Annotated in this window: 104 protein-coding genes (2 of these 104 running past the window's edge); 43 read left to right on the forward strand and 61 right to left on the reverse strand. The window is 63.0% G+C overall.

Annotated elements, in window-relative coordinates; genetic code table 11:
* The 3 genes from ACU8HS_RS04625 to ribB all read left to right on the forward strand — a co-directional run.
* Positions 1-703, forward strand: the final stretch of a protein-coding gene (locus tag ACU8HS_RS04625; RefSeq protein WP_447015482.1) for a bifunctional diguanylate cyclase/phosphodiesterase. The gene continues 2,471 nt to the left of window position 1, outside the view; only the last 703 of its 3,174 coding nucleotides appear in the window; its start codon lies beyond the left edge, outside the window; the stop codon is at positions 701-703.
* A gap of 175 nt (positions 704-878) precedes the next feature.
* Positions 879-1,976, forward strand: a complete 1,098-nt coding sequence (gene aroC / locus ACU8HS_RS04630; protein ID WP_112758187.1) for a chorismate synthase — start codon at positions 879-881, stop codon at positions 1,974-1,976.
* A 10-nt stretch (positions 1,977-1,986) separates the two neighbouring features.
* The gene (gene ribB, locus ACU8HS_RS04635) at positions 1,987-3,090 is read left to right on the forward strand and encodes a 3,4-dihydroxy-2-butanone-4-phosphate synthase (RefSeq protein WP_112573367.1); all 1,104 of its coding nucleotides are present in this window, start codon (positions 1,987-1,989) and stop codon (positions 3,088-3,090) included.
* A gap of 144 nt (positions 3,091-3,234) precedes the next feature.
* Here ribB and ACU8HS_RS04640 read toward each other — a convergent pair whose 3' ends face one another.
* Positions 3,235-4,425: a winged helix-turn-helix domain-containing protein gene (locus tag ACU8HS_RS04640; protein ID WP_112758185.1), complete on the reverse strand. Its 1,191-nt coding sequence runs from the start codon at positions 4,423-4,425 to the stop codon at positions 3,235-3,237.
* A 124-nt stretch (positions 4,426-4,549) separates the two neighbouring features.
* Between ACU8HS_RS04640 and ACU8HS_RS04645 the strand changes: the two genes are divergently transcribed.
* Genes ACU8HS_RS04645 through ACU8HS_RS04655 form a run of 3 tightly spaced genes read left to right on the forward strand, consistent with a single transcriptional unit; the run spans position 4,550 to position 6,419 of the window.
* Positions 4,550-5,224: an energy-coupling factor ABC transporter ATP-binding protein gene (locus ACU8HS_RS04645; RefSeq protein WP_112758183.1), complete on the forward strand. Its 675-nt coding sequence runs from the start codon at positions 4,550-4,552 to the stop codon at positions 5,222-5,224.
* Positions 5,224-5,832, forward strand: coding sequence for a CbiQ family ECF transporter T component (locus tag ACU8HS_RS04650; protein ID WP_112573361.1), 609 nt, complete (start codon positions 5,224-5,226; stop codon positions 5,830-5,832). Before ACU8HS_RS04645 ends, ACU8HS_RS04650 begins: the two co-directional genes overlap by 1 nt.
* A 23-nt stretch (positions 5,833-5,855) precedes the next feature.
* A complete protein-coding gene (locus ACU8HS_RS04655; protein WP_113414471.1) occupies positions 5,856-6,419 on the forward strand; it encodes a biotin transporter BioY in 564 nt (187 codons plus the stop codon).
* Positions 6,420-6,443: 24 nt separating this feature from the next.
* On the opposite strand, the gene ACU8HS_RS04660 is transcribed toward ACU8HS_RS04655, so the two are convergent.
* On the reverse strand, positions 6,444-6,845 hold the full coding sequence (locus tag ACU8HS_RS04660) for an acyl-CoA thioesterase (RefSeq protein WP_112573357.1): 402 nt from the start codon (positions 6,843-6,845) through the stop codon (positions 6,444-6,446).
* Between the two features lie 188 nt (positions 6,846-7,033).
* On the opposite strand from ACU8HS_RS04660, the gene ACU8HS_RS04665 reads away from it, so the two are divergent.
* The 3 genes from ACU8HS_RS04665 to ACU8HS_RS04675 all read left to right on the forward strand — a co-directional run bounded on the left by ACU8HS_RS04665 (position 7,034) and on the right by ACU8HS_RS04675 (position 9,077).
* Positions 7,034-7,969, forward strand: a complete 936-nt coding sequence (locus ACU8HS_RS04665; protein WP_112573355.1) for a histone deacetylase family protein — start codon at positions 7,034-7,036, stop codon at positions 7,967-7,969.
* 2 nt (positions 7,970-7,971) lie between these two features.
* The gene (locus tag ACU8HS_RS04670; RefSeq protein WP_003545921.1) at positions 7,972-8,223 is read left to right on the forward strand and encodes an exodeoxyribonuclease VII small subunit; all 252 of its coding nucleotides are present in this window, start codon (positions 7,972-7,974) and stop codon (positions 8,221-8,223) included.
* An 86-nt stretch (positions 8,224-8,309) separates the two neighbouring features.
* On the forward strand, positions 8,310-9,077 hold the full coding sequence (locus ACU8HS_RS04675; protein ID WP_112573353.1) for an SDR family NAD(P)-dependent oxidoreductase: 768 nt from the start codon (positions 8,310-8,312) through the stop codon (positions 9,075-9,077).
* A 135-nt stretch (positions 9,078-9,212) separates the two neighbouring features.
* On the opposite strand, the gene ACU8HS_RS04680 is transcribed toward ACU8HS_RS04675, so the two are convergent.
* Positions 9,213-9,983 (reverse strand): hypothetical protein, encoded by a 771-nt coding sequence (locus ACU8HS_RS04680; RefSeq protein WP_113414472.1) that lies wholly within the window; start codon positions 9,981-9,983, stop codon positions 9,213-9,215.
* 239 nt (positions 9,984-10,222) lie between these two features.
* On the opposite strand from ACU8HS_RS04680, the gene ACU8HS_RS04685 reads away from it, so the two are divergent.
* Complete coding sequence (locus ACU8HS_RS04685; protein ID WP_113414473.1) at positions 10,223-11,146, forward strand: pirin family protein; 924 nt, start codon at positions 10,223-10,225, stop codon at positions 11,144-11,146.
* Positions 11,147-11,248: 102 nt separating this feature from the next.
* A complete protein-coding gene (gene dxs / locus ACU8HS_RS04690) occupies positions 11,249-13,165 on the forward strand; it encodes a 1-deoxy-D-xylulose-5-phosphate synthase (protein WP_112573347.1) in 1,917 nt (638 codons plus the stop codon).
* A 22-nt stretch (positions 13,166-13,187) separates the two neighbouring features.
* Here dxs and ACU8HS_RS04695 read toward each other — a convergent pair whose 3' ends face one another.
* Positions 13,188-13,478 carry an Atu4866 domain-containing protein gene (locus tag ACU8HS_RS04695; RefSeq protein ID WP_377313827.1) on the reverse strand — a complete coding sequence of 97 codons (291 nt, stop codon included), beginning with the start codon at positions 13,476-13,478 and terminating at the stop codon, positions 13,188-13,190.
* A 41-nt stretch (positions 13,479-13,519) separates the two neighbouring features.
* Positions 13,520-14,257: an SDR family oxidoreductase gene (locus ACU8HS_RS04700; protein ID WP_113414483.1), complete on the reverse strand. Its 738-nt coding sequence runs from the start codon at positions 14,255-14,257 to the stop codon at positions 13,520-13,522.
* A 174-nt stretch (positions 14,258-14,431) separates the two neighbouring features.
* Between ACU8HS_RS04700 and ACU8HS_RS04705 the strand changes: the two genes are divergently transcribed.
* Positions 14,432-15,307, forward strand: a complete 876-nt coding sequence (locus ACU8HS_RS04705) for an AraC family transcriptional regulator N-terminal domain-containing protein (protein ID WP_447015483.1) — start codon at positions 14,432-14,434, stop codon at positions 15,305-15,307.
* 65 nt (positions 15,308-15,372) lie between these two features.
* Here ACU8HS_RS04705 and ACU8HS_RS04710 read toward each other — a convergent pair whose 3' ends face one another.
* Complete coding sequence (locus ACU8HS_RS04710; RefSeq protein ID WP_112758171.1) at positions 15,373-17,319, reverse strand: methyl-accepting chemotaxis protein; 1,947 nt, start codon at positions 17,317-17,319, stop codon at positions 15,373-15,375.
* Between the two features lie 274 nt (positions 17,320-17,593).
* Between ACU8HS_RS04710 and ACU8HS_RS04715 the strand changes: the two genes are divergently transcribed.
* Together ACU8HS_RS04715 and ACU8HS_RS04720 are read left to right on the forward strand one after the other, a co-directional pair.
* A complete protein-coding gene (locus ACU8HS_RS04715) occupies positions 17,594-18,379 on the forward strand; it encodes a TlyA family RNA methyltransferase (protein WP_447015484.1) in 786 nt (261 codons plus the stop codon).
* A complete protein-coding gene (locus tag ACU8HS_RS04720) occupies positions 18,376-19,626 on the forward strand; it encodes a class I SAM-dependent RNA methyltransferase (protein ID WP_447015485.1) in 1,251 nt (416 codons plus the stop codon). The genes ACU8HS_RS04715 and ACU8HS_RS04720 overlap by 4 nt, the downstream gene beginning before the upstream one ends.
* A gap of 36 nt (positions 19,627-19,662) precedes the next feature.
* Here ACU8HS_RS04720 and ACU8HS_RS04725 read toward each other — a convergent pair whose 3' ends face one another.
* Together ACU8HS_RS04725 and ACU8HS_RS04730 are read right to left on the reverse strand one after the other, a co-directional pair.
* Positions 19,663-20,415 carry a crotonase/enoyl-CoA hydratase family protein gene (locus tag ACU8HS_RS04725; protein WP_112573208.1) on the reverse strand — a complete coding sequence of 251 codons (753 nt, stop codon included), beginning with the start codon at positions 20,413-20,415 and terminating at the stop codon, positions 19,663-19,665.
* A gap of 11 nt (positions 20,416-20,426) precedes the next feature.
* On the reverse strand, positions 20,427-22,205 hold the full coding sequence (locus ACU8HS_RS04730; protein ID WP_447015486.1) for an acyl-CoA dehydrogenase: 1,779 nt from the start codon (positions 22,203-22,205) through the stop codon (positions 20,427-20,429).
* A 308-nt stretch (positions 22,206-22,513) separates the two neighbouring features.
* Between ACU8HS_RS04730 and ACU8HS_RS04735 the strand changes: the two genes are divergently transcribed.
* Complete coding sequence (locus ACU8HS_RS04735; RefSeq protein ID WP_112573204.1) at positions 22,514-23,506, forward strand: transporter; 993 nt, start codon at positions 22,514-22,516, stop codon at positions 23,504-23,506.
* 75 nt (positions 23,507-23,581) lie between these two features.
* Here the strand turns inward: ACU8HS_RS04735 and ACU8HS_RS04740 are convergent, their stop codons facing one another.
* Positions 23,582-24,067: a BA14K family protein gene (locus tag ACU8HS_RS04740; protein WP_112704506.1), complete on the reverse strand. Its 486-nt coding sequence runs from the start codon at positions 24,065-24,067 to the stop codon at positions 23,582-23,584.
* Positions 24,068-24,211: 144 nt separating this feature from the next.
* A complete protein-coding gene (locus tag ACU8HS_RS04745; protein WP_112573200.1) occupies positions 24,212-25,456 on the reverse strand; it encodes an aromatic ring-hydroxylating oxygenase subunit alpha in 1,245 nt (414 codons plus the stop codon).
* 394 nt (positions 25,457-25,850) lie between these two features.
* On the opposite strand from ACU8HS_RS04745, the gene ACU8HS_RS04750 reads away from it, so the two are divergent.
* The 3 genes from ACU8HS_RS04750 (at position 25,851) to ACU8HS_RS04760 (ending at position 28,960) form a co-directional block, all read left to right on the forward strand.
* On the forward strand, positions 25,851-26,459 hold the full coding sequence (locus ACU8HS_RS04750) for a DUF6656 family protein (protein ID WP_112573199.1): 609 nt from the start codon (positions 25,851-25,853) through the stop codon (positions 26,457-26,459).
* 77 nt (positions 26,460-26,536) lie between these two features.
* A complete protein-coding gene (locus ACU8HS_RS04755; protein WP_447015880.1) occupies positions 26,537-27,511 on the forward strand; it encodes an L-threonylcarbamoyladenylate synthase in 975 nt (324 codons plus the stop codon).
* A gap of 18 nt (positions 27,512-27,529) precedes the next feature.
* On the forward strand, positions 27,530-28,960 hold the full coding sequence (locus ACU8HS_RS04760; protein WP_112758159.1) for an FAD-binding oxidoreductase: 1,431 nt from the start codon (positions 27,530-27,532) through the stop codon (positions 28,958-28,960).
* Between the two features lie 78 nt (positions 28,961-29,038).
* On the opposite strand, the gene ACU8HS_RS04765 is transcribed toward ACU8HS_RS04760, so the two are convergent.
* Entirely contained in the window at positions 29,039-32,794 is a 3,756-nt protein-coding gene (locus ACU8HS_RS04765) for a DUF1217 domain-containing protein (RefSeq protein ID WP_447015487.1), read from the reverse strand.
* A gap of 301 nt (positions 32,795-33,095) precedes the next feature.
* Between ACU8HS_RS04765 and ACU8HS_RS04770 the strand changes: the two genes are divergently transcribed.
* Entirely contained in the window at positions 33,096-33,662 is a 567-nt protein-coding gene (locus tag ACU8HS_RS04770; RefSeq protein ID WP_112573191.1) for a DUF6101 family protein, read from the forward strand.
* Between the two features lie 59 nt (positions 33,663-33,721).
* On the opposite strand, the gene ubiA is transcribed toward ACU8HS_RS04770, so the two are convergent.
* The 5 genes from ubiA to ACU8HS_RS04795 all read right to left on the reverse strand — a co-directional run bounded on the left by ubiA (position 33,722) and on the right by ACU8HS_RS04795 (position 40,109).
* Complete coding sequence (gene ubiA, locus ACU8HS_RS04775) at positions 33,722-34,681, reverse strand: 4-hydroxybenzoate octaprenyltransferase (protein WP_112573189.1); 960 nt, start codon at positions 34,679-34,681, stop codon at positions 33,722-33,724.
* Between the two features lie 68 nt (positions 34,682-34,749).
* On the reverse strand, positions 34,750-35,559 hold the full coding sequence (locus ACU8HS_RS04780; RefSeq protein ID WP_112573187.1) for a MipA/OmpV family protein: 810 nt from the start codon (positions 35,557-35,559) through the stop codon (positions 34,750-34,752).
* 118 nt (positions 35,560-35,677) lie between these two features.
* Entirely contained in the window at positions 35,678-36,256 is a 579-nt protein-coding gene (locus ACU8HS_RS04785; RefSeq protein WP_113414548.1) for a histidine phosphatase family protein, read from the reverse strand.
* A gap of 150 nt (positions 36,257-36,406) precedes the next feature.
* Positions 36,407-37,666, reverse strand: a complete 1,260-nt coding sequence (locus ACU8HS_RS04790; RefSeq protein ID WP_112704512.1) for a class I SAM-dependent methyltransferase — start codon at positions 37,664-37,666, stop codon at positions 36,407-36,409.
* Between the two features lie 133 nt (positions 37,667-37,799).
* On the reverse strand, positions 37,800-40,109 hold the full coding sequence (locus ACU8HS_RS04795; RefSeq protein WP_447015488.1) for a Tex family protein: 2,310 nt from the start codon (positions 40,107-40,109) through the stop codon (positions 37,800-37,802).
* Between the two features lie 236 nt (positions 40,110-40,345).
* On the opposite strand from ACU8HS_RS04795, the gene glyS reads away from it, so the two are divergent.
* Positions 40,346-42,523 (forward strand): glycine--tRNA ligase subunit beta, encoded by a 2,178-nt coding sequence (gene glyS, locus ACU8HS_RS04800; protein ID WP_447015489.1) that lies wholly within the window; start codon positions 40,346-40,348, stop codon positions 42,521-42,523.
* A gap of 72 nt (positions 42,524-42,595) precedes the next feature.
* The gene (locus tag ACU8HS_RS04805) at positions 42,596-43,090 is read left to right on the forward strand and encodes a DUF523 domain-containing protein (RefSeq protein ID WP_447015490.1); all 495 of its coding nucleotides are present in this window, start codon (positions 42,596-42,598) and stop codon (positions 43,088-43,090) included.
* A 71-nt stretch (positions 43,091-43,161) separates the two neighbouring features.
* Here ACU8HS_RS04805 and ACU8HS_RS04810 read toward each other — a convergent pair whose 3' ends face one another.
* From ACU8HS_RS04810 to ACU8HS_RS04865, 12 genes are all read right to left on the reverse strand, one after another.
* On the reverse strand, positions 43,162-44,985 hold the full coding sequence (locus ACU8HS_RS04810; RefSeq protein WP_447015491.1) for a methyl-accepting chemotaxis protein: 1,824 nt from the start codon (positions 44,983-44,985) through the stop codon (positions 43,162-43,164).
* Positions 44,986-45,252: 267 nt separating this feature from the next.
* Positions 45,253-47,076 (reverse strand): methyl-accepting chemotaxis protein, encoded by a 1,824-nt coding sequence (locus ACU8HS_RS04815; RefSeq protein WP_447015492.1) that lies wholly within the window; start codon positions 47,074-47,076, stop codon positions 45,253-45,255.
* Positions 47,077-47,414: 338 nt separating this feature from the next.
* On the reverse strand, positions 47,415-47,867 hold the full coding sequence (locus tag ACU8HS_RS04820) for a plant virulence effector HPE1-like domain-containing protein (RefSeq protein WP_447015493.1): 453 nt from the start codon (positions 47,865-47,867) through the stop codon (positions 47,415-47,417).
* 108 nt (positions 47,868-47,975) lie between these two features.
* Complete coding sequence (purD, locus tag ACU8HS_RS04825; RefSeq protein WP_112706381.1) at positions 47,976-49,247, reverse strand: phosphoribosylamine--glycine ligase; 1,272 nt, start codon at positions 49,245-49,247, stop codon at positions 47,976-47,978.
* A 92-nt stretch (positions 49,248-49,339) separates the two neighbouring features.
* Positions 49,340-51,277: a DUF2207 domain-containing protein gene (locus ACU8HS_RS04830; protein ID WP_447015494.1), complete on the reverse strand. Its 1,938-nt coding sequence runs from the start codon at positions 51,275-51,277 to the stop codon at positions 49,340-49,342.
* A 37-nt stretch (positions 51,278-51,314) separates the two neighbouring features.
* Positions 51,315-52,586: a 3-phosphoshikimate 1-carboxyvinyltransferase gene (locus tag ACU8HS_RS04835; protein WP_112572811.1), complete on the reverse strand. Its 1,272-nt coding sequence runs from the start codon at positions 52,584-52,586 to the stop codon at positions 51,315-51,317.
* 83 nt (positions 52,587-52,669) lie between these two features.
* Complete coding sequence (locus ACU8HS_RS04840; RefSeq protein ID WP_113414749.1) at positions 52,670-53,221, reverse strand: LemA family protein; 552 nt, start codon at positions 53,219-53,221, stop codon at positions 52,670-52,672.
* Positions 53,222-53,322: 101 nt separating this feature from the next.
* Positions 53,323-54,282 carry a glycine--tRNA ligase subunit alpha gene (locus ACU8HS_RS04845; RefSeq protein WP_112572815.1) on the reverse strand — a complete coding sequence of 320 codons (960 nt, stop codon included), beginning with the start codon at positions 54,280-54,282 and terminating at the stop codon, positions 53,323-53,325.
* A gap of 82 nt (positions 54,283-54,364) precedes the next feature.
* A complete protein-coding gene (locus tag ACU8HS_RS04850) occupies positions 54,365-54,757 on the reverse strand; it encodes a PIN domain-containing protein (RefSeq protein WP_113414748.1) in 393 nt (130 codons plus the stop codon).
* Positions 54,758-54,860: 103 nt separating this feature from the next.
* Positions 54,861-54,986 (reverse strand): AbrB/MazE/SpoVT family DNA-binding domain-containing protein, encoded by a 126-nt coding sequence (locus ACU8HS_RS04855; protein ID WP_113414747.1) that lies wholly within the window; start codon positions 54,984-54,986, stop codon positions 54,861-54,863.
* Between the two features lie 59 nt (positions 54,987-55,045).
* Positions 55,046-55,237, reverse strand: coding sequence for a hypothetical protein (locus ACU8HS_RS04860; RefSeq protein WP_112572817.1), 192 nt, complete (start codon positions 55,235-55,237; stop codon positions 55,046-55,048).
* A gap of 19 nt (positions 55,238-55,256) precedes the next feature.
* Positions 55,257-56,117, reverse strand: coding sequence for a S49 family peptidase (locus tag ACU8HS_RS04865; protein WP_447015495.1), 861 nt, complete (start codon positions 56,115-56,117; stop codon positions 55,257-55,259).
* A gap of 222 nt (positions 56,118-56,339) precedes the next feature.
* Between ACU8HS_RS04865 and ACU8HS_RS04870 the strand changes: the two genes are divergently transcribed.
* Positions 56,340-57,683 carry an Nramp family divalent metal transporter gene (locus tag ACU8HS_RS04870; protein WP_112706377.1) on the forward strand — a complete coding sequence of 448 codons (1,344 nt, stop codon included), beginning with the start codon at positions 56,340-56,342 and terminating at the stop codon, positions 57,681-57,683.
* Here ACU8HS_RS04870 and ACU8HS_RS04875 read toward each other — a convergent pair.
* Both ACU8HS_RS04875 and ACU8HS_RS04880 read right to left on the reverse strand, forming a co-directional pair.
* Entirely contained in the window at positions 57,680-58,456 is a 777-nt protein-coding gene (locus ACU8HS_RS04875) for a methyltransferase (protein ID WP_112706376.1), read from the reverse strand. The genes ACU8HS_RS04870 and ACU8HS_RS04875 overlap by 4 nt on opposite strands.
* A gap of 4 nt (positions 58,457-58,460) precedes the next feature.
* Complete coding sequence (locus ACU8HS_RS04880) at positions 58,461-58,688, reverse strand: putative signal transducing protein (protein WP_112572824.1); 228 nt, start codon at positions 58,686-58,688, stop codon at positions 58,461-58,463.
* Positions 58,689-58,797: 109 nt separating this feature from the next.
* Between ACU8HS_RS04880 and ACU8HS_RS04885 the strand changes: the two genes are divergently transcribed.
* From ACU8HS_RS04885 to moaB, 4 genes are all read left to right on the forward strand, one after another.
* Positions 58,798-59,814 (forward strand): polyprenyl synthetase family protein, encoded by a 1,017-nt coding sequence (locus ACU8HS_RS04885; RefSeq protein WP_112706375.1) that lies wholly within the window; start codon positions 58,798-58,800, stop codon positions 59,812-59,814.
* A gap of 198 nt (positions 59,815-60,012) precedes the next feature.
* Positions 60,013-61,842 carry a tetratricopeptide repeat protein gene (locus tag ACU8HS_RS04890; RefSeq protein ID WP_447015496.1) on the forward strand — a complete coding sequence of 610 codons (1,830 nt, stop codon included), beginning with the start codon at positions 60,013-60,015 and terminating at the stop codon, positions 61,840-61,842.
* Between the two features lie 4 nt (positions 61,843-61,846).
* Entirely contained in the window at positions 61,847-62,740 is an 894-nt protein-coding gene (locus tag ACU8HS_RS04895) for a 4-(cytidine 5'-diphospho)-2-C-methyl-D-erythritol kinase (protein WP_447015497.1), read from the forward strand.
* Positions 62,740-63,297, forward strand: coding sequence for a molybdenum cofactor biosynthesis protein B (moaB, locus tag ACU8HS_RS04900; RefSeq protein ID WP_447015881.1), 558 nt, complete (start codon positions 62,740-62,742; stop codon positions 63,295-63,297). The genes ACU8HS_RS04895 and moaB overlap by 1 nt, the downstream gene beginning before the upstream one ends.
* A gap of 20 nt (positions 63,298-63,317) precedes the next feature.
* Here moaB and ACU8HS_RS04905 read toward each other — a convergent pair whose 3' ends face one another.
* Positions 63,318-63,632, reverse strand: a complete 315-nt coding sequence (locus tag ACU8HS_RS04905; protein WP_112572834.1) for a hypothetical protein — start codon at positions 63,630-63,632, stop codon at positions 63,318-63,320.
* 286 nt (positions 63,633-63,918) lie between these two features.
* Positions 63,919-64,437: a glycosyl transferase gene (locus tag ACU8HS_RS04910; RefSeq protein WP_112572836.1), complete on the reverse strand. Its 519-nt coding sequence runs from the start codon at positions 64,435-64,437 to the stop codon at positions 63,919-63,921.
* A 139-nt stretch (positions 64,438-64,576) separates the two neighbouring features.
* On the opposite strand from ACU8HS_RS04910, the gene ACU8HS_RS04915 reads away from it, so the two are divergent.
* Positions 64,577-65,734, forward strand: a complete 1,158-nt coding sequence (locus ACU8HS_RS04915) for a PA0069 family radical SAM protein (protein ID WP_447015498.1) — start codon at positions 64,577-64,579, stop codon at positions 65,732-65,734.
* Between the two features lie 277 nt (positions 65,735-66,011).
* Complete coding sequence (locus tag ACU8HS_RS04920) at positions 66,012-66,704, forward strand: ribonuclease HII (protein WP_112757265.1); 693 nt, start codon at positions 66,012-66,014, stop codon at positions 66,702-66,704.
* Positions 66,705-66,918: 214 nt separating this feature from the next.
* On the opposite strand, the gene ACU8HS_RS04925 is transcribed toward ACU8HS_RS04920, so the two are convergent.
* From ACU8HS_RS04925 to ACU8HS_RS04975, 11 genes are all read right to left on the reverse strand, one after another.
* On the reverse strand, positions 66,919-67,410 hold the full coding sequence (locus ACU8HS_RS04925) for a F0F1 ATP synthase subunit B (protein WP_112572842.1): 492 nt from the start codon (positions 67,408-67,410) through the stop codon (positions 66,919-66,921).
* A gap of 3 nt (positions 67,411-67,413) precedes the next feature.
* Positions 67,414-68,034 carry a F0F1 ATP synthase subunit B gene (locus ACU8HS_RS04930; RefSeq protein ID WP_112572843.1) on the reverse strand — a complete coding sequence of 207 codons (621 nt, stop codon included), beginning with the start codon at positions 68,032-68,034 and terminating at the stop codon, positions 67,414-67,416.
* 78 nt (positions 68,035-68,112) lie between these two features.
* Positions 68,113-68,340, reverse strand: coding sequence for a F0F1 ATP synthase subunit C (locus ACU8HS_RS04935; protein ID WP_003588243.1), 228 nt, complete (start codon positions 68,338-68,340; stop codon positions 68,113-68,115).
* Positions 68,341-68,407: 67 nt separating this feature from the next.
* A complete protein-coding gene (locus tag ACU8HS_RS04940) occupies positions 68,408-69,160 on the reverse strand; it encodes a F0F1 ATP synthase subunit A (RefSeq protein WP_112572845.1) in 753 nt (250 codons plus the stop codon).
* A gap of 61 nt (positions 69,161-69,221) precedes the next feature.
* Positions 69,222-69,560, reverse strand: coding sequence for an AtpZ/AtpI family protein (locus ACU8HS_RS04945; protein ID WP_447015499.1), 339 nt, complete (start codon positions 69,558-69,560; stop codon positions 69,222-69,224).
* 342 nt (positions 69,561-69,902) lie between these two features.
* The gene (locus ACU8HS_RS04950; RefSeq protein ID WP_112757267.1) at positions 69,903-71,081 is read right to left on the reverse strand and encodes a cell wall hydrolase; all 1,179 of its coding nucleotides are present in this window, start codon (positions 71,079-71,081) and stop codon (positions 69,903-69,905) included.
* A gap of 263 nt (positions 71,082-71,344) precedes the next feature.
* A complete protein-coding gene (locus ACU8HS_RS04955) occupies positions 71,345-73,243 on the reverse strand; it encodes a potassium transporter Kup (protein ID WP_112706369.1) in 1,899 nt (632 codons plus the stop codon).
* An 18-nt stretch (positions 73,244-73,261) separates the two neighbouring features.
* Entirely contained in the window at positions 73,262-74,239 is a 978-nt protein-coding gene (locus ACU8HS_RS04960) for a magnesium transporter CorA family protein (RefSeq protein WP_112706384.1), read from the reverse strand.
* 402 nt (positions 74,240-74,641) lie between these two features.
* Positions 74,642-75,790 (reverse strand): Mrp/NBP35 family ATP-binding protein, encoded by a 1,149-nt coding sequence (locus ACU8HS_RS04965; RefSeq protein WP_112706368.1) that lies wholly within the window; start codon positions 75,788-75,790, stop codon positions 74,642-74,644.
* A gap of 553 nt (positions 75,791-76,343) precedes the next feature.
* Positions 76,344-77,075 carry a helix-turn-helix transcriptional regulator gene (locus ACU8HS_RS04970; protein WP_112572855.1) on the reverse strand — a complete coding sequence of 244 codons (732 nt, stop codon included), beginning with the start codon at positions 77,073-77,075 and terminating at the stop codon, positions 76,344-76,346.
* Positions 77,076-77,332: 257 nt separating this feature from the next.
* Positions 77,333-78,145: an IclR family transcriptional regulator gene (locus ACU8HS_RS04975; RefSeq protein ID WP_112759463.1), complete on the reverse strand. Its 813-nt coding sequence runs from the start codon at positions 78,143-78,145 to the stop codon at positions 77,333-77,335.
* Between the two features lie 125 nt (positions 78,146-78,270).
* On the opposite strand from ACU8HS_RS04975, the gene ACU8HS_RS04980 reads away from it, so the two are divergent.
* From ACU8HS_RS04980 to ACU8HS_RS05000, 5 genes are all read left to right on the forward strand, one after another.
* The gene (locus tag ACU8HS_RS04980) at positions 78,271-79,041 is read left to right on the forward strand and encodes an SDR family oxidoreductase (RefSeq protein ID WP_112706366.1); all 771 of its coding nucleotides are present in this window, start codon (positions 78,271-78,273) and stop codon (positions 79,039-79,041) included.
* Complete coding sequence (locus ACU8HS_RS04985; protein WP_447015500.1) at positions 79,041-79,958, forward strand: 2-dehydro-3-deoxygalactonokinase; 918 nt, start codon at positions 79,041-79,043, stop codon at positions 79,956-79,958. Before ACU8HS_RS04980 ends, ACU8HS_RS04985 begins: the two co-directional genes overlap by 1 nt.
* A gap of 32 nt (positions 79,959-79,990) precedes the next feature.
* Positions 79,991-80,623 (forward strand): 2-dehydro-3-deoxy-6-phosphogalactonate aldolase, encoded by a 633-nt coding sequence (locus ACU8HS_RS04990; protein WP_112759461.1) that lies wholly within the window; start codon positions 79,991-79,993, stop codon positions 80,621-80,623.
* Between the two features lie 4 nt (positions 80,624-80,627).
* Entirely contained in the window at positions 80,628-81,515 is an 888-nt protein-coding gene (locus tag ACU8HS_RS04995) for an SMP-30/gluconolactonase/LRE family protein (protein WP_113414740.1), read from the forward strand.
* Positions 81,516-81,742: 227 nt separating this feature from the next.
* A complete protein-coding gene (locus ACU8HS_RS05000) occupies positions 81,743-82,372 on the forward strand; it encodes a PRC-barrel domain-containing protein (protein ID WP_447015501.1) in 630 nt (209 codons plus the stop codon).
* Positions 82,373-82,440: 68 nt separating this feature from the next.
* Here the strand turns inward: ACU8HS_RS05000 and ACU8HS_RS05005 are convergent, their stop codons facing one another.
* Both ACU8HS_RS05005 and ACU8HS_RS05010 read right to left on the reverse strand, forming a co-directional pair.
* Positions 82,441-83,808: a putative bifunctional diguanylate cyclase/phosphodiesterase gene (locus ACU8HS_RS05005; protein ID WP_112704674.1), complete on the reverse strand. Its 1,368-nt coding sequence runs from the start codon at positions 83,806-83,808 to the stop codon at positions 82,441-82,443.
* Between the two features lie 128 nt (positions 83,809-83,936).
* A complete protein-coding gene (locus tag ACU8HS_RS05010) occupies positions 83,937-85,652 on the reverse strand; it encodes a response regulator (protein WP_112571043.1) in 1,716 nt (571 codons plus the stop codon).
* A 173-nt stretch (positions 85,653-85,825) separates the two neighbouring features.
* On the opposite strand from ACU8HS_RS05010, the gene mutL reads away from it, so the two are divergent.
* Both mutL and ACU8HS_RS05020 read left to right on the forward strand, forming a co-directional pair.
* Complete coding sequence (gene mutL, locus ACU8HS_RS05015) at positions 85,826-87,643, forward strand: DNA mismatch repair endonuclease MutL (protein WP_113413136.1); 1,818 nt, start codon at positions 85,826-85,828, stop codon at positions 87,641-87,643.
* A gap of 67 nt (positions 87,644-87,710) precedes the next feature.
* The gene (locus ACU8HS_RS05020) at positions 87,711-87,938 is read left to right on the forward strand and encodes a DUF2093 domain-containing protein (protein WP_112704678.1); all 228 of its coding nucleotides are present in this window, start codon (positions 87,711-87,713) and stop codon (positions 87,936-87,938) included.
* Positions 87,939-87,992: 54 nt separating this feature from the next.
* Here the strand turns inward: ACU8HS_RS05020 and lpxK are convergent, their stop codons facing one another.
* From lpxK to ACU8HS_RS05050, 6 genes are all read right to left on the reverse strand, one after another.
* Complete coding sequence (lpxK, locus tag ACU8HS_RS05025) at positions 87,993-89,036, reverse strand: tetraacyldisaccharide 4'-kinase (RefSeq protein ID WP_112571039.1); 1,044 nt, start codon at positions 89,034-89,036, stop codon at positions 87,993-87,995.
* A gap of 107 nt (positions 89,037-89,143) precedes the next feature.
* Positions 89,144-89,866 (reverse strand): HAD family hydrolase, encoded by a 723-nt coding sequence (locus tag ACU8HS_RS05030; RefSeq protein ID WP_113413134.1) that lies wholly within the window; start codon positions 89,864-89,866, stop codon positions 89,144-89,146.
* A gap of 9 nt (positions 89,867-89,875) precedes the next feature.
* The gene (waaA, locus tag ACU8HS_RS05035; RefSeq protein ID WP_112571035.1) at positions 89,876-91,195 is read right to left on the reverse strand and encodes a lipid IV(A) 3-deoxy-D-manno-octulosonic acid transferase; all 1,320 of its coding nucleotides are present in this window, start codon (positions 91,193-91,195) and stop codon (positions 89,876-89,878) included.
* A gap of 167 nt (positions 91,196-91,362) precedes the next feature.
* A complete protein-coding gene (locus tag ACU8HS_RS05040; protein ID WP_112571033.1) occupies positions 91,363-91,611 on the reverse strand; it encodes a DUF4170 domain-containing protein in 249 nt (82 codons plus the stop codon).
* 61 nt (positions 91,612-91,672) lie between these two features.
* Positions 91,673-92,482, reverse strand: a complete 810-nt coding sequence (locus tag ACU8HS_RS05045; protein WP_112754913.1) for a 3'(2'),5'-bisphosphate nucleotidase CysQ — start codon at positions 92,480-92,482, stop codon at positions 91,673-91,675.
* Positions 92,483-92,498: 16 nt separating this feature from the next.
* The gene (locus ACU8HS_RS05050) at positions 92,499-93,848 is read right to left on the reverse strand and encodes a TldD/PmbA family protein (RefSeq protein ID WP_112571031.1); all 1,350 of its coding nucleotides are present in this window, start codon (positions 93,846-93,848) and stop codon (positions 92,499-92,501) included.
* A 114-nt stretch (positions 93,849-93,962) separates the two neighbouring features.
* Here ACU8HS_RS05050 and ACU8HS_RS05055 point away from each other — a divergent pair, with 114 nt between their 5' ends.
* Positions 93,963-95,774, forward strand: coding sequence for a monovalent cation:proton antiporter-2 (CPA2) family protein (locus tag ACU8HS_RS05055; RefSeq protein ID WP_447015502.1), 1,812 nt, complete (start codon positions 93,963-93,965; stop codon positions 95,772-95,774).
* A 33-nt stretch (positions 95,775-95,807) separates the two neighbouring features.
* On the opposite strand, the gene ACU8HS_RS05060 is transcribed toward ACU8HS_RS05055, so the two are convergent.
* From ACU8HS_RS05060 to ACU8HS_RS05070, 3 genes are read right to left on the reverse strand one after another with little or no spacing between them, the layout of a single operon-like run.
* Positions 95,808-96,689: a patatin-like phospholipase family protein gene (locus tag ACU8HS_RS05060; protein WP_447015503.1), complete on the reverse strand. Its 882-nt coding sequence runs from the start codon at positions 96,687-96,689 to the stop codon at positions 95,808-95,810.
* A 21-nt stretch (positions 96,690-96,710) separates the two neighbouring features.
* Complete coding sequence (rsmD, locus tag ACU8HS_RS05065) at positions 96,711-97,271, reverse strand: 16S rRNA (guanine(966)-N(2))-methyltransferase RsmD (RefSeq protein WP_447015504.1); 561 nt, start codon at positions 97,269-97,271, stop codon at positions 96,711-96,713.
* Positions 97,252-99,120, reverse strand: a complete 1,869-nt coding sequence (locus ACU8HS_RS05070; protein ID WP_447015505.1) for a pseudouridine synthase — start codon at positions 99,118-99,120, stop codon at positions 97,252-97,254. The genes rsmD and ACU8HS_RS05070 overlap by 20 nt, the downstream gene beginning before the upstream one ends.
* Positions 99,121-99,210: 90 nt before the next feature.
* Between ACU8HS_RS05070 and ACU8HS_RS05075 the strand changes: the two genes are divergently transcribed.
* Positions 99,211-99,648 (forward strand): nucleoside deaminase, encoded by a 438-nt coding sequence (locus ACU8HS_RS05075; RefSeq protein ID WP_447015882.1) that lies wholly within the window; start codon positions 99,211-99,213, stop codon positions 99,646-99,648.
* The gene (locus tag ACU8HS_RS05080; protein ID WP_112571019.1) at positions 99,645-99,950 is read left to right on the forward strand and encodes a hypothetical protein; all 306 of its coding nucleotides are present in this window, start codon (positions 99,645-99,647) and stop codon (positions 99,948-99,950) included. Before ACU8HS_RS05075 ends, ACU8HS_RS05080 begins: the two co-directional genes overlap by 4 nt.
* Positions 99,951-99,956: 6 nt before the next feature.
* Here the strand turns inward: ACU8HS_RS05080 and ACU8HS_RS05085 are convergent, their stop codons facing one another.
* Both ACU8HS_RS05085 and ileS read right to left on the reverse strand, forming a co-directional pair.
* Positions 99,957-100,586, reverse strand: coding sequence for a hypothetical protein (locus tag ACU8HS_RS05085; RefSeq protein ID WP_112571017.1), 630 nt, complete (start codon positions 100,584-100,586; stop codon positions 99,957-99,959).
* A gap of 131 nt (positions 100,587-100,717) precedes the next feature.
* Complete coding sequence (ileS, locus tag ACU8HS_RS05090) at positions 100,718-103,624, reverse strand: isoleucine--tRNA ligase (protein ID WP_447015506.1); 2,907 nt, start codon at positions 103,622-103,624, stop codon at positions 100,718-100,720.
* Positions 103,625-104,046: 422 nt separating this feature from the next.
* Here ileS and ACU8HS_RS05095 point away from each other — a divergent pair, with 422 nt between their 5' ends.
* Entirely contained in the window at positions 104,047-105,261 is a 1,215-nt protein-coding gene (locus ACU8HS_RS05095) for an MFS transporter (RefSeq protein WP_112571059.1), read from the forward strand.
* 17 nt (positions 105,262-105,278) lie between these two features.
* Here ACU8HS_RS05095 and ACU8HS_RS05100 read toward each other — a convergent pair whose 3' ends face one another.
* Positions 105,279-106,283 carry a bifunctional riboflavin kinase/FAD synthetase gene (locus tag ACU8HS_RS05100; RefSeq protein ID WP_112571013.1) on the reverse strand — a complete coding sequence of 335 codons (1,005 nt, stop codon included), beginning with the start codon at positions 106,281-106,283 and terminating at the stop codon, positions 105,279-105,281.
* Between the two features lie 14 nt (positions 106,284-106,297).
* Positions 106,298-107,146 carry a TIGR01459 family HAD-type hydrolase gene (locus ACU8HS_RS05105; RefSeq protein WP_447015507.1) on the reverse strand — a complete coding sequence of 283 codons (849 nt, stop codon included), beginning with the start codon at positions 107,144-107,146 and terminating at the stop codon, positions 106,298-106,300.
* 309 nt (positions 107,147-107,455) lie between these two features.
* Between ACU8HS_RS05105 and groES the strand changes: the two genes are divergently transcribed.
* The 3 genes from groES (at position 107,456) to ACU8HS_RS05120 (ending at position 110,757) form a co-directional block, all read left to right on the forward strand.
* Positions 107,456-107,752 (forward strand): co-chaperone GroES, encoded by a 297-nt coding sequence (gene groES, locus ACU8HS_RS05110; RefSeq protein WP_112571009.1) that lies wholly within the window; start codon positions 107,456-107,458, stop codon positions 107,750-107,752.
* Between the two features lie 56 nt (positions 107,753-107,808).
* On the forward strand, positions 107,809-109,446 hold the full coding sequence (gene groL / locus ACU8HS_RS05115) for a chaperonin GroEL (protein WP_112571007.1): 1,638 nt from the start codon (positions 107,809-107,811) through the stop codon (positions 109,444-109,446).
* A gap of 864 nt (positions 109,447-110,310) precedes the next feature.
* Positions 110,311-110,757, forward strand: a complete 447-nt coding sequence (locus tag ACU8HS_RS05120; protein WP_112571057.1) for a hypothetical protein — start codon at positions 110,311-110,313, stop codon at positions 110,755-110,757.
* 74 nt (positions 110,758-110,831) lie between these two features.
* On the opposite strand, the gene ACU8HS_RS05125 is transcribed toward ACU8HS_RS05120, so the two are convergent.
* The gene (locus tag ACU8HS_RS05125; RefSeq protein WP_447015508.1) at positions 110,832-111,542 is read right to left on the reverse strand and encodes a glutathione S-transferase family protein; all 711 of its coding nucleotides are present in this window, start codon (positions 111,540-111,542) and stop codon (positions 110,832-110,834) included.
* Between the two features lie 204 nt (positions 111,543-111,746).
* Between ACU8HS_RS05125 and ACU8HS_RS05130 the strand changes: the two genes are divergently transcribed.
* Positions 111,747-112,196 carry a DoxX family protein gene (locus ACU8HS_RS05130; RefSeq protein ID WP_112571002.1) on the forward strand — a complete coding sequence of 150 codons (450 nt, stop codon included), beginning with the start codon at positions 111,747-111,749 and terminating at the stop codon, positions 112,194-112,196.
* A 71-nt stretch (positions 112,197-112,267) separates the two neighbouring features.
* Here ACU8HS_RS05130 and hisG read toward each other — a convergent pair whose 3' ends face one another.
* Both hisG and ACU8HS_RS05140 read right to left on the reverse strand, forming a co-directional pair.
* Positions 112,268-112,963, reverse strand: coding sequence for an ATP phosphoribosyltransferase (gene hisG / locus ACU8HS_RS05135; RefSeq protein WP_112571000.1), 696 nt, complete (start codon positions 112,961-112,963; stop codon positions 112,268-112,270).
* Positions 112,960-113,157, reverse strand: the 3' portion of a protein-coding gene (locus ACU8HS_RS05140; protein ID WP_112754882.1) for an ATP phosphoribosyltransferase regulatory subunit. Its footprint extends 924 nt past the window's final position; 198 of the gene's 1,122 nt are visible here — the last part of the coding sequence; its start codon lies beyond the right edge, outside the window; the stop codon is at positions 112,960-112,962. The genes hisG and ACU8HS_RS05140 overlap by 4 nt, the downstream gene beginning before the upstream one ends.

A 113,157-nucleotide genomic window follows, 5' to 3' on the forward strand; every position in this document is an offset into this window, starting at 1 on the left:
GTTCTGCGCCCGCTCGATGAAGCTGACCGGCGTCGAGGCGCTGGTGCGCTGGCGCCATCCCTCCAGGGGCCTGCTGACGCCCGACAAATTCCTGCGCATCGCCGACGAGATCAACGTCGTGCAGACGCTCGACCGCATCGTGCTGGAGACGGCGCTGCGCGACAAGATGCGCTGGGCCGCGCAGGGCATCCACGTGCCGAAGATCTCCGTCAACGTTTCGGCCCGGCGCCTGCATGACGGCAGCCTGCTGGAATCGCTTGGCGACCTGCAGATCGGCCCCGGCGAAATCTCCTTCGAGCTGGTGGAATCCATCTTCCTCGACGAGAGCGAGGACGTCGTTTCGCAAAACCTCGAACGGATCAAGGCGCTCGGCATCGATATCGAGATCGACGATTTCGGCACGGGCCATACGTCGATCGTCTCGCTGCTGAAGCTCAAGCCGAAGCGCCTGAAGATCGACCGGCAGCTCGTGCAACCGATCGTCGCCTCCTCGCAGGAGCGCGCGCTCGTCAGTTCCATCATCGACATTGCCCGTTCGCTCGGCGTCGAAACCGTGGCCGAGGGCGTCGAGACGCTTGACCATGCCGAACTGCTGCGCGATCTCGGCTGCGATCTGCTGCAGGGCTACGCCTTCGCACGCCCCCTCTCCTTCGACGATTTTTCCATCGAGGCGCGCGGCACGGCCTGGCTGCTGGCGTCCTGACGCCGGAACGTGCGGGGCCATCCCCGGCAGAGGCCGGAAATACCATTTCCCCGATCGCGCCTTCAGGCGCAAAGAAAGGCTTTTGCCTGAACGGCTTTTTGGCCTATGAGTGTCGCGCCTTTTTACGTAGTGGCGCGGCCGGTGACGACCGGTTTAGCGCATCCGGCGGGAACACATGTCGCACAATACATTCGGTCATCTCTTCCGTGTAACCACCTGGGGCGAAAGCCACGGGCCGGCGCTCGGCGCCGTCGTCGACGGCTGCCCTCCGGGGCTGCGCTTCAAGCTCGAGGACCTGCAGGCCTGGCTTGACAAGCGCAAGCCCGGCCAGAGCCGTTTCGTCACCCAGCGGCGCGAGGACGATCTGGTCAAGGTTCTCTCCGGCGTGATGATGGATGCCGACGGCGAGACGATGATTTCGACCGGCACGCCGATTTCCATGCTGATCGAGAATACCGACCAGCGCTCCAAGGACTATGGCGAGATCGCCCGGCAATACCGCCCCGGCCATGCCGACTATACCTACGACACGAAATACGGCATTCGCGACTATCGCGGCGGCGGCCGTTCGTCCGCCCGCGAGACGGCGGCAAGGGTCGCGGCCGGCGGCATCGCCCGGCTCGTCGTGCCCGGCGTTACCATCCGCGGCGCGCTGGTGCAGATCGGCAAACACAAGATCAACCGCGCCAACTGGGACTGGGATCAGGTCGGGCAGAATCCGTTCTTCGCGCCCGATGCCGAGATCGTGCCGGTCTGGGAAGACTATCTCGACGGCATCCGCAAGGCCGGCTCCTCCATCGGCGCCGTCATCGAAGTGATCGCCGAAGGTGTACCGGCCGGCCTCGGCGCGCCGATCTACGGCAAGCTCGACCAGGATATCGCCTCGCTCCTGATGTCGATCAACGCCGTCAAGGGTGTCGAGATCGGCAACGGCTTTGCGGCGGCCGAGACGAGCGGCGAGGACAATGCCGACGAGATGCGCATGGGCAATGACGGCAAGCCGATCTTCCTGTCCAACAATGCCGGCGGCATCCTCGGCGGCATCTCGACCGGCCAGCCGGTCGTCGCCCGCTTCGCCGTCAAGCCGACCTCCTCCATTCTCACCGAACGGCAGTCGATCGACGCGGACGGCAAGAATGTCGATATCCGCACCAAGGGCCGTCACGACCCCTGCGTCGGCATCCGCGCGGTGCCGATCGGCGAGGCGATGGTCGCCTGCGCCATTGCCGACCATTATCTTCGCGACCGCGGCCAGACCGGCCGGCTGAAATAGGACCAGTCCCATGCCTTACGACCAGAAGCGCGTTGTCGATGCTATCAGGGCTTTCGAAGCCGGCGAGATCGTCGTCGTCATGGACGACAACGACCGTGAAAACGAGGGCGACCTGATCGTTGCCGCCGTGCATGCGACGCCGGAAAAGATGGCCTTCATCGTGCGCCACACGTCCGGCATCGTCTGCGCGCCGATGCCGAAGGAGGAGGCCAAGCGCCTGAACCTCAACGCCATGGTGGCGGAAAACGATTCCGCGCATACCACCGCCTTTACCGTTTCGGTCGATTTCAAGCACGGCACGACAACGGGCATTTCCGCCGACGACCGCACGCTGACGGTGCGCAACCTTGCCAATCCGAATGTCGGCGCAGCGGATTTCGTCCGCCCCGGCCATATCTTCCCGCTCGTTTCGCGCGAAGGCGGCGTGCTGATGCGCTCGGGCCATACGGAAGCGGCGGTCGATCTCTGCAAGCTGGCCGGCTTGCCGCCGATCGGCGTCATCTGCGAACTCGTCAATGACGACGGCACGGTGACGCGTGGCCAGCAGGTCGTGGATTTTGCCGAACAGCACGGGCTGAAGCTCGTCTCGGTCGCCGATCTCATCGCCTATCGCCAGCGCAAGGAAACGCTGATCGAGCTCGGCTCGAGCTTCGATATCGAAACGCCGTTCGGCAAGGCCAAGGCGCATACCTATTCCCTGCCCTGGGATCCGATGCAGCATCTGGCCGTCGTTTTCGGCGATATCCGCGACGGCGTCGATATCCCGGTGCGCCTGCATCCGGAAAACGTGGCCGACGATCTCTTCGGCAAGCGCAAGCCGGTCGATTTCTACATGCAGAAGATCGCCGAAGCGGGTCGCGGCATCATTGTCTACCTGCGCGAAGGTTCCGTCGGCGTCGGCCATTACGACAATGGCCGCAAGGCGCGCAACCAGGGCCGCGAAGCCCATGCCGAAGCGCAGACACGCGACAGCGAATGGCTGGAAATCGGCCTCGGCGCGCAGATCCTGAAGGACCTCGGCGTCGGCTCGATCAAGCTTCTGACCAGCCGCGAGCGCCATTATGTCGGCCTGGAAGGCTTCGGCATCAAGATTTCCAAGACCGAGATCTGCTGATCGGCACCTTCTCCCGCGCGGGGAGAAGGCGGCCCGAAGGGTCGGATGAGGAGGTCTCTCGTGCTGCCCTCGCCATAATTCGCCCTTGGCGTTTGCTGCCCCCCTTATCCGGCTGCCGCAGCTTCTCGCTGGCGGGGCGAAGGCCTATCCCTTCCAACCGTCGAGATAGACGACCTTTTCCACGCCGGCGAAACGGGCCAGACGCTCCAGCTCGGCTTCCAGCTTTTCCAGCCGTCCGGCCGATGGCCTGACGCGCGGCTCCAGCCACAGGCGCTTCACGTCCAGCGTGCCCTTCCTGCGGTCGGCCTTCATGTCGATGCGGCCGATCAGCCTGTCGCCTTCCAGGAGCGGGAAAACGTAATAGCCATATTCGCGCTTCGGTTCCGGCACGAAGATCTCGATGCGATAGAAAAAGCCGAACAGTCTTTCTGTCCGGTTTCGGTCGCGGATCATCGGGTCAAACGGGCTGAGCACCCGGATTCGGACCGGGGCTTCCGGATAGGCATCGAGCGTGCCAAGGAAATCGGCAAAGGCCCATGAGGCGCGCGGCTTGCCGCCGAGCGCCGGCTCGATCAGCACTTCGACCAGTTCGTCGCGGTGCCCGGCCACCCAGGCCTTGGCCTCGTCCGGCGACAGCAGATCCCAGAAGGCGGCGATTTCGCCGTGGGTGGCAAAGCCGAGGCGGGACAGCGCGCTGCGACAGGCCCAGTCGACGAATTCCTCGCGGCTGACCTCCGGCTCGTGGAATTCGGCGGGAATGACGCGCTCGGCAAGATCGTAGATCTTCTGGAAATTGGAGCGGCCGGCAATGGCGAATTTGCCGATACGCCAGAAATATTCGAGCGCCGTCTTGTTCGGGTGCCAGTTCCACCAGCCGCCGGAGACATGGCCGTCCGCCTTCATGTCGCGGGCAAGGATCGCGCCATCCTTCACCACCCGGTCGTAGGTCTCCTCGAAGGAGGCTTCGAAACCCTCGCCGCGCCATTTGCGCCAGCGCTCGACGATCGCCAGTTCCTCGGCGCGGAACTTGTGCTTCCAGTATTTGAAGAAGGCGCTCGGCAGGATGGAGGCATCATGCGTCCAGTGTTCGAAGAGCGCGCCGTCCTTTTCCAGAAGCGCGGTCAGGTGTTCGCGCCGGTAGGTCTGGTTGCGGGAAAAGAGGATCTGATGGTGGGCGCGCTCGACGGTCTGGATACTGTCCACCTGTACGAAGCCGAGATCGTGGATGAGGTCCAGCAGGCCGGCCTTGGTCAATGCGCGGTTCGGCGGGGCGCTCAGCCCCTGCTTGGCAAGAAAGACGCGGCGGGCATCGGAATTGGAAAGAAGATTCGTCATGGCGCCATCATAGCGCGGAAAATCTTCCTAGCCACCCGATAGCATATTTGCGACGCGCCGATTTTGATCCTTTATCGCATCGTCACGGCCTTATAGAAGCAGGGCGCCAACAAGGGGAGCATCATTGGATATTCGTTTCGAGAGCGCAGGCGCCAGTTTCGGAGCAAGGGTCGCGGTCGAGCCGCTGACATTGTCTCTCACCGAACACCGCCTCGGCATCATCGGCCTCAACGGTTCGGGCAAGACGACCTTCGCGCGGATGATCAACGGGCTGATGAAACCCACGACCGGCAAGGTCCTCGTCAACGGAAAGGATACGCGCGAGGCGAAGGCGGCGCTTGCCGATGTCGGCTTCATCTTCCAGTCGCCGCAGAACCAGATCATCCTGCCGATCGTCAGGGACGATATCGCTTTCGGGCTGAAAGGCCGAGGCCTCAGCAAGGCGGAGATCGAGCGCCAAGTCGAGCGCGTGCTTTCCCGCTTCAATGCCGAGGCGCTGGCCGATCGCCGCGCGCACGAGCTTTCCGGCGGCGAGCTGCAGATCGCCGCCCTCTGCTCGGTGCTGGCGACCGGCCCCGATATACTGATCCTCGACGAGCCGACCAACCAGCTCGATCTTAGAAACCGCGTGCTGGTGCAGAAGACGATCGAGGGGCTGGAAGAAAACGTCGTCGTCATCACCCACGATCTCGAGCTGATTTCCGGCTTCGAGCGGGTGCTGCTGTTCCACGACGGCAAGCTGGCAGCCGATGCGCCGGCGGCCGAAGCGATCGCACGCTACAGGGAGCTCGCTGCCTGATGCAATCGTTCTATGTCGAAGGCAACAGCGCGCTGCACCGGCTTTCGCCGCGGGTCAAGATCGTCTCGCTGTTCCTGCTCGGCTTCCTGCTTTTCATCGGCGGCAATCTTTCCCTGCTTGCCGCCGTCACGCTGCTGACGGCGCTGATCTACGGCAGCGTCGGCCTGTCGTTGAGGCAATCGGCCGCCCGGTTGCGGCCCATCTTCCTGACGATTGCGGTCGTGGCTCTCTTCACCCTCATCGTCAACCCCTGGCACGAGGCGCTGGCGACGCTTCTGCGGCTGACGGCCCTGATGCTGTTTGCCGCCGCGGTCACGGCCACGACGACGATCACCCAGTTCATGGACGAGATAGCAGCACTTGCCCGCCCGCTGGAGCGGACGGGCTGGGTGAGAGCCGACGACATAGGGCTCGCCGTCGGCCTCGTCCTGCGGTTCGTGCCAGACATCGTGGCCCGCTACCACGCGATCGGCGAGGCGCATGCGGCACGCGGGCTGAAGGTGCGGGCGACGACGATCCTTATCCCGCTCATCATTCTGACGCTCAGGGATGCGGATAACATCGCGGCTGCGATTGACGCGCGCGGCATTCGGCGGCATGTCAGTTAACGATTCATGAACTGGAGATGACGATGAGCACGCGCGACCTCGTTCTTGCCGCCCTTTTCGCCGCTATTATCGTGGCTCTCGGCCTGCTGCCGCCGATCTATCTCGGCTTTATCCCAGTGCCGATCACGGCCCAATCGCTCGGCGTGATGATGGCAGGCGTCGTGCTCGGCGCAAGGCGCAGCGTGGTTGCCGTGCTGATCGTGCTGGTGCTTGTCGCAGTCGGCCTGCCGGTGCTTTCGGGCGGTCGCGGCGGCTTTGCCGCTTTCGTCGCTCCGACATCAGGCTTCCTGTACGGCTGGGCCTTTGCCGCTTTCGTCACGGGCTTTCTCAGCGAACGGCTTGTTCGCGCAGAACAGTCCGGCCTCGTGCAGACGGTCAGCTTCTTCCTGGCCGCGATGATCGGCGGTATCGTCGTGCTCTACGCTTTCGGCATCGCCTATCTCGCCTTCGCCACCGATACGACCCTGAAGCAGGCATTCGTCGGCAGCATGGCCTTCATTCCCGGCGACGTCGTCAAGGCTTTTGTCGCAGCACTCGTGGGCCGCGCCGTCATGGCCGGATATCCGCTGCTGCCGATCCGCGCCTGATCCTTCCCGCTGATCGGGAAGGCACTAATCCAGAAAACCGTAGAGCCAGTCGCGCGTCTCTTCGGGGAGCGCGGCCGGCGAGCCGTCGTCGCGGCTGCGTGCCTGCCAGGTGATTTCGACCTCGGCGGCCCGTTCGTCGTCGATCTCGGCGGCGATGAGGAAACCGATGGAGCGCACGCCGATCTTGTCGACGGCGGCGGTGAACGTCACGGCCTCATGGTAGTGCAGCGGCCGGTGAAGGATGCAGGAAACCTTGGCGGCAGTATAGGCTGGCTCGTCCTCCACGTCCGGTCTCAACGACCAGAAGCCCGCGAGTGCGGATTCGGCATAGGAAATATAGGAGGCCAGAAACATCTGGCCGTTCATGTCCACATCACGAAACGGTACTCGTATGTCCACCACATCCGGGCGGTTCGTCTTACTCATTTACTGGTCTGCCTTGCAGGTTTTCCCGGTAAGCCTAGCGACGGGGTCCGGCGAAGTAAACGAAACAATTAAAATAGCGTAAACGGCGGGTGGCGGGCCGTTAACCGCGACGACGCGGCTTGTTGAAATCAATGCACAGCGCCCCATCTCGTGTGGATCATGACATATACGATCGATAGAGTGCCGGCATGAGCACCCGTCTTTACGAACATCCGATCTTTCTCGAGCACGTGACCCCATCGGGCCATCCCGAACGCTCCGACCGTATCCGTGCGCTGAATGTGGCGCTGGAGCATCCGAATTTCGAGCGGCTGGACCGCAGGCAGGCGCCGCAGGCCAATGAAGACGCGGTGCTGCTTGCCCATCCGGAGGAGCACCTGATCGCCGTCATGCGGCAGATCCCGGAAGAGGAAGACCGGATCAACCAGCTCGAAGCCGATACCTATGCCAGCCAGAAGAGCCTGCAGGCGGCGCTGACCGGCATCGGCGGGGCGATGGCGGCCATCGACGACGTGTTCCGCGGCAAGGCCGACAATGTCTTCGTCGCGGCCCGCCCGCCGGGGCACCATGCCGAAAAGATGACGGCCATGGGCTTCTGCTTCTTCAACAATGCGGCGATTGCCGCCCGCCATGCGCAGAAGGCGCACGGCGCGGAACGTGTCGCCATCGTCGACTGGGACGTGCATCACGGCAACGGCACGCAGGATATTTTCTGGGACGATCCCTCAGTGCTGTTCTGCTCCACCCACCAGATGCCGCTCTATCCCGGTACGGGCGCCAAGGACGAAAACGGCGCGCATGGCACGATCGTCAATGCGCCGCTGTCGCCCAATGTCGGCAGCGACCATTTCCGCGAGGCGTTCAAATCACGCGTGCTGCCGGCGCTGAACGACTTCCGCCCGGACCTCATCATCATCTCGGCCGGCTTCGACGCGCATCACCGCGATCCGCTGGCGCAGATCAACCTGACGGGCGAGGATTTCGACTGGGCGACGGGGCGGCTTCTGGAGGTTGCCGACCGCAGCGCCAATAACCGGGTCGTCAGCCTGCTCGAAGGCGGTTATGATCTGGAGGGACTCGCCGAGTCGGCGGGCATGCATATCCTCAGAATGATGAAGGGTTGAGAATGACTGACAGCGCCAAGCCGGAGGTTTCCGGCCTCTCCTTCGAAAAGGCGGTTGCCGAACTCGAAAGCATCGTTGCGCGCCTCGAACGCGGCGACGTGGCGCTGGACGAATCCATCGAGATCTACGAGCGCGGCGAAGCGCTGAAGAAGCATTGCGAGACGCTGCTTTCGGCCGCCGAGAACCGCATCGAGAAGATCCGTCTCGACCGCGCCGGCAAGCCGCAGGGCGTGGAACCGCTCGACGGCGCCTGACAGACGGCGAAACTCTCCCCAAGCCGCTTGGCGACCCGCTTCCGACCGATCTATGATCCCCTTTCAAGAAAAAGGGGGACTAAGCGATGACGGACAGATTGAAGGACAAGGTCGCCATTATCTCGGGCGGCGCAACCGGCATGGGAGGGGCCGCCTCCAGGCTCTTTGCGGCCGAAGGCGCGCGGGTTGCCATCATCGACCGCAACGGCGAGGCGGCCGCCGAAACCGTCAGGCAGATCCGCGACGCCGGCGGCGAGGCCGATTTCTGGACGGCCGACGTTTCGCAAGAGGCGGCCGTCAATGCCGCCGTCACCGATGTCGAACAGCGTTTCGGCCCTGTCACCGTCCTGTTCAATCATGCCGGCACGATCGTCATCAAGCCGTTTCTGGAAACCACGCTGCAGGAATGGGACTGGCTGCACGCCGTCAACGTGCGCTCCATGTTCCTGATGACCAAGGCCGTGCTGCCGAGGATGATCGAGGCCGGCGGCGGATCGATCGTCTGCACGTCCTCGATCTCGGCGGTCGCCGCCACGCCGATGGAGGTGCTCTACGATACGACCAAGGGCGCGGTGCATATGTTCGCGCGCGCCATCGCGGTGGAATTCCGCGACCGCAACATCCGCTGCAATGCCGTCTGCCCCGGCTTCATCCGCACGCCGCACGGCCTGCGGGAAGTGAAGGAACTGCAGGCGCATGGCGTCGATGTTTCCGATGCGGCGATTGCCGCCCAGCAGGGGCGGATCGGCGAGCCGGAGGATGTCGCCCGTGCCGCACTCTATCTTGCCAGCGACGAATCGAGCTTCGTCAACGGTGCGCATCTGTTCGTCGACAACGGCTTTACCGCGATCTGACGAGCCCTCTTGCGACATCTCGCGAGACGCTGATTCCAGCCACCGGAAGCAGCGCCAAGACTATTTCAGGCCGACGACGGCGCGGGCCGCCCGTCCGGTCATGCCGGGAGCGGAGCCCCTGCCGATGGCATGATCCTATTTTTCCTTGGGCTGCGGACTTTCCGGAAGGAGGAGGCCACTGTAGGCCGAAAACTTGGTGTAGGTCGTGCGGGCATAGACTTCCGGCAGATTGAGCTTCATCGCCTCCCGCATGGGCTGCGGTGCTTCGGATCCGGCAAGGCGGGCCGTATCGTGGCCGAAAAGGAACCCTGTCGAACCCGTGGACACGATATCGACGATACCAGCATCGACGATTTCACCCTGGCCGATCACGATGGAGTTGTCTCCGAGCAATGGGATCTGGGGCTTGTCCCCCTTCTCGCCCATCCATCCGAGATTGGCGGCCCCCATCGCCGCGTTGTTGTTGCCGTTGTCGCAATAGACCATGGTGATGATATAGCGACCGGGTTCGATTGCCCGGAACGACGTGCGGATGTCCTCAACGGCAGCAGCCTTGGCAACCGCAGGCAGGTTGAACGTCATCATCTGAAGCGAAAGCTTGGCGAAGTCCTTCAATGCCGCATTGCCATAGACGCCGGTAGGCTGTCCTATCTCGACGAAGGGTCCCGGATCGATCCTGCCATCGACGACCTTCTGGAGGCGAACGCGTCCGCGCGCACAATATACGCCATCCCAAGAGACACGCACCACGGCTGCCGCGCCTTTCTCCTGAACCATGGATTGCGCCTGCTTGCCGGCGGCCTTGGCGCTCTCGCTCATTTTCAGCGAATTGGGATTTGCCGCGCAGGATGAAAGAACGGTCAGGGCCGCAATCAGGCCGGCAGCCAGCAGTCGCTTATTTCTCATTTTAAATCCGTAGTTCCAATATGTCGTGCATATTCATGGCCATCAAATGCCTCTTTTGGTTGCAGTTGTCTCAACCACAAGCAAGGATTTTTCGCTTTCATACATCGTAAAAGTGTACTTTGGTGAAGGAGTCATTTATGGGAAAGAACAGATTGAGCGGTCCGCATATCGGGTCTTGTGGTGGAGCTTGCCTCCGTCGCTGTTCCGGCTAAGGTGCGCCGTCCGAACGGAGACCCGTCATGTCCTTCTTCCCCGGTAAAGATCCCCTGCCCGGCGACGCCTTTGCCTGCGATGCGATCGAGAACCTGATCATTCCGCGCAGCAGCGATATCGGCGGTTTCCAGGTGCGTCGCGCCCTGCCGACGCGCCAGCGCCGGCTTGTCGGGCCGTTCATCTTCTTCGACCGCATGGGGCCGGCGATCCTGAAGCCGGACGAGGCGCTGGACGTGAAGCCGCATCCGCATATCGGGCTTTCGACCGTCACCTATCTCTTCAACGGCGAAATCCGCCATCGTGACAGTCTCGGCACCGAAAAGGTCATCCGCCCCGGCGACATCAACCTGATGACGGCCGGCCGCGGCATCGTGCATTCGGAGCGCACGCCGGACAACCTGCGCGGCCATCCGCTGTCCATGTCCGGGCTGCAGACATGGCTGGCGCTGCCCGACGACAAGGAGGAGATCGACCCGTCCTTCGCCCATACCGAAAAGAGCGACATGCCGGTCATCGACGAGGGCGGCGTTGCCGGCCGCGTCGTCATCGGCTCGTTCGAGGGGCTGAGCTCGCCGGTCAAGGTCTTCACCGATACGCTCTATGCCGATATCGCCCTGCAGCCGGGCTCGAAATTTCCCTTCGGTGCCGCCCACGAAGAGCGCGCGATCTATGTGCTCTCGGGCGAGGTCGTCATTGCCGGCGACCGGTTTGCGGCAGACCAGCTTCTCGTCTTCCGGCCGGGGGACGCGATCACGCTGGAAGCCGGCGGGCAAGGCTGTCACCTGATGCTGTTCGGGGGTGCCGCGCTCAATTCCAGGCGCTACATATGGTGGAATTTCGTTTCCTCCTCAAAGGAGCGCATCGAGAAGGCCAAGGAGGAATGGCGCACCGGCCGCTTCGATATCGTTCCCGGCGACGAAGAGGAATTCGTGCCTTTGCCGGAGGGCTGAAGTGCACTAAGGTGAAAATCTTGCGGTTATGCAAAAGTAGTTGTTTTGCCGCAATTCAATCGAATAAAGCAAAGCCGATCAGTCAAAGAAGAGCGCCCGCCCGTGACACAATCCCCGAAGACCCCGCTGCTCGATCAGGTCAACTATCCGGCCGACCTGCGCAAGCTCGAGGATCGCGAACTGCCGCAGCTTGCACGCGAGGTCAGGGACGAAATGATCGATGCCGTTTCCCGCACCGGCGGGCATCTCGGCGCCGGTCTCGGCGTGGTGGAACTGACGATCGCCATTCACAGCGTCTTCAACACGCCTGACGACCGGCTGATCTTCGATGTCGGCCATCAATGTTATCCGCACAAGATCCTGACCGGGCGGCGCGACCGCATCCGCACGCTGCGCCAGGAAAACGGCCTCTCCGGCTTCACCCGCCGGGCCGAAAGCGAATACGACCCCTTCGGTGCGGCGCATTCCTCAACCTCGATTTCCGCCGGCCTCGGCATGGCGGTCGCCGCCGATATCGACAGGACGGATCGGCGCGTGATCGCCGTCATCGGCGACGGCGCGCTCTCGGCCGGCATGGCTTACGAGGCGCTCAACAATGCCGGCGCGCTCGATGCCCGCCTCATCGTCATCCTTAACGACAACGACATGTCGATCGCCCCGCCGACGGGGGCGATGAGCGCCTATCTCGCCCGCCTCGCCTCCGGGCGCACCTATATGGGCTTCCGCGATTTCGGCAAGAAACTGACGGCCTATCTCGGCAAGAATGTCGACCGCGCCATTACCCGCGCCGTCGAACATGCGCGCGGCTACGTGACCGGCGGCACGATGTTCGAGGAAATGGGCTTCTACCATATCGGGCCGATCGACGGTCATTCCTTCGACCACCTTCTGCCGGTACTGCGCAACGTGCGCGACAATGCCAACGGCCCGGTGCTGATCCATGTCGTGACGCAGAAGGGCAAGGGCTATCCGCCGGCCGAAGCCGCAGCCGACAAGTATCACGGCGTCAACAAGTTCGACGTCATCACCGGCGCGCAGGCGAAGGTGAAGCCGAACGCGCCGAGCTACACCAATGTCTTTGCCGAGTCGCTGATCCAGGAAGCCACCCTCGACGACCGCATCGTCGGCATCACGGCGGCCATGCCGAGCGGCACCGGCCTTGACAAGTTCGCCGGGATCTTCCCGTCCCGCACCTTCGACGTCGGCATTGCCGAACAGCATGCCGTGACCTTCGCCGCCGGTCTTGCCGCCGAAGGTTTCAAGCCGTTCGCCGCACTCTATTCCACCTTCCTGCAGCGCGCCTACGACCAGGTCGTGCATGACGTGGCGATCCAGGGCCTGCCGGTGCGTTTCCCGATCGACCGCGCCGGTTTCGTCGGCGCCGACGGCCCGACCCATGCCGGTTCCTTCGACACGGCCTTCCTTTCCACCCTGCCCGGCTTCGTCGTCATGGCGGCAGCCGACGAGGCAGAGCTGAAGCATATGGTGCGCACCGCCGTTGCCTATGATGCCGGCCCGATCTCGTTCCGCTATCCGCGCGGCGAAGGTGTGGGCGTCGACATGCCGGAGCGGGGCCAGATCCTCGAGATCGGCAAGGGGCGCATCGTCAAGGAAGGCACGAAGGTCGCGCTTCTCTCCTTCGGCACGCGGCTTGCCGACTGTCTTCTTGCTGCCGAGGACCTCGATGCGGCCGGCCTTTCGACGACGGTTGCCGATGCGCGTTTCGCAAAGCCGCTCGACCATGCCCTCATCCGCCAGCTTGCCCGCCACCACGAGATTCTCATCACGGTGGAAGAAGGCTCGGTCGGTGGCTTCGGCAGCCAGGTGATGCAGTTCATGGCGATGGACGGGCTGCTCGACCGCGGGCTGAAGGTGCGCTCGCTGGTGATGCCCGACATCTGGATGGAGCAGGCAAAACCGGAGGCGATGATCGCCCATGCCGGGCTCGACCGCGCCGGCATCGTCTCGACCGTCTTCAACGCGCTCGGCCGTGGTGTGGCGGTCGGCGTGGCCGGCTAAGGCGACAGGCCGACCGGTTTTGTTATTCCGGCTTCCTGCCGTCGCGGTAGAAGACCATGCCGCCGTGATGCAGCACGTCGCCTACGAAATCGCCGTCGGCGGAAAAGCCGGTATCGTCCCAATATTCGATATGGTCGCCGGTCACTTCGTAGCGCCCCTGATAGGCGCTCTTTCGCGTGCCGCGCGCCTCGTCGTAACGGCCGTTCGGCAGCAATTCCTGGCGGACATGCCCGTCGCCGGTGATCCACATGCCGAGATAGGGGTGGTTCTGCATTTTTTGCTCCTCTGGCAAAGCCGGCGTGGAGGCGGCCAGCGAAAGGACCGCTCCCGCAAGGGCTGTGCGGATCGCCACGGTCACATCCCCACGCTCAATGTCGGTCGCACGGTAATGTCGTTGACGTCGACATCCTCGGGCTGCTCGATGGCGAAACGGATCGCTCTGGCGATGGCGTCCGGCTTCAGGGCGATCTCACGAAAAGCCACCATCGCCTCGGCCGCGAAGGGCTCGGTGATCGTCTCGGCCAGTTCGGATTCGACGACGCCGGGATAGATGCAGGTCACGCGCAGTTTCCTGTTTTCCTGCCGAAGGCCGTCGGAGATCGCGCGCACCGCATATTTCGTAGCACAATAGACGGCCGCCGTCGGCACGACGGACAGGCCGCCGATCGAGGAGATGTTGATGATCTGGCCGCGCTCCTGCGCGTTCATGATCGGCAATACGGCGGCGATGCCGTAGAGCACGCCCTTGATGTTGACGTCGATCATGCGGTCCCATTCCTCGACCTTGAGCGAGGCCATCAGCGACAGCGGCATGATGCCGGCATTGTTGACGAGCACGTCGATGCGGCCGAAAGCGTCCACCGCCGCCCTGGCGAAGGCCTCCGCATCAGCCCGGTCGGTGACGTCGAGCGCGCGGAACTCGACCGTGCCGCCGCTTTCGCGGATCTCCCTTGCCAGCGCTTCCAGCCGGTCGGTGCGGCGCGCGCCGATCATCAGCCTGGCGCCCGCGGCGGCCAGTTCGCGCGCGGTGCCGGCGCCGATGCCGCTGCTGGCACCCGTAATCAGAACCGTCTTGTCCTTGATACCACTCATGTTCCTGTCCTCATGCTTGCATCCGGACCGCAGCCGGATGCCGCCGGTCCATGCGCATGAAATTGGGCCTGAGGGGCGCAAGCCGATAGCAAGCTTCTCCGGATTTCTTGCACGATCGTCCGAAACCGGATCGCAGCGCTTGGCATTTGCCGCAGCGTCGGTCATGCTGAGCGTATGGAAAAGCTTGCCGAACTCGCAGACCTGATCGATCGCCACACGCGCATGGACGGCAGTTTCGAGACTTCCTTGCCGCGTGTCGGCATCATACGATCCTCCGCCCGCACCGAGCCGATCCACACGCTTTACGAACCGTCGCTCTGCATCGTCGCGCAGGGGCGCAAACGCGCCGTCATCGGCGAGATCGCGCATGTCTACGATGCCGCGCACTATCTCGTCGTCGGCGTCGACCTGCCCGTCATCGGCGCCGTCGTGGAGGCGAGCGCCGACCGGCCCTATCTGTGTCTCAGGCTGCAGCTCGAGCGCGGCCTGCTGGCCGAAATGCTGCCGGCGGCGCAGGGTCGTCCGCCGGAAAGCGCAGCAGCCGGCGTCAGCGCCACGACGCCGGAACTCCTCGATGCCGCCGTGCGCCTGCTGCGGCTGCTCGATGCGCCCGAGGATGCGGAGATCCTGGCGCCCTTGATCGAGCGGGAAATTCTCTACCGGCTCGTTCGCGGGCCGCAGAGCGCGCTTCTGCGGCAGATCGCCAATGGTGAGAGCAGGCTCAACCAGATCGGCCGGGCCATCGATTTCGTGCGGAAGAATTTCAGCGAGCCCTTCGCCATCGAACACCTGGCCTCGGTGGCCGGCATGAGCGCCTCATCCTTCTACGAACATTTCAGGACCGTGATGGCGATGAGCCCGCTGCAGTTTCGCAACCAGCTGCGCCTGCAGGAGGCGCGGCGGCTGATGGTGACGGAGGGCCTGAGTGCCGCCGAGGCGGGTTTCCGCGTCGGCTACGACAGCCCCTCGCAGTTCAGCCGCGATTATGTCCGGGTGCATCATGTGCCGCCACGGCGGGATATCGAGCGTCTGCGCGCGGCGGCCGGCTAGTTTGCAAAAAGAAAGGGCGACATCGAATGCCGCCCCCTCCCCGTTCATCTGTCGGGAGATCGCTCTCAGAATTCGGTCCAGTCTTCCTGGACGACGGCTGCGGCAGCGGTGGCCTGCTTGCCGCCGAAAGCCTTGCTGACCTTGCTGGCGAGCGCACGGGCCGGAGAGGCGACCGGGCGGGACGCCGGCGTTGCGGCAACGGTCCGCGGGGCCGGAGCGGCGGCCTGGGCGCCGAGCTTGAACTGGCGCAGCAGGTCGTCGAGGGCGGCCGCCTCCTGGGCGAGCGCGTGGCTGGCGGCCGTCTGTTCTTCGACCATGGCGGCGTTCTGCTGGGTGCCCTGGTCCATGTTGTTGACGGCCGTGTTGATCTCCTGCAGGCCGATCGACTGTTCGCGGGTGGCCGTGACGATCGCGCCGACATGGCGGTTGATTTCCTGAACCTCGGCGACGATCGCTTCCAGCGCCTTGCCGGTTTCGCCGACGAGGCCGACGCCGGCATTGACCTGTTCGCTCGACGTGGTGATCAGCGCCTTGATTTCCTTGGCGGCATTGGCCGAGCGCTGGGCCAGTTCGCGCACTTCCTGGGCGACGACCGCAAAGCCCTTGCCGGCTTCACCGGCACGCGCGGCTTCGACACCGGCGTTCAGCGCCAGAAGGTTGGTCTGGAAGGCGATATCGTCGATGACGCCGATGATGTTGGAGATCTCGCCCGAAGACTTCTCGATCTGCTGCATGGCCGAAACCGCGCGGCGGACGACTTCGCCGGACTTTTCAGCGCCGAGGCGGGTGCGCTCGACGAGGTTGCCGACATCTTCGGCGCGCTTGGCGGAGTCGCGAACCGTGGTCGTGACTTCTTCCAAAGCGGCTGCCGTTTCTTCGACGGCGGCGGCCTGCTGCTCGGTGCGGCGGGCGAGATCGTCGGCTGCGGAGCGGATTTCGCCGGCGCCGGCATTGATGGCCGAGGCGTTGCGGCCGACGGACTGCAGGGCGGCCTGCAGCTTTTCGACGGCATGGTTGAAGTCGTTGCGCAGGCTGTCATATTGCGGCGCGAAGGCCGTGTTGATGCGGGCGGCGACATCGCCGTTGGCAAGGCCGGCAAGGCCGCCGGCCAGCGCTTCGACGGCAAAGCGGATCTCGCCCTCTTCACGGGCCTTCTGCTCGTCGCTCAACTGGCGCTGACGCTCGGCTTCGCCGCGCATACGGTCGGTTTCGCCGGCCAGCTGCTGCTTTTCGATGGCGGCTTCCTTGAAGACCAGCACGGACTGGGCCATGCGGCCGACTTCGTCCTGGCGGCCGGTCGCCGGCACCTCGATATTGTGGTCGCCGCCGGCCAGACGGTCCATGGCGGCCGTCATGCCGACGATCGGGCGGACGATGGTGCGCGACAGAGCCCAGGCGAGCGCGGCTGCGGCGAGTGCTGCGGCAATGCCGCCGGCCAGAAGCGTGGTCTTGAGATCGCTGTTGGCATCGGCCTGAGCGGCGGCAAGGGCCGTGGACTTCTCGCGCGCCAGCGACTTGATCTTGGCGGAGGCGGCGCGGAAGCCGTCGAGCTGGCCCTTGGTGGCGTTGACGCCGATCTTGACGACGTCTGCGATCGGCGTTTCGGTTTCCTTGCGGGCCTTGGCCTGCGGCTCGGCGAGTTCGTGGAAGTAGAGGTCGGCGGCCTTCTGCATGTCGTCGATCATCGCGACCAGCTGAGGCTCGGCGGCGGCGGTCTGCTTGGCGGCGGCGATCGCCTTCAGCATGCGTTCGCGGTTGGCGAAAATGTCGCCATAGGTGCTGTCGCTGCGGAACAGGATGAAGCCGCGCAGGTTGACGGCCTGCTCGAGCATGGCCTGCAGCGCGTCGTCGATCTGGTTGACAAGAAGCTCGGATTTTTCCTGCTCGGCCGAAGCGCTCGCCGACGTGTTTGCCTTGGAATAGACGAAAGCGGAAACGGATACGAAGATGAGGATGAGTGCTGCGAACGTGGCCGCAAGCTTGCCATTCAAGGATATGTTTCGGGCGAACATCGGTCAATTTCTCCTGGCGACATCAGGCGCGACAAGGGGCGACCACGCACAGGCGCGGCCACAAGACTTCTTGATGAGGAACATGATCGGCGGGGAGGACGCGGGAGCCTTCATGGCACGAAGCGATTCAAAAGCGAACCGCTGCAATCGAGGTGAACCTATGCGGGCAGGGATTTAAATTTGTTTAAATTTGTGCGCCGCAATAGAGATCAGTTTAAATTATTGCGCTCCCGGCAATGCCGGGTCGTGCCCGCGCATCCGGAATGCCAATAAAATGCTTGCAACCGACCGCTTTGCCCGTCATTCACAGCCGATGTCCGATCAGAACAGCCAGCGCCTTGACCAGCTTCTCGTCACCCTCGGCCTCTTTGCGAGCCGTTCGCGGGCGCGCGATGCCGTCTCGCGCGGCACGGTGAAGGTCGCCGGCAGGGTCGTGACGAAGGCCGGCGCCCTCTTCGGCCCGGATGCGGCAATCGAGATCGACGACCCGGCGCAGGACTATGTTTCGCGCGCGGCCCTGAAGCTTGTCGCAGCCCTCGACCATTTCGGGCTCGACCCGGCGGGACGGCACTGTCTCGACGTCGGTGCCTCGACCGGCGGCTTCACGCAAGTGCTGCTGGAGCGGGGTGCCGCGCATGTGACGGCTGTCGATGTCGGCCACGGGCAGATGCATCCGCGGATTTCGGCCGATCCCCGCGTCACCAATATCGAGGGGCTGAACGCCCGCAACCTGACGGCCGGGGATATCGGTGCGCCCGTCGATTTCGTCGTCTCGGACGTCTCCTTCATCTCGCTGAAACTGGCGCTGGCCCCGGCTCTCGAGCTAGCGCAGCCCGGTTCCGTCGCCGCCATTCTCGTCAAGCCGCAATTCGAGGCGGGACGCGAGGCGATCGGCAAGGGCGGGCTGCTCAAGGACCCGGCCTGCGGGCCTGGCGTGGCGGCTGAGCTGGAACGCTGGTTCACGGCGGATATGGGCTGGAAGAGTTTCGGCCTCATCCCCTCGCCGATTTCGGGCGGCGACGGCAATCAGGAATATCTACTGGCAGGAACGAAAGCGTGAGCACGGAAACCATTACCATCGACAGGCTCGGCGCACAGGGCGACGGCATTGCCAGCGGCAAGGACGGGCCGGTCTACGTGCCCTTCACGCTGCCCGGCGAGACGGTCGCGATCGCCCGCGTCAAGAACCACGGCACGGTCATGTCGATCGCGTCTGCCTCCGCCGACCGCCAGGAGCCGGTCTGCCGGCATTTCGGGCCTGACGGCGTCAACGGCACCTGCGGCGGCTGCACGCTGCAGCATATGGCCGACATCCCCTACCGCGCCTTCAAGCGGCAGCTCGTCATGGACGCGCTGAAATCCAAGGGGCTGACGGCAGAGGTGGGCGAGATCGTCGCAGCCCATCCCGGCGAGCGGCGGCGCGTGGTCTTTGCCGCGCGCAAGACCGAGAAGGACATGCTCATCGGCTTCAACCAGGCCGAAAGCCACCATATCGTCGCCATCGAGGAATGTCCCATCTCGTCGGCGGGGATCATGTCCCGGCTGCCGGCGATCAAGGCCGTCGGCGCAGCCGTCGCGACCAACGCCAATGCGTTCCGCATCGCGGTTCTCGAAACACTCTCCGGCCTCGATCTTGCCGTCGAGGGCGCAAGCAAGCTTTCCGACCAGCAGCGGCGCAAGGCGATCGAGGTGGTTCTTGGCCTTCACGGCATCGCGCGTGTCTCGCTCGACGGCGAAATCCTGATCGAGCCGGCGAAGCCCCTCGTCGAATTCGGCGGCGTCAAGGTCTCACCGCCTGCCGGCGGCTTCACACAGGCGACGAAGCCTGCCGAAGAGGCGATGGCCGAACTGGTGCTCGCCCATGTCGGCAAGGCCAAGCGCATCGCCGATCTCTTCGCCGGTGCCGGCACGTTTTCGCTGCAGCTCGCCCGTATCGGCCGCGTACACGCCGTCGAAGGCGACGGCAAGGCGGTTGCGGCCCTCGACCATGCGGCGCGCAACACGCAGGGGCTGAAGCCCGTCACCGTCGAAAAACGCGATCTCTTCCGCCGCCCGCTGATGACATCCGAACTCAAGGTCTATGACGCCGTGGTCTTCGACCCGCCGCGTGCGGGCGCCGAATTCCAGTGCAAGGAACTGGCGCGCTCGGCGGTGAAGAAGATCGTCGCCGTCAGCTGCAATCCGCTGACGCTTGCCCGCGACCTTGCCCTGCTCGTCGAGGGCGGCTACCGCATCACCTCGGTCACGCCGATCGACCAGTTCCTGTGGACCTCGCATGTCGAGGTCGTGGCGACGCTGGAGAAGTAGACGGCCACAACCGCGCGGCTGATGCGCTGGAAAGGCTCAGCGGCGCATGAAGGCCTCGAAAGCGGCGCGCGCTTCGCCGCTCTTGAGGCGCGCCGCGAAATGGCGGGCTTCCTCGTCGATGCGGGCGATGATCTCCTCGCGGGGGCCGCGAATGAGATCGCGGGCGATTTTCAGGGCTTCCGGCGGTTTGGCGGCAAGCTTTGCAGCCGCGGCCAGCGCCTGGCTTTCCACCTCCGCCGGTGCCGCCACTTTCCAGATCAGGCCGGCCTGTCTCGCGTCCTCGGCGGAAAATGCCTCGCCGGCGGCGAGCATGGCAAAGGCGCGCTGATGGCCCATGATGCGCGGGGCGATCAGGCTGGAGGCGGCTTCCGGCACCAGCGCCAGATCGACGAAGGGGGTGCGGAACTGGCTGCGGCCGGAGGCGATCGTCAGGTCGCAATGCAGGTTCAGCGTCGTGCCGATGCCGATCGCCAGGCCGTCGACGCCGGACACGAGCGGCTTTTCGGCATTGACGAGAGCATAGAGGAAATCGATCAGTTCCTGCCCCATGCTGCCGCCCATGGCTGCGGCGAGGAAGTCGCCGATATCGTTGCCGGCCGAGAAGCAGCCGTCGGTGCCGAGAAAGACCGTGGCCCTGATATCGGCATCGGCATTGGCGGCATCGAGCGCCTCGACCATGCTGCGGTACATGGCGCGGGTGAAGGCGTTCTTCTTTTCCGGCCGGTTGAAGCGGATGAGTTGCACGGCCGGATGATCGGCGGACCGTTCGATGATGACGGGGTCGCTCATGTTCAGCTCCTTCAGGCGAGAATTGTGCGGGCCGCGGCAAGGCTTTCGGCGCCGTTGACGATGCGGTCTTTCAACGCGGCCGTTTCCGACAGAAGGTTTTCGGCGGCAAAGCGGCAAAGCGCGACGCGGCCCTCCGCCGCCCCGTCCGCGGTGCGGGCAAGGCCGCCCTTGGCGAGATAGCAGCCGGTCAGCGCGAGGCCGAAAAGGCGCTGGTAGGCTGTGGCGCCGGACAGGGCCTGCGCCAGTTTACCCTCGGCGAGGCGGGCCAGCAGCCAGTCCGTCGCCTCCTGCAGGTCGGCAAGCGACGCATCGAGCCGGTCTGCCGTCATGCCGAAGCCGTCGATGTTCGAACCGCGGACGGATCCGGCGATCGCCTTCAGTTCGGCAATGAACGCCCTGACCTCTCCGCCGTCCGACAGAGGCAGCTTGCGGGTGACGAGATCGATCGCCTGGATGCCGTTCGTGCCCTCGTAGATCGGGGCAATGCGGGCATCGCGCAGGTAGCGGGCGGCACCCGTTTCCTCGATGAAACCCATGCCGCCATGGACCTGGATGCCGAGGGAGGCGACCTCGACGCCGGCATCTGTGGCGAAGGATTTGGCGATCGGCGTCAGCAGGGCGGCGAGTTCCTGCCAGTTCGCGCGGCGATCGGCGGCGCGGTGGGCCATGTCGATCGCGTGGGCGCAGGCATAGGCGATGGCACGCGAGCCCTGCGTCAGCGCCTTCATGGTGAGCAGCATGCGGGCAACGTCGGGATGGTCGATGATCGGGCTCATGCCGGCACCGCTCCAGCCGGGCGCCCTGCCCTGCGTGCGCTCCCTGGCATAGGCGATCGCCTTCTGCGTCGCGGCCTCGCAGATCGCGACACCCTGCATGCCGACGGCAAGGCGGGCATTGTTCATCATCGTGAACATGCAGGCGAGCCCCTTGTTCTCCTCGCCGATCAGCCAGCCGACGGCTCCTTTCTCGGCGCCGAACCTGCCGTCGCCGTAGATCATGGTGCAGGTGGGCGAGCCGTGGATGCCGAGCTTGTGCTCCAGCGAATGGCAGTGGAGATCGTTGCGGGAGCCGAGCGAACCGTCGTCGTTGACGAGGAATTTCGGCACGAGGAAGAGCGAGATGCCGCGCGTGCCGGCAGGGGCATCCGGCAGGCGGGCGAGAACGAGATGGATGATATTGTCGGCCGCATCATGCTCGCCCCAGGTGATGAAGATCTTCTGGCCGAAGATGCGGTAGCTGCCGTCGTCGCGGCGCTCGGCGCGCGCCTTCAGGACGCCGAGATCGGAGCCGGCATGCGGTTCGGTGAGGTTCATGGTGCCGGTCCATTCGCCCGAGACCATGCGCGCCAGGTATTTTTCCTTCAGCGCGGCGCTGCCATGCACGTTCACGGCCTCGACGGCGCCCATGGTCAGCGTCGGGCAGAGGGCGAAGGCCATGGAACCGGAATTCCACATTTCGAGGGCAGCGACATTCAGCATATGCGGCAGGGCCTGGCCGCCGAACTGTTCCGGCGCCGTCAGGCCGTTCCAGCCGCCGGCCGCCCAGTTGCGGTAGAGATCGCGCCAGCCGTCCGGCGTCCTCACCTCGCCATTGGAGAGGCGGGCGCCCTGACGGTCGCCGATCTCGGCCAGAGGCGCGATTTCCTCCGTGGCAAATCGTCCCGCCTCGGCCAGGATGGCATCGACGAGATCCTCGCCGAGATCGCCCAGGATGCCGCCGTCAATTGACTGCGCCATTCCGGCGACGTGCTTCAGCGTGAACGCGATTTCCTCGACAGGCGCCTTATACATCCGATTTTCCTCCGCATTCGGCTGGCAGCCGGCAAAGCCGATACCCCAGCGCCTCCGTTCGAAGAGCTAATTGATTTTTACGTAAACGTCAATTTGCTTTCCGTCGATAAGCTTGGACGAGCGCGCCTTTTGCCTTGTGCTCTTGCGCAAACAAACGTCATGGAGAATCTCTAAGCGTGTCGCGCTCTTTCAGGGCCGGCGCCATGCTGCAGGTTTTGTTTGACGCGAGGCGTTATCGCAAAACCGCTGCACGGTTTTGCGCGGCATGTTTCAGTAGGATTGATCGCTTTCGCGAGAGGATCGGCAAAATGGATACCTTGCCCGTCAACATACCCGGCCTTGTATGGGCCTATCGCTTCTCGCCGGAAAGCAAGGTGGCCGTGCGGCTTCAAAACAGCGCGACCGCCGCCGAGCTGGCCGCCGACGACGGTTTCTACTGGCTGCATCTCAACCTCGCCGATGCCCGCGTGCCCGCCCTGCTCGACACGCTCGGCGTCATGGACGACGCCAAGGCGGCCCTGACGACGCGCGACACGCACGCGGCGCTGACCGTCGACGAACAGATGCTTTTCGGCACGCTGGTCGATTGCCAGCGCGAGTTCGACCAGGACACGGCCAATCTCGGCTGGCTGCACTTTGCGATCTCCGACCGCTACATCATCACCACCCGGCTGCAGCCGCTGAGAAGCGTGGAGCGGGCACGCGCGACGATCGCGAAGAATCCCGGCAAATTCGCCCGGCCCGTCGACCTCTTCGAACTGCTCGTGACCGAATTCCAGCGCACGCTGATTTCCGTCGTCATCGAGCTCACCGAAGAGCTCAACCTGATCGAGGACTTCGTCTACGACAACGCGCCGCGCGACGAACGCCGCAGGCTTGCTCCGGTCCGCCGCACGATCGTGCGCCTGCACCGCCATCTGCGCACCGTGCTGGCGCTGATGCGGCGGGCGGCCGCCTCCGACGAGGACGAAATGCCCTTCGGCTTCGACGACGTTGCCGGGCGGCTGACGAGCCGGCTGGAAACGGTCGATCACGATATCTATGCGCTGCAGGACCGCGCGCGGCTGCTGCACGAAGAAATCGATTCCAAGCTCTCCTCGGAGACGAACCGCCACCTCTACCTTCTGTCGATCATGACGGCCTTCCTGCTGCCGCCGACACTCGTGACCGGTTTCTTCGGCATGAACACCGCCAACCTGCCCTTCGCGGTCGGCGACTACGGCACGGAATATGCCGTCGGGCTTATCGTCGCCTCCATCCTCTTTGCCTGGTGGCTGTTGCGGCGGGTGGACATTCTCTAGGGTATTTCCTTTTCCGCACAAACGAAAACGCCCGGCGCGACGGCCGGGCGTTGTTTGCGAACCGGTGCCTGCCCCTCAGTAATAGGGCGAATAGCACTGCTGGCGCGGGCCGTTATAGGGCTGGAACGTATTGTCGTAAGCCCGGTAGGACCGATAGCGGTTTTCGCACCAGGCGACATGGCTCGGATTGATGCCCGAGGGGGCCGGTGCGGGCGCGTAATAACGCGGCTGGGCGGCAATGGCGCCGCCGATGACGGCACCGGCACCGAAGGCCGCCAGCGGATACCAGTAGCCGTTATAGTGGCGGTAGCCCGGCCGGTAGTAGGAATAGCCGCGATAGCCGCCGTACCAGCCGGGGCGATAGGCCGGACGGTATCCGGGATAGTAGCCTGGGCGATAACCCGGACGATAGTAGCGGCGATATTGGACGTTTTCGACAGGCGACGATTTTTCCACCTGCGGGGCGGCCGGCATCTGGATTGCCTGCGACGGCACGAAGCTCGTCACAACGACGGCGGCGGCCATAACCGCAGTCGCGACCTTCTTACTCAGCCCAAACATTGTGTATCTCCGATCAAGAGCGAAAAAAGCCTGCCGGATAACGGACAAGACGGGAAAACGTTCCCGAAAGACCCGAAGACGGCATTCACGCTCCACTTCTACCGGAGGCGAAATGAACCGGACATTAACCGACGGCGATCGCCCTCAGGCAACGACCGAGAGCTTGGCCTGATCGCCCTGCAGACGGTTAATCATGAAATTCGAATACCATTCGAGAAACTGCATGACGCCGCCTTCGTGGGCCGCGGAATAGGGGCCGGGCTCATAGGCCGGCGAACGGATGCCGAACGCGTTTTCCTCGACAATGCGGCGATCCTGATCGTTGGTTTCGGTCCAGACATGCGTCAGTTCGTCGAGGTTGTAATCGACGCCCTCGACCGCATCCTTGTGGACGATCCATTTGGTCGTCACCGCCGTTTCGTTGGCGCTGAGCGGCAGCACGCGGAAGGAGATGGCGTGGTCGCCGAGCAGATGGTTCCACGTCGTCGGATAGTGGAAGAGCAGCATGGTGCCGATATGGCTGATCGTGATGTCGTCGGAAAGCGGGCGCTTGACGGCGCGCTTGCCGGACATGGTGTAGCTTTCGGCATCCTCGATCAGCGGCATGCGGGCCGTGCGGAACTGCCCGTCCGGCGAGATCTGGAACTTGCTCGGCAGGCCGGCCGCCTCGCAGCGCGCCCAATGGCCGGCGATCTCCGGATCGTCGGCGCCGCCGTCCGTGCCGGTGACGCTCGGGGCTTCCGGATAGGTGCGGCAGAGTTCAGGATGGTTTGCAGCGCAGTGGTAGCACTCGCGGTTGTTTTCCCAGACGAGCTTCCAGTTGCCCTTCTCGATGATGGTGCTCTGGAAGGCGATCTTGGCCTCGCCGATATGGTGCGGCGCCATATAGGGCTCGATCTTGTCGCGCACCGTCTGGAAATCCGGCGCGACGTTGGCGAGGCAGATGAAGACGTAGCCGGCCACCGTTTCGCAATGGACCGGCTTCAGCCCGAAGCCGCTCTTGTCGAAATCGTCGCCCATGTGGCGGGCGAAGGCGAGCTTGCCGTCGAGATCGTAGGTCCACTGGTGATAGGGGCAGACGAGGCGCACGGAAGAGCCGTGCTCCTTGGTGCAGACGCGCGAGCCGCGATGGCGACAGCTGTTGTGGAAAGCACGGATGACATTGTCGCGGCCGCGCACGATGACGACGGGATAATCGCCGATCTGGACGGTGAAATAGGCGCCCGGCTTCGGCAATTCGCAATCATGGCCGATGAACAGCCAGTCGCGGTAATAGATCATCTCCATGTCCAGACGGAAATAATCCTCGTCGATATAGAAGGGCTGTTCGAGACTGAAACCCTCGCGGCGGCTCTTGAGCTGGCGCAAAACGTTGCTGCGAATATCCATCTGCCTATCCTCGTGCCTATGGCTGCCGCCCCGCTGGAGCCCGGCAGCGGAAGCGCGGCCGCTTCCTTCTCCGTCCGGAGAGCTGGTCATGGCGTTATTTAAGCACCGAGCATGCCGCCCGCTTGGTTGTAAAGCGACATCCGCTTCGAAAATGACGACAGGGAGCCCGGCCGGTTTGCGGAAACAGCCACATGGCCTTGATGATCGTCAATTGCGACATTTCGCGGCGCTTCAGACATAAACGAATCCAATGCCGCGGGCAAAGCCCTGTCGCATTTGCGACATGCAGGCTGCGAACCCGGCTCCGGCAGCTTCTTCCTGCCGTTTTAACAGGGCGTTAAGCATGAAATCCTATCCTTGCCGGCGACCCACACAGCAAAGACTGCGGAACGCCATGGCCAAACTTCGATATTTCGACGCGCGGGAAGAGATAAAGCCTGCCGAACCGCGGCTTCTCACCAAACACTCGGAATTCCTGCGCACCGGCCGCATCAGCCGGCGGCGCGAAGACTGGCTTCCGGAAGAGCGCCGCTACCTCACCCATGAGGAAGTAGCCGCAAAGACCGCACGCAAGCTGCAGGCCGCCGGCGAAAAGACCCACCAGAACATCAATGGCTTCCATCGCGCGATCCAGTTTCCGAAAATGATCTTCCACCGGACGCTGGCCGACAGCCCGCATCTCGGCTACTGCCACGTCACGGCCTCGCGCACCAAATTCGCCCGCTACGACGAGGTGGCCTGGGCCTTCTACATCGCCAACTTCTATTCCGATATCGGCGACAACGACAATTTCTTCGACAATATCGCGGTGCAGAATTCCCGCATGTATTTCGCCGTGGCGATCAAGCCCGGCGAGAGCACGCCGGAGAAGATGGTGGTCGACCGCTCGGTGCGCGGCAACGGCCTGCTCTTCCGCACCAACGATCCGCAGATCGCCATCCGCAACATCCTGCTGCTCGGCGCCCGCAACGAGCAGCTGCGCCAGATCATCCGCCAGCTGTAGGCCGCAAGCGCTTCAGGCGGGATTGATCGCGCCGCAAGGAAGGCCTAATGACTGCCGCAGCAATAACCGGGCAGCACATGGCACGCATCATCGACATCAGGGCGGACAGGCAGGCAGCGCTTGCGGCCGGCTGCGCGGCACTTGCCGAAGGCTTTGCGATCGCCATCCCCACCGAAACCGTCTACGGACTTGCCGCCGACGCCACCAATCCGGCGGCGATCACCCGCATCTACGAAACCAAGGGCCGGCCGCGCTTCAATCCGCTGATCTGCCACATGGCCGATCTCGCCATGGCCGAAACCTATGCCGAATTCGATCCGGTCTCTCGCGCGCTTGCCGAAGCCTTCTGGCCCGGCCCGCTGACGCTGGTCCTGCCGCTGAAGGCCGGAACATCGATCCACGCGCTGGCAACGGCCGGCCTCGACAGCGTCGGCATCCGCATACCGAAGGGTTTTACCGGCGATCTCATCCGCGCCTTCGGGCGGCCGCTGGCGGCTCCAAGCGCCAATACGTCGGGCAAGGTCAGCGCCACCAGCGCGGCCCATGTCGAGGCCGATCTCGGCGCGAAAATACCGCTCATCCTCGACGCGGGCGCAAGCACGGTCGGCGTGGAATCGACGATCGTCAAGCTCGAAGACGGCGAGTTGCGGCTGCTCAGACCAGGCGGATTGCCGGCCAGGGAGATCGAGCGGGTCGCCGGAAGGCGGCTGTTGCGTTCGAAAAAAGCGGCTGCCGCGATCGAAGCGCCGGGCATGCTCGCCTCGCATTACGCACCGGGCGCGGCCGTGCGGCTCGACGCCACGGCACTGGAACCCGGCGAGGCGCTGATTGCCTTCGGCCCGGACAGGGTGGCAGGTGCGGAGCGGGCGGCGATTACGCTGAACCTCAGCCCGCGCGGCGACCTTTCCGAAGCGGCCGCCAATCTTTTCGACTACATGAAGAGGGCCGATGCCAGCGGCGCCGCCGTGATCGCCTTTGCGCCAATCCCCGACGAAGGGCTTGGAGAGGCGATCAACGACCGGCTGCGGCGCGCAGCGGCACCGCGCGAGTGAGGAAGAGGAACAGGCTCCATGAGCAGCACAAGCATTTCGCCTGAGATCATCGAGCGTTTCACCGCCATCGTCGGCGAGAAATACGCGCTCCGCAGCGAGGCGGATCTGGCGCCGCACCTCATTGAAAACCGCGGCCTCTACCACGGCTCCTCCCCTCTCCTCCTCAAGCCCGGAACGGTCGAGGACGTCTCCGCGATCATGAAGCTCGCGACCGAAACCGGCACGGCCATCGTGCCGCAGACCGGCAATACCGGCCTTGTCGGCGGGCAGACGCCGCGCGAAGGCAAGGCGGACATCATTCTTTCGCTCGAACGGATGAACCGGATCCGCGACGTCGATCCGGTCGCCAACGTGCTGGTCGCCGACGGCGGGGCGATCCTTGCCGACGTGCAGAAGGCGGCCGAGGCGCACGGGCGGCTGTTTCCGCTGTCGCTCGGCTCGGAAGGCTCCTGCCGCATCGGCGGAAACCTCTCCACCAATGCCGGCGGCACGGCGGTTCTGGCCTATGGCAACATGCGCCAGCTCTGCCTCGGCCTCGAAGTCGTGCTGCCGACCGGCGAGATCTGGGACGGGCTGCGCCGGCTGAAAAAGGACAATACGGGCTACGACCTGCGCGATCTCTTCATCGGCGCCGAAGGCACGCTCGGCATCATCACCGGCGCGGTGCTGAAGCTCTTTCCGCAGCCGCTCGGCCATCAGGTGGCCTTTGCCGGGCTTTCCACCGTCGAGGATGCGCTTTCGTTCTTCAACCTCGCCTCCAGCCTCTGCGGCACGTCGCTGACCGGCTTCGAACTGATGCCGCGTTTCGGCGTCGAGATCACCGCGCGCCATATAGACGGCGTGCGCGATCCCCTGGAGACGCCGCACGACTGGTATGTGCTGATCGACATTTCCACCTCCGATTCTGCCGAGACAGCCGAGCGGATGATGAATGCCGTGCTGGAGCAGGGTTTCGAAGCGGGCCTCGTGCAGGATGCGGCCATCGCCTCCTCCGTCGCCCAGCAGAAGGCGCTCTGGCACATGCGCGAGAGCATGTCCGACGCGCAGAAGCCGGAGGGCGGCTCGATCAAGCACGACGTTTCCGTGCCGGTTTCGAAGATCCCGCATTTCATGAGGGAAGCCGAAGAGGCCGTCATGGCGGCAATGCCCGGCGCGCGCATCTGCGCCTTCGGCCATATGGGCGACGGCAACATCCACTACAACATCTCGCAGCCCGTCGGCGCCGACAAGGAAGCCTTCATCGCCCGCTGGCACGAGATGAACCATATCGTGCACGGGCTGGTGCTGGCCCATGGCGGCTCGATCTCCGCCGAGCACGGCATCGGCCAGCTGAAGCGCGACGAGCTGGCGTCGATCCGGCCGGCGATCGAAATGGAACTGATGCGCCGCATCAAGCGGGCCTTCGACCCTGCCGGCATCATGAACCCGGACAAGGTGGTGAGCCTCTAAGGCCTCTCCATCAAGACGCGGTTCTGCGTCCGGAGCATGTCCGCGTTTCGGAAAGGCCCCGGAAGTTCACCCCGTCGCTCAAAGCAGCGATGTCGCCTGACCGGTGCCGCCGGTCAGGATCTGCAGCGCCGGCGACTGCTGGGTGTTGTTCTGGATGTCGTACATGGCCGTGAAGCGCCTGATGAGCTTGTCGACCTTCTTGGGGTCGTGCAGGTCTTCGAGCTTCACGAAGCGGTCGAGCAGGTCGACCTGCTTTTCCACGTCCATCGCCGATATCTGCTGCGGCAGGCTGTAGGTCGTCTGGATGACCTGATAGAGCGCCTTGTCGCCGAGGATCTGGTAGAGCGAGGTAATGTCCGTCGCCTTGCGCTTGAAGTAGAGCGCCAGACGCACGCCGTCATTGGTTTCGCCCTCCTGGGTTTCCAGGGTCAGCTGCACATATTGCTGCTGCGTCGTCGCTTCGGCCTGCTTGTCCTGGATCGTGCCCATCTTCGCGCGGGTCAGGTTGCCGTCCTTGTCGAAGTTGAAGGAGCCGACGATCTCCTTGAAGCGCTCGTCCGCCTTGGTGTTGAGGTAGCTCTTCTTGTCGTCGGGATCGGACGTGAAGATCTTCTTCAGCGTATCCTTGTCGTATTCCTTCGGATCGAAGCCGTTTGCCTTCAGCATGAGATCCGTCAGACGCTTGTCGGCCAGGAAATCGTCGAGGGAGTTGATACCGGGAATGGTCTTGCCGAAATAGTCGACCTCCTCGGTGGCAGCCTTGGCGGCGCGGTCCTTCGCGGGGCCGTCCTTCATCAGCATCGTAACCTGCGCCCTGTAATCGGTTGCATATTTCGCCATGGTGGCGGCGGACAGGACCGACATGGGCTGGGCAGCCTTGCCATCGGGACCGAAATTGAAGGCGCGCACCATCTTGGTGATGCGGTCGTCCTTGAAGGAGGCGACATATCCGTTCGGGTCGTAGGGATCGCTGGCGAGCAGCTTGCGCATCATGGAGCGCGGAACGTCGGCCGTCGTCAGGCCGTAAGCCTGCAGCGTCATCTGGTAGAGATCCGGATAGGAGTCGTTGCCGAGGACGGTATCGGCCCTGTCGTTGGTTTTCATGAAATCGTTGACGCTCTTCACGCCCGCGGAATTGTCGTCATCCATTCGCGTCTTGTAGTTCGCGATGATGCGATCGATGAGATCATTGCCCTGGTCGTTGACGCGGGCGCCGTAATTGTCGCCGGTCGTCATCGTCTGTTCACCGGTCTGGGCGGTCGTCAGCGTCGGCAGCGATCCGTCGGCGGCGAAATTGAAGGCGGCGTTGAGCTCGCTCTGACCGACGGAAGCGGCATGGGCCGGGTCGGTAAGGATATTCCGGAGCTCGGCATCGGTCGTGTCGTAAGCCAGGCCGTAGGCCATCTTCAGGTAATCCGTCAGGGACGTATCGGCCAGCAGCTGATCGACATCGTTGATGTCGCCCATCCGGTCCAGAATGCCTTCCTCGCGGATGGTGGTGGCCGAATTCACGGAAGCCAGCTGCGCGGGGCTGTGCACCGTAAGGCCGGGGACGACCGTGCCGTCCGCCTGGAAGTTGAAAGCCGCCGCCACCTTGGCATAGGGGCCGGTGCCGCTGTGATCGACAAGGATGTTGCGCAGATCGGCGTCCGAAACGCTCGAAGGGATGCTGAAGGCATAACGGATGTAGCTGTTGAGCTTCTGGTCGCCCAACACCTGATCGACGTCGGTGAGCCCGTTGATCGTCGTGACATAGTAGTTGGCGGCCGCTTCCACTTTCGCGTTCATCGCGGCGGTCTGCCCGGCGTCCTGCGAAACGGTATTGGCAGCAAGCGTGCCGTCCTGACGGAAATTGAAAAGCTGGTAGACGTCGCTGTAGCCCTCGGAAGCGGCGACGGCGGGATCGGTCAGGATGCCGCGAAGCGTGGCGTCGCTGATTTCGTTGCCGATCTGCAGGCTGGTGCGCAGGAAACTCATCGCCCTGTCGTCGGCCAGAAGCACGTCGACCGCCGGGGTCGCGCCGTCGTTGGTGAGATCGGCAAGCTTGACGTGATAGTAGGAGGCATTGTTGGTGACGAGCAGGTTGATGCCCTGAAGCTGGGTCGCGTTCTGTGCGCCGACGACGACACCGGTCGGCAGCGTCTCGAACGTCACCGAACCGTCGGCGTTGAAATTGAAGGCATCGTGGATATCCAGGTGGCCAGCGTTTGTGGCATAGTCGGGGTCCGTAAGGATGTTCCTCAATTCGGCATTGCTGAAATCCTGACCGAGGCCGTAGGCGTCCTTGATATAGGCCGTCAGCATCTTGTCGGACAGCAGTTCGTCGACGCTGTCGATCGGGCTGGTGCCGCCGGGCGGCATCATCATGTTGGAGAAATAGCTCGATACGTTCGACGCAGCGCTCGTCATGCCGCCCAGCTGTTCGTAGGACTGCGCGCGCTCGTTCGGAGAAACCGTGCCGTCGGACCTGAAATTGAACGCCTCCCAGGCCGCGCCCATATCGACCGAGCGGGCATAACCGGGGTCGGTCAGGACATTGCGCAGCTGCGTGAAGCCCGGATCCATGCCGAAGGCGGCGCGAACATAATCGGCAAGCCGTTTGTCGTTGACCAGCTGGTCGACATTGGTGATCGAACCGATCTTGGACAGGTAATAGGTCCTGTTGAATTCGGACATCGCCTGGCTGACATAGTAGACGTCGCTGCCCGTTCCGAGGCGATCGACGATCTGGATCGCGGTATTGATGTTATACTGCTCCATCACGTAGTTTTTCTGTGCCGCGGCCTGGGCAGAACCGCCGACGGCCGGGGCGCGGAACCGGTAGAGTTCGGCGACCTCGTCGGTCTGGGCCGCGTTCTGGGCGGCACCGTTGACCGATCCGTCGGCGTTGAAATCGAAATAGGACGCCAGTTCCTTGTATTTGCTTCCGACATAATTGAGCGACGGATCGGGATTGCTGATCGGCGGATCGCCCCCGAGCGTCGCTGGATCGCTGGTCAGGACCATCTTGACGAAGGCGTCGTCGGCCGTCGCCGGATCGATGCCGACGGATTGCAGCACCACCGTGCGCAGGCGTGGATCGGCAAGAAGATCGTCGACCGACTGTACCGAACCGATATTGTCGCGGAAATACTGGGCGTCGCCATTGTCCGGCTTGAAGTTGAACTGCTGCGCGAGCGCGTAGAGCTTGTCGCCGACATAGGTCTTGGTCGGATCGAAGGACGGATCGGTCGGGTCGGGCGCCTTGCCGCCCAGCGTGCTGATATCCGTGGTCAGGACCTCGGTAATGTAGTCCTTCGACATATAGGTCGGGTCGATGCCGACGCTCTTCAGCGCATAGTTCAGAAGACGGGGATTGCCGACCAGGTCCTGCACGGTCTTCGCGTCGTCGATCTGGGCGCTGTAATAGTCCGTTTCGGCGGCCGTCTGCTTTTCCGTATCGGCGAAGGACTGCTTGTAGAGGCCGATCAGATCGTCTTCCTGCTCGTCCGTCTGAACATCCTTGGGCGGCGCATTGAAATTGAAGGCAGCGGCGAATTCCCTGTAGCGCGTATCGGAAAGCTTGTTGGCGAAGCTGTTCGCATCCGTGAGGTCGCTCTCCAGAACCTTCTTCATGAAGGCCTTGGCATAGATCATGTCGTCAAGGCCGTAGGCTTTCATGGCGTAGCTGTAGAGCTTGTAATCGCCGAGAAAGTCGTCGAGATCCTTCACCTTGTTGATGTTCTCTGCGTAGTATTCGGCGTCTTTTTTGACCTGCGCCTGGTTGGCGACGCGGTCGAGACTCTTTGGCATATCGCGGGACAGAATGACGTATGCCAGGGATGCCGTAATCATGGATGCGCCCTTTTCAGCAAAGTCTTTAAAGAATTGACAGACTATTGGTGCGTGCATTTTGCCAGGCAGAGCTTGCCCGAGACTTGCCTGAAACTGTCCCGCCTTGATGCGGGGCCGCGTTCACATTCCGGAAACCCTGCCATATTCGTTTTTGCTAACCATCCCCGGAGGCAGGATTTTCTTAACCGCGATTTTTAAGCTGTACGGAACGGGGGCCGCCTATTGTCGGGCCATAGAGGACGAAAAGTCCCAACGAGAAGACCGGAAACCGGCTCTCAGGTAAGACAAGGGTAGAAATGAAATGAAGAATACCGTTCTGAAGCCCGTCTGGGCTGGCACGACATTGCGTCTTGATCCGTCTCGCTTTCCGCAGCAGGTAAGCTATGCCATCCACGACCATGCCGGTGACGTCAGCATAACGATCGACGAACGCGGCGCGGTCCTGCGCAAGATTCTCCCCTCCAGCGGCCTGCCGCTCTCCATCGCCCTGCCGCGGCGCGTCTTCAAGGGCGTTGCCGCCCGCGCCATCGACCACGGCAACGGCGAAGTCACCGTAACGCTCGAACTGCATCACGAAGATCCGGAACTCTGCATTCCGCTGCTGGTGGCCCACGATCTCGGCGATATCGCTGCCGACTGGCGCAGCTGGTCGGAGGCCTACGGCATCCCCATGCTGATGGTGGAAGCCGACGGCATCGCCCGCCCGCTCGAAGAACATATCGGGGGGCTGCGCACCGGCGACATGAAGCCGCGCCGGCGCCACTCCTATTTCGCCAACCGGCGCCCGCGCTTCCTCGTGCGCCGCACCACCGGCAAGCTCGGCGTCATCATGAAGATCGAGGGCAAGGAAATCATCGCCCGCAACTGAACGACAGGTTCAGATCCTACCCGCAAACCCGGCCCTTGCGCCGGGTTTTTCATTTGCGCTCAGGGAATGGCGAAAAGCAGCGAGACGAACAGGCCGAGAAAGACGATCAGCCCGACACGGGTGTTCGACTTGAAGAGCGCGAGGCACTGGGCGCCGTCGTCGATATCGAGCGTTCTGATCTGCCAGGCGAACATGCCGGCCGCAATCAGCAGGCCGACATAGGCGAGAAGCCCGACGCCGGCAAAGGCGAAAGACAGGAACATCAACAGGAGAGTGAGCCCGTAAAGGCCAACAAGCGCCATGCGCGTGCGCTCGCCGAAGAGGCGCGCGGTGGAACGGACGCCGATCAGCTCGTCATCCTCCTTGTCCTGATGCGCATAGATCGTGTCGTAACCGATCGTCCAGACGACCGACGCGAAATAGAGCAGGACCGCGGAAAAGGACAGGCTGCCGAATATGCCGGCCCAGCCCATCAATGCGCCCCAGGAGAAGGCAAGGCCGAGGAAGAATTGCGGCCAGTCGGTAAACCGCTTGGCGAAGGGATAGAGGGCGACGATGCCGAGCGACAGCACGCCGAGAATTACGGCAAACCAGTTGAACTGCAGGAGTACGAACAGGCCGACCAACGCCTGCAGGCCAATGAATATCTTCGCCTGCCGGCGCGTCACACGCCCGGAAGGCAGCGGGCGAGAGCGGGTGCGCGCCACCTGCATGTCGATCTCGTGGTCGACAAGGTCGTTATAGGTGCAGCCGGCGCCGCGCATGGCGACGGCGCCGATGAAATACAGGAACAGATGGTAGAGCAGAAGGGCGCCGGAAAAGACGCGCGGCTCGATCGCCGCATTGGCGGCAAGCGCGGCCGACCAGAAGCACGGCCACATGAGCAGCTGCCAGCCGATCGGCCTGTCCCAGCGCGCCAGCTGCGCATAGGGCCACAACCAGGGCGGCAGGATGCGATAAACCCAATTATCCGAGGGCGCATCGGCAACGCGCCCGTTGAGACCGTCAATCTGTTGCATTGAGCCATCTAGCGACGGCCGGCATTCGCGGTCAAGACGCGATTACGGGGCGCGATCGCAGAGCCGGGTCAGTTCAGCGTGAAATTGAACTTGTAGCTTGCCGATACGCCGATCACGAACTGGTTCTTCGACCCCTTCTCGCGCACGAGGCTGCTGTCGGCCGCCGGGCCGGCAAGGCGCTTGTATTCGGCAAAGGCGCTGGTCGACAGGTTTTCGGTCGCGTTCCAGGTGAGCGCGGTGCCGACGCCGTAGGACTGGATGCCGGCGGAGGGATCGTAGGGTTTCAGGCCGCTGGCCGCCGCCTGCTTGTCGTTGACGCCGTAATAGGAATCGAAATAGCCGCCGGTCGCAAAGGTGGCGCGCGGGCCGCCCGACAGCTGCAGGTCGGGCGCGATATCGGTGAAGGCGTCGACGGCGAGATCGGCCACGAGGCCGTCATGCGAGCGGATGCCCTGGCGCACTTCGGCGCGGGCGCGCAGCCAGTCGGTCGGGTAGACTTCGGCAAAACCGCCGACTTCCGCACCCCACTTGACCTTCTTCAGACCGTGCAGATCGCTATCGTCATCCGGATCGCGCTCCGGCACGTAGCGCCCGACGATACCGGCACGGAAGCCGCCATTGTCGACGAGGGCGAAGGAGGGATTGTCGTTGCGCGAGGAAAAGCGCGGGCCGGTGCCCTGGCGGCCGACCGAGATCAGCGGGCTGAACTTGAATTCGTTGGTCGAGGCGCCTTCGAACTTCGGCGCGGAAAAGCCTGACACGCCGACCTTCAGATACCAGTCGCCGGACCACCAGTGGCCGCCTTCCTGAGCGGAGGCTGTACCGAAAGAGGCAAGGGCAATAGCTAAAGAGATCGATACGACTGATCGATTAAACACAATCCGCACTCCAGAAAACGCAATACAAGAACGGCCGCGGACGGCGGCGATCGGTAGATTTATAGTGAGGGTGTTACCTCAATCTTAACCAAGGCGGCGAGATCGAGGGGATGGGAAGTTACTTCTGGTTCCAGCGGCGGATGACCGGCTCGGTCAGGTCGTGCTCATAACCGAGAACGCTGATGCTCGTCGTATCCAGGATGAAACGCGCGCCATCCTCAGGCGGCAGGCCGAGCCAGCGGGCGGCGAGCACGCGCAGGAAATGCGAGCTGGAAAAGATCAGGACCGGCGCGTTGACCTGACGCAATTCGGCGACGATGCGGTCGGCACGGGCGCCGATATCGGCCGCGGACTCACCGTCGGGGCAGCCGTCGCGGAAAAGCCGCCAGCCGGGGCGCCTGGCCAGGATTTCCTTGGTGGTGATGCCCTCGTAGGCGCCGTAATCCCATTCGGCGAGATCGGGCTTGATGGCGGCCCCTTCCCCGAAGCCGGCAAGCCTGCAGGTATTGTGCGCCCGTTGCGACGGGCTCGACCAGACGGCGGAGACAGAAAGACCTGCCAGCCGCGGAGCGAGCGCGCGGGCAGCCGCCTCGCCGTTGGCCGTGAGAGGAATATCGCTGCGGCCGGTGTGCTGGCCGGACAGGGACCAGGCCGTTTCGCCGTGGCGCACGAGGGTGATTTCGGGAAATGCGCTCATGCCCGTCTCTCCAAAGAAAAAGCGCGGCCAGAGCGCCCTGCGTCCGTTCGGACGCGCAGCGCTCCCATTCCTTGAGTTCTACGCATCGGCCCTTGCGAAAATCAATTCCGATCTTCGCAAGGGCCGATGCAGCGGACCGCGCTTTCGATATCAGAAGGTGAACTTTTCCAATGGCGGCCGCGTCGCCTCGAATTCCTTCAGCTTCGCCTCGTTCTGCGCAATGTAATTGCGGTTGTCGGGCGTTGCGAACTGGTTCTTGGTGATCTGGATCTGCTCGATGAAGAGTTCGTCCCAGCGGAAGCCCATTTCTGAGCCTGCCAGATAGAATTCCCACATGCGGAAGAACTTCTCGTCGTAAAGCGCCACGGCTTCTGCCTTGCGGGCCACGAAGCGCTCGCGCCAGTGGCGCAGCGTATAGGCGTAATGGAGCGGCAGCACTTCGACGTCGCGGGTCAGGAGGCCGGCCTTTTCGAGCGGCACCAGCGTTTCGGCGATCGAGGGAATATAGCCCTGCGGGAAGATATATTTCTCGATGAAGGCGTTGGTGGCGAAGCTCGGCTTCGGGCGCGCGATCGAATGCAGCAGCATGACGCCGTTGTCGTCCAGCAACTCGTGCACCTTCTTGAAGAAGTTGCCGTAATTGCCGATGCCGACATGTTCGAACATGCCGACCGAGACGATACGGTCGAACTTCTTGCCGGTCAGGTAGCGATAGTCCTGCAGCTCGAAACGGACACGATCGGCAAGGCCGCGCCTTTCCGCACGCTCGCGCGAGATCTTCAGCTGCTCTTCGCTGAGCGTGATGCCGGTCACGTCGAGGCCGGGCGTCGATTCCGCCAGATACATGGCCATGCCGCCCCAGCCGGAGCCGATCTCGAGAACGCGCTGGTTGGGCTGCGGCATGAGCTTGGCGGCGATATGGCGCTTCTTGGCGACCTGGGCCTCCTCCAGGCTGATGCCCGGCGGATCGAAATAGGCGCAGGAATATTGCCAGTCCTCGTCGAGGAAGAGTTCGAAGAGCTTTTCGGAGAGGTCGTAATGGTGGGCGACATTACGCTTGTTGTGATTGATCGGCATGCGGCTCTTGAGCTGCTGCATGGCAATGCGGCCGATCAGCAGGGCGGCCATCTTGAAATCGAAGATTTCGTTGGTGGTGTTCTGCTTCACCAGGGCGAGGAAGTCGTAGATGTTGCCCTGTTCGAGAATGAACCGGCCTTCCATATACATTTCGCCGAGCTTCAGCGTCGGATCGCGACGGATCGCATCCTCGGCTTCCTGGTCGGCAAGGCGAACGGCAACCGGGTCGCCGGTGCCGTCGCCAATCGTGTGGGTCTCGCCGCTGGCGAGCGTAAGGGTCAAGGAACCCTTGCGGATGATCTTTTGGACAATCGATAAGAATGCCGACGCCATGGACGCCTCGCAAATGTGACAGGATGGTCACATCAACTTAGTCGCTCTCGCCTGCCTTACAAGCGCCGGATTTAGCACTCGGCAAATTCAATTGCCAAAGTGTGACATTTTTGTCGACATTGGGGCTAAGCCCTTATTTTCGCTTCATGGCTTCGGCGAGTGCCGCGCCAAAGGCGCCCTGACTCTGAGGCTTCGCCGGCGCGGGGCGGCGCTCCTGCTGCGGGCGAGAGCCTGCATTTGCGCGCGACTCGCCGCGCGCAGAACCCGCGGAACCACCGTCATCCTTGCGCATGGAAAGGCCGATGCGCTTGCGTTTCACATCGACCTCGACGACGCGCACCTTGACCACGTCACCAGCCTTCACGATTTCGTGAGGGTCCTTGATGAAGCGGTCGGCGAGCTGCGACACGTGGACGAGGCCGTCCTGATGCACGCCGATATCGACGAAGGCGCCGAAGGCGGCGACGTTGGTGACGGTGCCTTCCAGCATCATGCCGGGCGTCAGGTCGCCGATCTCGTTGACGCCTTCCGCGAAGGTCGCGGTCTTGAAGCTCGGTCGCGGGTCGCGGCCGGGCTTGTCCAGTTCGGCAATGATATCCTTGACCGTCGGCAGGCCGAACTTCTCGTCGATGAACTTGCGCGGGTCGAGCGCCTTCAGCGTGGCGCTGTCGCCCATCAGCGAGCGCAGGTCGCGGCCGCAGGCGGCGACGATCTTCTTGGCCACGCCATAGGCTTCCGGATGCACGGAGGAGGCGTCGAGCGGCTCCTTGCCGTTCGGGATACGCAGGAAGCCGGCCGCCTGTTCGAAGGTGCGCTGGCCGAGGCGGGCGACCTTCAGGAGATCCTTGCGGCTTTCGAAAGCGCCGTTCTGGTCGCGGTGCAGGACGATCGCATCGGCAATCGACCGGCCGAGGCCGGAGACGCGCGCAAGCAGCGGCGCAGACGCCGTATTGAGATCGACGCCGACGGCATTGACGGCATCTTCGACGACCGCATCCAGCGAGCGGGAGAGCTTGGCCTGATCGACATCGTGCTGGTACTGGCCGACGCCGATCGATTTCGGCTCGATCTTGACGAGTTCGGCGAGCGGATCCTGCAGGCGGCGCGCGATGGAGACGGCGCCGCGCAGCGACACGTCGAGCTGCGGGAATTCGGCGGCCGCGGTTTCCGAGGCCGAATAGACGGAAGCACCCGCTTCCGAGACGATGACCTTGGTGGGCTTGGGCGCCGGCAATGCCGCCAGCATGTCGGCCACCAGCTTTTCCGTCTCGCGGCTGCCGGTGCCGTTGCCGATGGCGATCAGCTCGACCTTGTGCTTGCGGATGAGCGAGGCGAGTTCGGCCTGCGTGCCGCGCACGTCGTTCTTCGGCGGGAACGGATAGACGGTCGTCGTATCGAGAAGCTTGCCGGTGCCATCGACGATGGCGACCTTGACGCCGGTGCGGATGCCCGGATCAAGGCCCATCGTGGCGCGCGAGCCGGCGGGCGCCGCCAGAAGCAGGTCCTTCAGATTGCGGGCAAAGACGTGGATCGCCTCTTCCTCCGCCCTTTCGCGCAGTTCGCGCATCAGGTCGAGCGACAGCGACATGGAGAGTTTCACGCGCCAGGTCCAGCTTGCGACATCCATCAGCCAGCGGTCGCCGGGGCGCGAGGCGCCTATCTCGTAGGCGGTGGCGATCATGCGCTCGACCGGCTTGTTGGGCGAGGCGATCTCGGCATCGGCCTCGATCGACAGCGTCAGCACCTCTTCGTTCCAGCCGCGCAGCATGGCAAGCGCACGGTGGCCGGGTACGGTCGCCCAGCGTTCGGAATGGTCGAAATAGTCAGAGAACTTTTCGCCGGTCGCTTCCTTGCCCTCCACGACCCTGGCCTTGAGAAGGGCTGCATTGCGCAAATGGGCGCGCAGCTTGCCGAGCAGGTCGGCATTTTCGGCAAAACCTTCGGCAACGATGTCGCGCGCGCCTTCGAGCGCCGCCTTCACGTCGGGCACGTCGGCATTGACATAGGCTTCGGCGAGAGCCGCCGGCTCCCTGCCGCGCTCGGCCAGGATCGCTGCGGCAAGCGGGCCGAGGCCGCGTTCGCGGGCGATCTCGGCGCGGGTGCGGCGCTTCGGCTTGTAGGGCAGATAGAGGTCTTCCAGCTCGGCTTTGGTGGCGGCGCCGGCAAGCTTCGCCATCAGTTCTTCGGTCATCTTGCCCTGGCCGGTGACGGATTCGACGATCGCATCGCGGCGGGCTTCGAGTTCGCGCAGATAGACGAGGCGTTCGGCCAGCGTGCGCAGCTGCGTATCGTCAAGCCCGCCGGTCACTTCCTTGCGGTAGCGGGCGATGAACGGGACCGTCGCGCCCTCGTCCAGCAGCTCGATCGCCGCCTTGGCCTGATCGGGCCTTGCGTTGATTTCGGCGGAGATGCTTGCTGCGAGCGAACGAAGGTCAGCGGCCATGGGATTTCCTGCGGTTCGTTGGGATTGGCGGACCATAGCGACGAAAAGCGGCAAGGCAATGCCTGCTGCGGCTTTCCACAGCGGAAGCGAGAGCCGCCGCCGATTCAAGCCCCCGTGCGGGGCGCAATTGAGCCTTCCCCATCCCGTTTTTGCGGTTGTGCAGATGCGGCATTCTTTGGTAGCAGAGGCGACCATTTTTGATTGCCCTGCCCCGCAGGCGCCAGGAAAAGAGTACCATGCCGAACCTGCTTCTCGAACTTCGCTCCGAAGAGATCCCCGCCCGCATGCAGCGCAAGGCTGCCGGCGATCTCAAGAAGCTCCTGACCGATGCCCTGGTTGAAGCGGGACTGACCTATGAGGGTGCGCGCGAATATTGGACGCCGCGCCGGCTGACGCTCGACATTCACGGCCTGACGGCCCGCTCGGCCGATATCCGCGAGGAGCGCAAGGGGCCGCGCACCGACGCCAACGAAAAGGCGATCGAAGGCTTCCTGCGGGGTGCGGGCCTTTCCTCCGTTTCCGAAGCGCAGGTCGTCAGCGATCCGAAGAAGGGCGATTTCTACGTCGCCGTCATCTCCAAGCCCGGCCGCGGCGCGGAAGAGATCATCGCCGAAGTCATGCCCGGCATCATCAGGGATTTTCCCTGGCCGAAATCGATGCGCTGGGGCAAGGCCTCCTCGCAGCCCGGATCGCTGCGCTGGGTGCGCCCGCTGCAGTCGATCGTCTGCACCTTCGGAAGCGAGCACGAAGAAACCGTCGTCATTCCCTTCGAGATCGACGGCATCGTCGCCTCCAACGTGACATACGGCCATCGTTTCCATGCGCCTGACGCGATCACCGTCAAGCGTTTCGACGATTATGTCGCGAGCCTCGAAAAGGCGAAGGTCATCCTCGATGCGGAGCGGCGCAAGGACATCATCCTGCACGACGCCCGCGACATCGCCTTTGCGAGCGGGCTGGAACTGGTCGAAGACGAGGGCCTGCTGGAGGAAGTCTCCGGCCTCGTGGAATGGCCGCAGGTGCTGATGGGTTCCTTCGAGGAGGATTACCTTTCGATCCCTTCCGAGATCATCCGCCTGACCATCAAGACCAACCAGAAATGCTTCGTCACCCGCAAACAGGGCGAGGAGACGCTTTCCAACAAGTTCATCCTCGTCTCCAACATCCAGGCGACCGACGGCGGCAAGGAAATCATTCACGGCAACGGCAAGGTCGTGCGCGCGCGCCTCTCCGACGCGCTGCATTTCTGGAAGCGCGACCAGGGCAACCTGCCGGATCTCGAAACGCTGGAAGCATCCGCGAAGAAGTTCGGCCTCGACCTCGCAAAGCCGCTCGACCAGCGCATGGCCAAGCTCGACGCCCTGAACGTGACCTTCCATGCCAAGCTCGGCACGCAGGGCGACCGCGTCGAGCGCATTCGCGCGCTTGCCGCCAAGATCGCCATGCCGGCCAGCGCCGACTATAAGCTGGTGGACCGTGCCGTCGTTCTCTGCAAGGCGGACCTGCGCACCGAAGCCGTCGGCGAATTCCCGGAACTGCAGGGCGTCATGGGCCGCAAATATGCGGTGCTGCAGGGCGAGGACATGTCCGTTTCGACCGCGATCGAAGACCATTACAAGCCGCAGGGTCCGTCCGACCGCGTGCCCGAGGACAAGGTTGCGATCACCGTCGCCCTTGCCGACAAGCTCGACACGCTCATCGGCTTCTGGGCGATCGACGAGAAGCCGACCGGCTCCAAGGACCCGTTTGCGCTGCGCCGCGCGGCGCTCGGCATCATACGCATCCTGCTCGAAAAGCGTGTGCGCGTCACACTGCTGCCGCGCATCGTCTCGCATATGCAGCGCATCGACGCGGATATCGGCGCCAACATTGCCACCGACGACCTGTCGCGGCAGATCGACCTGCTCTCCTTCTTCCACGACCGGCTGAAGGTCTACCTGCGCGACCAGGGCGCCCGCCACGACCTCATCGATGCGGTGCTGACGCCCGAAGCCGACGATCTGCTGATGGTCGCCCGCCGCGTCGAGGCGCTGACGGCCTTCATCACCTCGGAAGACGGCATCAACCTGCTCGCCGGCACCAAACGCGCCACACAGCTTCTGGCCGCCGAAGAGAAGAAGGGCACGGTCGTTGCCGACGGCGTTTCCGAGGCGTTGCTGAGGCTCGATGCCGAGAAGGAACTGTTCGGCGCCATCACCAAGGCCTCCTCGGAAGCGGCCGGTGCCGTTGCGCATGAGGATTTCCGCTCGGCCATGGAAGCCCTGTCGAAGCTGCGCGCCCCGGTCGACCGCTTCTTCACCGACGTTCTCGTCAACGACGAGGATGCGGCGATCCGCGCCAACCGTCTTGCGCTGTTGCGGATGATCCGCGAGGCAACCGGCACGGTGGCGGATTTCTCCAAGATCGCCGGCTGAGACGGACGATGAAAAACAGGGTCTTCGGCCCAGGACGATGACGCGGACATGAATGTGCGCTAGACCTCATCCATGGTGTCGAAGATCCTCGTCAGCGCCTGCCTCATGGGTCATGCCGTCCGCTATGACGGACGCGCGAAGCCGCTTGTGCATCCGGCAATCGGGCGCTGGATGCAGGAGGGCCGGCTGGTAACGATCTGTCCGGAAATGTCGGCCGGGATGCCCGTACCGCGGCCCCCTGCCGAGATCGCAGATGCGGCCGGCGGCGAGGATGTGCTGGCAGGCAAGGCGCGTGTCATGGAACTGACGGGCAGCGACGTGACCGATGAATTCCTGCAGGCGGCTGACAATGCCGTGCGGCTTGCGGTCGCCAATGGCTGCCGTTATGCGCTGCTGATCGACGGCAGCCCGTCCTGCGGTTCCGGCTTCATCTACGACGGCTCGTTTTCCGGCAACCGGCGCGCCGGCAGCGGCGTCACTGCGGCAGCCCTGAGACAGGCGGGTGTCGAAGTCTTCTCGGATCGCGACATCGACCGGCTCGTCGAGCGGATCGGCCGGGCCGACTGACGGCACGGCTGCCGGAAAGACCGGCAGCCGCTAATTTCTTTGGTGATGAAATGCCTTTTGGTCACCCCGCTTTAGGCGGCGCGGCGACCGTGATGGGCGGCGGGAGCGGCTGCGACATTGCCGACACGGAAACCGCGGATGAGGCCGAGCAGTTCGTCGGTATCGGCAGCCAGCGTCTCGGCCGATGCCGTCGTCTCTTCCGCCATGGCGGCGTTCTGCTGGGTGGCGGCGTCGAGCTGGTTCATCGAGGAGGAGATCGAGCGCAGCGTCGTGTCCTGTTCGGAGGCGCTGTGGGCGATCTTGGCGACGATCTCGTTGGCGGCCTTGATCTGGTCGGAGATGCGCTTCAGCGCTTCGCCTGCCTCGCCGACGAGGCGCACGCCATGGTCGACCTGGCTGGACGAGCGGGCGATCTGATCCTTGATCTCCTTGGCGGCAGCCGCCGAGCGCTGGGCCAGTTCGCGCACTTCCTGGGCGACGACGGCAAAGCCCTTGCCGCTTTCGCCGGCACGCGCTGCCTCGACACCGGCGTTCAGTGCCAGAAGGTTGGTCTGGAAGGCGATCTCGTCGATGACGCCGATGATCTTGGAGATTTCCGACGAGGATTTTTCGATGCCGCTCATGGCTTCGATCGCCTGGGTGACGATCGCATCGCTGTGGGTGGCTTCGGTCGAGACCGAGTGAACCCGCTTGCTGGCCTCATGGGCGCCGTCTGCGGTCTGGCGAACGGCAACGGTCAGCTCGTCGAGAGCAGCCGAGGTCTCTTCCAGGCTTGCGGCCTGACGCTCGGTGCGCTGCGACAGCTCGTTGGAGGCGCGGCGGATCTCTTCCTTGGCGACGCCGATGTCACCGCCCTTGGCGCTGACCTGGGCCATGGCAGCTTCCAGATGCGAGAGCGCGTCGTTGAAGTTGTCGCGCAGCGCCGCGTATTTCTGGCCGATATCGGCGCAGCGCACCGTCAGGTCGCCGTGGGCGATCTGTTCCAGCGCCTGGCCGATCGTGCTGACGACGCGGGCCTGCATGGAGGCTTCGTCCTGCTGGTGGCGCAGGTTCGTCTCGCGCTCGCTTTCGAGCGCCAGCTGCTGGGCCGTCTCGCGTTCGGACATCGCATGCCGTTCGCGGATCTTTTCCTGCAGCGACTGCGTTGCCTTCGCCATCATGCCGACTTCGTTGTTCATGCCGGTATGCGGGATCGCGATCGAGACATTCTCGTCGGCAACCGCCTGAAGCGCGTTGTGCACATCCTTCAGCGGGTTCGATATGCCGCGGATGACCAAGTAGGCGGCCACGATGGCGACGAAGAACAGGATGATGCTGCCGGTCAGCGCAGTCAGAATCGTCTGATCGACCTGGGCATCGAGATCGTCCATGTAGACGCCGGTGCAGATGACGATCTTCCATGGGTCGAAAGCTATCGCATAAGCCGTCTTGCGATAATCACCAACGGGCTGGCCGGGCTTGGCCGTGGAATAATATTCAACAAGACCGCCGCCCTGCTGCCCGAGCTTGACCAGCTCCTCGCGGTAGAGCTTGCCCTTGCTGTCCGGCTGGCCCTTGTTGACCTGCCCGACTTTCGAGGCGTCATAGTGGAACATCATCTTGATGTCGTAGTCATAGCCGAAGAAATAGCCGTCCGGATCGTATTTCATGCCGTTGAGCGTGGCGTAAGCCTGCTTCTGGGCGTCTTCGAGCTTCAGTTCGCCGGCGGCGACTCTTGCCTGGTAAAGCTTGAGAACGGAGACCGCCGACTGGACCTCCGAGCGCAGCATGTCGTAGCGTTCCTTGTAGATCGCATCGACCGAGGAGCGGACCTGGAGCGTGGTTGCGATCGCAAACGCAACCATCAGGCCGATGACCAGCAGTATAAGCTGCTTCGATATTTTCAAATTCTTCATGATGCCTCGCAACGGGAAAGGGGGCTGCAGTCCGGTGCGGTTTTCTACCGACTGTGCGAGCGCGCCCGACGAGGGCGACGCATCTACCGCTGCTAAAAGAACATGCTGCGACCGGCTAAGTACAATTGGCATTCACCTTATAATAAAGCCTTAATTTTATTAGATTTTGAACAAATTTCCCTAAAAATCCGGGGGTGTCCAAAAACAGAACCGCCGGACTTTCGTCCGGCGGCCGCACGTGACAGCAATAGCTTTTGGTCGCCCGCTTTAAGCGGCGCGGCGACCGTGATGGGCGGCGGGAACGGCTGCGCCATTGCCGACGCGGAAGCCGCGGATGAGACCGAGCAGTTCGTCGGTATCGGCAGCCAGCGTCTCGGCCGATGCCGTCGTCTCTTCCGCCATGGCGGCGTTCTGCTGGGTGGCGGCGTCGAGCTGGTTCATCGAGGACGAGATCGAGCGCAGAGTCGTGTCCTGTTCGGAGGCGCTGTGGGCGATCTTGGCGACGATTTCGTTGGCGGCCTTGATCTGGTCGGAGATGCGCTTCAGCGCTTCGCCTGCCTCGCCGACGAGGCGCACGCCATGGTCGACCTGGCCGGACGAGCGGGCGATCTGGTCCTTGATCTCCTTGGCGGCAGCCGCCGAGCGCTGGGCCAGTTCGCGCACTTCCTGGGCGACGACGGCAAAGCCCTTGCCGCTTTCGCCGGCACGCGCTGCCTCGACACCGGCGTTCAGTGCCAGAAGGTTGGTCTGGAAGGCGATCTCGTCGATGACGCCGATGATCTTGGAGATTTCCGACGAGGATTTTTCGATGCCGCTCATGGCTTCGATCGCCTGGGTGACGATCGCATCGCTGTGGGTGGCTTCGGTCGAGACCGAGTGAACCCGCTTGCTGGCCTCATGGGCGCCGTCTGCGGTCTGGCGAACGGCAACGGTCAGCTCGTCGAGAGCAGCCGAGGTCTCTTCCAGGCTTGCGGCCTGACGCTCGGTGCGCTGCGACAGCTCGTTGGAGGCGCGGCGGATCTCTTCCTTGGCGACGCCGATGTCACCGCCCTTGGCGCTGACCTGGGCCATGGCAGCTTCCAGATGCGAGAGCGCGTCGTTGAAGTTGTCGCGCAGCGCCGCGTATTTCTGGCCGATATCGGCGCAGCGCACCGTCAGGTCGCCGTGGGCGATCTGTTCCAGCGCCTGGCCGATCGTGCTGACGACGCGGGCCTGCATGGAGGCTTCGTCCTGCTGGTGGCGCAGGTTCGTCTCGCGCTCGCTTTCGAGCGCCAGCTGCTGGGCCGTCTCGCGTTCGGACATCGCATGCCGTTCGCGGATCTTTTCCTGCAGCGACTGCGTTGCCTTCGCCATCATGCCGACTTCGTTGTTCATGCCGGTATGCGGGATCGTAATCGAGACATTCTCGTCGGCAACCGCCTGAAGCGCGTTGTGCACGTCCTTCAGCGGGTTCGATATGCCGCGGATGAAGTAGAAGGCCGTAGCGATACCGGCAACGAAGACGATGGCGCAGGCCGTCAGGGCCTTCCACATGGTTTCGTTGACCTTGGCCTGCAGGTCGTCGAGATAGACACCCGTGCCGACGACGATCTTCCACGGGGCAAAGGCAAGCGAATAGCCGCCCTTCAGGAAGGTCTGGTCGTCGGGATGACCCGGCTTGGACCAATAGTAGTAGGTGCGACCGCCGCCGGCGATGCCGCGCTCGACAAGCTGCTTGCTGAAATGATTGCCGGCCTTGTCGATCTGGCCGCTCATGTCCTTGCCCAGGTTGACCGGGCTTGGATGGAAGAGCTGGACGACATTGTAGTCGAAACCGAAGACATATCCCGCCGGCTGGAACGTAACGCGCTTCAGAACGTCGAACGCTTCGGCCTGGGCGGCCTCATGCGTCATCTGGCCGGCTTTCTCGCGCTCGTAGAAAGTATTGAGAACGGAGACTGCGGATTCGACCTGCGTGCGCAGCATATCGAAACGCTCATCGTAGATCGCCTGCTCGGATGTGCGGATTTCAAAATAGATTGCGACAGCAAACGCCGCCATCAAAACACCGACCAGCGCAAAAAGCTGATGAGCAATCTTGAGTTTCTTCATGATTGACCTCACGGAAAAGATGAAATTCTGTATCCCGGATCGGCCAACTCCCGACCTGCGCGCGAAACATCGCGTGCTCAGCTAGCGCAATCATGCGTCCTCCGGTCCCCCGCTAAGTAAAATTAAGGTGAATGATTAAATTATCTTTTAACGATGGCGGGCCTTCTACTCGGAAGCCCTAGTAGAATTGACGGGTATCTTCTTGCAGACTTGTATAAGTTGCAGTTCCGCACAATCGCAATCGCATAAATTAGGATATACGTATTTAAATAGTGAAAACGCACCCTGCTTATCTTCAGGGTGCGTTCGAAACCTGGAGCGGATCGGCAGGATCTGAATTAGAAACGGAGCTCGAACCTCGAAGCGTCGAGAGGTGCGGTTGCGCCCATGCCGGCCGCGAGCGGCTTCGCCTCGCCGCCAACCACGGCAGCCGTCGCTTCATTGTCGATGCCTTCGCCGGGGACTGCGGGAGCGAGCGCAAGCATCTGCTCGGGCGTCGCCTTGTTCACGAAGAGGACGGGGGAACCGCCCATCCAGTTTTCGGTGCGGTAGATCTTCCTCTCTCCACCGATGTCACGGACCTCGGCTTGCTGGAAAGCGCCGGGGCTGAGCGTCGGCACGGTATATTCCCTCTTGGAAGGATCGGCCTGCAGCGGCGGGCAATGGGCGCAGGTTTCGATACGGATGCTGCCGGCTTTCTTCGGCGCGTCAGGCCCGATCACTTCGATCGAGCCGGCCATGGCCGAACCCGCCGCCAGCAGAAAGACCGCACTGAAGAATACCTGACGCATCACACCCGCTCCGTCTCATGTCAGGAGCCAGAATAGCGCGGCTTTATTTCCATCCCGTCAGAAGAAAAGGTAAAAATTTAGCGAAACGGGCCGTTGCCCACCCGCTCCCTATGCCTTTTCGCGCTCGACCGCGCGCCAGCCGATATCGCGGCGGCAGAAGCCGTTTTCCCATTTTACCCGGTCGAGCAGGGAATAGGCGCGCTCTTTCGCCTCGCCGACCGTGCGGCCGGTCGCCGTCACGTTCAGCACACGGCCACCGGTGGCGACGAGCGCGCCGTCCTTGAGCGATGTGCCGGCATGAAACACCTTCTCGCCCTCGCCTGCTTGCGGCAGCGCGAGGATCGGCGTGTTCTTCTCGTAGGAACCCGGATAACCTTTCGAGGCCATGACGACGGTCAGTGCCGGGTCGTCGCTCCATTCGGCCTCGACCTGATCCAGCGTGCCGTTGGCACAGGCCAGCAGCAGCGGCAGGAGATCGCTCTTCAGCCGCATCATCAGCACCTGGCATTCCGGATCGCCGAAGCGGACATTGTATTCGATGAGTTCCGGCCCCTTGGCCGTAATCATCAGGCCGGCGAAGAAGACGCCGGAGAAGGCATGGCCGCTTTCGGCCATGCCGCGAATGGTCGGCTCGATGATTTCCTTCATCGTGCGTTCGGTCATTGCGGCCGTCATGACCGGAGCCGGCGAATAAGCGCCCATGCCGCCGGTATTCGGGCCGGTATCGCCCTCACCGACGCGCTTGTGGTCCTGGGCGGTTGCGAGGGCCAGGGCGTTCCTGCCGTCGCAGAGGCAGAAGAAGCTCGCTTCCTCGCCGTCGAGATAGGCTTCGACCACCACTTCCGCGCCCGCCTCGCCGAAAGCGCCTTCGAAGCAATCGTCGACGGCGGCCAGCGCCTCGTCCAGCGTCATGGCAACCGTCACACCCTTGCCGGCGGCAAGGCCATCGGCCTTGACGACGATCGGCGCACCCTGCTCACGAATATAGGCCTTGGCTTTCGGGGCGTTGTTGAAGCGCTGGTAAGCGCCGGTCGGGATGTTGTAGCGGGCGCAGATATCCTTGGTGAAGCCCTTGGAGCCCTCAAGCTGGGCGGCGGCGGCAGAGGGACCGAAGACGGCGAAGCCTGCGGCGCGCAACCGGTCGGCAATGCCGGCAACCAGCGGCGCCTCGGGTCCGACGACGACAAAGTCGATTGCCTTTTCCCGGCAGAAGGCAACGACGGCGTCATGGTCATCGACATCGACGGCGACCAATGTCGCATGTTCGGCGATGCCGGGATTGCCGGGCGCGGCGTAGAATTCCGTCATCAGCGGCGATTGCGCCAGCTTCCAGGCGAGTGCGTGCTCACGTCCGCCCGATCCGATCAACAGAACCTTCATGCCCGCTCCCTTTTGCTGCTCGTTTGGCCTGCCGGCCTAGCCCGTTGGTCTGGCGGTTAAGCGGGAAGGCCCGAAAGGTCAAGCGAGAAAGCTTACCAGCCCCCGCCTCCGCCACCTCCTCCACCCCCTCCGGACGAGCCGCCGCCGGAAAAGCCGGAGGACGAACTGGAGGGCGGCGGCGAGGGAATGGTGGAGGCAATGGTCGAGGCCATCGACGAGGAGAAACCGCCGATGCGATCGGAAAAACTGCCGCTGTTGAAATTGCCGGAATACCAGCCGGGGCTGTAGGCGGCCGCGGCCGCCCCGGCGGAAGCGGCTGCCAGCCAGGTTTCGAACGTGCGCGACCACGGCTTTTCGACGCCGAGCGCCACGGCATAGGGCAGCAGCGTCTCGAAATGCTGCGGCGACATCTGCGGCGCGCCCGCCATGTTCATCCGGTCCTTCTCGGCAAGCGTCAGATATTGCCTGAGGCCATCGACGCCGGCCGTCATCTTGGCGCCGAGCGGGGTCGGCGCGCCCATGATGAAGAAATAGAGGATGTTGAGGAGCACGATGCCGCCGACCGCAAAAAGCATCGGCGTTTCGTGGAACTCCATCAACTGGGAGCCAAGCGCCAGCACAATGGACGAGAGAATGCTCAAGGCCACGAAAACGGCAATCGCGATGGCAATGACGGCAAAGATCTTGCCGACGAGCGACCGGCCGCGATGCAGCGCCTTTGCAAAACCGGCCACGAAGACGGACAGGAAGACGGAAATACCGATCGGAACGATCATCAGCGCGATCGTATCCGGCTCCAGCGACCCGAAAACGAAGAGCGTCACCAGGGCGGCGGCACTCAAAATCACGCCGCCGCTGACGTAACCGGCGTTGGAATTGTAATATTTGCCGCGATGTTCCCGTTCGATCGAAGAGCGGAACGTCTGGCCGACGGATTTGACCCTTTCGCCATTGGCCTTGTCGATGGTCAGCGTATCATTGCTGCCGCCAACCGCCTTCAGAAGCTCCGCCTCGCCGGCCTGAAGCTTTTCCTTGCCGAGCGGTTTTCCGGTGCGGCGGATGATGATCGAATCCTTGAGATCTTCCAGCGTGACGTAGCCGCGCACGGCAAGATCGAGCGCGGTCGCCGACAGCGCCGTCCAGCCCTGGCCGGAAAAGCCCCTGTTGTCGATATAGTTGACGAGTGCCGGCGAAATGCCGCCCGGCGGGTCCCAGCGCGGCACGACGATCTCTCGCGCCGGATCGCGGCCGACCTTCAGCCAGGAGCGCGTATAATAGAGGAAGACGAGGATCAACCCGCCGAAACCGATGAAATAGTCGCGGTTGTCGCTGAACCACCAGCTGCTCTCCTGCTCGGCGCTCGGCGGATCGATCGCCCCCTTGCGCAGTTTCGCAACAAAGGTCAGCCCTTCCTCTTCGCCAAGCGGCGCGGTGGTTGCGACGATCAGCCGGCCGCCATCCATGCTGGAACGGGCATTCTTGCCGGTGGCCCCGACCGGGCCGGTGAAGAAGGTGACATCTTCGGGCACAACACCCTGCGGAAAGGTGACTGTGGCTGTGGCCGTGCGGATCGGGAAAATCCAGCCGTTGCCGGTGACGTTCCAATAGAGCTCGTCATGATCGTCGAAATAGCGGACCTGGCGGTTCGTCTTGTAGGTGAAGGCATATTGATGGCGGCCGGCAGGGATCGTCACGTCTTGCGAGCCGGCATAGATGCGAATGCCGCCCGCGATGGATTCCGTATGCCAGGGCTCGTCCACGCCGTCGCGCTTGACCGAGACGACGCTGAAATCGACGCTGCGGCGCCGGCCGCTCGCATCCCTGAAGGTCAGCGGAAAATCGCGGAAGATACCGCGCCGGATGCGATCGCCTTCGGCATTGACGGTGATGGTTTCGGCCACCGTCATCGCCCCGCTCTTTTCCAGCTGGATGGCGGAATCGAAGGAGGCGATGAACTCGGCACCGATGGCTGCCCGCGCAGACAGCACCAGCAGCAGTGCGAAACAAATGCCGAAAAACCGCCGGACCATATGCCCTCCCCCGATTGCGGTTCAGCCCTGACCGTGCTCAGGCCTCGTCTTTGTAGGCAAGCCCCAGCCCCGCCAGCGTGCGCCAGTAAGCCGGGAAGGTCTTGCCGACGCAATCGGGGTCGAGAATGGTGATGCCGTTGATCTTCAGGCCGGCCAGCGCAAAGCTCATGGCGATGCGGTGATCGGCAAAAGTGTCGATATCGGCCGGCAGCGTCTGGCCGGAAAGAGCAGGATCGGAATGGACGATCAGATCGTCGCCCTCCTCGACCGCCAGGCCTTCACGGATATTGTTGAGCCCGGTCGACAGCGCACGGATGCGGTCGCATTCCTTGACGCGCAGGTTGGCGATGCCGACGAAGCGGACCGGCGTCTCGTTGAAGGCGGCGAGAACGGCGATCGTCGGGATGGCGTCCTGCATCTGCGAACCGTCTATTTCGGCCGGCAGGTGCGGGAACCGGGCGATCGTCTCATAGGCCTTGGCATCGGGCTGGGTGAAGGCATCGTTCGCCACGCCGAGATCGATCCTGCCGCCGCTCAACACTTCGGCCGCCCAGAGATAGGTCGCAGCGGATGCATCCGGCTCGATGACGAAATCGGCTGCGGTATAGCCGGTCGGCTGGACGCGCCAGGTCGCGGCGTCGAGCTGCTCCACCTTGGCGCCGAAGGCTTGCATGGCGGCAAGGGTGAGATCGACATATCCGCGAGCGCCGATATCGGTGCCGGCAAGCGCGATCGTGACAGGCGCGTTGGCGCCCGGATTGGCGAGCGGTGCGGCCATCAGGAGCGCGGAGACATACTGGCTGGACAGGCCGGCATCAATCTCGACGCGGCCGGAGGCAAAATGCCCGTTGCCGCGCACCGTCACCGGCGGGCAGCCGGTCGGTGCCTCGGCGTCCAGCCCCAGGGACTTCAGCGCAGCGACCAGCGGGCCGATCGGGCGCTTGCGCATATGCTCGTCGCCATCGACGACGACAGTGCCTTCGACGGAGGCGACGGCCGCCGTCAGGAAGCGCGTCGCCGTGCCGGCATTGCCGAGAAAGAGCGGCGCCTTCGGCTGATGCAGCTTGCCGCTGCCGGTCACGACGAAGGTGGTGTCGTCGGGCTCGTCGATCTGCACGCCCATGGCCCGAAGCGCCTCGGCCATATATTTCGTGTCGTCGCTCTTCAAAGCGCCGGTCAGCCGGCTCGTCCCCTTGGCAAGGCCTGCGAGCAGCAGGGCGCGGTTGGTGATCGACTTGGAGCCCGGGACCACGGCACGACCGGTGAGCGGTTTGCCCGGCGGGATGATGGTGAGCTTGGCTTTACTCATTGCGCTTGTCTCTTCCGTCCATTGCAGCGGCCGCGAGCGGCCTTGTCGGACTGCTCATAGCAGCTTTTGCGCAAAGACAAAGGTCAGAACTTGACTGATGGAACGGCGCGGTCGGCCTCGTTGGTGATTTCGAAATATTCGCGCTTGGCAAAGCCGAACTGGCCGGCGACGAGGTTCGAGGGAAAGCTCTCGACCTTGACGTTCAGATCGCGTGCAGCGCCGTTATAATAGCGGCGCGCCATCTGGATTTCGCTTTCCATCGTCTCCAGCGAGGCCTGCAGCTCGGCGAAATTCTGGTTGGCCTTGAGATCGGGATAGGCTTCGGCCAGCGCCATCAGCCGGCCAAGCGCCTGGCCGAGCAGGCCTTCTGCCTGCGCCCTGCCGGCAACATCGCCGGCGGGAACGGCCTGCGCCCTGTTGCGCAGCTCGACCACCTCTTCCAGCGTCGTCTTTTCGTGAGCGGCGTAGCCCTTGACCGTCTCGATCAGGTTCGGGATCAGATCGGCGCGCCGCTTCAGCTGCACATCGATGCCGGACCAGGCCTCCTCGGCCATCTGGCGGGAACGGACGAGGCCGTTATAAATGAAGATGACGTAGAGTGCGATCAGAACGATGACGCCAAGAGCGATATACATCGCGAATCCCCCGAAAAGCCAATGTGGCCGGAGACTACGCAGGTTTGGCAGATATCGTCAAACGGGGAGTGTGGCGCGACCTTCCATCGCGCCACGGCAGCTCAGGCTGCGGCGTTCACAAGGTCAAAACCACCCGCATCCGTCAGCAGGAACGCTTCGCCGCAGGCCTTGGCGAGCGTGCGCACACGCAGGATGTAGCTCTGGCGCTCGGTGACGGAAATCACGCCGCGGGCGTCGAGCAGGTTGAAGACGTGGCTGGCCTTGATGCACTGGTCGTAGGCCGGGAAGACGCATTTGTGCAGGCGCTGGTTGGCGTTGTCGCCGGGAGCGCCGGCGGCGAGCAGCGCCTGGCATTCCTTCTCGGCATCGATGAAGTGACGATGCAGCATCTCGGTGTTGGCGAATTCGAAATTGTGGCGGGAATATTCCTGCTCGGCCTGCAGGAAGACGTCGCCGTAGCTGATCTTCTCGTCGCCTTCGCGGCCGTTGAAATTCAGGTCGTAGACATTATCGACGCCCTGCACATACATGGCGAGGCGCTCGAGGCCATAGGTCAGTTCGCCGGCGACGGGCGAGCATTCGATGCCGCAGATCTGCTGGAAATAGGTGAACTGCGAGACTTCCATGCCGTCGCACCAGCATTCCCAGCCGAGGCCCCAGGCGCCGAGCGTCGGGCTTTCCCAGTCGTCCTCGACGAAACGGATATCGTGCAGCAGGGGATCGAGGCCGATGGCGGCGAGCGAGCCGAGATAGAGTTCCTGCAGGTTCGGCGGATTCGGCTTCAGGATGACCTGATACTGGTAATAGTGCTGCAGGCGGTTGGGGTTTTCGCCGTAGCGGCCGTCGGAGGGGCGGCGGGAAGGCTGCACATAGGCGGCCTTCCACGGCTTCGGGCCGAGGGCGCGCAGCGTCGTGGCCGGGTGAAATGTGCCGGCGCCGACTTCCATGTCGTAGGGCTGCAGAACCGCACAGCCCTTGTCCGCCCAGTAGTTATGCAGGGTCAGGATCAGCGCCTGGAACGAGCGCTTGGGGTTCATATGGTCTGGAATGGTCGCGGACATGGGATGGCACCGATTGCTTGAAGTATGAGCGCGACAGGTGCCACGGTGGGCCGCAGGGGTCAAGGGCCGCCGTCGGAGCACGCTACAGAAACGGGTTGACGATCGTCAGCTGCTTTTCGACGATCAATCCGGCCGGCATGCCTTCGGAATAGAGCTGGTCGCAACCGGCCCTGAGAGCGGCAGCAACAATCAGGGCGTCATGGAATGAAAAGCGATAACGGTCAGCAAGATCGAGCGCGGCGATAGTGAGATCGTCATCCAGCGCCACGACGGCTGATGCCAATATCAGAATGCTTCCCACCGCCTCCCGAATTTCGGGCCACGACATAGCCAGCGTCTTGCGGCCGATACTGGCAAACCCGTTCAGCACCTGAGCGCTGATGACCGGCGAAGCGGCCAGCAATGCTTGCGCCTTATCCGATCGGGCGTCATCGCTGAACGCATAGACGACGATGGTTGTGTCTATAAAGGGCATCAGCGATGCGTTTGCTTCGTCGCGATCAAACGTCCAATCCGACGGCAGGTTGGCCTGGAGCTTCTAATCCTTTCCAGCGCCCTTTCGCGACTATCGTCCCTCTTTATTCAAAGGCATTGTCTTCGGCAATCCGCACGACGACATCGCCGCCTTCCTTCAGCCCCAGAGCATCGGCAACTTTCGCAAGGATACGGACTGCCAGGCTATTTCCCCATTTTGCGACTTGCATGGCCGCCTCGTGATATACTTCTATTTTTGTATATCATCGTGCCTTTTCCAAGGAAGCTTCTATTCGTCTTCCCGCTTGAGACGATACTCGCCCGTCGCCGGATCCTTCACCAGCGTGCCGATTGCGCCCGTCTGATGCTCTTTGCGGGCGCGGCGCGAGCGCTCGGCAAGCTTCTGCGCGTCGGAGACGAAGCGGCGGTAGAGCCACCAGGCCGCGCAGACGAGGATCAGTAACGTGATAAGTTGTGCCATGTCCCCCTCGCTCCTCCCGTCAAAGCCCGTAGCGGCTCCACAATGCTCTCTCCTCGGCCGCTTCGACAAGCCCCGATGCAAGACCGGATGCCGCACTTTCGAGCGAAACCGGCGACACGCCGGGAATGCGGCGGCCGAGCAGGCCGCGGGCGGCCGTGACCAGCTGCAGCTTCGTCTTCTGGCCGTAACGTTTCTTCAGTTCCTGGCGCATGTCGCCGAGGCCGTCGATCAGGCCGAGTTCCAGGCCGCGCGTGCCGCTCCAGAAGAGGCCGGAGAAGACGGTCGCATCGTCCGTCAGCTTGCCGGCGCGGCGCTCGCGCACCATGGAGATGAAGACCTGGTGGATCTCGATCTGCAGGCTCTTCAGATATTCGATATCCTTTTCCTTCTCCGGCTGGAAAGGATCGAGGATCACCTTGTTTTCGCCCGCCGTATAGACGCGGCGCTCGACGCCGATCTTCTTCAGAAGCTCGGGAAAGCCGAAGCCGCCGGAGACGACGCCGATCGAGCCGACGATGGAGGTGGGGTCGGCGATGATCTCGTCGCCGGCGAGCGCGATCATATAGCCGCCCGAAGCTGCCACATCCTCCACGAAGACCAGCACCTTCTTCTGCTTTTCCCGCGCCAGCTCACGGATGCGGGTGAAGATGAGGCGCGACTGGACGGGCGAGCCGCCCGGCGAATTGATGGCAATGGCAACGGCCGGCGCATCCTTCATCGAGAAGGCTTTTTCCAGCACCGGCGCGACATTGGCGAGATTGAGGGTCGGGCGGAACTGGCCGCCGCCGCTGATGATCGCGCCCTGCAGCCTGACGACGGGGATGACGATCCCATCCCTGCGAAACCGCTTCGGCATCAGCTTTCTCAAAAATCCGGCCATTTCTCTTCCTTCACCACAATCGGCACCCACCACAACCGGCGTCATGACAGGCGGCGCCAGCATGCATACGCACATTACAAGGGCATTGCATGTATGCGCTGCAACGGCAAACGCAATGGCCGCAGGGCCAAAACATCGCTTCTCGATTTTCTTGTTGCGAATGACTTGCATTATCATTCTAATCAGGCATAGTGCCGGCATGGCTCAACAGGTGAAAATGGCATGGACATTCTGAATCCGAATGCAAAGGGCGGCTGGCGCACCGAGCGCGAGGAGGCTTCGCTCTCCGACGTCTATCGTACGATTGGCCTTGGACGGCACAGCTCCCCGTGGCGGCGCGCGGCAGCCTTCCTCGGCCCCGGCTACATGGTGGCGGTCGGCTATATGGACCCCGGCAACTGGGCGACTTCGCTCGCCGGCGGATCGAAATTCGGCTATGCGCTGCTGACTGTCGCACTGCTTTCGAACCTGATGGCGATCGTGCTGCAATCGCTTTGCGCGCGTCTGGCGATCGGCTCGGGCCGCGACCTGGCGCAGGCCTGCCGCGACGCCTACCCGCCTTTTGTCGCCGTGCCGCTCTGGGCCTTTGCGGAAATCGCCATCATCGCCACCGATATTGCCGAGGTGATCGGCACGGCGATCGGCCTCAACCTGCTTTTCGGCATCCCGCTCGAAATCGGCGTGCTGATAACCGCGCTCGACGTGTTCCTCATCCTGCTGCTGCAGAGGCTCGGCTTCCGCTGGATCGAGGCCTTCATCATCACGCTGCTCGGCGTCATCGCGATCTGCTTTGCGGTCCAGATTTTCCTTGCCGACCCGCAATGGGGCGCCGTCATCAAGGGCTTCCTGCCCACGCCCGAAGTCGTCACCAATCCGGAAATGCTCTATCTGGCGCTCGGCATTCTCGGCGCGACGGTGATGCCGCACAATCTCTACCTTCATTCCGGCATCGTGCAGACGCGCTCCTACGGCCATACCGTGCCGGAGAAGAAGGAGGCGCTGACCTTTGCGACCATCGATTCCACCGTGGCGCTCTGCTTCGCTCTTCTGATCAACGCTTCGATCCTGATCCTTGCCGCGGCGGCCTTCAATGCCAACGGCCGGACGGATATCGTGGAACTGGGCGAGGCGCACTCGCTGCTGTCGCCGCTGCTCGGCCTTGCCATTGCGCCCACGCTCTTCGGCATCGCGCTGCTCTGCTGCGGCCTGAATTCGACGGTTACGGCCACGCTTGCCGGGCAGATCGTCATGGAAGGCTTCCTGAAGATCCGCCTGAAGCCGTGGGTTCGCCGCCTGATCACCCGCGCCATCGCCATCGTTCCCGCCGCCTTCGTGACGATCTGGTACGGCGACCAGGGCACGGCCGAACTGCTGATCCTGACCCAGGTGGTGCTGAGCCTGCAGCTTTCCTTCGCCGTCTTCCCGCTCGTCATGTTCACGGCAAGCAGGGCGAAGATGGGAGAGCTGGTCGCGCCGAAATGGCTGAGCGCGATTGCCTACGTGATCGCTGTCGTGATCGCCGGGCTGAACGTCAAGCTGCTCCTGGACTTCGTGACCGGGGGTTAGAGCCGGCGATACGCCGCACGGCCATTGTTGAAATCATCGACGAGAGGGGAGAACTTGTGGCTCCCCTCTTCGTGCATGATAAGGGGCGCACGCAGCGACAGCCGCGCCCGCGACCCCTTGATCGCCGTCACGAGAATACGGACGGCATTTTCCCCTTCGCGCGGATGGATGGCGGTGATCTCGATGCCGCCGAAGCGCCGGCCGCAGGCGTCGATGATCTCGGCGATCGATTGCGGCCTCGCGATCAGCGAAAGCTGGCCGCCCGGGATCATGATGGCGCCGGCCGTGCGGATCCAGCTTTCGAACAGACCATCGGTCATGGCATGGGCTTCGGCCTTCAGCGCATCCGGTGTCCGGCGGTCGCCGGCATCGTTGAAGGGCGGGTTCATAATAACGTGATCGAAGCTTTCGTCGGTCAGGCCCGCGTCGTTGCGCGCTTTGGCGGTCAGCGTCACATCGGCTTCGACGACCGAGACGCGGCCGGCCATATGGGCATTGTCGGAAAGCTCGATGCTGCGGCGGGCGTAATCGACCATCTCCGCCGAGCGTTCGAAGAGCACGACTTCGGCTTTCGGAAGTCGGGAGGCGACGGCAAGGCCGGCAGCGCCTGCGCCGGCACCGAGATCGGCCACCCTGACCGGCCGATCGTCGGCAACGAGGGCGGCGAGCAGCATGGCGTCCATGCCGGCGCGGTGGCCCCTTCCCTTCGGCTGGACGATATGGAAAAGGCCGCGATGAAAGGCGTCTATCGTATCCGTTACCGCCCCGGTCATATCGTCACTTCCGCTCGCGCAGCTCGCCGCCGAGACCGGCATCGGTCAGGATGCGGCGGGCCTGATCGGCCATCTCCTCGTCGACCAGCAGCCGGCGCGGCAACATGCCGAGCGAACCTTCCAGCACGCTCATGCCCTGATCGGCGATGAAGCAGGCAATTCCCGCATCCTTCATGAGGCTCTCGGCAAAGGAGAGCAGAACGGGATCGTTTGCGCGGATAAGCTCATGCATTTGCCGTCGTTTTCCCTTCCGAATCTGCTGGCAGCGACAATTCACCCCTTGCCGCCTCCATCGCCCCTTTCTATTGTCAAAGACAACGAATGAACAGGAGTCCGGGTCGTTGGGCGTGGTCATACCGCTAGAAGAAAACAAAAACAAACTGGCTTCCATCAAGCCGCTGGTGGACCTCACCAGGGCCGACATGGAGCGGGTGAACCAGCTTATCCTTTCCAAGGCCGGCTCGGACGTGCAGATGATCCCGGAGGTGGCGAACCATCTCATCTCCTCCGGCGGCAAGCGCCTGCGGCCGATGCTGACGCTCGCGGCGGCCTCGCTGTTCGGCTACAGGGGCGAAAACCACATCAAGCTCGCCACGTCGGTCGAGTTCATGCACACGGCAACGCTTCTGCATGACGACGTGGTGGACGAAAGCGACCTGCGCCGCGGCAAGTCGACGGCGCGCACGATCTGGGGCAACCAGGCAAGCGTTCTCGTCGGCGACTTCCTGCTCGGCCAGGCCTTCCGCATGATGGTCGAGGTCGGCTCGCTGGAAGCGCTCGACGTGCTTTCCTCCGCGGCCTGCGTCATCGCCGAGGGCGAGGTCCTGCAGCTGTCGGTCGCCAAGAACATGGAAACGACCGAGGACGACTACCTCTCGGTCATCCGCGCCAAGACGGCGGCCCTCTTTGCCGCCGCCGCCGAAGTCGGCCCGATCGTCGCGGAAACCGGCAAATCCGGCCGCAACGCGCTGAAATCCTACGGCATGAATCTCGGCCTCGCCTTCCAGCTCGTCGACGACGCGCTTGATTACGGCGGCAAGGCTGCCGATCTCGGCAAGAATGTCGGCGACGATTTCCGTGAGGGCAAGATCACGCTGCCGATCATCCTCGCCTATCGCCGCGGTACGCAGGAAGAGCGCGCCTTCTGGCGCGATGCGATCGAGGGCGGCAACAGCAGCGACGCCAATCTGGAAAAGGCGCTCGGCCTCATCACCAAATACGGCACGCTGAACGACACGATCCAGCGGGCGGTCCATTACGGCACGATTGCCCGCGATGCGCTTGCGCCGCTGCCGGACAGCGCCTGGAAATCGGCGCTGATGGAAGTCATCGACTTCTGCATCGAGCGTGTGAACTGAGGCGTGCCTGCGCATGACCTATCACGCCGCCGCAATGCAGCTGCGCGTTTCGTGCGGCGGCACAATCAAACGTCCTTGAACGAGGGCTGAATTTCTTGCAGGGGCGCTTCAAAAAAGCCATCCTGTTGTGAATCAGTGTTTTCAACTGATTTTGCGGTCGGCCCATCGAGTCGGTCGTCCCTGAAGAAAGGTTTTCTAATGCGGCAGAGATTTGTCACCCGTCTCCTTTCGAGCGCAGCCCTGGCGGCGGTCCTTTCGCTCGGCGGTATTGGCGGCGTGAATGCCGAAGACGCGGTAGCAGACGATGCCGCCCCGGCCGTGACTTTCGATCCGGACAGCGTTTCCACCTTCTCCGGCGCTTTCCTGGCTGCCCGCACGGCCGATGTGGACCACGACTACCCGACGGCGATCGAGCTCTACAAGAAGGCCCTGCAGATCGAGCCGGGCAATCCGGAAATCCGCCAGCGCCTGATGATCTCGCTGCTGCTCAACGGCGATATCAAGGACGGCGTGAAATATGCCAACGACCTGAAGGGCGACCCGACCGTCGAGCGTATCACCACGATCGTGCGCGGCATGGACGCGATGCGCCGCGGCGACTTCAAGACGGCGGAATCGATCCTGAAATATGACGGGCCGAACGATCTCGACCGCATGATGAACGACCTCCTGCTCGCCTGGGCGCGCGTCGGCGCCGGCCGCGGCAAGGAAGGGCTTGCCATGGTCGAGAAGATGAAGGGACCGGATTGGGTCCGCATCTTCCGGAACTACAATGCCGGTGCGATCGCCATCGTCAACGGCGACATCAAATCCGCCCGCCAGCACCTGAACGATGCCGTGCTGGACAAGGAAGGCGGCGCCACCGCTCCCGATACGTTCATGCGTGCCATCATGGCGCTCGCCCGTCTCGAAGCCTCGCAGGGCAACAAGCAGAAGGCGCTCGACGCCGTCTCGGTCGGCGACAACCTGCTGCCGAACTACGCCCCGCTGAATGCGCTGCGCGACAGTATCGAAAAGGGCGAGAAGCAGGAACAGCAGGTCAAGAGCGCCGAAGAGGGGGCGGCCGGCGTGCTGTTCTCGGTCGGCGGCGCGCTGAACCGCGACGGCGCCGAAGATATCGTCTCGCTGTATCTGCAGACGGCCAATGCGCTCGATCCGAACAGCGCCGATACGCTGGTGCTGCTCGGCGGCATTGCCGAAAAGCAGAACCAGATGGACCGGGCGATTGCGCTTTACCAGAAGGTGCCGGCCAATTCGCCGATGCGCCGCATTTCCGAACTGCAGCTGGGTCTTGCGCTTGCGCAGGGCGGCAAGGTGGAGGAGGCCCGCAAGCATCTGCAGGCGCTGATCGCCTCCGACCCGAAGGACATCAGAAGCTACCTCGCCTATGGCAGCGTTCTGTCCGACGCCAAGGACTATCAGGCGATGGCCGACAATTACGACAAGGCCGTCGAGATCATCGGCCCGTTCCCCGGCCGTGCCGACTGGAGCGTCTTCTTCCAGCGCGGCATCGCCTATGAGCGGCTGAAGAAGTGGGACCAGGCGGAGCCGAATTTCCGCAAGGCGCTCGACCTCAATCCCGACCAGCCGCAGGTTCTGAACTATCTCGGCTATTCCTGGATCGACATGAACCGCAATCTCGACGAAGGCCTTGAGATGATCAAGAAGGCCGTCGAGCTGCGTCCCGACGACGGCTACATCATCGACTCGCTCGGCTGGGCCTATTTCCGCCTCAACCGCTACGACGATGCCGTCGACGAGCTGGAGCACGCAGCCCAGATCAAGGCCGGCGATGCGACGATCAACGACCATCTGGGCGACGCCTACTGGCGTGTCGGCCGCAAGCTGGAAGCCGTCTATCAGTGGAACCGGGCGCTCGCCTCCGAGCCCGAGGCATCCGAGATCCCGAAGATCAAGGAAAAGGTCGCCAACGGCCTGCCCGCGCAGGACGACGATGCCAAGACCGTCGACAAGAAGCAGCCGGACCCGCAGCCGGTGACGCCGCCGCCGGTCGACAAGAAATCCTGATTCCATGCCTGAAACGGGCATTTCCCTTTTCGGGGCCGGCGACTTCGCCGTTACCGAGGACGCCTGCGCAAAAATCAATCTGGCCCTGCATGTGACGGGCCAGAGGCCGGACGGCTATCACCTTCTCGAAATGCTGGTGACATTTGCCCGCCACGGCGACCGGCTGGGCTTTGCACCTGCCGATGCCGACGATTTCACGATTTCCGGCCAGTTCGCCGATGTGCTGGCCGACGATCCCGGCACCAATCTGGTGCTGAAGGCGCGCGACCTGCTGCGCGAGGCGGCAGGCGGAGCGCCAGCCGTACGCATCCATCTGGAAAAGAACCTGCCGGTTGCTTCAGGCATCGGGGGCGGCTCTGCCGATGCGGCAGCGACGCTGCGCGGACTGATGTGCCTGTGGGGCGTAAGACTTGCCGCCGAGACCCTTGCCGCGCTTGCGCTGAAGCTTGGGGCGGACGTGCCGATGTGCCTGAAAAGCACGCCGCTGATCGCCCGCGGTATCGGCGAGGAGATAGAGGCGGCCGATGCCCTGCCCTCCTTCGCCATGGTGCTCGCCAATCCGCTGAAGGGCGTTTCGACGCCCGAGATTTTCCGGCGCCTCGCCACCAAGAACAATCCTCCGCTGGTCCTGATGAAGACGCCGCACTGGATGGAAGTCATCCGGGCGACACGTAACGATCTCGAACCACCGGCGCGCGAGCTGGTGCCGGAAATCGGCGAGATTTCCAACATGCTCGCGGCGGAAGGCGCGCAATTCACCCGCATGTCCGGCTCCGGCGCGACGTGCTTCGGCATTTTCGAGACGCCCGTTGCTGCGCTGCGTGCCGCCGAGCGTCTTCACGCCGCCCGCCCGGACTGGTATTTCCAGGCGACGGAGACGTTTGCTGGAGGTGCATGATGGCAGGCCTGGACGAAAAACGGGCGTTTATACCGCTCGGCATCGCGGTTCTGACCGTTTCGGACACACGCACGCTGGAAGACGACAAATCCGGCGATACGCTGGCAGCCCGGATTGCCGAGGCGGGACATCAGCTGATCGACCGCGACATCGTGCCCGACGACCGCGAGAGGATCGCCGCACGCGTGCGCGCCTGGACGGAAGCCAAGGAGATCGACGTCGTCATCACCACCGGCGGGACAGGCTTTACCGGCCGCGACGTGACGCCTGACGCACTGGAGCCGCTCTTCGAAAAGCGGATGGACGGGTTTTCGGCCGTGTTCCACCGTATTTCCTACGACAAGATCGGCACCTCGACGATCCAGTCGCGCGCGACGGCAGGCATCGTGAACGCTACCTTCGTCTTCGTGCTGCCGGGCTCGCCCGGTGCCTGCAAGGATGCATGGGACGGCATTTTGAAGGCGCAGCTCGACTATCGCCACATGCCCTGCAATTTCGTGGAGATCATGCCGCGGCTGGACGAGCACCTCAAACGCGGCGCGACGAAACAGATGTGAAACCTCATCAGCGGCATTGCCTATGTCGCAAGGCCGGGCAGGGTGGGCATCGTTTCCCAGCTCTCCCCGGACAGCAGCACGCAGCTTACGCCGTTTACATTCGTGACGATGAGCGTCCAGGTGCCACTCTTGGCGGCATAAACCTCAAGAATGGCGTTCTGGTTGATCAGTCCGACTGCCGTGAGCTTTTCAGCAAAGTTGCTGTCCAGGAATTTGACGATCTCGGATCGGCCTGCGCAACTGCGCATCATCTGCGATGCTGCCGGATGCGGATGCGCGATCACCAATGTCGACAACAGGACGGCCAGCAGACCGTGAACCATATTGCGTAGCATGACGCACCTCCTTTCGCCGGAAACCCGGCAGAAGAGGAGATTTTCGCCGACCTGTTCTGCCGTTCACCGGCATTCCATGGCGATCCGCTGCGAAGCGCGGCGCTTCGACGGCGCCATGGCCAATTATAGCGCGAAATTTGATTGGGCGCCATCTTTGCGCAGTGTCGCCGAACGATGCGGCCGCTAGAGCAATTCCAGCAAAAGCGGGAACCGGCCTTGCGTTCGGAATTGCATAGAGAACAATGAGCCAAGCATTGAAGGCCACTCCGTTTTCGCCGGAAATGCCTTAGCGCGCGGCGCGGGCGACCCAGGAGGGAATCAATTCGCTGGAGAGCTGGCGCGGCTTCTGTGCCTTGACGAATTCGGCAAGGCGCATGCCGCTCTTGGCCGCCGAAATGGCGAGTTTCTTCGGCATGAGCAGGCCGAGTTCCAGGGGCGGCCTGGCGCGGCCGACGCGCTGGAGAAAGGGGCGCCGATAGCCGCGCGAGGCGGTGAAGCGCGCGGGAACCTTGTTCAAGGCCACATATTCCGAGACCTCGTCGATCCAGCCCGCCTGCGGCCTTGCCCCCGGCTCGACGAAAAGCAGCCATTCGCCGCGGGCGGACCGGATGATGTCCTTGATATCCCATTGCGAATGGAACCGGCAGCCGGCAGCATCCGCCACCCGCGCGGTGCCGTCGCGCGAGCCGTGATCGAGCACGACCACATCGCTGACGAGACCTTCCACGGCGCCTGCCACCAGTGCGGATAAAGTCTGGGCCAGTTCAGGTTCCTGATCCTGGCATTCGAGAACAACGGTCAACATTGCCTGTTTATAGAGCGTCGCTCAAAATTTTGCCAGCGCCACTTTCCTTATTTTGTTCTTGCAATGTTCTGGTTTTGCGGATAGGAATTTAATCATCGAACCGAGCGGGATCGAGCCTCTTCCGCCGCTGGAGAATCCGATGAGACCACAGTCCCTTGCAGGGCAGGCCGCATTTGCGCCTGCCAATACGGCAGATATTGCCGACGCGATGATCGCGGCCTCGGGGCTGCGCATAGAAGTCGACCGGCGGCGCGGCCGCGGCGCGGGGCTGAACCCGAGCGGCCGCTTCGAGCCGACGCAGCGTGAGACCTTCGACGACGGCTGGCAGACGCTCGAGGAACTACCGCCTTTCAAGACGGACGTGCAGATCGAGAAGCCGCGCACGGCCATTACCCGCAACGAGTCTCCCGATCTCTCCTTCGACCGCTCGATCAATCCCTATCGCGGCTGCGAGCATGGCTGCATCTACTGTTTTGCCCGGCCGACCCATGCCTATATGGGGCTATCGGCGGGGCTCGATTTCGAAAGCAAGCTCTTTGCCAAGCCGGATGCGCCGAGACTTCTGGAGCGCGAGCTTGCCAAGCCCGGCTACAAGGTGCGCGTCATCGCGATCGGCACCAATACCGACCCCTACCAGCCGATCGAGAAGGAGTGGCGCGTCATGCGGCAATTGCTTGAGGTGCTGAACAAGGCCAACCACCCGGTTGCGATCGTCACCAAATCGGCAATGATCCTGCGCGATCTCGATATCCTCACGGAGATGGCGGCGAAGAACCTCGTGCGTGTCGGCATTTCGGTGACGACGCTCGACCGGAAACTCGCGCGCCTCATGGAGCCGCGGGCCTCGACCCCGACGCGCAGGCTGGAGGCGATCCGCGGGCTTTCCGAGGCCGGCATACGCACAACGGTCATGGCGGCGCCGGTTATTCCCGCGCTCAACGATCACGAGCTGGAGCGCATCCTCGAGGCCGCCAAGGCTGCGGGTGCCGAAGAGGCAAGCTATGTGCTGCTGCGGCTGCCGCTGGAAGTCAGCCCGCTCTTTCGCGACTGGCTGCTGCAGAACTATCCCGATCGTTATCGCCATGTCATGTCGCTGGTGCGCTCGATGCGCGGCGGCAAGGATTACGATGCCGAATTCGGCAAGCGCATGAAGGGTGCGGGACCTTATGCCTGGCAGATCGCCCGCCGCTTCGAAATGGCGGCAAAGCGGCTGGGGCTGACGCGCCGGGGCCTTGCCCTGCGCGACGACCTCTTCGTGCCGCCCGGCGGCAGCGGCGTGCAGCTGTCGCTGCTTTGACTGATTGTTTTCAGGTCGTTCCGGACAAAGGCGGTTACGCGTTTTTGCTGGAATTGCTTGTCTGTTTACGCAATTCCGGACGCAAAACCGCTGCGCACTTTTGCTGGAATTGCTTGTGAGCTTGCGTAAGGCGTGAAGAAGACCTGCCCTGCGTCTTCTGCCTTGCGCAATTCCCGCGGATGGCCCTGACCGCACCATCCGCCGGACAGCCCCCGGCCGTCGCCGCCCTGATCCGGGGGCTTGCAGGAAATCGGGTTGGCGTGCGAGGTTCAACCGCATGAAACGTCGCACGTCACCCGATTCTCCTCTGCTTTTCGAAGAGGTTCCGCTCGTGCCGGATTTCCGGCTGGAGCTGAAGGCCCGCAAGGCCGGCCACTGGCCTGTCGCCGGCGCCGATGAGGCCGGGCGCGGGCCGCTTGCCGGCCCTGTCGTTGCCGCCGCGGTGATCCTTGATCCCAAACGCATTCCCGAGGGCCTGAACGATTCCAAGCAGCTTTCGGCGCAGAAGCGCGAAGAGCTGTTCGTGCAGATTCTTGCGACGGCCACGGTTTCCATCGCCTCCTCCAGCTCCACACGCATCGACGAAACCGATATCCGCAAGGCGAGCCTCGACGCCATGCGCCGCGCGATCTGTGGCCTCTCCGTGCCGGCGCAATATGTGCTGACGGACGGGCTGGACGTGCCCACCGGGCTTGCATGTCCGGGCCAGGCCGTGGTCAAGGGCGACGCGCGCTCGGTGTCGATCGCCGCCGCTTCCATCGTGGCGAAGGTGACGCGCGATCGGATGATGGCGCGGGCACATCTCGTGTTCCCGCAATACGGTTTTGCCGCCCATGCCGGCTATGGCACGGCGCAGCATCGTTCCGGCATCGAGCGGCACGGGCCGTGCTCGCTGCACCGCATGAGCTTCCGGCCGCTGCGCAAGGATGGCGTCGAGCTCGGGGCGAACGAGGAGATGCTCGGCGAATAGTCAAGCCGCAGCCTTCTCATCGTTTCCTTCTTGCGGCGAGCAGGAAGAGAACCTCACAGCTGCGATTTCTGGCAGCCGACGTTTTGGCGGCGACTTTCACGGCGTGGCTCCGTCGCGCGCAGCCGGCCGCAATGCGCTGCGTTATGATCCACCGATACATCAAAAACAAAAAGCCCCGACGGAGCGGGGCTTTTCAATTCCATCGGGCTGAAGCTCAGTTCAGGCGCGTCTTTACTTCGCCGACAGCCTTGCCGAAAAGTTCGGACTGGATCTTGGCATCGGCCTGCTTGCCGATGACGGATTCGGCGGCGGCGATGGCAAGATCGACGGCAGCGGAGCGAACGGCCTTCATTGCGTCGGCTTCGGCCTGCTTGATCTTCTGTTCCGACAGGGCCGTGCGGTTGGCGACGAATTCTTCCGTCTTCTTCTTCGCTTCGGCGGTCAGCATTTCGGCTTCGCGTTCGGCAGCGGCAACGATATGCGCGGCTTCGGCTTCGGCTTCCTTGCGCTTGCGCTGGTATTCAGCGAGCAGGTGCTGGGCTTCCTCGCGCAGACGCTTGGCTTCCGCCAGCTCGTTGCGGATCTGATCGGCGCGGTCGTCGAGCGACTTCGCCATCATGCCCGGGACCTTCAGGTAGACCATCAGGGCCAGAAAGATAACGAGGCCGACGAAGGCGAAGAAAGTTGCGTCAAATGCAAATTCCATCGATCAAGCCTCCTTCTTGGCTGCAGCAACGGCAGCGGCGACGTCAGCCTGGGCGGCGGAGCCGCCGATGAGCTGTTCGACCACGGCAGCCGCGGTTTCCTCGGCAATGGCGCCGACATCGGCGAACGCCTTGGCCTTGACATCGGCGATGCGGCTTTCGGCAGCCTTCAGCTTTTCAGCCAGGCTTGCCTCGATCGTGCGGCGGTCGGCTTCTGCCTTCACCTTTGCGGCATCGCGAGCGGCAGTGCCGATCGAATTTGCCTTGGCGCGGGCGGCGGCGAGTTCGGCTTCATAGGTCGCGACGGCAGCGTCAGCCTCGGACTTCAGACGACCGGCTTCTTCGACGTCCTGCGAGATGCGGTTGTGGCGCTGCTCGAGGATGGTGCCGATACGCGGGGCGATGACCTTTTGCATGAGCAGGTAGAAGATGACGAACGTGATCGCCAGCCACAGAAGCTGGGATGCGTAGGTCGACGAATCGAAAGGCGGGAAAGGTCCGCGCGCGTGCTCGCCTTCGGCGACGCCGGTCTCGGTATGGACCTCGCCGGCAGCCGGAGCGGCATGCGCATCCGTCGCGGTTCCCGCCGGGACCTCTTCAGCGTAGGCCGGGGTCACAAAGTACATGCTCACCTCCAGGTGTACTGCAAATGCAAAGGATCACGGCTCGCTGTTCGCAGGCCGTGATCCATAAATCCACCGATATCAGACGGCGAAGAGCAGGAGGAGAGCAACGAGCAGCGAGAAGATGCCCAGAGCTTCCGTAACGGCGAAGCCGAATACCAGACGGCCGAACTGGCTGTCAGCAGCAGACGGATTGCGCAGAGCGCCGGAGAGGTAGCTGCCGAAGATGTTGCCGAGGCCGAGAGCCGTACCGGCCATACCAAAGCAAGCCAGACCTGCACCGATGAACTTTGCTGCTTCCGCTTCCATGTTGAACTCCTTTGAAATGGTTGTTGCGGCGAATGACTGACGCCCTTTGACGTCGATGTCGTTATCCTTAGTGCCCGCCCGGATGGATCGCGTCATTGAGGTACATGCAAGTCAGCACCGCAAAGACGTAAGCCTGGAGGAAGGCGACGAGGAACTCGAGACCGGTCAGGGCGACGGTCATGATGAGAGGAAGAACGGCTCCGCCGACACCGACTGCACCGAGGGCTCCAAGCGAGGCGACGAAGCCTGCGAACACCTTCAGCGTGATGTGACCGGCGAGCATGTTTGCGAAAAGTCGAACAGAGAGCGAAATCGGGCGGGACAGGAAGGAAATGATCTCGATCGCCACGACCAGCGGCAGCAGAATGCCCGGCACGCCCGAGGGCACGAAGACATTCAGGAAGTGGAAGCCGTGCTTGTAGAAGCCGTAGACGAGAACCGTGCCGATGACGAGGATCGCCAGCGCGAAGGTAACGATGATCTGGCTGGTAATCGTGAAGAAATAAGGGAACATGCCGAGCAGGTTTGCCGTCAGCACGAACATGAAAAGCGAGAAGACCAGCGGGAAGAACTTCATCCCCTTGGTTCCCGCGCCTTCCTTCAGCATGCCGGCAATGAACTCGTAGGACATTTCGGCGAGCGACTGCGAGCGGCCGGGAACGACGGCGCGGGCCGAAGTCGCGAAATACAGGAAACCGGCGGCGACAGCGGCCGAAGCGACCATGAAGAGCGATGCATTGGTGAACGAGAAATCAATCCCGCCGATCTCGATCGGCACAATCTTGAAGATCTGGAACTGATGAGTCGGATCGTTTGACACCGGTTGCTCTCTCTCTTTGGCCCGTCCAAGGGACGGAAATTGCACTGGACCGGAACGGTCCCTATTTCTCGGGCGTCCTGCGGTCCAGCGGTTGGGCGACCTTGCCCGCGGCGCGCAGAACATTCAGAACGCCGGCACAGAATCCAAGAAGCAGAAGAACAATCAAACCCCAAGGCGCCGTGCCGACAAAACGGTCGAAGAGATAGCCGAGCACAGCACCGACAACGATGGCGGAAATGAATTCGCTCGAGAGCTTCATCGCCTGGGCATAACCTTTACGGCTCTGCTCGGCAGTGGCCTCCCGCGCCTCTTCCTTCCTGTCATCGGCGCGCTTGGAGGCGAGTTCCGCTTCCAGCTGCCGACGGCGCTGCTCAAGACTTTCTTCGCGGTCATCCGCCATCGTGCTCTCCTCCGCTTCCGTCGCCCGCAATCCCGCTACCCCGGTTTTCCGGACCACGGACGCAAAGGTTAAAGAACCTTCCGGCCCGTTCTGAAGTCGCGCGCAACATAGTTTTAGGGATTAGCATAGTCAAGGCGTAGACAGCTTGTGTCCAGCCATAAAATAACCACAAAAAATCAAATATTTAAGCGAAATTTGGCCACTCGGACCCGATTTCGCCGAAAGAATCCGCTTTCGAACGGAGCCAGGCGGCGAAAAATCCGCAATCTGCGGCCTTTTCGTCCAAAGCCTGTCGCGATCCTTCCGATCCGCGTGCCACGCTTCAGGCTCTCGCCCTATGCCTCAGCTCCAGCCGCCGCCATAGGTACGGTAGAAGACGTGCATGCCGATGCGGCCGACCTTTTCCATTGTCCTGGCCCAGTTCGGACGGACATAGACGGCGTGGTAATGTGTGGCCGAGCCGACCTGCGGCAGCCAGATCTTGCCGGCGGTGACGGCCATCGCCACATCGCGGGCCACGCGCCAGTGATATTGCGAATTCACACGGTCCTTGATGTTGTCGCAGGCGAAGGAAAACTGGCAGCGGTTGCGCCAGTCCTCGTTCTGGTAGACGACGCCGCAGATGGTCTTGGGATAGGCCGGGTTGCGGACGCGGTTGAGGATGACCTGGGCAACGGCCGCCTGCCCTTTGACGGATTCGCCGCGCGCCTCGAAATAGATGCCTGAGGCCAGGCACTGCTGCTCGCGGGCGGAAAAGACGCTGGCCGGCAGAATGCTGGCGGCCCAGGCATGGTCCTTCGGGCCGATCTGCGGCACGAAACGGCCCTCATCCTTGTCGGTCAGGATCGAATCGAAGGGCGACTGGCGGGAATAGTCGGGCGCGGCGGGCGCATAGGCCGTTGCCAGCACATCCGCCTTGCTGTTGGTCACGAGGCTTGCCAGCATTGCCGGCATGGCATTGTCCCTCTGCGGGGCCGGCTGCGTCTTGTAGAAGGCGGTGGCGATCTCGATTTCCTTGCCCTTGATCGTCGGCTTCACGAAGGCGGACTTGTCCTTGAGGTCGAAGACCGGGCGGAAGAGGAGCCTGGTGCGCTCGAGAATGGAACCGGCCGAGAAATCCTTCGGCGGCTGCACCCTTTCGACGGCGACGACGCGGCCTTTCTTGGCATCGCGATTGACGCGGTCCTCGTCGGGTGTCGTCTCATGGCCCTTCTCGCCGGCGACGAAAGCAACCTTGCGACCGTCGGGCAGCACCATGCCGGCACCTGAGGCGATCGAGCCGGTAACGGTCGGGTCGGCAAAGGCAAGTTCGGCCTGGTGGACGGAGCCTGCGGGAGAATTGGTCAGAACCATGCGCCAGCTTTCCCCCTCGCGGTCGAGGCCGGCCAGCATGGTGGCAAGATCGGCATGGGAAGCGACGCTCGGGAAGATCAGCCATCCGGCCACGCCGAAGATCGCGGGAGAGACCCAGTTCTGGGGCAAGAGACGCAGCTTGCTGCGGGAACGGCCATTTCGACGCAACGCGGACTCCGGGCATGGGACGCAGGAACAGTCCCAAGAAAATCCCGCATTAACCTTGATAGCTGGTTAACGCGCTGTGCCGGAATATGCCCATGAGGATTTTTGCATGTTCTAATGCTGCCGGGATTTTCGGGGGATGCGGGTTCACTCGACGAAAAGACCCCTCCCCACAGGTGGGAGGGGTTTGGGGCGGGGTCTTTGCAAGGGAGCGAAGGAGCGCCGGCGCTAGATAAAGAGAGCGACGCAAGCGCGCGCCCCATCCATCAAATAATCACATGCGAGCCCAGTTCCACCACGCGGTTGGCCGGCAGGCGGAAGTAGTCGGAGGGGTTGGCTGCGGCGTTGGCGAGCGCGATGTAGAGACGGTCCTGCCAATAGGGCATGCCCGATTTGGCATCGGGCACCAGCTTGCGGCGGCCGAGATAGAAGGAGGTCGTCATGATATCGAACTTCAGGCCGGTCTTGCGCAAGGTCGCCAGCGCCTGCGAGACGTTCTGCGATTCCATGAAGCCGAAGAGCAGTTCCACGCGGGAGAAGCGCTCGGAGATCTGCTCGACCTTGTAGCGCTCCTGCGGCGAGACGCGCGGCTTGTTGACGGTGCGGATCGTCAGGATGACGTTGCGGTCATGGAGCACATGATTGTGCTTGAGATTGTGCAGCAGGGCGGCGGGTGCGGAATCCGGATCGCTGGTCAGGAAGATCGCGGTGCCGGGAACATGGGCCGGCGAATGCTCGCTCTTGCGCTCGATGGAGCTGACGAAAGAGGCAAGCGGAATATCGGTATGGCGGGTCTTTTCCGTCAGGATCGCCGTGCCGCGGCGCCAGGTCCACATGATCACCGTGAAGGCGGTGGCGATCAGGATCGGGATATAGCCGCCGTCATGGATCTTCAGCAGGTTGGCGCCGAAGAAGATCAGTTCGAGGATGACCAGCGGCAGCAGGGCGATGATGGCAACCGGAAGCGACCAGTTCCAGCGGGCGCGGACGAATTCGAAGGCCATGATCGAGGTGACGACCATGGCGCCCGTGACCGAGATGCCATACGCGGTGGCCAGCGCATCCGAGGTCTTGAAGCCGAGCACGAGGAAGATGACGCCGAAAAACAGCACCGCATTGACCGAAGGCACGAAAATCTGCCCGGTATTGGTCTCGGACGTGAAGAGAATTTCCATGCGCGGCAGGAAGCCGAGGTTGATCCCCTGGCGCACGAGCGAGAAAGCGCCCGTTATCACGGCCTGGCTGGCGATGATGGTGGCGGCGGTCGCGAGAATGACGACCGGCAGCAGCGCCCATTTCGGATACATGAGATAGAAGGGATCGGACATGGTCAGCGGATTGCCGAGAACCAGCGCACCCTGCCCGAGATAGTTCAGCGTCAGCGACGGGAAGACCAGCAGAAACCAGGCCCACTGGATCGGGCGGCGGCCGAAATGCCCGAGATCGGCATAAAGCGCTTCCGCACCCGTTACCGTCAGGAAGACGGCGCCGAGGACGACGATGCCGTAAAAACCCTCATGCAGCAGGAAACTGACGGCATAATAGGGATTGAAGGCGGCCAGGATGCCGAAGTCATCCGAAATATGGGCGATACCGGCGGCGGCCATGACCAGGAACCAGAGGGCCGTGATCGGGCCGAAAAAGCGGGCGACCGCGCCCGTGCCATGCGACTGCACGACAAAGAGCAGCGCCAGGATCGCCACCGATATGGGCACGATATAATCCGACAGGCTCGGGGTCACGAGCTTGAGGCCCTCGACGGCCGAAAGCACTGACAGCGCCGGGGTGATCATCGCATCGCCGAGAAAGAGCGCGGCCCCCATCAGGCCGAGCAGCATGAGCAGCGCGGTGTGGCCGTTGGCGGTCTTCATCAGGAGCGCCAGCAGCGACAGCGTGCCGCCTTCGCCGTCGTTGTCGGCGCGCAGCAGGAAGAGCACGTATTTGATGGTGACGATGATGGTCAGCGCCCAGATCATCAGGGAAATAAGGCTGATGACCTCGAAACGGGTAAGACCGTCATGGGCGACGGGCTTCAGCGCTTCGCGAAAGGCGTAAAGCGGGCTCGTGCCGATATCCCCGTAAACGACACCCACGGAGCCTAGCGCAAGATAAAAGAGCTTGCGCGGCGTGAGGTTGCGTTCTTGAGAATGGCTTTCTTCAGACATGAAGCAATTACAGGCTCCTCAGAGCCAGCCTTTCCAGCGGAAAAAGAAGAAGGGAATAACGGCGGAGACGACCATCAGGGCGATCGAGGACGGGTAGCCCCCGATCCAGTGAAGCTCCGGCATGAATTCGAAATTCATGCCATAGATGGAGGCAACCAGTGTCGGCGGCAAGAAGACGACCGAAGCGATCGAAAAAATCTTGATGATGGCGTTCTGCTCGATGTTGATGAGGCCGAGCGAGGCGTCGAGCAGGAAGGTGATGTTGCCGGCGACGAAGGAGGCGTGTTCCGAAAGGGACTGGATATCGCGCGAGATCGTCCGGCAGAGTTCCTTGGTCTCCTGATCGTTCTGCACGACAGGGATCGTATAGAAGAAGGTGAGAAGGCGAGAGAGCGAGCCGAGGCTGTCGCGCAGCTTGCTGATCATGCGGTGATGACCGGCAATGTCCTTCAGTTTCTCTTCCAGATAGTTCGACGGCTTGCGCACCTTCTTGGCGCGGTCGCCGAAGACGTGGACGGACAGGATATCCAGGCGGGACACCGACATTTCCAGAACTTCGGCCGTGCGGTCGACGATCGTTTCCAGGAGCTTGGTCAGGAGGGCGGCACCGCTGCGCCACTGTTCCGGCACGCGGTGCAGGGCGGCGATGAAGAGCGCGAAGGATTTCGGATGGGCGTAGCGGATCGTCACCAGCCTGTTGCCGGCAAGGATGAAGGCCACATCCGTCAGCGTCGGCGCTTCCGTTTCCGCTTTCCAGATCAGCGAAGCGGTCATGTATACGGCGTCGTTTTCGACATAGAGGCGGGCGGAGGGCTCGATGGCGCGCAGATCGTCCCGGGTCGGCACTTCGATGCCAAGGATCTTTTCGACATGGAGTTCCTCCTCGCGAGTCGGCTCGACCATGTCGATCCATACCACATCCGCAGGAAACTCCGGAGGGTTTGCAAGGTCACGGATCTCGACCGACTTGCAGTTGGAACAATATGCGGTAATCACTGCCCGCATCTCCGGCGCGGCGCGCGCCCAGCCGTTCTCGAGCTTTTCATCGAAAGCCTTTCCATGCGGTCGCGAGCGCGGCGACGCCAGAGGCGCTCGTCATCGAGCGTAACGGAAGCGGATAAAGAAAGTTCATACAACTCCGGCCATATCCGGCCTTCCCGGCCAGGCTGCTCCACCGCATCGCAGTCACCAATCCTTCGATCGACAAGTCAACTCCGAACATGCAGAGAGGCCGGAACCTTCAGTCACAGGCGGCCATCATAGAGCATTCGCAGACGCGCCATCATGACGCCGGCGCGCATATGAAGCAAAGCCGGAAAATAATCAAGACATCTTACGTGAACTGCGCCCTTTCATCCCATTTCGCCCACAATTCGGCGCAACGGGCCAGGCGATTCGTCATTCGAAGACGATCGCGGGCGCTTCGCGTTGCGGCGTCTCGCCCACCTGCTCCCACACCTTTGCGGCAATGGCGCGGTAGATGCCGGCCACGATGCCGTTCGGATCGGAAGCGACCAGCGGCGTTCCGGCGTCCGAGGTTTCGCGAATGTTCATGGTCAGCGGCACTTCGCCGAGGAAGGGCACGCCGATGCGCTCGGCCTCCTTGCGGGCGCCGCCATGGCCGAAGATGTCGTAGCGCGTGCCGGTATCGGGCGCGACGAAATAGCTCATGTTCTCGACGATGCCGAGAACCGGCACCTCGACCTTGCGGAACATGTTGAGACCCTTGCGGGCGTCGATCAGCGCCAGGTCCTGCGGCGTGGAGACGATGACGGCGCCGGCAAGCGGCACCTGCTGGGCCATGGTCAGCTGGGCGTCGCCCGTGCCGGGCGGCATGTCGACGACGAGAACGTCAAGCTCGCCCCAGGCGACTTCGCGCAGCATCTGCAGGAGGGCGGACTGAACCATCGGTCCGCGCCAGATCATCGCCGTCTCCTCATCGACGAGGAAGCCCATGGACATGACTTTGAGGCCGTAATTCTCCATGGGGTTGATGATGCGCCCGTCGATCTGGGTCGGGCGTCCGGAAATCTTCAGGAGACGCGGCATGGAGGGGCCATAGATGTCAGCATCGAGAATGCCGACGCGCAGGCCGTTGGCCTGCAGGCCGAGCGCCAGGTTGACGGCCGTGGTCGACTTGCCGACGCCGCCCTTGCCCGAAGCGACGGCGATGATGGCGCCGATGCCGGGGACGCCGATCTTGCCGGCGCGCGGCTGCTGCGGCGCATGGGAATGGCCGTGATGACCGTGGTCGTGCTGTGGCGCAGGACGTGCGGCAGGTGCGTTGGCGGCAGCCTTCTTGTCTGCCGTCAGGGCCACGAGCGCGCCTTTCACGCCCGGCATTTCCTTGATCACGCGCTCGGCAGCGAGCCGCATCGGCTCCAGCTCCTTGGCGCGCTCGGCCGGCACGGTGATGGAGAAATAGACTTTGCCATCGGAGATGAAGACGTCGGAGACCATGCCGAGTTCGACGATATTGTGCTCCAGATCCGGCCCGCGCACGGTCTTCAGCGTTTCCAGAACCTGTTCCTTGGTGACTTCGGTCATTCCGCCCTCACTGCTTTTTCGTCTCCAGTAGATAGTGGAGGCCGGCAGCTTCGCCAAACAAAATCGGGCGGCAGGCGCATCTCACGTCAAGGGAAAGGCGGCGCGTTCTCACTCCGTTGCGGCCATCAAGTCCGCCGGGCTTTCGCCCTGATGGCCGCAACGGACTCCCCGAGAACCGGCGCAATTCGGGGCGAAGTAGAGCAAGCGGCGAAAAAGGCCAGAAAAAAAATGGAAAGAAACCGTCCCGTTTCGGAACAGGGCAGAAGGCGGTTGCCGAAACGCAACAACCGCCGCCGATATCGGAACGCCGGGAGAAAAGCGGCGCGATATCAGGCGGCGGCGTGTCGGTCGCGCCATTGGCTGGCGCTGTTTTCAAAGTCCCCTCTGGACCTCTGCCGATTACAATGCAGGAAGCGTGCCAACTCACAAATTTGCCGAAAAAGGATGACAATTGCCAATTCCGCCAAGCTCTGAACGAACCGGCGCTCAGAGAATAAGCAACCTGGAAGCGTCTGGCGCTATTTTAGGCTGCACGTTCTGCCGGATCGGCGCCCTATTTGATGAGGCCGATGCGCAGCGCCTTGGCAACCGCCTGCGTGCGGTTGACCGTATCCAGCTTCTTGGTGGCGCGGTTCAGGTAGTGGTTGACCGTGTGTTCGGAGAGATCGAGGATTTCGGCGATCTCGGCGCTGGTCTTGCCGGCGGCCGTCCAGTTCAGGCAATCGATCTCGCGGTCGGTCAGCGTATCGGTCATGCGCGTGTCGAGATTGCGGATCTCGGCCAGACGGTCGAACACATGGATGGAGATGTAGCTGAGTTCACGCATCTCGGTCGGGCTAAAAGGCTCGCGATCGCCGGCAAACGAGACCGCCCCGCGCGCGCCCGACGGTTCGTGCGTCGGAAAATAGGCGCAGCGCATCATCTTGAAGCGTTCGAAAAGGGCTGCGACGACACCGGTCCTCCCGTCGTCGCGCGGCCAGTTGGCCCGCGACGTATCGTGGAAGAACGGCAGGGTGGAGGTGCGCAGCCGCCGCAGGACCGGGCTGTTCACCATCAATCCCTCCTGATCGTAGATGGACAGCAGCTCGGCGGGCCAGCTGGTGATGATCGTATTGCCCTGAAGGTCGAAGGACGTGATCGGCGGCAGGTTCAAGACCATGAAGGCCCGGCTGCGATAGGCCTCCGTCACCCGCTTCATGAAGCGGAAAATGTCGAACTGCGTCTTTAGGCTGGCGACCTCCTGGACATAGGCGTCTTCCACTGACGTTTGCGGTAAGCTTGCCATCACATTTCTTCGCCTTCAAAACGGGCGTTGGGTAAACCGCTTGCGGTCTGTCCAAAACGGCTCAGATACGGGGCGGGTTACACAACGCTCGTCAAATCAATAGGATTCAGCTTTCGCGTGTAGCGTACAGCCGGTGGATAGTTGATGATTTCGCGGACGACACTAGTAGGCGTGATTCGCCGTCAAATCTCAATAACGCACTCATCATAAGCATGCTATGTATACGACGTCCAGCAACGAGCGCGGTCAAATCGATTTCAACGCCGCGGTCCGAGGCGGATTCGCATCTCGTCCATGATTTTCCGCGCCGTCACCTGAACCGGAACGGCCCATTGCTGGAGAAGCTCCATCGACAGCCGGTACGCCGGGCCGGTGACGGAAACGCCGCCGATGAAGGAGCGGTCGTCCGACCAGATGGGGGCGGCGACACAGCGGATGCCCGCCTCGTGCTCTTCGCGGTCGAAGGCGTGACCGGCGGCCGCGATCTCGCCGATCTCCGCCAGCAGGCTTTCGACGCCGGCATGGGTGGCGGCGGTAAAGCGGTTGAAATGCAGGCCGGGCAGCAGTTCTTCGAGCCTGTCCGGCGGCAGCACGGAAAGGGCGGCCTTGCCGACACCCGTGCAATAACAGGGCGAGGCATTGCCGATCTGTGAATACATGCGCACCGGCTGGTGCCCCTCGACCTTGTCGAGATAGATGATCGAGGCGCCGCGCAGCACGCCGAGATGGACGGTCTCTCCCGTCTCCCGATGCAGGGCTGCGAGATGCGGGGCGGCAATCAGGCGGAATTCGTTGCGCGCCCAGCTTCGCGAGGCGAAATCCAGCAGCCGAAGACCCGGCGCATAACGGCCCTCGGCGTCAAGCTCGAGCAGCCCTTCCTCCACGAGATGGCCGAGCTGCCGGTGCAGCGTGCCGCGCGGCTGATTGGCAAGCGCAAGGATATCGGTGAAACGCAGGGGTATTTCGGCATGGGTGACGAGATCGAGCAGCACCATGAGCTTGCCGAGCGTGCCGGTGTCACGCGGTCTGCCCGCGTCGCGCAGCACGCCCTCGTCATCTGCCTGTGCCATGCTGTCGCCGATGGAGCCCATTGCCTTTCATACCCTTGACAGGGAAGGCAGCCTAATCCGATAATTCCATATAGTCAAATTAAGTTCCACATAATGGAACAGACAGTCCGCCGGGAGGAGAGACTATGAGCGTCATGTCTGCACAATTTCCCGAATTCAGGGACCGGACGGTGCTGGTGAGCGGCGGCGGTTCGGGCATCGGCGCTGCCATCGTCGAAGGTTTCGCGAGGCAGGGTGCAAAGGTCTCCTTTCTCGACGTTGCCGAGGGCGAGAGCCTTGACCTGGTGCAACGCCTGGCCGGAGAGACGGCGCATCCGGTCAGCTTCCATCATACCGATCTGCGCGATATCGACGCCGTCAGGCGAACGGTGAACGCGGTTGTCGAAAAGTCCGGGCCGATCCGGGTGCTCGTCAACAATGCCGCCTGGGACGACCGGCACGAATTCGACGATGTGACCGAGGACTATTGGGACAACAACCAGGCGGTCAACCTGCGCCACGTCTTCTTCACTTCACAGGCTGCTGCGCCTTCGATGCGGGCAGCCGGCGGCGGGGCGATCATCAACATGTCGTCGATCGCCTTCAAGCTGAACATGGGCGTCTTTCCCGCCTATGCTGCTGCCAAGGCGGCCGTCATCGGCCTGACGAAGAGCATGGCCGGACGGCTTGGGCCCGAGAATATCCGCGTCAACTGCATCCTGCCGGGCATGGTTGTGACCGAGCGGCAGATGAAGCTGTGGCTGACGGAGGAAAGCATTGCCCGCTCCGTGCAGCGGCAGTGCCTGAAGATCGTCCTGAAGGCGGACGCGATCGTCGGTCCGGCCCTTTTTCTTGCATCCGACTGCGCCGCCGGCATGACCGCGCAGTCCCTAATCGTCGATGGAGGCGTTCTCTGATGGCAAATCCCGCTTATGTCGCGGTGGACTGGGGCACCAGCAGCTTCCGTCTCTGGCTTGTCGGTGCCGACGGCAATGTTCTTGCCGAGCGGCGCAGCGGCGAAGGCATGACGACGGCCGCCAGAACAGGCTTTTCCGAGGTACTTTCAGCACATCTCGCAGCCGTCGAAGCGCCTGATAACCTGCCGGTTATCGTCTGCGGCATGGCCGGAGCGCGGCAGGGCTGGGTGGAAGCCGGTTATATCGACGTGCCGGCGTCTCTGTCCTCGATCCTGACCGGGGCCGTTTCGGTGCCCGGCGAAAGCCGCGACGTGCGCATCCTGCCGGGCCTCGCCCAGCGCGATGCGGCCACTCCCGATGTCATACGCGGCGAAGAAACGCAGCTTCTCGGCGCGCTCGGGCCTGAGAGCAAGGGTACGCAAGCCGTCTGCATGCCCGGCACGCATTCCAAATGGGTGCATGTCAGCGACGGCAGGGTCACCGGCTTTTCCACCTTCATGACCGGCGAACTGTTCGACGCCATCAGCAAACACACGATCCTCACGCATGCGGTTGCCGGCGCCGAGGACCAGCCGGCAGACGCAGCCGCCTTCGAGGCTGCTGTCGACGCCGCCTTCAGGCGGCCGGCGCTCGCGTCAAACCTGCTTTTCACTGCCCGTTCCGGCCAGCTCCTGCACGGTATTTCGGCTGCCGCGGCGCAAGCCAAGCTCTCCGGCACGCTGATCGGCCTCGAAATCGCCGGCGCGTTGCAGGATGCCGGCAAGGATACGGCCGTTACGCTGGTGGCTTCCGGGCGGCTGCAGGCGCTTTACGAGCAGGCGTTCGGCACGCTCTCCCTCTCCTTCACCGCCATCGATGCCGATGCCGCCGTTCGCGGCGGGCTTTCGGCCGCTGCAAGAGCCATCTGGCCGAACTGAACCATCCGGCCGAACCGAGAAAGATATTTTCCATGAACCGTATCCCCTTCCCCGACATGAAGCGTCCGCTGATTGCCATTCTGCGCGGCATCAAGCCCGCCGAAACCGAAGCCGTGGTCGGCGCGCTGATCGAAAACGGCCTGACGGCGATCGAAATCCCGCTCAACTCGCCGGAACCGTTCAAATCCATCGAGATCGCGGCGAAGATGGCGCCCGGCAACGTGCTGATCGGCGCCGGCACCGTGCTGACCACCGAAGCGGTCGACAGCCTCGACGCGGCCGGCGGCAAGCTGCTGGTGACGCCGAACGTGGAACCCGACGTCATTATCCGCGCACGCGACTACGGCATGGTGACGATGCCCGGCGTCTTCACGCCGACCGAAGCGCTGCAGGCGGCCCGCGCGGGCGCGACCGGCCTCAAGTTCTTCCCGGCGAGCGTTCTTGGACCATCCGGCATCACCGCGATCCGCGCCATCCTGCCGCCGGAACTGGTGATTGCGGCGGTCGGCGGCGTATCGGACAAGAACTTCTCCGACTATACCAAGGCCGGCATTTTCGCCTTCGGCCTCGGCACCAGCATCTACAAGCCGGGAATGACCGCCGCGGAGGTTGCCGAGCGCGCCAAGGCGACCATCTTAGCCTATGACGCAGCCATAGGAGCATAGGCATATGACTGATATTTATGAATTCGAGGGCAAAACACTTTGCAACACCAATTCGGTTCTCGGTGAAGGCCCGACCTACGATCCCGATACGGACACCGTCTGGTGGTTCAATATTCTCGGCAAGGAGCTCCACGAGCTCAATCTTTCGAGCGGCGAAAAGAAGGTGCATCCGCTGCCCATGACGGCAAGCGTGCTGGCCCGCATCGACAGCGGCCGCCAGCTGCTGGCGACCGAAGAAGGGCTGTTCGTGCGCGACATCGCCAGCGGCAGCCTGACCTTCTATGCCGCGCTCGAAAACGACAAGCCGGAGAACCGTTCCAACGACGGGCGCACGCATCCTTCGGGCGCGCTCTGGATCGGCACGATGAGCAAGCGGGCCGAACAGCAGGCAGGCGCTATCTACCATGTGGCCGCCGGCAAGGTGACGAAGCTCTTCAGCGGCGTCAGCATTCCAAACTCCATCTGCTTCTCGCCCGACGGTACGATCGGCTATTTCACGGATACCCGGATCAGCCGCCTGATGCGGGTCATGGTCGATCCGCAGACGGGCCTGCCAGCCGGCGAACCGATCGTGATGGTCGACAGCATGGACGAACCCGGTGGACTGGACGGTTCGGTCTGCGACGCAGACGGCTATATCTGGAACGCCCGCTGGGGTGCCGGCGTCGTCGACCGCTACAGCCCCGACGGTTTGCGCATCGCCCGCTACAGGGTGCCAGCCGCACAGCCTTCCTGCCCTGCCTTCATCGGTGCCAATGCCGACCGACTGGCGGTTACGACCGCCTGGGAGGGACTGGACGAGGATGCCCGCTCGACCCAACCGAGCGCCGGCGCCCTCCTGGAACTCGGCATCAGCGTGAAGGGCGTTTTCGACCCTGCCTTCGTGATTTGACGCAAAAACACCGCCGTTCGCCAAAGCGCTCCCGGACGGGGGCGCTTTTTGCGTTGCCGGCGCAATATTTCGGCTGAAGTTCCCCGAAAATCGCAAAATTTTCCGTATCTTCGTCCGGAACCAATAGGCCTACCGGTCATTTCACTCTTGAACCGGCGCGGCAGGAACGCCTGAAAAACAGGCACTGCCGGGCCAGGGATCACTCAAGGAACAAAGGTAGGTTCGAAATGACACGCAAACTTCTGACGACCGTTGCCGCTGGCGCCCTGTTTGCCACGGCCTTCGCACCGGCGGCATTTTCGCAGACCGCTCCGCAGCCGGCGAGCCCCGCCGCCCCGACGCAGTCTGCCCCCGCCGATCCGGCAGCCCCGGCACCGGCAGAGCCGGCCAAGCCGATGGCGCCGGCCGGCGACGCCGCGCAGGCCCCTGCCCCGGCCGCGACCACCGATACGGCTCAGGCCGGTGGCGCAAGCTACCTGACCGAGCAGGCTGCCGACCAGATCAGCGCCAACACCTATATCGGCCAGTCGGTCTATAACGGCAACAACGAGAGCATCGGTGACGTCAACGACCTGATCCTCAAGAAGGACGGCGGTATCGTTGCGGCTGTCGTCGGTGTCGGCGGTTTCCTCGGCATCGGCGAAAAGAGCGTTGCCGTGCCGATGGAGAAAATCACCGTCGCCCAGAACACGCAGGACGGCTCCGTCAAGCTGACGACCACGGAAACCGCCGAATCGCTGAAGGCGGCTCCGGAATTCAAGACCCTGCAGATGCAGTCGGCCGAAAAGGCTCCGGCAGCAACCGGCACAGCCATGCCGACGGACAGCACGGCAACGGGCTCGACCACCAGCAAGTAATCGGTACGGCGTGCGAAGCGCAGGCGATGGCGTCCCATGGGGCGCCATCGTTTTCATGTGGTTGTCCGCTATGCGCTGGCGCGTTCCGTTGCGCTCGTGTCGTAATAGTAGTTCTCGTGCAGGAAGCGCAGCGTGGCGATGCCGTCGGCGGGCCGGCCGAAATGATAGCCCTGCCCCATGCCGCAGCCGAGCATGCGCAGCTTGACGGCTTCCGAATAATCCTCGATGCCTTCGGCGACGACTTCCAGCTCGAGACCCTCGCACATGGCAAGGATCGCCTTGATGATATGTTCGGAGGCGCGGTCGGAATTGATGCGCGAGACGAAGGCGCGGTCGATCTTGATCTTGTCGAAGATAAAATCGCGCAGGCGCCCGAGGCTCGACTGGCCGGTGCCGAAATCGTCGAGCGAGATGCGCACGCCGGCTGCCCGCAGATCGGCAAGGATGCGGTGCGCCGTATCGGCGGAGCTCATCACGGCCGTCTCGGTGATCTCCAGTTCCAGGCGATGCGGGTCGAAGCCGACGCGGCCGAGGATCGACAGGATGGAACTGCTTGTGCCCGGGTCCATGAGCTGGGCCGACGAGAGATTGAAGGACAGGAAGAGTTCGCGCGGCCAGGACAGGGCAGCTTCCGCCGCCTTGCGCAGCAGCGCTTCCGAGAGCGCGTCGATGAAGCCGCGCTCTTCGGCCAGCGGCACGAAGACGCCCGGCGAGACGAAGCCGAGATCGGGATCGTTCCAGCGGGCAAGCGCCTCGAAACCCACGACCTGATTGTTGGCGAGCGAGACGATCGGCTGGAAATGCACGTCGATCGCATCGGATATGATGGCGTTTCGGAGCGCCTGTTCGAGCTGGGTCGCGCGCTTCATTTCCTGGGCGATCTCGCGCGAATAGACGGTGATCTGACCGCGGCCGCGGCGTTTGGAGCGATAGAGCGCCGTTTCGGCGCTCTTCAAAAGCTCTTCGCAATCCTCTCCGGCGAATGGATAGATGGCAAAGCCGAAGGAGGCGGAAAGGCGCACGTTGCGATCGCCGAGATCGTAGGGCGCCGACAGGACCTCCCGGATCATCTGGCCGAATTTCTCGGCGCTGGCGCGCTCGAAGATCAGCGGCAGGACGAAGGCGAATTCGTCGCCGTCGTGACGCGTCACCAGGGCGCCGTCCGGAATGCAGGCCTTCAGGCGATGGGCGACCTGGCACAGGATCTCGTCGCCAGCGGCGGAACCGAAGAGATCGTTGATCGGCTTGAAACTGTCGAGATTGGCGATGCCGATGGTAAAAGGTGCCGGATCGCTGGCCCGCTCGGCGGAAATCTGCGTCACCTTGTCCCGCATGCGATTGCGGTTTCCCAATCCGGTCAGCGGATCGGTATAGGCCATCGCCTGGAGTTCGTTCTGACTCGCAGTCATGAATGGTATTTCCGCCGACACCATCACTCCAAACCCAAGATTTTCCTCCACACCCGGGCAAAGAATGACGGCCAAATCTTAACAATTCGATAGTAAATCGGCGGGGTTACAACCCACGGCATTCCCAAAATCTGGGGAGTTGACCCCGATTTTCTTTAATTGCTCGCCTTTGCGGGTTCATTAATTAGATATTTCTGAAATACAGTTTCCAGTATATCCGGGCTGACCGGCTTCATGACGACATCGTCCATGCCGGCCTTGGCGCATTCGGCGCGATCGCGTTCGAAGGCCTGCGTCAAGACGCCGATGATCGGGGTGCGCGTGCCCTGCCCCTCTTCCATCTGGCGGATGAGGCGCGAGGCTTCGAAGCCGTTGAAGACCGGAAGGGAAATATCCATCAGCACGATCTGCGGGCGGTGTTCGGCCCACAGGCGAACGGCCTCCTCGCCGGTCGCCGCGATACGGTGGCGATAACCGAGGCCTTCGAGGATCTGCGTGAAGACGATCTGGTTGATGTCATTGTCCTCGGCGACGAGAACCTGAAGCCCTGCGGTTTCGTCGGTCGTGGTGATTTCCCAATCGCCTTCCGCGCCGCCGCCGCGCCCGCTGCGGTTGAAGTGACGGGCAATCTGGAAAGTCAGCTCGTTGGCGATCTGGAAGCCATCCATGACAAGGGCGGGAATGCCGTATTGCTCGGCGAGTTCCAGGCAGCGCATGCCCATCTGGTTGTCGATGATCAGTAGATCGAGCGAGATGCCGGAAGAGCTGGCAATCTCGAGGAAACGTTCCTCCTCGTCCTCGCCGCGGACCGAACAGGATTCGAAGCCGTATTTGGCGAGCGTGCGCAACGCGGCGGTCTCGGCGGCGAGATCGGCGGTGACGACGAGGATCTTCCGGCCGGAGAAGTTTTCCGGAACGATCGCCTCCATCGCCGCCGGCTCGCGGCGCTGCGATGCGTTCGGCATGGGCACATAGGCGCGGCGGTAGGTCTGGTTGCTGGAGGTGGTGATCTCGGAGGCCCGATTGAACTCGTCGAGATCGTCGCCGTCGCGCGGCAGGTCCTGCATGGTCGAGACGAGGAAATAGCGCCCCGGCTTGCCGATCCTGTGCTTGCGGCTGACGATATCGCGCTCGGTGCCGTCACGGGCGATCTGGCGCTGGCGGGAGACCGACATTTCGCCGGTTTCCAGCACATGGCGGTCGCTTTCTTCAAACCGCTTGGCGATATCGGGCGAGAAGAGATCGCCGCTCTTGCGGCCCAGAACCTCGTCCGCCGTCGTCTGGTACTTCTCGCAGAAAGCCTGGTTGACGGCGACGTAGGTGAGGTTGCGATCCTTGACGAAGAGCGGGAACGGCAGATGGTCGAGAATATCCTCGGTCAGCTGCACGCGCTCCAGGTCGTAGCGCCATTGCTCCTCGCGCTTGCGCGCTTCGGAAATGTCGGAAATGACCGTGACGCCGTAGCCGCTCGGCAGGCGGCGTTTCAGGAAGCGCACCCAGCGGTCGGCGCCGTGGCGCTCGACGGATTCGAAACGTTCGCGCCAATGGGAGGCGATGCGCTGGGAAAGCCAGTCCTCGCGGCTCAACGTGCCGGCCTGGCGCACGAGCGTGTGCTCGCGGATAGCGATATCGTAGAGCGCGCCCAGGAAATCGCGAAGGCGCGTGCCCGGGCGCAGCGCGTGTTCGGGCATAGGGAAAAAGTCCAGGATCTGGCGGCTGGCAAAAATCAGCAGGTCGTTGCGGTCATAGATGACGAAGGCAGCCGAAAGACTATCGCAGACCGCATCGAAAAGCACCGTCTGGAGGTCGGCCTCTGGCGGCAGTGCGTCACCCGCAGATGATGTGTCCGCCTTATCGAAGCCGGCACTCATTCCTTCACATCCCACATCTGTCCGATTTTCGCAGTTTCGGAGGTATATGAATAAAATGCCGTTTTTGTCTTAAAGGCCGCTTAACGTTAAGCACCCCCAAATCTGGGGGAGAAGCCCCGGCATTTGTTGCCCGGCCCCCTTTCCTCCCGGCCGCGAATCCCCGAAAATAGGATATGGCCATCAGACAGCTCTCCGAAACGCTCATCAACCAGATCGCCGCCGGCGAGGTCATCGAACGGCCGGCGAGCGCGGCAAAGGAGCTGATCGAAAACGCGCTCGACGCGGGCGCGACCCGCATCGAGATCGCCACCGCCGGCGGTGGCAAGGCGCTGCTGCGCGTGACCGACAACGGCTCGGGCATGGATGCCGCCGACCTTGAACTGGCGGTCAAGCGGCACTGCACCTCGAAAATATCGGAAACGCTCGACGACATCCGCACGCTCGGTTTCCGCGGCGAAGCGTTGCCGTCCATCGGTTCGGTGGCGCGGCTCAGCATCGCAAGCCGCAGACGAGACAGCGCGGCCGGCAGCGAGATTTCGGTTGCCGGCGGCAAGATCGTGCATCTGCGCCCGGCGGCGGCCAATCCGGGCACGATCGTCGAGGTGCGCGACCTGTTTTTCGCGACACCGGCGCGGCTGAAATTCCTGAAGACGGAGAAGGCGGAAGCAGCGGCGATCACCGAAATCGTCAAGCGCATGGCGATCGCCTTTCCGGGCGTGCGTTTCGTTCTGTCGGGCTCCGATCGCTCGACACTGGAGTTTCCGGCAACCGGCGAGGATCACTTGGCGCGCATGGCGCAGGTGCTCGGCAAGGAATTCCGCGACAATGCCATCGCGCTCGACGCCGAACGCGAAGACGTGCAGCTGACCGGCTTTGCCGGCGTGCCGACCTTCAACCGGGGCAACTCGGCCCATCAATATGCCTTCGTCAACGGCCGTCCCGTGCAGGACAAGCTCATCCTCTCGGCGATCCGCGGCGCCTATGCCGAAACGATCCCGGCCGGACGTTATCCCGTCGCGGTGCTGTCGATCACGCTCGATCCGGCGCTTGTCGACGTCAACGTGCATCCGGCGAAATCCGACGTGCGCTTCCGCGATCCGGGACTGGTACGCGGGCTGATCGTCGGCGCGATCCGCGAGGCGCTGGCGCGCGACGGCAGCCGCGCGGCGACGACAGGCGCAAGCGACATGCTACGCGCCTTCCGCCCTGGTTTCCAGCCGGCGCCGCAGCGGCCGCAGGCACCGTGGTCGGCCGCGACCTCGCCTTTCCGGCCCTTCCAGCCGGGCGCCGGGTTTGACGAAAAGCCGCAAGCCTCCTTCGACGGGCTGGTGCATCCGACGGCACGGTCGGAGCCGGTTTTTCAGCCAGCGCCGCAGGCTCAGGCCGCGGCCGCCGCGGAACCCCCGGCGCGTTATCCGCTCGGCGCGGCGCGGGCGCAGATCCACGAGAACTATATCGTCGCGCAGACCGATGACGGCATCGTCATCGTCGATCAGCACGCCGCGCACGAGCGGCTCGTCTTCGAGGCCATGCGCAAGGCGCTGCATTCGAAACGGCTCGCCTCGCAGGTGCTGCTGATCCCCGAAATCGTCGATATTCCCGAGGAGGATTGCGACCGGCTGATGGTGCATGCGGGCGAATTTGCCGAGCTTGGTCTCGCCATCGAACGTTTCGGGCCGGGCGCCATTGCCGTGCGGGAAACACCGGCGATGCTCGGCGAGGTCGATGCGCATGGGCTGATCCGCCAGCTTGCCGACGAGATCGCCGAATGGGATACGGCCTCCGGCCTCTCCGCCAAGCTCGAATATGTGGCGGCGACCATGGCCTGTCACGGCTCGGTGCGATCGGGCCGGCGGCTGCGGCCGGAGGAAATGAACGCGCTTTTGCGGCAGATGGAAGTGACGCCGGGTTCGGGCCAGTGCAATCACGGGCGCCCGACCTATATCGAACTCAAGCTCGCCGATATCGAGCGTCTGTTCGGGCGCAGCTGAAAAAGCTGGCAAAGCGGCCTCTCGGAGAGTATTGCAAACACATGACAGACTGTAGGGAATGGAGCGCATGAACTTGTTCGAAGGGCACGGAAACCGCGAGGCGAAGATCCGTTATCTCGACGGCGATTTCCAGATTCTGTCGCCCGGCTCCTATGTCGTCTGCGCGCTGACAGGCAAGCAGGTCCCGCTCGACGAACTTCGCTACTGGAGCGTGGCGCGGCAGGAGCCCTATGCCGATGTCGCCGCCGCGCTGGAAGCCGACCGTCGCGCCGGCGTTCTGCCGAACCAGCGCTAGAGTTTTCATCCGCCTGCAAAGGCAGAACCGCGGAACACGTCTGCTGGACCTGTCCTAGGCTTTCTTCTTCGTTTCCTTCAGCCGCCGCTCGCGGCAAGCCTGGAAAGCCCGGTCGATGATGAGGCCGGGCGCAAGCGGATCGGTAAAGGCCATTTCCACCTCCACGACGCGGCAGCGGGCCGCAAGCTGTTCGGCCTTGCCGTGGTGGCCGGCCAGCCGCACGAAATCCTTCGAGGTGGTGACGATCGTCAGGTCCTGACGGTCCGCGGTCAGCAGCAGCCCGTCAATCTCTTCCTCGCTCAGGTGCTCATGATCGCCGAAGGCGGTCGCAACCTCGATGGACGCTCCAAGCGAACGGACGGTGCGGAAGAACTTTTCGGGGTCGGCAATGCCGGCAAAGGCAAGCACCTTGCGGCCTTCGAGATCGTTCTCGCCCGACACTTTCAGCGCGGCCGTGAAATAGGGCTTGGCCGCACGGGCCGCAATGCGGACGATGCGGTCGGCGGCGTTGCCGTCGCCGACCTTCAGGAGCGCGGTTGCCTGGCGCAGCTGCAGACGGATCGGCGCGCGCACCGGCCCGCTCGGCACGATATGGCCGTTGCCGAGGCCGCGCGTGGCATCGATCACCAGAAGCGCGTAGTCGATGGCGAGGCGCGCGCTCTGGAAGCCGTCATCCATGATGATGAAATCCGCCCCCTCTTCGACGAGCTTCGCCGCCCCTTCGACGCGCCGGCGGGAGATGACCGTCAGCGCCTCCCGGGCAAGCAGCAGCGGCTCGTCGCCCACGGCAACCGCACGGTGATGGGCGGGATCGACGACGGTCGTGACATCGAGCGAACCGCCGTGGCCGCGGCTCAAGAAACCGGGCTTGAGGCCCCTGGCCCTGGCGGCACGGGCGATGGCGATTGCCGTCGGCGTCTTGCCGGCGCCGCCGACCGTGAAATTACCGACACAAATGACGGGGATCGGAACCGAGGCGCGGCGCGCATGGACCATGCGATAGCCGGCAACGCGGCCATAGAGAAAAGCAAGGGGCGAGAGGATCCAGGCCTGCCAGCCTGCCCGCCTCCACCAGAAAGGCGGCGCTTCGGATATCATGATGCCGTCGTCCCGTTTCCCTTGCCCTCATCCCCCATGGCGAGGCCCTGCCAATCGACCGGGCGGATTGAGAAGCCAAAACGCGTGAAAATGCAAGTCTTTGCGCGTCAGGCCGGCTGCAGATCCGGCAGCAGGGCCTCGATTTCGGTGATGTCGTCGAAAACGTGATCGGCCGCGCCTGACAGGGATTCACGCGAGCCCGTGCCGGTCAGAACCGCAATCGTCAGGCCGGTCCTGGCGTTCCGGCCCATATGGAGATCGTGGTTGTTGTCGCCGACCATGGCGACCTCTTCCGGGGCCAGGCCCGTTGCCGCACAGAAGCCGAGCACCATGCCGGGCTCGGGCTTGCTGCCGAAACCGCTGTCGTAACCGGCAATGTAATCGACATAGCCGGAAATGCCGAAACGTTCCGCCGTCCGACGGATCGAGCGCTCATTGTCGCTGGAGGCGATGCCGAGCTTGAAGCCGCGCCGGTGCAGGCGGCCGAAGAAGGCCGCGAGATCCGTCACCGGCACGGAGAATTCGGAGGCATTGGAAAAGAGAATGTCGAGCTTGATCGTCAGTTCGACGACATCGACCCTGGAACCTGCAGCAACGAGGCCTTCGGCGATCTGGCGGGTATTGCCGGCCGCAAGCAGGCTGTCGGGAACGATATGGCCGGTTGCCGGGTCCATGCCGCAGGCGGCAAGAAGGCGGTCGGCGAGACCGGCATCGCCTTCGGCGGCGATGCGGGCAAGTTCACGGTTTACCGGCAGCCAGCTTTCGTCATAGTCGAGCAGCGTGCCGTCCTTGTCGAAAAGGATGCCCCTGATCTTCACGTCCGCCGACATGCCCTTCCCTCAAGCCTGTGCCACGGCTTTCGGCAGCAGGCGCGCCTTTACCGTCAGCGGGTTGATATAGGGTTCGAGCCCCTTCAAGGTGGCGCTCAGCGCGCCGCGCATCTCGTGCACGGTCGCGATGCCGGCCTGGATCATCTTGCCCCGCGCCTCGTCATTGGTCAGCAGGTAATGCACGCCCTTGGCCAACATCTCGGTATCGCGCACCATGCGGGCGCTGCCGCTGCGGGCGAGCTTCTGATAGGCTTCGCGGAAATTCTGCACATTGCCGCCCGACAGGATGGCGCAGCCGAGCATGGCCGGCTCGAGGGGATTCTGGCCGCCCTCGGCAAAGAGCGAGCGGCCGACGAAAGCCACTTCCGTCAGGCGCAGATAAAGGCCCATTTCACCGATCGTATCACCCAGGAAGATATCGACATCGGGCGTCAGAACATCGTCGCGGGTGCGGCGGGCGACCTTCAGGCCCTGCTTGACAAGGGCGGCCTCGATCTCGTCGGCGCGCTCGGGATGGCGCGGCACGATGATCGTCAGCTGCCTGTCGCGGTCGCGCAGCGCCCGGTGGACGATGCCGGCGGCATTTTCCTCGCCGTCGAAAGTGGAGATCGCCGCCCAGGTCTTGCGTTCGCCGATCTGCTTCTTGTAGCGGGCGAAAACGGCGCTGTCATAGGGCGGGGCGTCAGTATCGACCTTCAGGTTGCCCGAGGTGATGACCGGCACGGCGCCGAGATCGCGGAAACGCTCGGCGTCCAGGTCGGACTGGGCGATGACCAGCGCCAGATTTTCGAAAAGCGCTTCGGCAAGCGACGGGCGGCGGCGCCAGCGGGCGAAGGAGCGGTCCGACATGCGGGCATTGACGAGGATCTGCGGGATGCGGCGATGGCCAAGTTCAAGCACGGTCGCGGGCCAGATCTCGGATTCGGCGATCATGGCGCAATCCGGCTGCCAGTAATCGAGGAAACGGCCGACGGCGGGTTTCAGGTCGAGCGGCACATATTGGTGGATCGCATCGTTGCCGAGACGTTCGGCGGCAAGCTTTGCCGACGTGATGGTGCCCGTCGTCAGGATGACATGGATGTCGCGGCGGCGGATTTCACGGATCAGGGGAATGACGGCATTGGTTTCGCCGACGCTTGCGGCATGAAACCAGACGAGCGGACCTTGCGGCCGGTTGGCGCTCGCATAGCCGAAACGCTCCAGCCGGCGGGCACGGTCTTCCTTGCCCTTGGCCGTACGGTAGGTGATGTAGAGGCCGACGACCGGCGACGCCACAGTTCCCGCCAGACGGTACGCGTTCAGACCGATCCGCGCCATCCGTGAACTCATTCGGCAGACCTCCGATCCATGCAGATCGACATCAATCCAATTCCCTAATTATCGTTGCGGCCGCAATGACCGAATATTTTGTTCAGAATGCGTCGATCAGGGGCAAGGAACCGATACGCAAAGGCCTCCGCTGCCTGCAGCGGAGAGCCAGCGGATAGAGGTGCGGGTCACTTGCTCCCGGTCGTATCCTGCGGGTCAAGCAGACGATGCATGTGGACGATGAAATAGCGCATATGCGCATTGTCGACCGTCTGCTGCGCCTTGGCCTTCCAGGCCGTCAGTGCCGTGGCATAGTCGGGGAAAATGCCGACAATATCGAGATCCTTGAGATCCCTGAACTGGGTGCCTTCAAGGTTTTCGAGTTCGCCACCGAAGACGAGATGCAGGAGCTGCTTTTTACCGCCGGAGTCTGTCATTCTTATTCTCTTTCTGCCTATTCTCCTCCGGCCCTTCATCTGAGGGATTTTGACGGAAACGTCAACCGTCTCTTAGATGAGTGAGCAAGTCCAGATATTCATCGAGGCGGCCAATCGGCGCGGCACACAGAGCGTCGTGGCTGACCCTTTCCCTGTTGTAGGTTGCCGGACGGCCCGAGAGATCGACAAGGCGGCCACCGGCGCGATCCAGGATCAGATCGGCTGCGGCAAGATCCCAGTCATGGGCGTTGCGCCCGACAAAGGTCGCGTCGAGACGGCCATCAGCCACCATGGCAATACGATAGGCAAGCGAGGGGATGTGTTTGACACGCTCGTTGCGCTCCCGGACGGCAGGCGGCAGGAGCCTGAACAGCTCCTCGCTGACGGCAAGCTGGCTGATATCGCCTTTGCCGCGTGCGGACACGGCGATCGGCCTGCCGTTTTTCAGGGCCGGACCGTCTTCCACCGCCTCATAGAGTTCGTCCAGCGCCGGCGCATAGAGCACGCCCGCGACGGGACGGCCGCGATAAACGATGCCGACACTCACGCACCAGAGATCCTTGCCGGCGAGAAACGCCCGCGTGCCGTCGATCGGATCGACGATGAACAAGGTCTCGTATTGCAGACGGCCGGCATCGTCGTCGGTCTCTTCCGACAGCCAGCCATAATCCGGCCGCGCCCGGCGCAGAACGGCCTCGAGCTTTTCGTTGGCGGCGAAATCGGCTGCGCTGACGGGGGAACGGTCCTCGTTCTTCCACCAGACTTCCGGCGACTTGTTGAAGAAACCGAGTGCGATGGCGCCCGCCTGCCTGGCGGCATCGGCGATCAATGCGAGATCGCCTTGCCAGCGGGACTTTTCCTCATCGCTCATGGCAGGGACCCGTTCGTCAGCGGCCGGCAAGCGTCATGCCTTCGATCGCCAGGGTCGGCGCCGCCACGCCGAACTTGCGGTCGATATCGTTGGCGAGCGTCAGCCGCATGAACATGTCCTTGAGGTTCGAAGCGATCGTCACTTCCGAGACCGGGAAGGTCAGTTCGCCGTTCTCGATCCAGAAGCCGGTCGCGCCGCGGCTGTATTCGCCCGTTATCATGTTGACGCCCTGGCCGATGAGTTCGGTGACGTAAAAACCGTTGCCGACGCTGCGGATCAGCTCCTCGGGCGAAATGTCGCCGGGCTCCAGCGCCAGGTTGGTCGAGGCGGGCGTGACGGCGGTACCGCCGCGCACACCGCGGCCATTGGTTTCGAGCCCGCCAATCTCATTTGCGGTCGACGTCGACAGGAACCAGTGCTTGAGCACGCCATCCTCGATCATCACAAGCCGCTCTCCGGAAACGCCTTCGCCGTCGAAGGGACGGGAAGACGGCCCGCGCACGATCAGCGGATCGTCCGTGATCGACAGGCCCGCTTTCAGCACCTGCTGGCCCATCCGGTCGCGCAGGAAGCTCGTCTTGCGGGCGACGGAGGCACCGTTGATGGCGCCGGCGATATGGCCGACGAAACCGCGGGCGATGCGCGGATCGAAGATGACGGTGATATCCTTGCCGGTCGGGACCTGCCGCGGATTGACGCGCTTGACGGCACGCTCGCCGGCCCGCCGGCCGATATCGGCGGGATCGTCGAGCTCAGCATGATAGAGGCGGCTGTCGAAATCATAGTCGCGCTCCATGCCGGTGCCTTCGCCGGCAATGACGCTGACGGAATTGCCGAAGCGCGACGCCATGTAGCTGCCTTCGAAGCCGTGCGAAGTGGCGAGCACGAGCCCGCCCATGCCGGCTGACGCGCCCGCACCGGAGGAATTGGTGACACCCTTGACCGCAAGGGCCGCTGCCTCGGCGGCAAGGGCCGCTTCGCGCAGCTGGTCGGCGCCGACTTCGGTCGTATCGAGCAGCTGCAGATCGGGATAGGTTTTCGCAAGCCTGCTTTCATCGGCGAGGCAGGCAAAAGGATCTTCGGGCGAGACCTTGGCCATGGCGACGGCGCGTTCGGCCAGAGCCTGCAGATCGAAGCCCGGATTGGCGGAAACGCTCGCCACCCGCCTGCCGATGAAGACACGCAGCGAAAAGTCGTCGCTCTCGGAGGACTCGGTTCCTTCGACCTTGCCGAGGCGAACGCTGACCGATTGCGCGCGCGAACGGACGACCACGGCGTCGGCGGCGTCGGCGCCAGCCTTTTTCGCCAGATCGATCAATTGACTTGCACGGGAAAGAAGTGTCGAGGAATCGATTTCAGAGGACATGATTTGGCCTTTCCTTCCCGTTCCATTTATTGTGCACTCCCGAAAGCATCAAGGCCGTGGATGCCGATTCTTTTCCTGGCTGCCTGCTTGCTCCGCCACCGAAAGAAATGAAGCATGTCCGCACCCAACGCGCTTTTCACCGAAACGATCCTGCTGCTCGGCGGCGCGGTCGTGGCTGCACCGATCTTCAAGAAGCTCGGGCTTGGCACGGTTCTCGGCTATCTAGCGGCCGGCATCGTCATCGGGCCGATCTTCTACGGCATCACCGATGGCGAACAGATCCTCGACGTTGCCGAACTCGGCGTCGTCTTCCTGCTGTTCATCATCGGGCTTGAGCTGAAGCCCACCCGCCTCTGGCAGATGCGGCGCGACATTTTCGGCCTCGGCACGGCGCAGGTGGTCTTGACGGGCCTGGTGCTGACGGCGCTTGCCTGGCTTTCCGGCGTGCTCGAATGGCGCGGCAGCATCGTTGCCGGCTTCGGTCTGGCGCTTTCTTCGACGGCATTCGCCATGCAGATCCTCGAAGGCGACGGCGACGTCAATACCCGCTACGGGCAGCGCTCCTTTTCCATGCTGCTGTTTCAGGATCTGGCGATCGTGCCGCTTCTGGCCGTCGTCACCATCCTCGACGGCGACAAGGGCAGCGGCAATCCGCTGGTCGATTTCGGCATCTCGGTTGCGGCGGTCGGTGCGATGATCGTCATGGGCCGATACCTGCTGACGCCCCTCTTCCAGATCATCGCAAGGACCGGGGCGCGCGAGGCGATGATCGCGGCGGCGCTTTTCGTCGTCATGGGCTCGGCGAGCCTGATGCAGCTAGCCGGGCTCTCGATGGCGATGGGCGCTTTCCTGTCCGGCGTCATGCTGGCGGAATCTTCCTATAGGCACGAGCTCGAAGCCGATATCGAACCCTTCCGCGGCGTGCTGCTCGCTATCTTCTTCATTGCCGTCGGGCTGTCGTTGCAGCTTCAGGTGCTGCTCGACAACGTGCTCTTCATCATTATCGCCGTGCCTATTATCATGGCCGTGAAAGCGCTCATCATCTATGTGCTCTGCCGCGCGGCGCGCTCCTCGCATAACGATGCCGTACGCATCGCCTTCCTGCTGCCGCAGGGGGGCGAATTCGGCTTCGTGCTCTTCACCACGGCTGCCGTTGCCGGCCTCATGCCAAGCAGCACGGCCTCGCTCCTTGTTGCAATCGTCACGCTTTCGATGGCGCTGACGCCGCTCGGTGCCGCACTTTCCAAGCGGATGCTCAACGGCGACGAGCAAGAGGAACTGGACGAGGATTTCGAGGGCGCGGGCGCGGACGTGCTGATGGTCGGCTTCTCGCGTTTCGGGCAGATCGCCGCGCAGATCCTGCTTGCCGGCGGCCGCAGCGTGACCGTGATCGACTTTTCCGCCGACCGCATCCGGCAGGCCTCGTCCTTCGGTTTCCGCATCTATTTCGGTGACGGCACCCGCAAGGACGTGCTGCGTTCGGCCGGTATCGACAAGGCCAAGATCGTGCTCGTCTGCACCCAGAAGAAGGAGATCACCGACAAGGTGGTCGAGTTGATCCAGGCCGATTATCCGCAGACGACGCTCTTCGTGCGCTCCTACGACCGCATCCACTCCATCGAACTGCGCAACAAGGGCGTCGATTACGAGCTGCGCGAGACATTGGAATCCGGCCTGCTCTTCGGCCGGCGCACGCTGGAGGCGCTCGGCGTGTCCGAAGTCGATGCCTATGAAATCGGCGAGGATATCCGCAAGCGCGACGAAGCGCGGCTGGTGCTGCAGGTTTCGGAAGGCAGTCTCCAGGCAGGCAACGATCTCCTGTTTTCGACGCCGATCAAGCCGGAACCGCTGGTCAAGCCGAAACGGGCGACGGAGAGCTTCAACGATCCGTTCTCCAGCAAGGCCGATGTGACGGCGGACGCCTGAGCGTCTGCGCATTTCTCATGGAATTGTTCCGACCTACCGCTTTAGCCGCGCCTCGATTTCACGGTCGAGCGCATATTTCAGCTCATCCTTCACGCCGACCGACATGGCGAGCACATCGCGCGCCTTGAGGAAATCCATGACGCCGGTGCGGCCGACCGTGGGGCGCAGGAAGATATGCGGCCGCAGCAATTTCAGTTTCAGCGATATCGCCGCCTGCATCATCAGCTGGCCGGAGCCGAAGATGCTCTCCATGCGGTTCGGAATATGGGTGCCGTCGCCCTCCGGCGCGCCGACGACATCGATGCCGATGACGATATCGGCGATATCCATCAGGCATTCGTAGGGAACCGGATTGGCGATGCCGCCGTCGATCATCACCCTTCCGTGCAGCCGGACCGGCATGAAGACGGCGGGAATGGCGGAGGATGCGGCGAGCGCGGGGAACAGCTCGCCATGTTCGGCGATGACCTCGGCCTGGCCGTAATAGTCCGTCGCGATCACCTTCATCGGCACCAGCAGATCCTCGAACCGCTGCGGCAGTTCCGCCGGCAGGAAGGCTTTCAGGATACGTTCCAGATTGAACTGGCCGATGCGGATGCCCTTGGCGACCGCGTCGCGCACCGTCGTTGGACGCAATCCCCAGATGCGGCTGACGACGGCGGCCTTGTTGCCGACCGTTGCGAGCGCGTGTTCACGGATCTCCGCGCCCGACATGCCGGCCGCCATGCCGGTGCCCATGATGGCGCCGATCGAGGAGCCTGATATCGCCACCGGGCGGATGCCAAGTTCATCCAGCGTTTCGATGATATGGATATGCGAGAGGCCGCGGGCACCGCCGCCGCCAAAGGCGACGGCAACCGTCGGAAGATCGCTGATCGCAGGCGATTTCGGACTGATGATTTCCGACTGCGGCACGATCTGCTCCCAACGGGCCGACTACTGCGGCTGATACCGGAAGAAATGTACTCTTGTATCGCCGAATATTCGGCTTTCGAGGAAAACATAGGAGGGATGCACCGAAACGGCAACATCCGCGCGTTCTTCCAGAACGGTAATCGCGCCGGGCTTGAGCCAGCCGCCGTCGGCAGCCGCCGCAAGCGCCTTCTCGCCGAGCCCCCTGCCATAGGGCGGATCGGCAAAGAGCATCTCGAAAGGTTCGAGATTGCCGATGCTGCCGAGATCGGTCGCATCGCGGCGCAGGATGCGGGTGCGGCCGTGCAGGCCGAGCGCATCGATATTCTCCCAGAGCAGCGCCCTGCCCTCGACGCTGTTTTCGACAAAGAGCGCATGGCGACAGCCGCGCGAAACGGCTTCGAGGCCGACCGCGCCCGTGCCGGCGAACAGATCGAGAATCCGGGTGCCGTCGATGCATTCCGGATAGGCATGGCTCAGAATATTGAACAGGCTCTCACGCGTCCGGTCCGCAGTCGGCCGGATGTCGTTGGATTTTGGTACGGCTAGCGGCCGTCCGCGAAACTCACCGCCGACGATCCGCACCGCGCGTCATTCCCTTGCCTTTCGCACCACCTCTCGACGGCCCGCCGGAAGGCTTGCCGCCGCCCGGCCGATCGCCCTTCGGCTTGCCGGAGAAATTCTTCGTCCCACGGGGCTTGTCCCCGAAAGGCTTGTCGCCGCGGGGGCGTTCGGCGCGGCCCTCGCCGCCGAAGCTGCGGGCCGGACGCGCAGAGCGCTCGCCCCCCTCCTCGCGCGCGCGGTAGGGACGCGCGCCTTCTTCCCCCTCGGCGCGCGGGCGACGCTCGCCACGCGGCTTGGCGCTAAAAGGCTTGTCGCCACGCGGGCGCTCGGAGCGGCCCTCGCCGCCGAAGCTGCGAGCCGGACGGTCTCCACCTTCCTCACGCGGGCGGCGCTCGCCACGCGGCTTGTCGCCGAAAGGCCTGTCGCCACGCGGACGTTCGGAACGGCCTTCGCCGCCGAAACCCCGGGCTGAACGCGGACGCTCGCCGCCTTGGTCACGCGTCGGGCGATCGCCGAAAGAGCGCTTGCGGCCGAAACCTTCGTCCTCGTCGCGCTTGCGCGGCGCTTCGCTCGAACGGATCCACTCGCCGTCCTCTTCACGGACGCGGTTGATCTGCGCACGCGGGCGATCGCCGGTGCGATCGAAACGCGGCTCCTTGGTCGAGGCGGGTGTTTCACCGCGGCGGCGGGCCGTCTGGGCATTCTTGGCCGCCTTGGCTGCCGCCTTTTCGCCGAGCGGACGCGCGCCGGGCGCCATCCAGACATTGGCGTTGCGGCGGCTGCCGAGTGCCGGACGCTTCGGCCGGTCGTCGTCGCCGCGCCGGTCGTCCCTGCGATCATCCCGACGATCGTCGCGCTTGGTGTCGAGGCGGCTCAAGGCGCGTTCGCGCTTGTCTTCGTCGCGGCGCGGGCGTTCGCGGCGTTCCGGGGCCGGCTCCTCGGCCTCTTCGGCGGCAACGGCCGGCGCATTGTAGATCGGCGCGTCGAAATTCGCCTTGGCATCCTCGATGAGGCGCGGGCCGAGCTGATCGCGCAGCGTGCGGCCGCGCACCTCGATCACCTGCCCCTCCGGCAGTTCGCCGAGCTGGAAAGGACCGTAGGAGACGCGGATCAGGCGGTTGACCTCGAGGCCAAGCGCGCCGAGCACGTTCTTGATTTCGCGGTTCTTGCCTTCCCGCAGGCCCATGGTGATCCAGACGTTGGCGCCTTGCGTGCGGTCGAGCGTGGCTTCGATCGAGCCGTAGAGGACGCCATCGACGGCAATGCCGTCCTTCAGCTTGTCGAGCGCCTCCTGATCGATCTCGCCATGGGCGCGCACGCGGTAACGGCGCAGCCAGCCGGTGGTCGGCAGTTCCAGTGCACGGGCAAGGCCGCCGTCATTGGTGAGCAGCAGCAGGCCCTCGGTATTGATGTCGAGGCGGCCGATCGACATGACGCGCGGCAGTTCTTCCGGCAGGTTGTCGAAGACCGTCGGGCGCCCCTCGGGATCGGAATTGGTCGTCACCAGGCCCGGCGGCTTGTGGTAGAGCCACAGGCGGGTGCGCTCGATGCCGCGGATCGGCACGCCATCGACCTCGATCTTGTCTTCGAGCGTGACGTTGACGACGGGCGTATCGAGGAGCTTGCCGTTCAGCGTGACGCGACCGTCCATGATCATGCGTTCGATATCGCGACGGGAGGCGACGCCGGCGCGCGCCATCACCTTGGAAATACGCTCCGCCTTGGTGTCGCCATCCGCTTCCTTGGCTGCCACTTTCGCGGAAGCCGCTTTCGACGGCTTGTCCATACCGGCCTTCGAGCCGCTTTTCGGCCGCGCATCGCGCGCGGGGGGCCTTGCGCCCGGGCGTTTTGGCTTGTCTTTGAGTGTCATTTGTTGTTTGCCTGCCTTTTGGGCCTGTCTATCAGGTCATGCACCGGCGGTTAAGTGGAAATTCTCGCAAACGTGAAGACAAATCGATTTATGGAGATGGCGCTGAAGGAAGCGCGCGTCGCCGGGGAGCGCGGCGAAGTGCCGATCGGCGCCGTCGTCGTCATCGATGGCGAGGCGGTGGCGCGTTCCGGAAACCGCACGCGCGAACTCAACGACGTGACGGCCCATGCCGAGATCGCGGCGATCCGCATGGCCTGCGACACGCTCGGCCAGGAACGGCTTGCCGGCGCCGATCTCTACGTCACGCTGGAGCCCTGCACGATGTGCGCGGCCGCCATTTCCTTCGCCCGCATCCGCAGGCTCTACTACGGTGCGGAAGACCCGAAGGGCGGAGCGGTCGACAACGGCGTGCGTTTCTACGCGCAGCCGACCTGCCATCATGCACCGGAGGTTTATTCCGGCTTCAACGAAACCGAGTCGGCGGATATGCTGAGGGCATTCTTTTCCGAAAGGAGAGACGCACCATGATCCTTGCCATCGCAACAATCATCGTCATGGGCGGCGTTGCCGCCTATGCCAACCGGACCGTCGCGCCCGGTATCGCGAAGCTGCCGATGCAATGGTCCTTGAAGGGAGGCGTGAACTGGACGGCGCCGAGAAGGATCGCTTTTGCCGTCATTCCAGCGCTTGCGGCTGCGGTCCTGGGCGCAATCCTGCTTTCGGGCGCGGCACAGCTTTCGGACATTGCGCTGATATCGGGCGTCTTCCTGTCCAGCCAGCTGCTGCACATCACGCTGACGCAGCGCTGGTTCACGGCGTCGCGCCGCTAACAGATCTTACTGGAGGATCTGCCACCACTTGGTGCCGCTGCCGGCAACGGCCGCATCCTTCTTGCGCTGCTTGTCCTTCTTCTGCTCCGGCGTGCCGAGGTCATCGAGCTTGGCCGGGTCGTCGACGGCGCGATATTCGGTCGGCGGATCGGAAATGTAGCGGCGCTGGTCGATATAGGCACCCTTCTGCAGGGCGCGCGCTTCGCGATAGGCCTGGGTCTGGGCTTCGGTCGTCTGGCGGCCACCTTCGATGGCGGAGCTGGCGAGCGGCGAGCGATAGCTCGGATTGTCCGAATTTTCGTCGGCTTCCTTGACGAGGCGGGCGCGGGCCTCTTCCGGCGATTCAACCCATTGCGGATTGTCCTTGTTCGCCACATTCTGCTGCGGCGCGACGAGGGTTTCCTTCTGGTCCGGCGCAGGCATGACCAGTGTCGGACGCGGCGTGTACTTCACGCCGGCATTCTTCGGGCCGGGGCCGGTCAGCGAAACGGACTGGCCGAGGTCGTCGGCAAGCTGTTCCATTGCGGTCTTGTCGGTGCCGTAGGTCGGGCTGCTGGCGCAGCCGGACATCATGGAGCTTGCCGCCATGACAACAGACAGGCAGGCGCCCAAACGGAACCAATGCGTCGCTAACATGAAAACCCTTCCCGCATGCCGGAATCAGTACTGCCCACCGGACAATCGTCCCCCTGACGCAAAAATCCGGCCATTTTCAGGCAGCTTTTACCGGATGAACGCCGCAAAGGCAATTCACCCGGCAAATATCTTCAGGCCGCGATGCCAAGTTCGCGCAGTGCCGCGGCATCACGCGCCGAAACGTCGGGATAGTCGGGATCGGAGCCAACATCGGTGGTGATACGCCAGGAGCGGGCGCATTTCACGCCTTCGGCCAGCTTCGGAACGACCGCGACGTCAGCGACTTCCGGCAGCCGGAAGGCATCGGCCGGGCCGGCGCTCGCCTCGATCGTGATGCCGGAAGTGATGCAGACTTCGCTGAAATCCTGCCCTTCGAGCGCCTTCATGAGGTCCGCATCGGCGACATGCACGACGGGGGCGGCTTCCAGCGAGGAGCCGATGCGCTTGTCCTTGCGCTCGATTTCGAGCGCGCCGGTGACGACGCTGCGGATCGCACGGATCTTCTTCCACTTTTCGGCCAGGGCATCGTTGCGCCATTCCGGAGCGACCGGAGCGAACTGCTCCAGATGAACGGAAACGGCGGAAGGATTGCGCGAGAGCCAAGCCTCTTCCGTGGTGAAAGGCAGCATCGGCGCAAGCCATGTCACCATGCAATCGAAGATCGTGCGAATGACATAAAGCGCCGAGCGGCGGCGAAGGCTGGAGGGCGCATCGCAGTAGAGCGCGTCCTTGCGGACGTCGAAATAGAAGGCCGACAGCTCGACATTGGCGAAGTCGATGAGCGCGCGGGCGATCTTCTTGAACTCGAAACTATCATAACCTTCGCGCACGAGCTGATCGAGCTCGGACAGGCGGTGCAGCATCAGCTGCTCCAGTTCCGGCAGGTCGGCAAGCGCGATGACCTCGCCCTTGTCGTGCGCCAGCGTGCCGAGCATCCAGCGGATGGTGTTGCGCAGCTTGCGATAGGCATCGACGTTGGTCTGGATAATCGTCTTGCCGAGGCGCTGGTCTTCCCAATAGTCGGTGGTCATGACCCACAGACGCAGGATATCGGCGCCGGCATCCTTCATGACGTCCTGCGGGGAGACGACGTTGCCCTTCGACTTCGACATCTTCTCGCCCTTCTCATCCATGGTGAAGCCATGGGTGATGACGGCGTTATAGGGCGCACGGCCACGCGTCGCAGCCGATTCCAGCAGCGAGGAATGGAACCAGCCGCGATGCTGGTCGGAACCCTCAAGGTAGACATCGGCCGGCCATTTCAGGTCGGGGCGGTCTTCCAGCGTGAAGGTATGCGTCGAGCCCGAGTCGAACCAGACATCGAGGATGTCCATGACCTGCGACCACTTGGCCGGGTCATGCTCGTTGCCGAGGAACCGCTCCTTGGCGCCTTCGGCAAACCAGGCGTCGGCGCCCTCGGCATCGAACGCATCGAGGATGCGCTGGTTGACGGCATCGTCCTGCAGCACTGTGCCGTGCTCGTCGACGAAGACGCAGATCGGCACGCCCCAGGCGCGCTGACGGGAAAGAACCCAGTCGGGGCGCTGCTCGATCATGGCGCGCAGGCGGTTCTGGCCGGCAGCCGGCACGAAGCGCGTGTCGTCGATCGCCTTCAGCGCGCGGGTGCGCAGCGTCGTGCCATCGGCCAGCGTCTTGTCCATGTAGACGAACCACTGCGGCGTGTTGCGGAAGATGACCGGCTTCTTGGAGCGCCAGGAATGCGGATATTGATGCTTCAGGCGGCCGCGGGCAAAGAGCGCGTTGGCCTCGATCAGCGCCTTGATGACCCGGTCGTTGGCATCGCCCTTCTTGCCGTTGTCGTCGATGACGCGCGCACCTTCGAAGCCGGGGGCATCGGCGGTGTAGAAGCCGCCGTCGTCGACCGGGAACGGGATCTTTGTGTCGATGCCGCGCGCCTCAAGGGTGCGAGCAGCCGACATCCAGGCATCAAAGTCTTCGCGACCGTGGCTGGGTGCGGTGTGGACGAAACCAGTACCGGCATCGTCGGTGACATGGTCGCCATCGAGCAGCGGCACGGCGAATTCATAGCCGCCGCCGAGGCCCTTCAGCGGATGGGCGCAGGTGATACCGGCGAGGTCGTCGGCGGTGACATCGTCGAGGCGCTTGTACTGCAGCTTGGACTTGGCGAAGGATTCCTCAGCGAGCCGGTCAGCGAGAATAAGCTTCTCGCCCGGACGCGGGCCGAAATCGTTCTCGGCAGCCGTGACTTCGTACAGGCCATAAGCAACGCGCGACGAATAGGCGATCGCCCGGTTGCCAGGGATCGTCCAGGGCGTGGTGGTCCAGATGACGACGAAGGCGTCCTTGAGGGCATCGGAGCCCTTGGCGACCGGGAACTTCACCCAGATCGTGTCGCTCTCATAGTCATGATATTCGACTTCCGCTTCCGCCAGTGCCGTGCGCTCGACGACCGACCACATGATCGGCTTGGAGCCGCGGTAGAGCTGGCCGCTCCTGGCGATCTTCAGGAGTTCGCCGGCGATGCGGCTTTCCGCGTGGAAATTCATCGTCAGGTACGGGTTTTCGAAATCGCCGACAATGCCGAGACGCTGGAACTCGCCACCCTGGATGGCGATCCACTTTTCGGCATAGGCGCGGCATTCGCGGCGGAATTCGATCATCGCCGAGGGCTCGCTCAGGTCAGGCTTGGCCTTGCCCTTGGCGCGATAGTTTTCTTCCTCGATCTTCCATTCGATCGGCAGGCCGTGGCAGTCCCAGCCGGGAACGTAGTTGGAGTCGTAACCGCGCATCTGGAAGGAGCGGGTGATGACATCCTTGAGGATCTTGTTCAGCGCGTGGCCGATGTGGATGTTGCCGTTGGCATAGGGCGGGCCGTCGTGCAGGACGAATTTTTCGCGGCCGGCGGCGGAAGCCCGCAGCTTCTTGTAGAGGTCCATCTGCTGCCAACGGGCAACGAGTTCCGGCTCCTTCTGCGGCAGGCCGGCGCGCATCGGAAAATCCGTCTCGGGCAGATAGAGGGTCTTCGAATAATCGATCTTTTCGGCTGTGTCGGTCATGTGTGACAATCGTTTCTGGCGGCCCGGAGGGGCGCGCGGACATCAAATCTATGGTGACGGAAAGCGCTCGCTCAATCCAAGCGCCAAAAACCCGGACCTTCCGGCCGCTCAGCGCGCGCGGAAGACCGGGCCGATAATTCGTATCGAATGCGCCAGCCGGAATTTACTCATCGCGCCGGTTCATAGGCGCTTTTCGGCGGAAAAGGAAGAGGGATTTCAGGCCCGCAACCTTACGAAAGGCCGAACGCCCGCCGCATGAAAAGACGACCGGCGGATGGCGGCGACGCGCCATGGCCGCGATTTTCCCGCTTCCGCTGCAAAAATCCCAAGAGCCTGTCGAATTCCTCGTTGCCCGGACGTCTTTGACTCGCGGGCATGGGAAATTCATCATGCCGATCGAACCCGCAAGGAGTGATGAGGATATGAACAGTTCCTATCGTTGGGTTATCGTCGCGGCCGGCGCGCTGATGACGTGTGTCGCTCTCGGCGCCATGTTTTCTCTCGCCATTTTCCAGCAGCCGATCGCGGATGCCACCGGCTGGTCGCATGCCGGCATTGCCAGCGCCATGACACTGAATTTCATCGTCATGGGTATCGGCGGCTTCTTCTGGGGCGCGGCCAGCGACCGGTTCGGGCCGCGGCCGGTGGTGCTGATCGGCTCCGTCATCCTCGGGCTGGCGTTGGTGCTTGCCAGCCGGGCGGAAACGCTGCTGCAGTTTCAATTGACCTATGGCGTGCTCGTCGGGCTCTCGGCCAGCGCCTTCTTCGCACCGATGATCGCGGCCACGACGGAATGGTTCGACGAAAACCGCGGCCTTGCCGTCTCGCTGGTTTCGGCCGGCATGGGTGTGGCGCCGATGACGATCTCGCCCTTCGCACGCTGGCTCATCACCGCCTACGAGTGGCGCCCGGCAATGATGGTCATCGGCATCGGCGCGCTGATCCTGATGATCCCGGCAGCGCTTCTCGTGCGTCGCCGTCCGTCCCCGCCCGTCGAGACGCATGAGGCGATCGTGCCGGCCGATGGCGGCGTTCCCAATCTGTGGCGGGTTTTCCGTTCGCCGCAGTTCATCGTGCTCGGGCTCACCTTCTTTGCCTGCTGCGCGGCCCATTCCGGGCCGATCTTCCATATGGTGAGTTATGCCACGCTCTGCGGCGTCGCCCCGATGGCCGCCGTCAGCATTTACAGCGTCGAGGGTCTTGCCGGTCTTGGCGGGCGCCTGCTCTATGGCACGCTGGCGGACAGGATCGGCGTGAAGCCGGTCATCATCGCGGGATTGCTGATACAGGCGGCAGCGCTTGCCACCTATCTCGCCGTCAGCAGGCTTGGGGAATTCTACGTGCTTGCCGTCATTTTCGGCAGCGCCTATGGCGGCGTCATGCCGCTCTATGCGGTGCTGGCGCGCGAATATTTCGGCCCGCGCATCATCGGCACGGTGTTCGGGGCGGCGACCATGCTGTCAAGCATCGGCATGGCCTTCGGCCCGCTGATCGGCGGCTGGATCTACGATAGCTATGCCAATTATTCGTGGCTGTTCATCGGGTCGGCGCTGGTCGGGCTCGGTGCTGCAGCGATCGCGCTCGCCTTCCCGCCGCTGCCGCGGCAGAAGGCGCAGCCGGCGCTTGGTACCGCGTAAGCATTTTCAATAAACCGCTACGCAGTTTTGCCGGAATTGCTTTCGAAACAGAGCTTCCTGTCGAGTTCGCCGAGCGGCCTGACACCTGAGAGAAGCGCTCTGGCCTCTTCCTCGTCGCGCCTGATCTGCGCGACGAGCGGGTCGAGCCCGTCGAATTTCAGCTCGGGGCGCAGATAGCCGAAGAAAGAGACCGAGCAGATCTGGCCATAGAGATCGCCGCTGAAATCGAAGAGATAGGTTTCGAGCAGCGGCGCGCCGTTTTCCGTCACCGTCGGGCGGCGGCCGTAGCTTGCCACCGCATCGTAAAGCTTGCCGTTTTCCAGACGGAAGCGGACGGCATAGATGCCGGCCGCCAGTTCGGCCTCCGGCGGCAGCTGCATGTTGGCGGTCGGGAAGCCCAGCTGACGGCCGAGCTTTTCGCCGTCGATGACCTGCGCCTCAACCGTATAATGATAGCCGAGCATGGCCGCAACGGCCGAAACATCGCCCTCCTTCAGGAGCGCGCGGATATGGCTGGAGGAAACGACGTCGGTATTTTCGTCGCGGAAGGCATCGATCAAGGTGACGCCGAAACCATAGCGGTTGCCGGCATCCATCAGAAAGGCAGGCCCACCCTCGCGGCCGCGGCCGAAATGGAAATCGAAACCGGTTACGACTTGCGATGCGCCGAGCCAGTCCTTCAGGATGGAATGGATGAAATCTTCCGCCGAACGCTGCGAGAATTCATGGTCGAAAGGATATTCGATGACGGCGTTGAAGCCGAGCTCTTCCAGGATGCGCGCCTTGAAGGGCGCCGGCGTCAGGCGGAAGACGGGCGCATCCGGTTTGAAGACCGTGCGCGGATGCGGCTCGAAAGTCAGCACCAGGGCGGGCACGCCCCGCTCCCTTGCGATTTCAAGCGCCCGGTTCAGCACCGACTGGTGGCCGCGATGGACGCCGTCGAAATTGCCGATGGCGATGACGCCGCCTTTCAGATGCTCGGGCAGCGGATCTCGGGTTTCATTGCGGTGGAACACGGTCATCGGCTTCGTTTCTCTTATGCGAGGCGCGGCATCCACCACTTGGGCGTGGCTTTTTCCCGTTCGAGATAGGCATGCAGGATCGCCTCGTCGGTCTCGCCATCAAGCGTATATTCCTTCGCGTGGATACCGCCGCTGATGTAGAGAAGGTCGAGGCCATAATTCAAGGCGCCGCGCACATCCGTCGGCATGCCGTCGCCGATCGCCAGAACGCGGTCGATCGGGAAATCGCCGCGCACTTCGCGGGCAGCGGCAAGGGTCGCCTCATAGATCGGCCGGTGCGGCTTGCCGGCAATGCGGGTGGAACCGCCGAGCTGCTCGTAATAGGCGGCCATGGCGCCGGCGCAGGGAATGATGCGGTGGCCGCGCTCGACCACGAGATCGGGATTGGCGCAGATCATCGGCACGTTGCGGGCTTTGAAATCCACGAGCATGTCGGTGTAGTCCTCCGGCGTCTGCGTCTCGTCGTCGAAGAAGCCGGTGCAGACGATGGAGGTGGCCTCGCCCGCGGGCGCGCGTTCGACATCGAGACCTTCGAGGATCGGATTGTCGCGCTCGGGGCCAAGCAGGAAGACTTCGCGCGGACCTTCGGCGATCAGCGCCCGGGTGACGTCGCCAGAGGTGACGATGCGGTCATAGGCGCCGTCGGGCACGCCGATCTGGCGCAGCTGCTCGACGACCTGCCAGGAGACACGCGGCGAATTGGTGATGAGAACGACGGTCAGGCCGGCGGCGCGGGCAGCCTCAAGCGCCTCGCCGGCTTTTGGAAACGGATCGACGCCGTTATGGACGACACCCCAGACATCACAGAGCACCACGTCATATCGATCGGTGATCTCGGAGAAGTTCGCAATCCGCTTTGCCATTCCGCTTTCCTGCTTCGCTTTCAGCCATCGGTGACATTGCAAAGGCGGGCTTCAATGGCAAGGCATTTTCTCACCCGGAGGAAGAAGGTCAGAGTCTGGAAAGCCGAACGTGCGCAACGTTCGGCAAGCGGCGCGGGACAAATCCCGCCCTCTTCACAATTCCGGCACAAAAATCCGTGAAGGCTCTTCTTGACTCCTTCCGGAGCCATCCCTAAATGCACGGCGCTAGCACTCACGGGAGTTGAGTGCTAACATTCTCCATGTGGGCCACCCCGGTCCGCGAATGTCATTTGATCGAGGGATTAGACAATGGCAAGCACCAATTTCCGTCCGCTTCACGATCGCGTCGTCGTCCGTCGCGTTGAATCCGAAGAGAAGACCAAGGGCGGCATCATCATCCCGGATACCGCTAAGGAAAAGCCGCAGGAAGGCGAAATCGTCGCTGTCGGCACCGGCGCTCGCGACGAGTCCGGCAAGGTCGTTCCGCTTGATGTCAAGGCCGGCGACCGCGTTCTGTTCGGCAAGTGGTCGGGCACGGAAGTCAAGATCAACGGCGAAGACCTTCTGATCATGAAGGAAGCCGACATCATGGGCATCATCGGCTGATCGGCCGGTTGTCTTTCATCCGATATCGCTGACACCCCTTTTTTGGAGTTCTCAAAATGGCAGCTAAAGAAGTAAAATTCGGCCGCGGCGCGCGCGAAAAGATGCTGCGCGGCGTCGATATCCTCGCTGACGCAGTGAAGGTAACCCTCGGTCCGAAGGGCCGCAACGTCGTTATCGACAAGTCCTTCGGCGCTCCGCGCATCACCAAGGACGGTGTTTCGGTCGCCAAGGAAATCGAACTTGAAGACAAGTTCGAAAACATGGGCGCTCAGATGGTCCGCGAAGTTGCTTCGAAGACCAACGACGTCGCCGGCGACGGCACCACGACTGCAACGGTTCTCGCACAGGCCATCGTTCGCGAAGGCGCAAAGGCAGTTGCCGCCGGCATGAACCCGATGGACCTCAAGCGCGGTATCGACCTCGCTGTTGCTGAAGTCGTCAAGGATCTCCAGGCCAAGGCCAAGAAGATCAACACGTCGGAAGAAGTTGCCCAGGTCGGCACGATCTCCGCAAACGGCGAAAAGCAGATCGGTCTCGACATTGCCGAAGCAATGCAGAAGGTCGGCAACGAAGGCGTTATCACCGTCGAAGAAGCCAAGACCGCCGAAACCGAACTCGAAGTCGTCGAAGGCATGCAGTTCGACCGCGGCTATCTCAGCCCCTACTTCGTCACCAACCCGGAAAAGATGGTTGCTGACCTCGAAGACGCCTTCATCCTCCTGCACGAAAAGAAGCTCTCGAACCTGCAGTCCATGCTCCCGGTTCTGGAAGCTGTCGTTCAGACCGGCAAGCCGCTCCTCATCATCGCTGAAGACGTCGAAGGCGAAGCTCTTGCTACGCTCGTCGTCAACAAGCTGCGCGGCGGCCTGAAGATCGCTGCTGTCAAGGCTCCGGGCTTCGGCGACCGCCGCAAGGCCATGCTCGAAGACATCGCCATCCTGACGGGCGGCACCGTCATCTCCGAAGACCTCGGCATCAAGCTCGAGTCGGTCACGCTCGACATGCTCGGCCGTACCAAGAAGGTCTCGATCTCCAAGGAAAACACCACGATCGTCGACGGCGCCGGCTCCAAGGCCGACATCGAAGGCCGTGTTGCCCAGATCAAGGCCCAGATCGAAGAAACCACCTCCGACTACGACCGCGAAAAGCTGCAGGAACGTCTTGCCAAGCTCGCCGGCGGTGTTGCCGTTATCCGCGTCGGCGGTTCGACGGAAGTCGAAGTGAAGGAAAAGAAGGACCGCATCGACGACGCCCTCAACGCGACGCGCGCTGCTGTTCAGGAAGGTATCGTACCGGGCGGCGGCGTCGCTCTGCTGCGTTCTTCCACCAAGATCAAGGCCAAGGGCGCCAACGAGGACCAGGAAGCCGGCATCAACATCGTTCGCCGCGCCCTCCAGGCTCTGGTTCGCCAGATCGCTGAAAACGCGGGCGACGAAGCTTCGATCGTTGTCGGCAAGATCCTCGACAAGAACGAAGACAACTACGGCTACAACGCCCAGACCGGCGAATATGGCGACCTGATCCAGCTCGGCATCGTCGACCCGGTCAAGGTTGTCCGCACGGCTCTGCAGAACGCAGCTTCGGTTGCTTCGCTGCTGATCACCACGGAAGCCATGATCGCCGAGCTGCCGAAGAAGGACGCTCCGGCAATGCCGGGCGGCATGGGCGGCATGGGCGGTATGGACATGATGTAAGACGCCTGAGGCGTCTTGCACCAGCGTCCCTGAAACCGCCCATCATCCAAAGTGGTTCAGCGCGTCAAGCGCGCTGAACGGGCGGTATGGACATGATGTAAGACGCCAGAGGCGTCTTGCACCAGCGTCCATGAAACCGCCCATCATCCAAAGGTGGTTCAGCGCGACAAGCGCGCTGAACGGGCGGTATGGACATGATGTAAGACCCCTGGGTCATGCATCTGAACCATCCAGTTCAGGAGGGCGGTCTTCGGGCCGCCCTTTTTTATTCAAGCGATTCGAAAAACACCGCGTTTACGGGCCGCTTGAACGTTTAACTTGCCCTTTGGAGCCAAGTTTTTATCCGAGGCTTTCGCGAAGCTTGCGTTGCCGCACATTTCTTCACTTGCGAAGAATTCGCCGACAAGGCGCATAATTTACGAGGATTGCATGTTTTGCCGCGAGTGAAACCGTTTCCACAGCGCGTGAAGCTGAGTACCAGCCACGAAATTGGCTGAAAACCTGCAAATCCACGGAAAATCCTGACCATAACGCCATGCCAACGCCCCCGAAAAAGCCGTTGCCGTTTGCGCAAAAGCTCCTATAAATCCGCGCTGCAATTGACGTTCGGCCCGGATGAAGCTCGCCGCAGACGAGACCGGAACGCGCCAAAGGCCAAGCGTGAACATTCGGGCTTCGAAGGTCTCCGCGAACATATGAGAGTAAACCTTGCGAGAGGTACTCGGCGGCAGCCATCTGGTGCCGGGCCGAAAGCTTGTTTTCGCAAGGTACAAGCACAGGCATGATGCCTGGCGCTACGTGATCCTGTTTCTTTGTGTTTGCCGAGTGCGCGGCATGGAAGCCGCGCCCGAACTGGGGAACGCCTTGTTTAAGATCGCCAAAGCCAATGCTGCCGCACCTTTGATACCCGGCTCGCTGGACTACAATAATCACAATCACGACATGTTGGCGCAGTTCTCCGTATCCGAAAGCTGGATCGGAGACTTTTCGACCGGCGTAATAAAGCTCGGGGAGTGGAGCGCGATGCTGCACGGTCTCTCGGCGCAGGAATGCGGCCTTCTGAGCCTGGTGCGCTGCTACGACGGCAAGGACCGCAACCACGTGCTGCAACTCTTCGAACAGGCGGCCACGCTGTCCTCATCCTTCTGTTTTTCGACCACCATCATCATGCCGAACGGCTTCCGCCAGCCGCTCTTCTGCATGGGCGAGTCCAACGGGCTGGAAGAAAAGTATAGCGGCAGCATGGTCGGCGTTTTCGTCTTCCCCCGCTTCAAGCTGGAAGGTAGCAGCCAGATCGCCAGCCGCCAGTAAGCTGCCGGCGCGATTTCAAGAAAAAGGCCGGTCTCGCGATCGGCCTTTTCTATTTTCGACGCCGAGCAGGGTGCTCAGACCGGCTTCACTGGAATGTTCAGGCCCTTCTCGCTCGCCGGGCGCGCAATGCAGCGCTGCAGCCAGCCCATGACGGCGGGGAATTTCGCATATTCCAGAACTTCGCGACCGCCGTAGAAAATATCGGCGCCGCGGATCCACGGGAACGTGGTGATGTCGGCGATCGTGTATTCGTCGCCCATGATCCACTGGCGCCCCTGCAGACGATTTTCCAAGATGCCGAGCAGGCGCTTGGCCTCGTCGCGATAGCGCTCCACCGGGTAGGGATTGTTGGCGACCTTGTCGGCGGCGGCCTTGTAGAAATGGCCGAACTGGCCGAACATCGGGCCGATGCCGGCCATCTGGAAAAAGACCCACTGGATGGTTTCGTAGCGGCCCGCCGCATCGGCCGGAATGAGCTTGCTGGTCTTTTCCGCCAGATAGAGCAGGATGGCGCCGGATTCGAAAAGGCCGATCGGCTTTCCATCCGGACCGTTGGGATCTATGATTGCCGGAATTCGGCCGTTCGGGTTCAGCGAGACGAATTCAGCCGTCTTCTGGTCTGTCGTCGCGAAGGAGACATAGTGGGGCTCATAAGGCAGACCGAGCTCTTCAAGTGCTACCGAAATCTTCACGCCGTTCGGCGTCTGAAGCGAATAAAGCTGGATAATGTCGGGGTTTTTCACCGGCCAGCGGCTGGTGATCGGAAATGCGGAAAGATCTGCCATCGGTTTCTCCTTGGGTGAGGTGGCGACCATAGAAGACCGCCGCCATGCAAGGCAAGCCGCCTGATCGTCTCCTATTAGTGAACAAACTGTCCGCTGCCGTTTATCTTTCCCTGACGCCGGAAAAAGGCGAAATAGGTTGCACACGAGGTCCAACACGGTGCCGGGGCATCAAGACCTCAAGAGCCATTCAACGGAGCAACGCCCATGTCGAATACGAACAACGTCCTTATCCTTCTCGCCCGCATCCTCCTGTCCTTCATGTTCATTTTTGCCGGCTTCGGCAAGGTGACCGATCCAGCAGCCACCGCGGGCATGATCGCCGGCGCCGGCCTTCCGGCTTCGACCGCACTCACCTACCTTGCCGGCATTTTCGAACTCGTCATGGGCCTTTCCGTGCTCATCGGCTATCAGGTTCGTTACACGGGCTGGCTGATTGCCGCATTCTGCGTGTTCACCGGCATCGTCTTCCACCTGCCGACCGTCAACGTTCCTGACTTCCCGGCTGCGGCAAACGGCTGGATCAACGGCCTGAACTTCGTGAACTTCCTGAAGAACATCACGCTTGCCGGCGCCTATATCATGCTCGCCACCAACGGCGCAGGCGCCTATTCTCTCGACGCCCGCCGCGGCCCGCAGGCCGTCGCCGCCCGCTAATAAACGTCCTCGCATGCATGCAGAACCCGCCGTCGAAAGACGGCGGGATTTCTTTGTCAGAAAATCCGAAATCAGAGAACCGAGCGCACGGCTTCGACAATCGCGTTTGCCGTCGGCGTATCGGCATGGGCATCCTTGCGGGCGCGCACGAGGCAGGCTTCCGAGCGCAGGATGACGCCGTCGGAAAGCACCTTGAGGTGGTTGGCGCGCAGCGTCGAGCCGGTCGAGGTGATATCGACGATGATATCGGCCGAACCGGAGGCGGGCGCGCCTTCGGTGGCGCCGAGGCTTTCGACGATGCGGTAGAGCTGGATGCCGTGCTGGCTGGAGAAGAACTGCTGTGTGAGCCGCCAATATTTCGTGGCGATCGCCAGGCGCCGGCCGTGACGGGCGCGGAAATCGGCGGCGACGTCAACGAGATCGGCCATCGTATCGACATCCAGCCAGATTTCCGGCACGGCCACGACGACATCGGCATGGCCGAAGCCGAGCCGGGCGCAGAATTCCACCCGCTTGTCGGCCTCCGCCAGCCCCTCGCGCACGAGGTCTTCGCCGGTGACGCCGAAATCGATCGAACCGTTGCCGAGTTCGCGGGAAATTTCCGAGGCCGAGAGGAAGGCGATTTCCACATCGTCCCAGCCTTCGACGCGGCCGCGATAGGAGCGGTCGTTGCCGACGGCATAGATTTTCAGGCCGGCGCGCTCGAAGATCGCCGAGCAGTCGTCCTTCATGCGGCCCTTGGAGGGAAGCGCGATCGTGATCGTCATGCGGCTGCCCTTTCGGTTTCGATACGGTCGAGCCAGAGGGAGAAGCCAACGGCGGGAATGCGGTCCCTGGCGCCGAGGAAGGTCATCAGCCTGTCGAAACGGCCGCCACCGGCCAGAACAGCCGAAGAGCCTTCGACCATCACCTCGAAGACGAGGCCGGTATAATAATCAAGCGGACGGCCGAAAGCGGCACG

Source organism: Rhizobium sp. KDH_Rht_773_N, assembly GCF_052946295.1.

Bases quoted from the DNA above. Each gene is read 5' to 3' on its own strand.
- ACU8HS_RS04805 (WP_447015490.1), top strand. From the start codon at position 42,596: ATGGTGTCGAAGATCCTCGTCAGCGCCTGCCTCATGGGTCATGCCGTC.
- ACU8HS_RS04650 (WP_112573361.1), top strand. From the start codon at position 5,224: ATGCAATCGTTCTATGTCGAAGGCAACAGCGCGCTGCACCGGCTTTCG.
- ACU8HS_RS04640 (WP_112758185.1), bottom strand. From the start codon at position 4,425: ATGACGAATCTTCTTTCCAATTCCGATGCCCGCCGCGTCTTTCTTGCC.
- ACU8HS_RS04835 (WP_112572811.1), bottom strand. From the start codon at position 52,586: ATGAGTAAAGCCAAGCTCACCATCATCCCGCCGGGCAAACCGCTCACC.
- ACU8HS_RS04855 (WP_113414747.1), bottom strand. From the start codon at position 54,986: ATGCAAGTCGCAAAATGGGGAAATAGCCTGGCAGTCCGTATCCTTGCG.
- ACU8HS_RS04910 (WP_112572836.1), bottom strand. From the start codon at position 64,437: ATGTTGACCGTTGTTCTCGAATGCCAGGATCAGGAACCTGAACTGGCC.
- ACU8HS_RS04925 (WP_112572842.1), bottom strand. From the start codon at position 67,410: ATGGAATTTGCATTTGACGCAACTTTCTTCGCCTTCGTCGGCCTCGTT.
- ACU8HS_RS04795 (WP_447015488.1), bottom strand. From the start codon at position 40,109: ATGGCCGCTGACCTTCGTTCGCTCGCAGCAAGCATCTCCGCCGAAATC.
- ACU8HS_RS04915 (WP_447015498.1), top strand. From the start codon at position 64,577: ATGAGACCACAGTCCCTTGCAGGGCAGGCCGCATTTGCGCCTGCCAAT.
- ACU8HS_RS04890 (WP_447015496.1), top strand. From the start codon at position 60,013: ATGCGGCAGAGATTTGTCACCCGTCTCCTTTCGAGCGCAGCCCTGGCG.
- ACU8HS_RS04745 (WP_112573200.1), bottom strand. From the start codon at position 25,456: ATGGATATTCGCAGCAACGTTTTGCGCCAGCTCAAGAGCCGCCGCGAG.
- ACU8HS_RS04660 (WP_112573357.1), bottom strand. From the start codon at position 6,845: ATGAGTAAGACGAACCGCCCGGATGTGGTGGACATACGAGTACCGTTT.
- ACU8HS_RS04975 (WP_112759463.1), bottom strand. From the start codon at position 78,145: ATGGCACAGGCAGATGACGAGGGCGTGCTGCGCGACGCGGGCAGACCG.
- ACU8HS_RS05070 (WP_447015505.1), bottom strand. From the start codon at position 99,120: ATGACACTCAAAGACAAGCCAAAACGCCCGGGCGCAAGGCCCCCCGCG.
- ACU8HS_RS04760 (WP_112758159.1), top strand. From the start codon at position 27,530: ATGAGCAGCACAAGCATTTCGCCTGAGATCATCGAGCGTTTCACCGCC.
- ACU8HS_RS04755 (WP_447015880.1), top strand. From the start codon at position 26,537: ATGGCACGCATCATCGACATCAGGGCGGACAGGCAGGCAGCGCTTGCG.
- ACU8HS_RS05100 (WP_112571013.1), bottom strand. From the start codon at position 106,283: ATGACCGTGTTCCACCGCAATGAAACCCGAGATCCGCTGCCCGAGCAT.
- glyS (WP_447015489.1), top strand. From the start codon at position 40,346: ATGCCGAACCTGCTTCTCGAACTTCGCTCCGAAGAGATCCCCGCCCGC.
- ACU8HS_RS05045 (WP_112754913.1), bottom strand. From the start codon at position 92,482: ATGAGCGATGAGGAAAAGTCCCGCTGGCAAGGCGATCTCGCATTGATC.
- ACU8HS_RS04880 (WP_112572824.1), bottom strand. From the start codon at position 58,688: ATGCATGAGCTTATCCGCGCAAACGATCCCGTTCTGCTCTCCTTTGCC.
- ACU8HS_RS04875 (WP_112706376.1), bottom strand. From the start codon at position 58,456: ATGACCGGGGCGGTAACGGATACGATAGACGCCTTTCATCGCGGCCTT.
- ACU8HS_RS04870 (WP_112706377.1), top strand. From the start codon at position 56,340: ATGGACATTCTGAATCCGAATGCAAAGGGCGGCTGGCGCACCGAGCGC.
- waaA (WP_112571035.1), bottom strand. From the start codon at position 91,195: ATGAGTTCACGGATGGCGCGGATCGGTCTGAACGCGTACCGTCTGGCG.
- ACU8HS_RS05020 (WP_112704678.1), top strand. From the start codon at position 87,711: ATGAACTTGTTCGAAGGGCACGGAAACCGCGAGGCGAAGATCCGTTAT.
- ACU8HS_RS05000 (WP_447015501.1), top strand. From the start codon at position 81,743: ATGACACGCAAACTTCTGACGACCGTTGCCGCTGGCGCCCTGTTTGCC.
- ACU8HS_RS04820 (WP_447015493.1), bottom strand. From the start codon at position 47,867: ATGCGTCAGGTATTCTTCAGTGCGGTCTTTCTGCTGGCGGCGGGTTCG.
- ACU8HS_RS05125 (WP_447015508.1), bottom strand. From the start codon at position 111,542: ATGGCAGATCTTTCCGCATTTCCGATCACCAGCCGCTGGCCGGTGAAA.
- ileS (WP_447015506.1), bottom strand. From the start codon at position 103,624: ATGACCGACACAGCCGAAAAGATCGATTATTCGAAGACCCTCTATCTG.
- ACU8HS_RS04670 (WP_003545921.1), top strand. From the start codon at position 7,972: ATGACTGACAGCGCCAAGCCGGAGGTTTCCGGCCTCTCCTTCGAAAAG.
- ACU8HS_RS04715 (WP_447015484.1), top strand. From the start codon at position 17,594: ATGCTTGCAACCGACCGCTTTGCCCGTCATTCACAGCCGATGTCCGAT.
- ACU8HS_RS04750 (WP_112573199.1), top strand. From the start codon at position 25,851: ATGGCCAAACTTCGATATTTCGACGCGCGGGAAGAGATAAAGCCTGCC.
- ACU8HS_RS04920 (WP_112757265.1), top strand. From the start codon at position 66,012: ATGAAACGTCGCACGTCACCCGATTCTCCTCTGCTTTTCGAAGAGGTT.
- ACU8HS_RS04785 (WP_113414548.1), bottom strand. From the start codon at position 36,256: ATGAGCGCATTTCCCGAAATCACCCTCGTGCGCCACGGCGAAACGGCC.
- groL (WP_112571007.1), top strand. From the start codon at position 107,809: ATGGCAGCTAAAGAAGTAAAATTCGGCCGCGGCGCGCGCGAAAAGATG.
- ACU8HS_RS04680 (WP_113414472.1), bottom strand. From the start codon at position 9,983: ATGAGAAATAAGCGACTGCTGGCTGCCGGCCTGATTGCGGCCCTGACC.
- moaB (WP_447015881.1), top strand. From the start codon at position 62,740: ATGGCAGGCCTGGACGAAAAACGGGCGTTTATACCGCTCGGCATCGCG.
- ACU8HS_RS04735 (WP_112573204.1), top strand. From the start codon at position 22,514: ATGGATACCTTGCCCGTCAACATACCCGGCCTTGTATGGGCCTATCGC.
- ACU8HS_RS04905 (WP_112572834.1), bottom strand. From the start codon at position 63,632: ATGCTACGCAATATGGTTCACGGTCTGCTGGCCGTCCTGTTGTCGACA.
- ACU8HS_RS04865 (WP_447015495.1), bottom strand. From the start codon at position 56,117: ATGGCCGGATTTTTGAGAAAGCTGATGCCGAAGCGGTTTCGCAGGGAT.
- ACU8HS_RS04665 (WP_112573355.1), top strand. From the start codon at position 7,034: ATGAGCACCCGTCTTTACGAACATCCGATCTTTCTCGAGCACGTGACC.
- ACU8HS_RS04700 (WP_113414483.1), bottom strand. From the start codon at position 14,257: ATGAGTGGTATCAAGGACAAGACGGTTCTGATTACGGGTGCCAGCAGC.
- ACU8HS_RS04935 (WP_003588243.1), bottom strand. From the start codon at position 68,340: ATGGAAGCGGAAGCAGCAAAGTTCATCGGTGCAGGTCTGGCTTGCTTT.
- ACU8HS_RS04710 (WP_112758171.1), bottom strand. From the start codon at position 17,319: ATGTTCGCCCGAAACATATCCTTGAATGGCAAGCTTGCGGCCACGTTC.
- ACU8HS_RS04895 (WP_447015497.1), top strand. From the start codon at position 61,847: ATGCCTGAAACGGGCATTTCCCTTTTCGGGGCCGGCGACTTCGCCGTT.
- ACU8HS_RS05130 (WP_112571002.1), top strand. From the start codon at position 111,747: ATGTCGAATACGAACAACGTCCTTATCCTTCTCGCCCGCATCCTCCTG.
- ACU8HS_RS05080 (WP_112571019.1), top strand. From the start codon at position 99,645: ATGATCCTTGCCATCGCAACAATCATCGTCATGGGCGGCGTTGCCGCC.
- ACU8HS_RS04970 (WP_112572855.1), bottom strand. From the start codon at position 77,075: ATGGCAAGCTTACCGCAAACGTCAGTGGAAGACGCCTATGTCCAGGAG.
- ACU8HS_RS05050 (WP_112571031.1), bottom strand. From the start codon at position 93,848: ATGTCCTCTGAAATCGATTCCTCGACACTTCTTTCCCGTGCAAGTCAA.
- ubiA (WP_112573189.1), bottom strand. From the start codon at position 34,681: ATGCAACAGATTGACGGTCTCAACGGGCGCGTTGCCGATGCGCCCTCG.
- ACU8HS_RS04845 (WP_112572815.1), bottom strand. From the start codon at position 54,282: ATGTCCGCGACCATTCCAGACCATATGAACCCCAAGCGCTCGTTCCAG.
- ACU8HS_RS04930 (WP_112572843.1), bottom strand. From the start codon at position 68,034: ATGTACTTTGTGACCCCGGCCTACGCTGAAGAGGTCCCGGCGGGAACC.
- ACU8HS_RS04655 (WP_113414471.1), top strand. From the start codon at position 5,856: ATGAGCACGCGCGACCTCGTTCTTGCCGCCCTTTTCGCCGCTATTATC.
- ACU8HS_RS05105 (WP_447015507.1), bottom strand. From the start codon at position 107,146: ATGGCAAAGCGGATTGCGAACTTCTCCGAGATCACCGATCGATATGAC.
- lpxK (WP_112571039.1), bottom strand. From the start codon at position 89,036: ATGATATCCGAAGCGCCGCCTTTCTGGTGGAGGCGGGCAGGCTGGCAG.
- ACU8HS_RS04965 (WP_112706368.1), bottom strand. From the start codon at position 75,790: ATGACCGAAGTCACCAAGGAACAGGTTCTGGAAACGCTGAAGACCGTG.
- ACU8HS_RS04705 (WP_447015483.1), top strand. From the start codon at position 14,432: ATGGAAAAGCTTGCCGAACTCGCAGACCTGATCGATCGCCACACGCGC.
- aroC (WP_112758187.1), top strand. From the start codon at position 879: ATGTCGCACAATACATTCGGTCATCTCTTCCGTGTAACCACCTGGGGC.
- groES (WP_112571009.1), top strand. From the start codon at position 107,456: ATGGCAAGCACCAATTTCCGTCCGCTTCACGATCGCGTCGTCGTCCGT.
- ACU8HS_RS04685 (WP_113414473.1), top strand. From the start codon at position 10,223: ATGTCCTTCTTCCCCGGTAAAGATCCCCTGCCCGGCGACGCCTTTGCC.
- ACU8HS_RS04810 (WP_447015491.1), bottom strand. From the start codon at position 44,985: ATGAAGAATTTGAAAATATCGAAGCAGCTTATACTGCTGGTCATCGGC.
- ACU8HS_RS04790 (WP_112704512.1), bottom strand. From the start codon at position 37,666: ATGGCGTCGGCATTCTTATCGATTGTCCAAAAGATCATCCGCAAGGGT.
- ACU8HS_RS04860 (WP_112572817.1), bottom strand. From the start codon at position 55,237: ATGGCACAACTTATCACGTTACTGATCCTCGTCTGCGCGGCCTGGTGG.
- ACU8HS_RS04725 (WP_112573208.1), bottom strand. From the start codon at position 20,415: ATGAGCGACCCCGTCATCATCGAACGGTCCGCCGATCATCCGGCCGTG.
- ribB (WP_112573367.1), top strand. From the start codon at position 1,987: ATGCCTTACGACCAGAAGCGCGTTGTCGATGCTATCAGGGCTTTCGAA.
- ACU8HS_RS05075 (WP_447015882.1), top strand. From the start codon at position 99,211: ATGGAGATGGCGCTGAAGGAAGCGCGCGTCGCCGGGGAGCGCGGCGAA.
- ACU8HS_RS04840 (WP_113414749.1), bottom strand. From the start codon at position 53,221: ATGTATATCGCTCTTGGCGTCATCGTTCTGATCGCACTCTACGTCATC.
- ACU8HS_RS04955 (WP_112706369.1), bottom strand. From the start codon at position 73,243: ATGTCTGAAGAAAGCCATTCTCAAGAACGCAACCTCACGCCGCGCAAG.
- purD (WP_112706381.1), bottom strand. From the start codon at position 49,247: ATGAAGGTTCTGTTGATCGGATCGGGCGGACGTGAGCACGCACTCGCC.
- ACU8HS_RS04765 (WP_447015487.1), bottom strand. From the start codon at position 32,794: ATGATTACGGCATCCCTGGCATACGTCATTCTGTCCCGCGATATGCCA.
- ACU8HS_RS04815 (WP_447015492.1), bottom strand. From the start codon at position 47,076: ATGAAGAAACTCAAGATTGCTCATCAGCTTTTTGCGCTGGTCGGTGTT.
- ACU8HS_RS04730 (WP_447015486.1), bottom strand. From the start codon at position 22,205: ATGTATAAGGCGCCTGTCGAGGAAATCGCGTTCACGCTGAAGCACGTC.
- ACU8HS_RS05010 (WP_112571043.1), bottom strand. From the start codon at position 85,652: ATGAGTGCCGGCTTCGATAAGGCGGACACATCATCTGCGGGTGACGCA.
- ACU8HS_RS04990 (WP_112759461.1), top strand. From the start codon at position 79,991: ATGAACCGTATCCCCTTCCCCGACATGAAGCGTCCGCTGATTGCCATT.
- mutL (WP_113413136.1), top strand. From the start codon at position 85,826: ATGGCCATCAGACAGCTCTCCGAAACGCTCATCAACCAGATCGCCGCC.
- ACU8HS_RS04740 (WP_112704506.1), bottom strand. From the start codon at position 24,067: ATGTTTGGGCTGAGTAAGAAGGTCGCGACTGCGGTTATGGCCGCCGCC.
- ACU8HS_RS04770 (WP_112573191.1), top strand. From the start codon at position 33,096: ATGAAGAATACCGTTCTGAAGCCCGTCTGGGCTGGCACGACATTGCGT.
- ACU8HS_RS05040 (WP_112571033.1), bottom strand. From the start codon at position 91,611: ATGACAGACTCCGGCGGTAAAAAGCAGCTCCTGCATCTCGTCTTCGGT.
- hisG (WP_112571000.1), bottom strand. From the start codon at position 112,963: ATGACGATCACGATCGCGCTTCCCTCCAAGGGCCGCATGAAGGACGAC.
- ACU8HS_RS04675 (WP_112573353.1), top strand. From the start codon at position 8,310: ATGACGGACAGATTGAAGGACAAGGTCGCCATTATCTCGGGCGGCGCA.
- ACU8HS_RS05030 (WP_113413134.1), bottom strand. From the start codon at position 89,866: ATGTCGGCGGACGTGAAGATCAGGGGCATCCTTTTCGACAAGGACGGC.
- ACU8HS_RS04850 (WP_113414748.1), bottom strand. From the start codon at position 54,757: ATGCCCTTTATAGACACAACCATCGTCGTCTATGCGTTCAGCGATGAC.
- ACU8HS_RS05095 (WP_112571059.1), top strand. From the start codon at position 104,047: ATGAACAGTTCCTATCGTTGGGTTATCGTCGCGGCCGGCGCGCTGATG.
- ACU8HS_RS04985 (WP_447015500.1), top strand. From the start codon at position 79,041: ATGGCAAATCCCGCTTATGTCGCGGTGGACTGGGGCACCAGCAGCTTC.
- ACU8HS_RS05085 (WP_112571017.1), bottom strand. From the start codon at position 100,586: ATGTTAGCGACGCATTGGTTCCGTTTGGGCGCCTGCCTGTCTGTTGTC.
- ACU8HS_RS04980 (WP_112706366.1), top strand. From the start codon at position 78,271: ATGAGCGTCATGTCTGCACAATTTCCCGAATTCAGGGACCGGACGGTG.
- ACU8HS_RS04995 (WP_113414740.1), top strand. From the start codon at position 80,628: ATGACTGATATTTATGAATTCGAGGGCAAAACACTTTGCAACACCAAT.
- ACU8HS_RS04945 (WP_447015499.1), bottom strand. From the start codon at position 69,560: ATGGCGGATGACCGCGAAGAAAGTCTTGAGCAGCGCCGTCGGCAGCTG.
- ACU8HS_RS04830 (WP_447015494.1), bottom strand. From the start codon at position 51,277: ATGGTCCGGCGGTTTTTCGGCATTTGTTTCGCACTGCTGCTGGTGCTG.
- ACU8HS_RS05055 (WP_447015502.1), top strand. From the start codon at position 93,963: ATGTCCGCACCCAACGCGCTTTTCACCGAAACGATCCTGCTGCTCGGC.